Source organism: Solwaraspora sp. WMMA2056 (genome assembly GCF_030345095.1).
In the GTDB taxonomy this organism is placed as follows: Bacteria; Actinomycetota; Actinomycetes; order Mycobacteriales; family Micromonosporaceae; genus Micromonospora_E.
This window is the reverse complement of sequence record NZ_CP128360.1, coordinates 2,011,123-2,126,465: the sequence shown is the minus strand read 5'-3', so window position 1 is coordinate 2,126,465 and position 115,343 is coordinate 2,011,123. Positions and strand designations below refer to the sequence as shown.

Here is a 115,343-nt window from a genome sequence, read left to right as displayed (position 1 = left end):
CCCCGAGCGGCGTGTAGCCGGAGGAGTCGTCGCGGGTCGCGCCGAGGAACCCGGTATGGGTCTGCAGATTCACCGCGAGGGGTGTGGTGGCGCGTTCGTTGCCGTACGGGTCGCGTTTGACGATCCGCACCGGCATACCCGTGGACTGGTTGACCTCCGCGTACGGGCTGCCCTGATGATCCGAGGCGACCGCGGCCAACGCGGCCGGGCTGGTGCCGTAGGCGTAACGCATCACCGCCCCACCCGGAGCCGGGTACGTGCGTTGGCTGGTCACGTTGACCCCGCCACGTGCCACCGTCAGCAGGGCGTCGCCCAGGTGCAGGGTCGCCTGAGCGTCCTGCACCGTCAGCAGCCGGGCCCCGTCCGGGCCGTAGATGTGCCGGGTCTCGTCCTGCGCCGACCACAACTGCGCTGTCGCGCCAGCGTCACAGGTGGCGAGGACGATCGGGGTCGAGTTCGCCGTCGCCCCACCCAGGGTCGCCAGACACAACCCCGACACCGCATGCCGCAGCTGACCGACACCGGTACGGATCCACCGCTGCCCGGCACCGTCGTCACAGCGCTGCAACTGCACAAGCGACCCGGCAGTGGTCCCGACCGGCTGCAGACACCAGTCGTCGTAGACCCGCATCGACCCCAGATCCGCGTCCACCTGACCCGGGGCCACGGTGAACGCCCACCGCTGCGGCGGGGTCCGGTTACACGAATGCAACTGGATCCGCTGCCCCGGCACCGCCAACCCGTACGCCAGATCCAGACAGTGCCCCGCCGGACCCACCCAGGCGGTCTTACCGCCCTGACCCTGCCCGGCGATCCGCTCGACCTGCCCGTCCCACGTCCACGACAACGTCTGGGCGTCGCCGGTCTGCAGCGACGACACCGACTTCGTCTCACCGGTCGCCTCGTACAGCCGCTTCGCCTCGGCCGTCACCTGCGCACCCGACAGCGTCACATACTGCTTACGGACCGACGTCAACGTGCGCGGCTGCGAACCGTCCAGCTTCCCGTACGTGTAGGTGCTGGTCGCGTCCTTCGCGACGTCACCGGTCAGATCCTTCTCGACCAGCCGGGTCCGGTTACCGAGCAGGTCGTACTCGTATTCCTGCCAGTAGCCGGCCCCGTCCGCACCGGACGCCACCGTCGCGGCCGACGGAGCCGCCGCGCACGAGGTCTGATCGGCCGACGTCCACGCCCGGGTCAGCTGACCCACCCCGTCGTAGCTGAAACACTGCCGCTCCGCGATCCCCGCCGCGTGCTCCCGGACCGCGGTGACGTTCCCCGCCGCGTCGTAACCGTACGACCGCTGCGACACCAGGTTCCCGGGCACGACCGCCTGATCACCGGTCTGCTCCCGGAACACCCGCTGGTCGAGCAGCGCGCCGCTGGCGTCGTCGTACGACGCCGTGGTCCACACCCGGTACGGCTGCGCGCCCAGCGTCGACCGCAGCACCTGCCCGTACGGCGAGTAGACCGTCTCCGCGCCGTACCAGTCCTGACCGGACACCGACAGCGGTAGCCCGTCGGCGGTGTAGCGGACCAGGACCTCCTCGGCCGGCAACCGGCCCACCGCCGGCATCCGCACCGACGCCGTCAGACCGGTGTCGGTGTAGGAGTACGAGTACGTGTACGACCGGGCCAGCCCCCAGGTCTCGGCGATCTCCTGTGGCAGCGTCAACGTCGTCGACGTCGGCTGGTAGTCGTCGGTGTAGCCGCCGATCTGCTGCGTGTACGCCAACCCGTCGGTGTAGCGGGTCGCCGTCGCCGGCAGCCCGGTTCCGCCCGGCGCGGTGTCGTAGCCGAACTCGGCCAGCAGGGTGCCGGCCGGCCCGTCGAGTCGCTGCGCCACCGGCCGGGACAGTTCGTCGTACCCGTTCCAGACGGTGACCTCGCGGGCGTTGGTGGTGGTGAGCGGTCGGTCGCGGTGGTCGTACCCGATGGTGGTGGTGCCGGTGTCCGGGTCGTTCGCGGTGGTCAACCGGCCCCGCTGGTCGTAGGACCAGGTCCACGGGTGGTCAAGGGCTTCCGAGTGGTACGCGCGGGCGAGTTGGCCACGGGCGTCGTGCTCGTACCGCATGGTGGTGAACGCGGTGCGGGCGGCGTCGGTGAAGGTGTCGACCCGGGTGGTGCGGCCGATGGCGTCGGACCAGACCCGGTACGACGGCGCGCCGGCCGGGTTGATCACGGTGGAGTGGTCGGTGCCGTACTCGTAGCGGGTGGCCCGTTCGGGTGCGTCGGTGCCGCGCAGCACCGGCATCTCGGTGAGTACCCGGCCGAGGCCGTCGTAGGTGTAGCGGGTGGCGTTCGGCACCGTGGTGTCGGCGAGCGGGGTGAACAGTCGGCCGCTCGGTGCGCCGTCGGCGTAGTAGGCGTTGTTGGTCTGCCAGATCTCACCGGAGGTGTTGTAGAGGGTGTCGCTGATGAGCCGGCCGCCGCCGACGGCTTCCTGCTGGCTCTGCCGTTCCCGGCCGAGTCCGTCGTAGAGGGTGACGGCGGTTTCGACCCGGTTCTCGTGGCCGCGGCTGCGGGTGACCACGTACGGCGGTTTGCCGACCGGCAGGTGGTATTCGGCGCTGAAGTCGGGGACGGCGCCGGCGGTCGGGGTCCGTCCGGGGGCCCAGGCTTCGACGAGGCGACCCAGCGGGTCGTACGTGGCCTGGCTGACGTGGCCGTTCGGGTCGGTGCTGCGGACGGCGACGCCCCGGCCGGGGTCGACCTCGACGGTCTGGCTGTGGCCCAGCGAGTTGCGTTCGGTCACCCGGTACGCCTGCCCGGTGGCCGGTTCGAACGTGGTCGTCGAGGTCTTTCCGTCCGGGCCGGTGCGGGAGACGACCCGACCCGTCGCGTCGAAGGCGACGCTGCCGTCGGGCTGGTATCCGCTGCCATCGGCCTTCAGCGACCAGGAGCTGGTGACCAGCGCCCGGGTCGAGGCGGTCAGGGCGACGCCGTACGCCTGGTTGTCGTAGCCGACCCGGCTGGCCGCGCTCAGCGTCGTGAGGTCGTCGAAGTTGGCGTCGGCGCAGAGGGTGGGGCTGGTCCGCACCTGCCGGGTCAGGCCGATGACGTGCTTGTCCGTCCGGTGGACGTAGCCGAAGTTGGTGCAGGACTCGTCGCCGGTGCGGCCGGTGTCGCCGCGCGACTCGACCCGGGTCGGCAGTCCGTACTCCGTCTCGTAGGTGGTGCGGGTTTCGACGACCCGTTGGGTGCGGGTGTCGTCGCCGGTGCCGGAGGAGCGGGTGTAGGTGATCTGCCGGGGTTCGGTGACCCGCCAGGCGCGCAGTGGGCTGAGCCCGTCGTCGCGGTCGCGGCGGGCCAGTTCGGTGGCGGCCGGTACGGTGACGCTGCGGGTCAGCCAGGCGGTGTCGGCGTCGGCGGCGCTGGTGTAGGTGAGTTCCTCGGCGATGCGGCCGGCGAACGGTTCGGCGTCGGCGGCGATGACGGTGCCGTCGATGTCGCGGACGGAGACGCTGTCACCCATGCCCCGGAAGTAGCGGGTCACCGACTTGGTCCGGGCGCTGCCGATGGCCGGGTCGTCGTCGCCGGTGACGACGGTGACCTTGGCGAAGCCGGCGAACTGCGAGTACGTGCGGGTGGACTTCTTGGTGAACTCCTGCTCGGCGAGTTTCCAGCCGGCGTCGGCGTAGGAGTACCGGGTGACGGTGGGGAACGCGCCGTCGATCGCGGGTAGTTCCTCGACGGTGTCGACGACGTACTTGTGGAACCAGTCGATGTCCTCGACGGCTGGGTCGGGGTGCCAGAACGACGGGTAGCAGAGCCGGGTGTTGGCTTTCAACGCGGCGGTGTCGTTCTTGCCGGGCAGGCCGGTGCCGGTGGCGCAGGCCCCGGTCGGCTGCTTGTACGTGACGATCGTTTCGCCGCCGTACTCGTTGATGACGCGGCCGATGCGCAGCCGGGAGAAGTTGGGCCGGTCGTCGCGGCGGACCCGGTTGGGCATGTCGTCGGGGTGGGCCTCGAACCGGACGGCGTTGAGCGCGATCGTGCCGGCGCCGTTACGGCCGTGTCCGGTACGGGTGACCGACTCCAGCCACAGGGCGGTGTTCAGCCCGGTCCGCAGGATCGGGAACGACTGCTTGAGCTTGTACTCGTCGACGGTCTGCAGGGCGGTGGAGCCGGACTGGCGCTGAGCCGAGGTGGTGATCCGGTCGAGGCGTTTGCGGGTGAAGAACGCCGGGGACGAGTTCCAGCATTTCTGCCCGGCGGTGCAGTGCAGGTCGGCGGGTGTGTCGTACCAGATCCGGTAGTTGTTCGGGTTGGTGCTGGCGAAGTTGGCGTCGGTGCAGGTCAGTGCGCCTTCGGCGAAGCAGCGTTCGGCGACGGTGAAGGCGACCCGGGCCAGCGGCGCGGCCGAGTACATGCTGTCGGCGCGTTGGCCGTAGTCGATCCGAGTCAGGTAGCCGCTGCGGTCGTAGCGGACCGGGTCCTTGAAGTTGAAGTTGCGGGCGTAGTAGTTGGTCTCCTTGGCCCACCACAGGCTCATCGCGTTGCCGTGCAGGTCCTCGACGTAATCGAGCGACCAGCGCCACGCCTGGGTGCAGGCCGACCCGGCCCAGTTGCCGGCCTGGTAGCAGGGCTCGCCGGCGTGGTTGCCGTACACCGGCACGGTCAGCACCGAGTTGGTGACCGGGTCTCCGGTGGACCAGCCGGGCAGCCGGTGCCGGCCGAACCAGTGCCGGGTGCCGTCGCGGGTGGTGACCACCCAGTACTCGCCGTCGGCGTCGCCGTTGGCCAGCCCGGTGTCGGTGAGCAGTTCGACGCGGGAGCCGTCGCCGTTGGCGGTGGTCCAGGTGCCGCCGTCCCACACCAGTTCGGTGGTCATGCCGCCGAGTGACAGGGTGGCGTTGTTCGACCCCCAGCAGAGGTCCCCGGTGCGGTGGCTGGCGTTGTTGGATCCGGCCTTCGTCGAGTCCTGCCGGCAGTTGGCGTAGCTGCGGGTGATCGAGCCGGCGGCGTAGTCCCAGCCGTCGCCGATCCAGGAGGCCTGGTTGTTGGTGGCCGAGGTCCGCCCGTCCACCGACTGCGACGAGTACGAGAGGTTGACCTGCGGCATCAGTCCGCCGGTCGCCTCCGGCACCTCGATCTGGTAGCCGTAGGTGAACGCGCCGGAGGACGAGCCGGCGGCCCAGGATCCGGAGGAGAGCAGCGGGGTGGCGGTGTAGTCACCGGCGGCCGACGCGCCGGTGTCGAGCACACCGACCACGCTCGACGAGGTGGACGAGGCGGCGGACCGGCCGGCGTCCGACGACGCGGCGAGCAGCGCGCCGACCGGTACGGTGCCGCTGACCACCCGTCGGGTCGACTCCACCGCGACCTGGCTGGCGATCGGGGTGATCTCGCCGGTGTCGGTGACTCCGGAGCCGCCGGCCTGCGCGCCGGCGCGTTCGCCGACGCCGCCGGTGGCGGTGGCGGTGGCGCAGTCGCCGCCGTCGGGGTCGTCGTAGACGCAGTCGGGCAGCAGCAGGAAGCCGAACCGGTCGGCGGCCTGCGGCCCGTACAGGTCGGCGAAGGTGGTGTAGTCGACGGTGAGCGCCACCTCGGCGGCCGGGTCGGCGGACGCCGGCGGGGTGATCTTCATGATCAGGCCGGCCACGCCGGCGGCCTGGGACGCTTCGGGGGCGGCGAGGCCGACGGCCCAGCTGCCGGCGAGTGCCGCCGGATCACCATCTTCCGGTACGCCGAGCGCCACCGGCAGGTCGTCGACCGGCAACGTCTCGCCGGGCGCCACGCCGGTCAGGTCCACTGTGCCGTCGCCGGAGGTCCAGGGGGTGACCGCCACCGGCTCGTACGGCACCACCGGCACCTCGTCGGCGGTGGTCAGATCGGACTCGGCGGACTCGTCCTGGCCGATCTGCGGGGTCTGCGGCAGGTCGGGGAGCTCGACCTGCAGTCCTTCGCGGCTCATCCCGGGGCCGGGCACGCCCCACGCCTGGGCGGGCAGCACCGTCACGGTCATGACGACCGTGAGCAGCAGCAGGGTGGCGCGGCGGGCGCGCTGCCGGATGGTGCGACCCCGTCCGGTACGGGCTGCTCGGTCGCCCTGCTGCCAGGACAGTGGACCGGTTCCACGCATGCGCGTCGACTCCCAGGCGTGAAGAGAATGCGGACGGACCGCGAGAGCACACGCCGGGCGTGGCACGGTCGTGAGCACTGTGCGTCAGTTTGATCCGACACTCAAGTGACATTGTGGAGTCCCGATCGGACCCGAAGTGAGCTCGGTCACGGGTCAATGCCGGCCGAGTGCCGTCGATCTGGTGGGAAACCGATCAAATGCACCAATCCCAATATTTGGATCAGTTGTTATCGACAAAAGCGACGTACGACCAGAAAGCCGGCAGCTACGACATCGACAGCTGTCGTATATAACAGATTTATAACGACATTGATGCATGACCCGGCGGCACGAGTCGTGCGATCGTGACCGGGCTTCTGCACCGCAGCTGACGACCGGGCGCAGTGGCGTCCACAGTGCCCCCTGCCCGCCGGGTCCCACGGGAGTAGCTCGCAGTGACCGCGTCTCGCCTGATCAGTCCATTCGTGCGCACCCGTACCCGGCTCACCGTGACGGTGGCGCTGATCTCGGCCGCACTCGTCGCCACCACCCTGCCGTGGATCGTGCCCGCCCTCGACCGGTCCGCGCCGCAGCAGCCCGCCGAGGCCGCACCCGCCGCCCCCCGCGACGAAGCCGCCGCCTTCGACGAGGCACGACGCACCGGCGAAGAGGTGCTGATCGACACCGACACCACCGCCACCGCACAGACCTGGGCGCGACCCGACGGACAGCTCCGCACCACCACGCACTCCATCCCGCAACGGGCGCAGGACGCGTCCGGGCAGTGGGCCCCCATCGACACCGACCTGACCCAGGTCGCCGCCGCGGAAAACGGTCTCGGCGTACGGCCGGTCAACCCCGCGACGCCGGTCCGCTTCTCCAGCGGCGGCCCCGCCGCCCGGTACGCCCCCGCCCGATACCAGCCCGACACCGCCCCGCCTACCGTCCACAGTGTGCTCGCCGAGCTGGACATCGACGGGCACACCGTCGCGTACACCTGGCCCGGCCCACTGCCCGAGCCCGTCCTCGACGGCCCCCGCGCCCTCTACCCGGAGGTGCTGCCCGGCGTCGACCTGCTGATCGTCGTCCGCGACGACGGCGGCTTCGGACAGCTGCTGATCGTCAAGACGCCGCAGGCCGCCGCCTCGGCAGCCGTCCAGCAGCTCAGCTACGGGCTGCGGTCGACCACCGCCGTGTTCCGGCACGACCCCGTCACCGGCGGAGTCTCCGTCCTCGACGGGGCCGGCGGCACCGAGATCAGCTCCATCCCCACCCCGTTCGCCTGGGACTCCTCCGGCCGCGACGACGAAGCTCCCGACGCGCCCACGCGTACCTCCGTGGCCACCACCGCGGACGTCCTGCGCCTGTCCGGGCTCAGCGGCGCCGAACCCGGCGCCGCTGTCGCCCCGATGCCCAGCAGCCTCGACGGTGACGGCACCGGCGACGCCCAACTGCGACTGGACGCCGCCGCCACCGGCCTGCTCGACAACCCGGACGTACGCTTCCCGATCTTCCTCGACCCGACGATGCGCAGCACCACCCAGGCCTGGGCGACCGTCTATCACCAGCACCCGAACACCAACACCTGGAACGGCACCAACTTCAACAACGGCACCACCGAAGCCCGGGTCGGCTACGAAGAGGACACCCCGCTGTGGACTCGCAGCTTCTGGCGGATGGCCTTCGACACCCGGATCAAGGGCGCCACGGTCAGCTCCGCCACGTTCCGGGTGCTCAACGTCCACTCCTGGTCCTGCGAAGCCCGCGAAATGCAGCTGTGGCTGGCCGGTGCCATCTCGTCGGGCACCACCTGGAACCATCAACCGGCCTGGGTCACCGAACAGCAGCGGCGATCATTCGCCCACGGATACGGCAACCAGTGCGCCGACGCGTACGTCGGCTTCAACGCCCTTCACGCCGCTCGGCGTGCCGCCGACAGCGGGTGGTCGAATGTCACTTTCGGGATGCAGGCCACCTCCGAGTCGGACACCCTGACCTGGCGCAAGTTCCGGGTCAGCGCCACCGAGCTGACCGTGGTGTTCAACCGCCCGCCGGCCGAGCCGACCAACGGTACGGTCTCACCCGGCGGCGCGTGCGCGCCCAGCCCCGCACCGCCCACCGTGGTCGGCCGGACCAACCTCGTGCTGGCCGCCACTGGCAGCGACGCCGACGGCAACCTGCGCGGCCTGCGGTTCCGATTCTGGAAGGAAGGCACCACCGCACCGCCCGGAACGCTCGTCACCAGTCTCAGCAACGGCAGGGCCAGCCTCACCATCCCTGCCACCACACTGGAGGATCGAGCCACCTACACCTGGGACGTCCGGTCCGAGGACACCGACGGTGAGGTGTCCACCTGGTTCCCACCCGGCAGCCCCCTGTGCCGGGTCGTCATCGACGCCTCGGCCCCGCCGGCACCCGTCGTCGTCAGCGACGACTTCCCCGCCGCCACGCCCGACGCCGCCACCTGGGCGAGCGTGAAGTTCGGCCAGACCGGAGCGGTGACGTTCACGGCAGCCGACGCCGCCCGGTTCAGCTACGCACTCGGCGGCCTGGAGACGACCTACGTCGACGCCACCGCCGGCACCGCGACCGTCCCGGCCCTGCGGCCACGACACTCCGGGCCGACGACCCTGCAGGTGTACGCCTACGACGCCGCCGGCAACCGCAGCGCACGTACCGACCACACGTTCTACGTACCGCCGCGTGACGTCGCCGACGGACCGGGCGACACCGGCGGCGACGGACAGCCAGACCTGACGGTCATCGACGCCGACGGCAATCTGCGGACCTACCCCGGCGACACCGGCGGCGCCCTGTACGAATCCCTGCCGGCCTCCTACCGCGCCGGCAACCAGCTCAACCCGGTCGGGCACTGGTTCGACCCGGCGAGCGGCCGGGCCGCGCTGATCACCAAACACGGTGACGCATTCCCCGGCGACGGAGTGACCGACCTGTTCGCCCGCACCCCCGACGGCGGCTTCTGGCTCTACCCCGGCGACGGGTACGGCAGCTTCAACGTCGACGACCGAATCCGCGTGCAGTTGCCGCCCGGCGTACCGTCCCCGGCCACCTGGACCCAGCTCAAGGCAGTCGGTGACATCACCGGCGACAGGCACCCCGATCTGGTGCTGCGCGCCGGCACCGCGTTCTGGACGTTGAGCGGCTACACCGGGGCGAGCTTCCAACAGGCGACCCTGATGGAGGGCACCGCCTGGGCCCGACGGGAGATCGTCAACGTGGCCGACATCGACCGGGACGGCACCCCCGACCTGCTCTGGCGGGACCTGGACAACGGCATCATGAACATCCGGCACGGCCGGCCCGGCACCGTCGTCGGCAGCGTCGACCTGAACTCGTTGAAGACGGCGGCGGCCTCCCGCAACGGCGATGTCTCCTACGGCACCGGCTGGTCGGCTGCGAGCGTCGACCTGGTCGTCGGCACGCCCGACTTCAACGGCGACGGCATCCCCGACATGTGGGCCCGGTGGACATCGGACGGACAGCTGCGGGTCTACCACCCCTCCACCACCAACGCGGGGACCAACGTACAGGTCCTCTCCAACACGGTCTATCCGGGCGTGAAGGGTCTCGGCTGATCCTGGCGGACTGATCCGCGCCGATGGGGCGGAGTTGGCGCGCTGTCGACAGGTTCGAGGGGTTACCCGGATGCCGGAAACCTTTCTGGGGAGCGCCGAAAGTTGATCGAAGGACAACTATTTTTAGGCGGAAGTGCTTCCTACCCCGAGGAGAAGGCCCATGCGTACCTTGCGCACCGCCCTCGCTCTCGCCTGCGTCAGCGGAGCCCTGCTGGTGGGCGCCGCGGCTCCGGCCCAGGCCGCATCACCCACCACCAGCGCGGCGTCGTACGCGGCCCCCGACAACTACCACTTCGGCACCTACTACACCCTTGAGGCGTGCCGGTACTTCGGCGAGAGCCTCACCGCCGCCGGGGTGTGGCGCTACTACAGCTGCCGCTACGAGTGGCGCAGCGGTGAGCCGCAGGGCTACTACTACCTGTACATGTACAACTGACGGCCCAGGGCCACCGACCGGCACCCCGGTCGGTGGCCACCGCCATCGGCCTCACCGCGCCCCACCCTGACCCGGTGACGGGGCGTAGGTCAGGCGGTCGCGGCGATGTCGCCGTCGTCGAAGTAGCTGGCCTGGTACGGAGACGCGGCCCTTGGTGACGCCCACTGAGCAGCCGACCCAGGCGGTCGACGCGAGAGTCGTAGGCAAAGTTGCTGCCCTCCACGTCACCCTCACCCATAAATGTAACTCGAAATGTAACCGTAATGCTTGAAATGTAACCAGGCTGGAGTTACATTTGGTCGCGTGGTCGAAGACTTGGATAGCCTGGTTCGGGCGCTGCGCGCGGCTGGTGGCGACACCACGAGCATCGAGGTCAAGTCAGCAGGCGGGGGGCTGCCTACCTCACTGACCGCATCGCTGAGCGCGCTCGCCAACCTCCCTGGCGGCGGGACGATAATCCTCGGCCTGGATGAGCGTGCCGGCTTTCGCCCCGTGCCGCTAGCGGATCCGCAGGTCCTCAAGCAGGGCCTTGCCGCCAAGGCGCGCGCCTACACCCCGCCGGTCCGCCTTTCCATCGACGATGGGCTGGTCGACGGGCACCCGGTCGTCGTGGCTCATGTCCACGAGTGCGACCCGTCCGCCAAGCCATGCCGGGTGACCGCCACCAACACGGGATATCTTCGCGGCTACGACGGCGACTTCCCGCTGTCCGACGTGGAGACCCAGGGGTTCCTGGCCGCTCGACGCCCCCCGCTGTTCGACCGTCAGCCGGTCGACGGCGCCACTGTCGACGACCTGGACCATGAGTTGATCGGCTCGTTCCTCGCGACCGTCCGCGAACGGGACCGAACCGGACTCGGGCGATTCGATGATGACATGGAGTTGCTCCGCCGCGCCGGCGTGACCGTGGCTGGAGGGCAACCTACGGTGGCCGGCCTGCTTGCCCTCGGTGTCCATCCACAGCAGTTCTTTCCTCGATACGTCATCCAGGCAGCCGCTGAACCGCTACCCGGGGATCCACCCGCCGCGCGAGCCCGGAACCAGGTCACGATCACCGGCCCCATCCCGCGCATGCTGGACGCCGCCCTCGATTGGGCTCGCCGCACCTTCGACACGACCATCGTCGCCAATCCGGACGGGAACGTCACAGATCAGCCTGCCTACCCGTTGCTTGCATTCCGCGAGATCATCGCCAACGCGCTGATCCACCGCGACCTCGACAACTGGTCGCAAGCCTTCGCCATCGAGGTTCGGCTACGCCGTGACCGGCTCGTCGTGACCAACCCTGGGGGCCTGTACGGCATCACCATCGATCGCCTCGGCCATGACGCCGTCACCTCTGCCCGCAACGGACTGCTCGTCGCCATCTGCCAGCACGTCCGCTCCACCGGTTCCGGCGGGCGAGTCATCGAAGCTCTCGCCAGCGGCATCCCCACGATCGCCCAGGAGTTGGCGGCGCAAGCACTACCGCCGGCACAGTACATCGACACGAGCATCCGGTTCACGGTGCTGCTGCACGCCTCCGCCCAAGGTGCCCAAGAACCACGCCTCAACAACACCGAGCGGCGCATCTACGATGCGCTCGCCCCTGGCCCGAAGACCGTCGCCGAGCTTGCCGGCGCACTAGCCCTGTCCGCGCCCAACATCCGCAAGGCGCTGCGCGGGCTACGTGATCACGGTCTCGTGGCCCAGGACGGCGGTAAGGGCCGTCCGACCGTCTACCGGCACACCTCCGACACGACGCGGTAGGCAGACGCGGTAGGCAGCTGCGGTGCTATGCGATCGCGGCGGCGGCCCTGGCGAGGTGCAGCATCCGGTACGGCGGCTCGACGTCGACCAGCAGACGTACCAGGGCGTGCACTCCCGCGCCCTGGAGGCTGGACGGGTGACCTGACTGGCGCCGCGCCTCAAGATCACGACGATCTTGCACTTATCGACCGACAAACCCGATAAATCTTCTCGATAAGTGCAAGATCGTCGAGGACCACGACCGCAGGCGGCTTGACGCATTCCGTTATGGGAATATGATGGCTGCCGTGGCACGAGCAGCGACGACGTCGGACGTCTTCAACGCGATCGCCGAGCCGCAGCGCCGGGACATCCTGGCGCTGCTGCGGGCAGGCGAGTGGCCGGTGACCGACCTGGCCCAAGAGCTAGGGATGAGCCAGCCAGGGGCGTCCAAGCACCTGCGGGTGCTCCGCGAGGTGGGGCTGGTGCGGGTCCGCGAGGTGGGCAAGCAGCGCCTCTACGGCCTGGACGCGCGCGGCCTGCGGCCGATCCACGAGTGGGTCGGCAGGTTCGAGCAGTTCTGGAACGGCAGTTTCGACCGGTTGGACGCCTACGTGCAGGACCTCAAGCAGACACGACAGGAGCAATGACCGATGGCAGGAGCAGAGCGGGAAACACCGGCGGAGCCGCCGACGGCCGACCGGGAGATCGTGATCTCCCGGGTCATCGACGCCCCACCGGAGCTGGTGTTCGAGGCGTTCACCGAGGTCCGGCACCTGTCGCAGTGGTGGGGTCCGGCGGGGTTCAGCACCACCACGAGGTCCTTCGAGTTCCGGGTCGGCGGCGGGTGGGACTTCGTGATGCACGGCCCGGACGGGACCGACTACTCCGAATGGATCACCTGGACCGAGATCGTCCCTCCGCAGCGGATCGCGCTGCTGCACGGTGAGTCCAGCGACGATCCGAACGCCTTCGAGTCGACCCTGGCTTTCGCGCCGGACGGTGCAGCGACCCGGATCGTGATGCGTACCGTCTTCCCCACCCGCGAGCTGCGCGACCAGGCCGTGGAGAAGTACCACGCGATCGAGGGCGGCGAGCAGACGCTGAGCAACCTGGCGGCCTACGTCGCCGAGCTCGCCCAGCGGCGGCAGGAGGATCGCTGATGGCCGGCAAGGTGTTCGTCAGCGTGTCCATGTCGCTGGACGGCTTCAGCGCGCCCGAGTCGATGGAGGGCATCTTCGCCACGCCCGAGCAGCGGGAGCAGGACCCGAGACTGGCGCACTGGGTGGCGCAGTGGATGGAGCTGCAGGCGTGGATGTTCCCGCTGCGGTTCTTTCGGGAGAACCTGAAGCTGGGCGACGGCGGCGAGGAAGGGCGTGCCAACGACATCGCCCGGGAGACGTTCGCGCGCACCGGCGCGAGCATCATGGGCCGGCGCATGTTCGACCTCGGCGAGCGGGCATGGCCGGCAGAGGCGCCCTTCCACACCCCGGTCTTCGTGCTGACCCACCACAGGCGGGACCTGTGGGAGCGGCCGGGCGGCACCACATTTCACTTCGTCGACGACGGGATCCACCGCGCGCTGGACCAGGCCCGCGAGGCCGCCGGCGACCGGGACGTCCGGATCGCCGGCGGCAGCGAGACGATCCTGCAGTACGTGAACGCCGGCCTGGTCGACGAGTTCTCGATCGCCCTCGCGCCCGTGCTGTTCGGCGCCGGCACCCGCCTGTTCGACGGCGTGGACCCGTCCAAGGTCACGCTGGAGCCGATCCGTTCGGAGCCGTCGACCCGGGTGACGCACCTGACCTACGCCGTACACCGGCGGTAGCGCGGCGGTGCCATCACGACTCGGCGCTGGTGGCGAAGAGACGTTGGCGTTCGGCTGCGATGACCTCGCGCACCAGGTCGCCTTCGGAGAGGTCCACCGCGTCGGGGGTGGCCGCCGCCATGTCGCTGACCCTGGCGAAGTCGTCGAAGACCCGTCGCTTACCCGCCAGCATCTCGGTGAGCCGCTGATCGACGCTGCCCTCGGCCAGCAGCCGGTGCACCTGCACCGACTGGACCTGGCCCATCCGGTGTGCTCGGGCGATGGCCTGCGCCTCGGCGGTCGGCTTGAGCTGCGGTTCGCAGATCACCACCACCGACGCGGACTGGATGTTGAGCCCGACGCCGCCAGCGGTGATCTGGGCGACGAGCACGGCACCGTGCCGGGCCGCCGCGAACTGGTCCACCATCTCCTGTCGTCGCGCCGGCGACACCGACCCGCTGAGCGGGCCGAATACCGGGCCCGGCAGGGAGTCGGCGACCAGCTTCAGCACGTCCAGGAAGTAGGAGAAGACGATGACCCGGCGTTCGTTCTCCGCTGCCTCCGCGACGATCTCGACCAGACGTTGCAGCTTGGTCGACCGCGATCCCTCCAGCATCGCCGCCTGTCGCATCTGCATGAAGTTGCCGTCCCGGACCGCTGCCCGGTAGCGAGCTGAATCGGCGGCGGACAGCGGAAGCCACTCTTCGACCTCGACCAGCTCCGGGAGTTCGGTGAGTACGTCCTCCTGGTTGCGCCGCAGATAGGCCGGGGCGATCTGCCGACGGAAGGTCCGCGGTGCCAGGTCGCTGGCGTTCACCACGAGCTCGGGTCGTACGTAGGAGGCGAGGTTGCGGAACTCCTCCACCCGGTTTTCCAGCGGAGTACCGGTGAGCAGGACCGCCCGGTCCGTGCCGGCGATCAGTTTCCGGGTCCGGATCGTCCGCTTGGCCTGCGGGTTCTTGATCAGGTGTGCCTCGTCGACCACGACACATCCCAGCTCCGGGACATTCCGGAGACTTGTCTCCCACCACGCCAGGCTCTCGTAGGTGGTCACCGCTACGCCACCGTCACGCTGCCACGCTCGTGCCGCCCGGGTCCGCTCCGGCCCGTGCAGCCGGTGCGGGCGCAGCTTCGACTTACCGGCCACCTCGCGCATCCAGTTGGTCACCACCGCAGCGGGGCAGACAACCACGAAATGGTGTGCGCCCCGGCTGCGTAGATGGGCAAGGACGGCAAGCGCCTCGACGGTCTTACCGAGTCCCATCTCGTCGCCGATGATCACCTTGCGCTGGACCAGCGCGAAGCGGGCGGCGAAGCTCTGATATCCGCGCAGCGATGCGGTCAGGTGCTCGCCGCTGAGGGACTGGTCGCGAACCGCCTGGATGATCTCCTCCGGCAGGTGCCCGTGCGTCGCCTTCTCGTCCTCGGTGAGGAAACCCAACTCGGCGAGCATCGCGAAGTAGTCGGCTGGTCGGGCAAGGAAGTCCGCCCACGGGTCCCGTCCAGCCGTCGCTGACCGGCCCGGCGTCGACGACATGCCGAGCAGCTCGGCCCGGCGTTTGACGACCTGGATGCTTTCGCGGAGCCCGGCCGCGTCCAACCCACGGGTCGGAGCCACGAGCAGATGGGTGACGCCCGGGTGCAGGAGTGGCCGCAGCGGAGCGAGTTCACTCGCCCGCTCAAGGTCGGCGGCGGCACCCCGCGTCTGCCGGCAGGCGTCCCAGTCAGCCAGCCGCCGTAACAGCTCCGTCGTCTCCGGCCGGCGCTTCTTGATGTCGATCCGCACGGGCATCTCGTCGAAGGTGGTCCGGCGCAGCGTCTCGGCAGCCGCACGGATGTGCCGGACGGTCGTTTCACCGATGCCGGGCAGTCGATGCAGCCGCCCGGCGTTGTCCAGCACGTTCTGCACTGTGGTGATCCTCGCTGCGGCGAGGGTGCCCAGCCTCAGCCGCTCGCGGGTGGCGTCGCGGAGCTTCTCGGCGGGCATCTCTCGCAGGATCCGTGTTACTTCGGCGTGCCTGATCTTCTGGCCGGCTTCCTTTGCTGCCGATCGGAAGGTCGACTCGCTCGCGACCACCTTGTCGATGGTGTCCAGCGCCTCACGGAGGCCGACCAGCGCGGAGCTGTCGACCAGTTCCGGCTTCTTGCCAACCCACTGGATGAAGGGCTTGAACTGCAGTGCCGGGTCGAGCAGCGCATCGAGCCCGAGCCGGTGCGGGTCGATCTCCCCGGTCGGCCAGCTGAGCAGGTCCAACCGGTCAGGCCCCTGGTTGGCGAGCAGTTCGGCATGCTGCCGGCGCAGAAGATCGTGAGCCTGTGCCGCCCGCTGCTTGACTGCTGCTCCAGCAAAGATGCGTCTCAGGCCGAGCATCGGCGTGACGTCGGCGATCGCGCGCGGGACGCCGACGGTCAGCAGCTGCAGCATGGCGCGATCGGTAGCGTCGGGAACTGGAAGTAGCGCTCGATCCCAGAGCCGGCGCACCACGTCGGTGTCACTCCCGCCGAGCGGGAGGACCCACCAGGCAGTCTGTCCGGACCTGCGGACCGTTACCCTGCGCGACAACAGCGAACGCTCGTCGCTGTCGGCGGCTTCCCGGACAGCCCGGTGCCAGCTTACGGACTCCGTTGCTGATCGGCCCCAGTTGTGGAAGTCCGAAATCCAACGGCGGATCTGTTCCCGATCAGTTCTATCCATGATCACCATCAGGGTCGAGGGGCCGCAGAGCGCGATGGTAGTCCACCGGATCCACCAGGCACAGCAACGTCTTTTGCAGTTCTGCCTCTTTCAGTACCCTCGGTCCCCGGTACCGCGTCGCGCGGCACCGTCTGGAGTGGAGGCCGCTGGTGCGTCTGGAAGATCTGGTGTCCGGGCTGCGGGTGACCGGTGTCGTTCCGGGCGAGACCGTAGAGGTCATCTACGCGCAGCCGCAGGGCGCCGACGCTGTGGAGCTGACCTACCGGCTCGCTGCCGGCAAGCTGGATCAACGGATGCTGTTCCGCGCCGACGAGGCAAAGCTGCGTCGATCGGACGCGGGGAGCCGACCATTCGACGCCGACGGCGACGACTTTCGGCTCGTCGCCGAGGTCCAACGGATCTCGCTGGCTGGGCTGTTCGACCCGATGCTGGCCGTGGCCACCAGTGACGTCCAGCCGCTGCCGCATCAGATTCGCGCCGTGTACGGCGAAATGCTCGACCGCACCCCGCTACGTTTCCTGCTCGCCGACGACCCTGGTGCCGGCAAGACCATCATGGCGGGCCTCTACATCAAGGAGCTGCTTCTCCGCGACGACGTGAAGAGCTGCCTGATCGTGGCACCCGGCGGCCTCGTCGAGCAGTGGCAGGACGAGCTGTTCTTCAAGTTCGGCCTCCGCTTCGAGCTGCTCGCCCCGGATCTGGCCGAGGCGGCGTACGGCACCACTGTCTTCGCCCAGCGCCCGCTGTTGATCGCTCGGATGGATCAACTCGCTCGCAACCCGGTCCTGTCGGCACAGCTCGACGACGCCCACTTCGACCTGGTGGTCGTCGACGAGGCGCACCGGATGGGTGCCCGCTACTACGGCGGCAAGGTCGACAAGACGCGGCGGTTCCAGCTCGGCGAGCGGCTACGCGACCGGACCCGGCACCTGCTGCTGATGACCGCCACGCCGCATGCCGGCGTGGAGGCGGACTTTCAGCTCTTCCTCACTCTGCTCGAACGCGACGGATTCGAAGGAAAGTTCAAGGCCGGCGTGGACGATCCGAGCACCAGCGGGCTGATGCGGCGAATGGTCAAAGAGGACTTACTAACTTTCGACGGCAGGCCACTCTTTCCCGAACGTATCGCCCAGACGGTGCCCTACGATCTGTCGCCGGACGAACGCGATCTGTACGAGCGGGTCACCACCTATGTACGGGAGGGTATGAACCGGGCCGACCGGCTGGGTGTGCACGACAAGCGCCGGCACACTGTCGGATTCGCACTCACCGTTCTTCAGCGCCGCCTCGCCTCCAGCCCGGAGGCGATCCACCAGTCTCTGCTGCGCCGTGCCAATCGGCTGCGGCGGCGCCGGGACGACCTGCTCGGCGGCCGACCTGCCCACGACTCGCTCCGCTCGGTGGACGGGGGCGACTGGGACGGTGACGAGTACAGCGCCGCCGAGATGGAACACATCGAGGAGGAGCTGCTCGATGCGGCCACCACGGCCGCCACGATCGCAGAGTTCGACGCCGAACTCGCCGAGCTGGCCGGTCTGATCAAGGTCTCCCAGCACGTCCGCGACCTGGACACCGACCGCAAGTGGGTCGAGCTGCGCCGCATATTCCAGGACAACGAGTTGCTCCGTCCCGGAGCAGACCGCCCCCGCAAGCTGATCATCTTCACCGAACACCGCGACACCCTGGACTACCTGTCCCGCAAGATCTCCTCGCTCTTCGGCCGGACCGACGCGGTCCGCGCGATCCACGGCGGTGTCGGACGCGCCGATCGACGCGCGGTCACCGAGGAATTCACCAAGAGCCCCACGTGTCAGGTGCTGCTTGCCACCGACGCGGCGGGTGAGGGCCTCAACCTGCAGGCGGCCCATCTGGTCGTCAACTACGACCTGCCGTGGAACCCGAACCGTATCGAGCAACGGTTCGGTCGGGTGCACCGGATCGGGCAGACCGAGGTGTGCCGGCTGTGGAACCTGGTAGCCGCCAACACCCGCGAAGGGGAAGTTTTCACCCGGCTGCTGTGGAAGGTCGAGGAGCAACGGAAAGCCTACGGGGGCAAGGTCTTCGACGTTCTCGGATCGGCTTTCGACGAAACGCCACTGCGCGACCTGCTCATCGAGGCCATCCGTTACGGTGACCGCCCGGAAACCCGGGCCCGGATGGAGAAGGTGATCGACGACAAGGTTGCCCACGGTCTCAAGGAACTGCTGGAGGACCGGGCGCTGACCCACGACGCCATGTCCGACGCCGACCTGGCCCGGGTGCGCAGGCAGATGGAGGAAGCTCGGGCCCGCCGGCTGCAACCGCACTACATCGAGTGGGCCTTCCGCCGTGCCTTCGGGTATCTCGGCGGCCGACTCGCCCGACGGGAACGTGGCCGATACGAGATCAGCCATGTCCCGCCGGCCGTCCAGGCCGCAAGCCGTTGGGGACCGGTCTCGTCGCGCTATGAACGGGTCACCTTCGCTCTCGACCTGATCGACGTCGACGGCCGGCCCCGGGCCGACCTGCTGGCACCCCGGCATCCGCTGCACGACGCCGTCGCCGACCGCGTCCTCCAGCAACTGCGGGGTGTTCTCGAACGGGGCACCGTCCTGGTGTCTCCGCAGGTCGAGGAGCCGGCCGTGCTGGTCGGGGTGAGCGAGGAGGTCGTCGACGGTACCGGAGAGATGGTCGCCCGGCGGTTCAGTTACGCGTACGTCGACGCCAGCGGCCGAGTCGCCCCGGCCGGGCCGGCGCCGTATCTCGACTGCGCACCGGCACCACCGACACCCGCAGTGGAGAATGCCCGGAAGCTGCGGTGGCTCGCCACCGCAGAGTCCGAAGCCCGCGCCTGGATCAGCAAGCATCAGCTCGCCGGCTACCTCACCGAGGTTGCCGACCGACGGCGCGCCGAGATCGAACGGACCCGGGAACGGGTCGACCAGCGACTGACGTACGAAGCTGCCCGGCTACACCGGGAAGCAGCCGACGCGCAGGCGAAGGAACGGTCCGGCGTCAAACCAAGAGAAAGCGCCGACAGCCTGCTCCGCAAGGCCAAGGAGCTGCAGGTACGTCGTACGGAACGGCTCGCGCTGCTGGATCGTCAGGTCGAATCGATCATCAAGCCGCCGCAGATCATGACGGCCGCCCTCGTCCTGCCACTCGCGATGGTCGGCGACGCGATACCGGCGGACGCTCCGATCCACGCCCGGGAGACCCACGCGGTCGAACGACGCGGCGTCGAGCTGGTCCTCGCCGCTGAACGAGCCCTCGGCCGAGTGCCACAGGAACAGCCGTACGCCAACCCCGGCTACGATATCCTCTCGCTCACCGCCGACGGGGGCTCGTCCATCCGGATCGAGGTGAAGGCCCGCATCGAGGGTGCCGACGACTTCCACGTCACCCACAACGAGATCGTCACCGGCCGCAACGCCGCCCCTGACTACCGGCTCGCCATGGTCCTCGTCAGCGCGGCGGGCCCGGAACACGACCGGGTACGCTACGTCGCCGACCCGTTCGCCGGTGTGGAGTTCGGCGACCTCCCGGCCACCGGACTACGCGTCAGTTGGCCGAAGTCCTGGGCCGCCGGCGTCGCTCCGTACTAACGGGTTGAACTGCACGAAAGACACATATGTCCTAGAGTGCGGTGGAGTGGTGATGTAAGGACGCGCCCGCGCGTCGGGCCGGCCCGATGGGAAACGCACCGATGGACTTCGAGACGGTGGTCCTGTCGATCGGTAAGGCCATCGACGCCGCCGGCGTACTGATCATCCTGGTCGGGCTGACCGTCGGCACCGTGATCTACCTCAAGGGCGTGTTCCGGGGTCAGGACACCCGCGCGACGTACCGCCGGTACCGGCAGGACATCGGCCGGGCGATCCTGCTCGGCCTGGAGTTCCTGGTCGCCGGGGACATCATCCGGACCGTCGCCATCTCCCCCACCTTCACCAGTGTCGGCGTACTCGCGTTGATCGTCGCGGTGCGAACTTTTCTCAGTTTCTCCCTCGAGGTGGAGCTCGACGGGCGGTGGCCGTGGGGCAAGCCGGCCGCCGCCGGCGCCAGCGCGACCCGCGACGGCACCAACACGTAGCGGAACGGAAACACTCGTACGGAAAGCTGGTTGCGGCTGGATCACCGCGCCGGCTGGAGGGTGGCATTTCCGTGGAGATTCTCGTACTGACGACCCGGCCGCACACCGACCCGGCCCGCCGGGCGTTGCCGGCGCTCGACCTGCTGCCGCATTCCGTCCGGGTCGCCGGTCACGACATGGCCGCCCTGATCTCCGGGCCGGACCCCGACGTGGTGCTGGTCGACGCCCGGCATCTGCTGGCCGAGGCCCGCGCGGCCTGCCGGATGCTGCGCACCACCGGGCTGCGGGTGCCGCTGCTGGCCGTGGTGGAGGAGGCCGGGCTGATCGCGGTCTCGGCCGAGTGGGGGCTCGACGATCTCGTCCTGGCCACCGCCGGCCCGGCCGAGGTGGAGACCCGGCTGCGGCTGCTGGTCACCCGACGGGCGGCGGCCGCCGGCGCGACCGGGACGATGGTCACCTGCGGCGATCTGGCGATCGACCCCGACATGTACGCGGTGAAACTCAAGGGCCGGCCGCTCGACCTGACCTTCAAGGAGTTCGAGCTGTTGAAGTTCCTCGCCCAGCACCCAGGGCGGGTCTTCACCCGCGACCAGTTGCTGCGGGAGGTGTGGGGGTTCGACTACTTCGGCGGCCACCGCACCGTCGACGTGCACGTCCGGCGGCTGAGGGCGAAGCTCGGCAGCGAGTACGAGTCGATGATCGGCACCGTCCGACAGGTCGGCTACAAGCTCGTGCTGGCACCCCGGGCGGACCCGCAGGTCATGGTCGACGACCTGGCGGCCCTGCGGGCCTGACGGCAGGTACGACGGTCGAGGTCCGGCCGGTGCGGTGCAGCCCTGTCCATCCGAACGCATCCAGTCAAGATCCAGTCCAGCTTCAGTCGGGTTGATCAGGATGTCGGTCGTGGACATGTTCGCACCACTGACCACCGCCGGAAGGAACCTCATGCCACTGCGCACCCACCGCCGCACCATCGCCCGGGTCTTCGCGACCCTCGCCGCTGCTGCCGCCGTCGTCGTCGCGGGGATCGCACCCGCCTCGGCCGCACCGGCCACCGCCGCGAAGGCCGCGGCCATCGAATGCTCCACCCGGATCACCACTCCGGTGCAGATCTACACCAGCTCCGTCTACTCGCTGGTCGAGGTCAGCTGCAACCAGACGATCGCCGGCGTCGGCGGGAGTGTCGCCCTCTACCGCGACGGCACCTTCCTGGGCAGCGCCCGGGTCCAGTACACCAACCGGAGTTACGCCTACAAGCTGAACATGGTGACCTGCGTGCCGGGCAACTACCACGCCATGGGCTACGCCTACGCCAACTTCGACGGCGGCGCGGCCGACATCTTCGACAGCGTCACCACCCCGACGGTCGCCATCACCTGCACCTGATCCGTCCCGCCACGGTCGGGCAGTCCGTCGATCCGTCCACATCGACCACCTGACCGTACGGCGTACCAGTCGTGAAAGGGTGCCGGCGCTCTGCGCGCCGGCACCCCTTCGGCGTGCGGTCGGTCGCACCGGCGGCCAGCCCGACCTCGTCGGCCAGCCCTGACCTCGTCGGCCCGCTCAGGGGCCGGTGGAGTCGTCCGAATCGTCGTAGGTCGGGCCGGCGAACCCGTCGTGGTACCCGCCGCTGAAGGGGCGACTGCGACCGGCGGCCGGGTCCGGGGCGGGGCCAGGGGTCATCTCGTCGGTCCGGTCGTCGCGGTCGTCGTCGCCGTGCCCGAGCGCCGACAGGTCGATCGCGGCACCGAGCGCGACCAGGTCGCCGAGATCGTGCTGGTCGTCGCGCAGCCAGTCCAGGGCGTCGCCGACGGCGTCGACCGGAAGACCGCCCGAGCCGACGCCGAGCTTCTCGCGTACCCGGGTCGCGACCTTGCTGAGCCCGACCAGCGTCAGCGGCGCGCGGACCCCGCGCCAGACGGTCCGGGCCGCCCGTCGGTCCGGGGCGGGGCCGGACGCCGGCAGGTGGTACCAGACCTGCACCTTCGACGGCGGTTCGCCGGCACCGTTGGCGCGCGCGACGACCGGCTGTGCGTCGAACGCGTCCGCCGGCACCCCGTCGTAGCGGTGACTCGTGATGACGTCGCGGTAGAGGAAGTCGTCGACGATCACGATCAGGTCGGCGGCGGCGTTGCGGGGCGCGGCGAACACGTCCTTGAAGACCTGCGAGCCGACCAGGTCACCGGCGAGGATCACCGCCTGTCCGACGAAGCCGGTGGCACCACGTCCGGTGCTGCCACCGGCGAACGCGGCCCGTAGCCGGATCCGGCCGGCCGCGCCGGGCTCGGCGTTCGCCTCGTACAGCCCGTGTCGCAGCCCGAGGATCAGCCTCGGGAGGACCTGCCCGAGATCGGTGTCCTCGGGCAGGACCGCCAACTGCCCGTCGCCGTGGTCCTGCACGTTGTCCCGGTCCAGCCGTCGGATCCTGGCCCGTTCGCAGGCGAACTGGACCACCCGCAGCAGCCGGTCCTGCACGTCCAGCTGGCCGGGGACGGAACGCTTGCTGTAGCCCTCGACGTCGACGAACATGCTCAACCGGTACGGGGTCTGCGGTCGGGTCACGGCAGGTCGTCTCCTTCCGCTGGCGGCAGCGTGCCGGTGGCGACCAGCCGCCGCAGCAGGTCGGGGCGGCACACGATCTGCCGCCGGTACTCGGTCCTGATCACGCCGCGTTGGCGCAGGGTGCGGAAGGCCCGTTGCAGGCTCGGGTCGGAGACGCCGACGAGCGAGGCGAGCTCCGGCTGGCTCAGCGGCACCTCGATCCGGATCCCGCACGGGTGGCCGCGGCCGTAGACGTCGGCCAGGTTCTCCAGCGCCAGCGCGAGACGGACCAGGGTGGACGCGGTGGTGAAGTCGACCCGGTGCCGGGTCGCCCGCCGGAACTTCTCCGCTACCGAGGCGTGGATCGCGGTGGCGGCCTGCGGATGTTCGGCGATGAAGGTCCGCAGCGACCGGGCGGAGATCACCCGCGCCCGGACGCTCGTCGCGGTGAACACCGACGCCGCCCGAGGGGTGCCGTTCATCGCGGCGAGCTCACCGACCATGTCCCCCGGCACCGCGCAGCGTCAGCAGTACGGTGCGTCCGTCGGCGGTCCCGCCCAGCACCTTCACACAGCCGGCCAGCACCAGGAAGGCATCGGTGGTGGTGTCGCCGTCGAGCATCAGGGCCGCCCCGGCGGCGAACCGCCGCTCGGTGCCGAGGCTGGCGAGCGCCTCCCGGTCGGTTTCGGCAAGTGAGTGGAGCAGGGTGCCGGCCCGCCACATGGTGGCTCCCACCGCGACGGGTCGGTGCGGATGATTCATCGAACGCCCCACAGTCGCGGCGGCCGGCCACGGGATCGTGCCGCTGTCGATGAGGACGGTAACCGCTTCCATAGTAGTGGGACATCGCTCCTTGTGGTCGACGGCGGTCGCTCTTCGTATCAATTGGCGCACTAATCGGCTCACCACTTCCCATCCGGTGATGGGAAGCGCGGCTGGCCGCGTCCCTAGCATCATCGCCACCAATCCCGGCAGCGGTCGTCGCCGCTGCCCTCGTCGCGCAGGACGGTGATCATCGTGGAGGTCCGGGGCGGAGCGGGCGTCGACGTCGGCGACGTCCTGGCGTCCTGTGCGGACGTCGCGGCGCGCGGTGGTGAACAGCTCGCCCCGCTGGTGCGGATGCTGCGTGGCGGCGGTGCCCGACTGGGCGAGCCCATGCGGCTGGCGGTGGTCGGGCAGATCAAACGGGGAAAGTCGACATTGGTCAACGCGCTGCTCGGTGAGGAGGTCAGCGCGACGGGGCGGGCCGAGCTGACCTTCACGGTCAGCGAGTTCCGGTACGCCGACACGCCGCAGATCGTCGTGCACTACAAGGATGGAACGGAATCTGTCGGATTCGCGCCGGAACAGTTCCACGAACTGACCACCCGTGATTCCAGTCGCGCGGACCACCTGCGACTGATCCGAAAGGTCGAGTTCGGCATCCCCAACTCGTTGCTGCACAGTTTCCATCTGGTGGACACGCCTGGGCTGGGCAGTGTGCACGTGACGGACGCGGCGAACACCCGTGACATTCTCGGCATCGGTGACATCGCCGACGGTTCCGAACGGTACGCCCTGGAACAGGCGCTCGCCGCCAGTGGCCGGGACGCGGCGGCCGTGCACCACGACAGTGCCGCCGAGCTCGACCAGGCCGACGCGGTGCTGTACCTGTTCAGCCGGGCTCTGCATCAGAGCGACCATGCGGCGTTGTCGCAGTTCATCGGCACCGCCGGCACCTCGTTGACGCCGCTGAAGGCGTTCGGTGTCCTCAGCCGCTGCGACCAGTACTGGCCGGACCGGACGGCGGCCCGCGACGCCGACCCCCTCGATCACGATCCGCTGGCCGTCGGTGACCAGCTGGCCCGCCGGTTGCTCGACTGGGCGCCGGCCGCCCGGACCTTCTACACGGTCCTGCCGATCGCCGGGCTCGTCGCCGCGGGCGCGACCCAGCTGGGCGAGCACGAGTTCGAGTGGCTCGCCGACCTGGTGCGGGCCGGCGGCGCGGCGACCGCCATCCGCCGGCTGCGGGATCCGGCACGGTTCGCGACGAAGGAGCAGCTGCCCGGCGTACGGCTGCCGGTCGCACAGCGCCGTGCCCTCGTCGTCCGGATCGGCGCCTGGGGCACCGCGCTGGCCTGCCGCTACCTCGACGACGGGCTCGACCCGGCGCAGGTACGGCAGCGGCTGCTCGACCACAGTGGGATTCCTCGGCTGCGCAGCCTGGTGATCCGGCACTTCGGCAACCGTTCGACGCTGCTCAAGGTCGACGGGGTGCTGCAGCGGGCCCGCGCCGAGGTCTTCGCGCTGCGCCTGGCCGCGCAACGCGCCGGCGTGCCGGTGGCGCCGGAGGTCGACCACGTCGCCGCCCGGCTCGAGATGCTGCACGACGCGCTGCCCGGTCTCGCGGAGCTGCGGACCCTGCGCCGCCACTACACCGGCGAACTCGGGCTCGACGAGTCGGAGGTCGCCACGCTGCTGCAGGTCACCGGCGAGCACGGGCCCGACGCGGCGTCCCGGGTCGGGCTGGCGGCCGACGCGAGCGCCGCACAGATCGCGCAGGCCGCCCGCGCCGCCATCGGGTGGTGGGCCGGGCAGTTGCAGGACCCGATGCGCGACGCCGCCGAGGTGGCGGTGGCCCGGCAGTTGATGCGCTCGTTCGAGCGGATCGAGGCCGAGGCGACGACCGGTGACACCCCCTCGGAGTCCGACGATTTGGAGGCCCCCTCATGCGCACGACCGTGACCCGCTGGTGGGCGGGCAGACCACGGTGGCGACCCCGGTCGGTCCGTCGGGACCTGCTGCGGATCGAACGCAAGGTCGACGACCTGTCCGCCGTACTGCAGGCGATCGGCACCGCGCCGCAGGCGATCGGCACCGCGCCGGCGACACCTTCGCTGCAGGCGATCGGCGCCGCGCCGCCGGCGGCACCTTCGCCGGTGGACATGCCGGTGGAACCGACCGTGGTCGAGGAGGTCCCGGACACGTTGTGGCAGCTCATCCGGATCGCCGACCGGCTGGCCGATCTCACCAGCCGGGCGACGCCGGTCGATCCGGGGCAGGCCGTCGCCGTGCTGCGCTGGCTCGACCGGCAGCTACCGGCCGTACTGGAAGCGGCCGGCCTCATCGCGATCGCCGACACCACCGGGCCGGTCGACCTCGACCGGCACGAGGTGGTGGCGAGCCGGTCGGGCCCGGTCACCGCCGAGGAGATCACCGAGACGGTACGGGTGGGCTACCAGTGGCGTGGCGCGCTGCTGCGTACCCAACAGATCGTCACCACCTGTCCTGATGCTGTCGCATCGTCGACCTGAGCCGAGGAGGCCCGGTGAACCAGTTGTCCGTCCTGCGCCATAAAGTGCTGTCGGAGTTCCGTACCGTCGTCGATCTCACCGAACGCAGCGCGCCGGCGCCGCTGCACGAGGCCGCCCAGCAGGCGTGGCACCGGCTCGCTGCGGAGCGGTACCGGGTCGTGGTGTGTGGCGAGTTCAAGCGGGGCAAGTCCACCCTGCTCAACGCGCTGGTCGACCGCGCCGGCCTGTTCCCGGTCGACGTCCAGATCGCCACCTCCGTGGTGATCGAGTTGTCCTACTCGGCCACCGAACTGGTCCGGGTGCACTTCGGTTCGACCATGGAGCGGCCGGACGACGTACCGGACCCGGTCGAGATCGCGGTGGACCGGATCGGTGACTACGCCACCGAGCAGGGCAATCCGTTCAACGAGAAGAACGTGATCCGGATCGAGGTCGGCCTGCCGCTGGAGGAGCTCAAGCAGGGTCTGATCCTGGTGGACACCCCCGGGATCGGCAGCATGAACCCGGCCCACGGCGTGGTCACCCGGGCCGAGATCCTCTCCGCCGACGCACTGATCTTCGTGGCCTCGGCGCAGGAAGGGCTGAGCACGAACGAGCTCGACTTCCTCGCCGACGCCATCGAGGTCTGCCCGACGGTGATCACCGCGGTCACCTTCATCGACATGGTGGTCGACCCGGCGCAGGCGATCGCCGAGACCGCCCAGAAGATCGCCACACTGGCGGGCCGGCCGGTGGACGAGCTGACCGTGGTGGGCGTCGCCGCGCCACGCAAGCACGACGCCGGCGACGACGACGATCCGGAGCTGCTCACCGAGTCGGGGTTCCCGCTGCTGGAGCGGCAACTGTGGGACGGCCTGGCGGAGACCTGCGGGCGGGCCCGGGTCGCAGCGGTCCTCGACACCTGGCTGGAGCTGGTCGAGACGCTGCGGCAACCGCTGGCGGACCAGATCGCCGCGCTGCGCGCCGAGTCGTCCGCGACCGGGATCAGCGGTCAACTCGATGAGATCAAAAAGGAGCTGGCGGACCTCGACAAGACGCTGCCGACCGAGGCGGCCGAGCTCGCCAACCGGTTCGACCGGGAGACCCGGCCGGTGCTGGAGCGGCTGGCCGACGACTTCGACGCCCTCGGTGACGCGTTCCGGGATGCCACCAACCGGCCGACGCCGCCCGACGAACCCGCCAAGTTGGCGAAGCAGACCATCAGCCAGACCGTCGACATCGCCGACCAGGCCGGGCGCGAGCTGCGGGCCGCCGCCGTCGTGGTCGCGCTGGAGTACGGGCTCGGCAACGCGTTCACGGCTACCGCCGACGACCTGCCCGGTGGTCCGCGTGGGGCCACCGACGAGTTGACGATCCGGACCCTGACCGAGCGGAGCGCGTTCAGCCGGCTGCGTACCCGGTTCAGCGGTGTCGTCATCGGCGGCGGCGCCGGCGCGGCGATCGGCGCGATCGCCGGTTCGTTCATCCCGGTGGTCGGCACCGCCCTCGGTGCCGCCGCCGGCGCGCTGGTGGGCAAGATCGGCGGCTTCTTCGCCGGCAAGAAGGAGAACGAGCGGCAGGAGGCGCTCACCGAGCGCCGGGACACCGTGGCCCAGCTGCGCGACTACGTACTGCCCCGGCTCGACTCGGCCCGCCGCGCGGCCGAACGCAGTGTCGGTGCCCTGGGCCGGGATCTGGCGATGGGTCTGGAGCAGGCCCGCCGGGCGCACCGGCAGACCCGGCGGGAGATGCTGCAGGATCGGGCGAAGTCGCTCACCGCCGCGTTGCGGGACAACCAGCAGGAGCGGGCGGCACGCATCGCCGCGCTGGAGGAGATCCTCGACCTCTACGGCCGGCTGATCGAGCAGCAGGACGTCCTGCGGGAGCAGCTCGACACCCTCGGCGACCAGCCCGGCGATCGGCCGGTCGACTGATGGGGCCGGTCTACGGCGTCGACTTCGGCACCTGCAGGTCGGCCATCGCGGTCGGCCGGGCCGACGGCACCACCGTGGTCTGCCGGGATCCCCGGGGCGAGTACGGCCAGCAGGAGAGCGTCCCCACCTCGGTCTTCCTGACCGCCGCCGGCGACCTCGTGGTCGGCACCGCCGCGGAACGGGCCAAGGGCTCACGGCCGGGCCATTTCCGCAGCGAGTTCAAGGCGGACGTCGGCAGCGACGTCCCGTTCATGATCGGCGGCCGTGCGTTCACCACCGAACAGCTGGCCGCCGAGGTGCTCGGTTTCCTGCGGGGCCTGGCCCGTGACCAGGTCCCCGGGGATCCGGAGACGGTGGTGATCACCGTACCGGCCTCCTGGGAGCAGGGCAGGCGGGACCGGATGCTGGCGGCCGCCGTGCGGGCCGGGTTCGACCCGGACACCGTACGGATCGTCTTCGAACCGGTCGCCGCGGCGGCCGAGGTCTTCGCCGGCACCACCGGCGCCCCGATGACGGCGCTGATCTTCGACCTGGGCGGCGGCACCTTCGACTGTACGGTCGCCCGGTCGACGCCGAATCGCCGGTTCGAGGTGCTCGGCGCGCCCGGGCACCTGTCGGACGTCGGCGGCCGGTGGTTCGACCGGCGGATCGTGCGGCACATCGCCGACGAGTTCCCCGAGGCGACCGCCTTCCTGCGGGGTCCGGCCGGCGATGCCGATCTGCTGCGCCGCCGGGAGTTGCTGCGCGCGGACGTCGAACGGATGAAGATCGTGCTCTCCGGTGCGCCGTCGGCCCACGAGTTCCTGTCCGAGCTGGACGTTCCACAGGAGTTCGAACTGACCCGTGACGCGTTGGACGGGTTACTCGGCCCCTATCTGACCCGTGCGCTCGACACCGCCGAGAGCATGCTCAACGACATGGGCCTGAGCTGGGCGGAGATCGACCGGATCGTGCCGGTCGGCGGCTCCAGCCGGATCCCGCTGGTGGGTCGGCTGCTGAGCCGCCGCTCCGGCCGGATCGTGCTGCGGCTGGACCGACCGGACCTGACCGTGGTGCGCGGCGCGGTCGCCCTGGCCCGGATGCCGGCCCACCACGCCTGGCCGGCCGGCGACCGGGCCAGCGACGGGGTGATCCCGCAGCGGCTCATCACCGGGCAGCGGCTCAGCGCCGTGTCGTTCGCCCCGACAGGCAGCCGGATCGCGCTCGGCTCGGTCGCCGACGTGCGGGTGCAGGACCTCGCCTCGGCCGGCCACGAGTGGCGGACGACCGGCAGTGGCGTGCCGCCCCTGCTGGCCGGTACGGCGTACCCACCGGTGGTCACCGCGGTGGCCTTCTCCCCCACCGGTGAGCTGATGGCCAGCGGTGGCCTCGACGGCACCGCCCGGGTGTGGAACGCGGTCCGCCGGGAACGTCTGGTGGTCGTCGACCACGCCGACTGGGTGAGCGCGGTCGCGTTCAGCCCGGACGGGCGACGACTGGTCACGGCGAGCTACGACCGTACCGCCCGGGTGTCGGACGCGGTCACCGGACGCCAACTGTTCGAGCTGCCCCACCCGCACTTCGTCCGGGCTGTCGCGGTCAGCCCGGACGGTCGGCTGCTCGCCACCGGCTGCGCCGACCGGCTGGTCCGGGTCTGGGACCTGCTCACTGCGCGTACCGTCCGGGAGCTGCCGCACGACGACTGGGTGAACGCGCTCGCGTTCGACGCCGCCGGCCGCCGCCTCGCCGCCGCGAGCTACGACGGCCGGTGCCGGCTCTGGTCGGTCGACACCGGCGCGCTGCTGCAGGAGTTGCGCCACGACGACGGGGTACGCAGTGTCGCGTTCAGCCGCGACGGCAGGTTCGTGGCGACCGGCAGCGACGACGGTACGGCCCGGATCTGGTCGGCCACCGGGGAGCTGCTGACCACCACCATGCACGGTGGACGGGTCAGTGGTGTGGCGTTCTCGCCCGGCGGCGGCCGGCTGGCCTCGGCCGGGCAGGACGGCACGGTGCTGTTCACCGCACTGCCCGAGTCGACGACGAGGTCGGCGCAGGCCGGCGAGGTCAGCCCGCGCCGGCGCTGAGGACCAGGCTGGCCAGGCCGGCGACGACCAGCAGGACCGTGCCCCGGATCGCGGCGGCGATGTGGCGGTGCTTGGTCAGCGCGATCTCGGCCAGCAGCCGGTTGAGCGCCCAGGCCTCGGCCCGCAGGTCCCCCGACCTCGTGCCGCCGGCAGGCGGCGGGTCGGTGCCGGCCATCGCCGGGAAGGCGAACCGGTTGGTCGGGCCGGGCGGCGTGATCCGGGGGCGTAGCGCGGCGGCCAGGTGCAGCCCGGTCGCCGCCAACGCGGCCACCAGCACGGTCAGGACGACGACGAGCACGGCGGCGGGTCCGGCTCCGCCGAGCGTGGCGCGCAGCGGTCCGGCCTGGGTGACGAGCAACGTGACGACGCCGGACACCAGGACGGCGAGCATGCTTCCCTTGGTGTCGGCGTGCTGGATGCTCGCCTGGAACGACGCGGTGATCGCGCAGGCGACGTCGAGCTCCTCTTTGAGGGTGAGGTCGTCGTCGCGGCGGTGGTCTGGTCCGGCGTCTTCGATCGACATGGTTTCATGGGAGCACGGCGCGGCTCGCCGGACCGCATCATCCGAGGCGGTCCGGGCTCACCGTTCACGATCCCGGTGTCCGGGCGCGAGCGGCGTACCGCTCCCGAAGGGCCACTTTGGAGACCTTGCCGGTCGGTGCCCGGGGGATCTCGGGCAGCACCCAGACCTGGTCGGGAATCCACCAGGAGGCGATCCGGCCGGTCAGGTGGGCGCGCAGCGCGGCGGCGTCCAGAACGGATCCGGGTACGGTGACCACGCAGGCGAGCGGGCGTTCGCCCCACCGGTCGTCGGGGATGCCGATCACGGCGGCCTCGACCACGTCGGGATGGGTCAGGATCTCGTGTTCGAGCTGGACCGACGAGATCCACTCACCGCCGGACTTGACCAGGTCCTTGACCCGGTCGACGATCCGCACGTAGCCGTGGGCGTCGATGGTGGCGAGGTCGCCGCTGCGCAGCCAGCCGTCGGCGGTGAACGACGACGTGCCCGGCTCGGCGCCGAAGTAGCCCGACGCGATCGTGGGGCCGGCGAGCTGCAGCTCACCGGGGGTCCGGCCGTCGTGGTCGACCGGGTTGCCGTCGGCGTCGACCAGGCGCAGCTCGGTCAGGGGTACGGCCGGGCCGGGGGTGGCGAGCAGGGCCCGCCGGGCCGGCTCGTCGAGCCCGTCGTGCACGGTGGCGAGTCGTCCACAGGCGACCAGTGGGCTCGCCTCGGTCATCCCCCACGAGCTGGTGATCATCACGCCGGTGCGGTCGTGCCAGGCCTGGGCGAGTGGTGCGGGCAGCGCGCTGCCACCGGAGACGACCATCCGCAGGTCGGGCAGGTCGACCTCGGCGAGGTGCGGGAGCAGACCCTGCCAGATCGCCGGGACCCCGGCGGTGAAGGTGACCCGGTGCCGGGACAGTTGGCCGGCGAGCGCCGCCGGGCTCATCGCCGGGCCGGGCAGGACGAGGTCGGCACCGGCGAGCATCGCCGCGTACGGCAGGCCCCAGGCGTTGACGTGGAACATCGGTACGACGGGCAGCACGACGTCGCGTTCGCTGATCGCGAAGGTGTCCGCGCCGAGCAGCAGCAACGCGTGCAGCACGATCGACCGGTGGCTGTACAGCACGCCTCTGGGACGCCCGGTGGTGCCGGAGGTGTAGCAGAGGCTGGCGGCGTCGTTCTCGTCGACGACGACCGGCGCCGCCGGCGCGTCCGGCGCCAGCGCGTCGGCGTCGGCGTCGGCGTCGGCGTCGGCCAGCAGCGTCTCGTAGTCGTGGATCCTCGGATCGTCGGGCAGCTCCGTGGTGGCACCGTCGTCCATCACCACGACGTGGCGCACGGTCGGCAGCTGGTCGATCAGCGGCCAGACGACGCCGATCAGGGACCGGTCGACGAACAGCACGTCGTCGGCGGCGTCGGCAACGATCCAGGTCAGCTCGGCGGCGAACAGCCGGTGGTTGAGGGTGTGCAGCACCCGTCCACTGGCCGGTACGGCGAGGTAGAGCTCGACGTGCCGTTGGGAGTTCCAGCCGAACGTGCCGACCCGGGCGCGCCGGGGTACCCGCAGCCGGTCCAGCACCCCGACGAGGCGCCGGGCGCGGGCGACCACCTGCCGCCAGGTGGCGACGGTCTCGCCGTCGACGGTGGCGGTGACGACCCGTTTGTGGCCGAACGTGCTCTCGGCGCGGCGCATCAGCGTCGCGATGTCGAGGGGCCGGTCCTGCATCAGGGCGCGCATGGCATCCTCCGGCGGTACGGGGCGGCCGCGGCGGGCGGCCACCGGCCTATCCGGTCGTGGTGTCGCGGTGGCCGACCAGCCGCAACGCGAGGTCGGCGTAGTAGTCGCCGAGCTGGTCAGGTGAGTCGGTGCCTTCGAGCCGGTACCACCGGACCAGGTCGATGCTCAGCGAGAGCATGGCCCGGGTGATCCGTTTGACGTCGACCGGCGCGAACGAGCCGTCGGCGACGCCGCGCGCGACGGCGTCGCGGAAGAACTCGTTGGTCTCGTGCCGCAACTCCAGCACCTCGGCGTAGTGCTCGGCGGTGAGACCGGCGAGCTCGTACTGGCTGACCCGGGCGGCGACGTGGTGCCGGGCGTGCCAGGCGGTGTAGCGGGCCATGATGGCCCGCAGCCGGTCGGGTGCCGCCTCGACGGCGAGCACCGCCGGGTCGCGTACGGCCGCCAGGACCCGTTCGTGGCCGGTCCGGATGATCTCGAACAGGACCAGTTCCTTCGACGGGAAGTGGACGTAGAGCGCGGCCGGGCTGAGCCCGACGCCTTCGGCGATGTCGCGGGTGGTGGTCGCGTGGAAGCCGTTCGAGGCGAAGCAGCGCACCGCCGAGGTGAGCAGTCCGCGGGGCACCTCGCCGAGCTCCGTGCGCCACAGCTCGGGCGAGTCGTCGCGCAGTCGTGGGTCTTCTGCCAGGTCCTGTGCGGTGAACCGGGCCTGCCGTCTGGCCATCAGGCGATCATCGTCCCCTTCTCGTCGCCGGCCCGCTGTGAGCCTTGACACGGGCCAGCCTACTGGATGACTATGCGCTTAGTCACGAGGTGAGCAACTCCGAAACGTCACCGAAACCGCAGCGCCCGATTCCACCCCTGGTCACCAGGCCGCACCGGATCCGCCGGCCCGCCGCGTACGCCGCCCACGGCCCATCGCGTACCGCCGTCGACGCGCCTGGTGGCGGCGACACCCCTTCGCACACTCCGACCCCTCGAGGGAGAGCCGCATGTTCCGCACCAGATCACCCCGCGTCGGCCTCACCGCCGGCGCGCTCGGCCTGACCCTGCTCGCCACCGCCTGCGGCGGCGGCGACACCGACAGCCCCGCCTCCGCCGACGCCCCGTTGCAGGGCCGGACCATCGCCCTCGTCGGCTACGGCGACGTCAACCCATGGGGCGCCTACTTCAACGACGTCTTCGCCGAGGAGCTGGCCCCGACCGGCGTCGAGATCACCGACCTGACGACGATGGACCCCGGTACGCAGGTCCAGAACTTCAACCAGGCCGTCGCCCAGAAGCCGGACCTGATCGCCGTGGCGATCCTCGACACGCAGGCGATGGTCGTCCCGATCCAACGGGCCAGGGCCGCCGGCGTCCCGGTGCTCGCCTTCGACGGCCCACCCGACCCGTCGGTGGCCGGCGACGTGATGGCGGTGCTGTCGGACAACGAGAAGCTCGGCGAGTACGCCGCCCAGAACATCATCGAAGGTCTGCAGGCCCAGGGCCGCGACTCCGGCAACGTCATCGTGCTCACCGGCACCAAGTCGATGCTGGTCACCCAGGACCGGATGACCGGCTTCAACCGGGTGATGGCGACCGCGCCGCAGTACCAGGTCGTCGACGAACAGGACGCCAACTGGGATCCGCAGCTGTCCGGCACCATCGCCCAGCAACTGCTGGCCAAACACGGCCGCGACGGCGTCCAGGCCGCGTACGGCATGGCCGACTACATGGCCCTGCCGATCGTTCAGGCCGCCAAGCAGGCCGGCTTCCCGGTCGGCGGCGACGACGGACTGATCGTCACCGGCAGCAACTGTTTCAAGGCCGGCATCGACGCCATCCGGGCCGGCGACATGTACGGCACCGCCACCGAGGACCCGGGCACGATCGCCGTGCAGACCGCCGACTACGCGCTGCGCTTCCTGACCGGCGAGAACCCGCCGCAGACCGAGATCGTCGAGGAACACCGAATCACCGCGGCCAACCTCGACGAGTTCGCCGAACAATGCAGCCACGTCTGACCGGACCGGCCGGCGGCGACCGAGCCCTCGACCGTACGCAGGTACGCGTCGAGGGCCTGGCCCGGGCCTTCCACGGTGTGCCGGCCGTACGGGACGTCTCCTTCACCGTCGCCGCCGGCGAGATCCACGCCCTGTGCGGCCACAACGGCGCCGGCAAGAGCACCGTCGTGAAGATGCTCTCCGGACAGCTGACCCCGGACAGCGGACGAATCCACGTCGGCGGTACGCCGGTCGTGCTGCGCAGCCGCCAGGCCGCCCAGCGCCTCGGGGTGGCCCTGGTCGACCAGGAACTCAGCGTCGTACCGGCGTTGACGGTCGGCGAGAACATGCTGCTCGGCGACATCAGCGCGCCACTGGTCGACCGGCGCCGTCGGGCCACCGCCCGGTGCCGGCAGGTGCTCGACGAGATGGGGCTCGGACACCTGCGGCCCGACCAGCCACTGTCCACGCTCAGCATCGGTGAGCGGCAGCTGGTCGAGATCGCCCGCGCGCTGAGCCAGCAGGCCCGACTGGTGATCCTCGACGAGCCGACGGCGACGCTCAGCGACACCGAGAGTGCCCATGTGTTCGCCGCGGTCCGCCGGGTCGCCGCCACCGGCTGCGCCGTCGTCTTTGTGTCGCACCGGCTGTCGGAGGTGCTCGACCTCTGCGACATGGTGACCGTGCTGCGCGACGGCCGTACCGTCGCCAGCACACCGGCGGCCCGGCTCACCGTCGACGAGCTGATCGTGCAGATGCTCGGTGAGACGCCGCACCGGCTGGCCGCCGCGCCCCGACCCGACGGCGACCCCGGACCCGCGCTGCGGATCGAGCGCCTCCGGGTGCCCGGACGGCTCGACGACTTCACCCTCACCGCCCGCCCCGGGCGCGTCTACGCGCTCGCCGGGCAGCTCGGCAGCGGCGCCTCCGACGTCCTGCGGGCGCTCGCCGGGCTGCACCCCACCGCGACCGGAACCGTCGAGCTGGGCGGCCGGCGGGTGCCGTACCGCGATCCGGTCGCGACCGCGCGCACCGGCATCGCCTTCGTCTCCAACGACCGCAAGTCGGAAGGTCTGTTCCTGGGCACGTCCGTCGCCGCGAACCTGGTGGCGACCCGACTGCCGCGCCTGGCCCGGTACGGCGTGCTGCGGTCGGGCCGCGAAGCCGACGCGGTCCGGGACCTGGCCCGTCAGTCCGGCCTGCCCGCCGCCCGGCTGGGCGACCGCGTCGGCGCGCTCAGCGGCGGCAACCAGCAGAAGGTCTTCATCGGCCGCTGCCTCGGCCGCGACGACGTGCGGGCACTGCTGCTGGACGAACCCACCCGGGGAGTCGACATCGGCGGCCGGGCCGCGATCCACCAGCTGCTGCGGCAGGCCGCCGACAGCGGGCTGATCGTCGTCTTCGCCTCCACCGAGCTGGAGGAGCTGCTGGAGCTCGGCGACGAAATCGTCACGATGCGCGACGGGCGGATCGTACGGCGACACACCGGTGACGTCGACGGCGCGGCCCTGATGCGCGAGATGACCCACCAGGCGGAGGCGACATGACGGACCACTCGGCCGGCGGCGGCGACCGGGCCGGCACCATCGGCGGCGACCGGGCCGGGGCTGCGGTGCTGCAGGCCCGGCGGCTGCCGCCCGTGCTGAGCCGCGTCGCGCCCGTCGTGGCCCTGCTGCCGCTGATCGCCCTGGCCGTGACGACCGACCGGTTCCTCACCGTCGACAACGCCCGCGCCATCCTCGCCTCGGCCACCTTCGTCGGCATCACCGCCATCGGCGCCACCCTGGTCATGATCGTCGGGTCGGCGGTGTCGCTGGCCACCGCGCAGACCGCCACCGTCGCCGCGATGACCTTTCTGGCCAGTCAGCACCTGGGTCTGCCGGTCGGGGTGGCCGTAGCGGTCGGCTGCGGCATCGCGCTCACCGCCGCGCAGGGCGCCGTCGTCGGCTACTGGGACGCCAACCCGATCGTGCTGACCATCGCCGCCGGGTTCGCGATCGGCGGCGGCGTCGCCACCTGGTTCAGCGGCGGCACCCCGGTCTACCCCCGGACCACCGCGTTCGACGCGCTCAACGCCACCTACCTGGGACTGCCGCTGGCCACCTACGTGCTGCTCGCCGTGACGGTCGCGGCCCACTGGACGCTGCGGCGGACCACCGCCGGCCGGCAGATGTACCTGGTCGGCGAGAACCGCGCCGCCGCCCGCGCCGCCGGCCTGCCGGTCGGCCGGTCGGCCGGGTGACCGTGCTCGCCTGGGCGTTCCTCGGCGGCTGCACCGCGCTGACCGGCGTCTTCCTCGCGTCGTTCACCACCTCGGCGACGGTGACCCTCGGCGGCACCCTGACCCTCGACGCCATCGCCGCGGTCCTCGTCGGGGGCACCGCCATCGCCGGCGGGCGCGGTTCGGCCTGGCAGACCCTCGGCGGTGCCGTACTCATCGCCGTCATCTCCGACGTCCTGCTGCTGCGCGGATTCTCCACCGGCATGCAGATCCTCGCGAAAGGTCTCCTCGTGCTCGCCGTCGTCGTCCTCGTCCACCTGCGCACCACCCGGAGCACGCGATGAACCGCGCCGGGTGGAGCCGGCCGCGGTGGCTGACGGACCGCGCCGCGTGGAGCCGGCCGCAGCGGGCGATGCCGGTGGTGTCGCTCGCCGTCGTCGCGGTGGCGTTCGCCGGTACGCCGCTGATCAGCGGCCGGCCGGTGGAGCTGTTCGACGGCTACAACGCGCTGCAGGGCTTCGCCCAGCTGGGCCTGCTCGCCCTGGCCATCGGCATCACGATGATCGCCGGCGAGTTCGACCTGTCGGTGGTCGGCACGTACGCGCTCGGCGGAATGGTCGCGGTGACGACCGGCGCGACCTCGCCGGTGACCGGGGTGGCGGCCGCCGTCGCCGCCGGTGCCACCGTCGGCGCCGTACAGGGTGGACTGATCGCCGGCCTGCGGATCCCGTCCATGCCGGTCACCCTCGCCACGTACATCGGGCTGCTCGGGCTGACCAACGTACTCTCCGGCGGGCTGAGCGTGACGTACCCCGACAGCGCCGCCACGGTCTGGGTCGACCAGCAGATCGCCGGGATCTTCTCGCCGCGCAGCCTGCTGACCCTGGCCGCGTTCGGGCTGGTCGCCCTGGTGCTGGGGACCACCCGGCTGGGGCGCGAGCTGCGCGCGGTCGGCGGCGACCGCCGGGCCAGCCGGGTCGCCGGGGTACGGGTCGACCGGCATCTCGTCGGGGTCTTCACCCTCTCCGGCGCGTTCGCCGCGCTCGGCGGCGCACTGCTCAGCTACAGCTACGCCTCGGCCAACCCGGACCCGGGCCTGCAACCGCTGATCCTGGCCGCGGTCGCCGCGTTGCTCGGCGGAGTGTCGCTGGCCGGCGGCCGGGGCAGCGCCGCCGGGCTGCTCGCCGGGGCGCTGTCGGTGGCCCTGCTCGCCCAGATCGTGACCGCCGCCGCACTACCCAGCTACTCCACCCACCTGCTGTACGCGGCGCTGCTCGCCGTGATCGTCGCCATCGAGAGCCCTGGACTGCACCGCGCCGTCGACAGCTTGCGCGCGGCACGCCACCGCCCGACGGCAGCTGGTATCCCAGCCTCCCCACAGCCGACACCACCTGAGGAGTCCTGATGCCCGAAGCCGTGATCGTCGCGGCGGCCCGCTCACCGATCGGGCGGGCCCGTAAGGGGTCGCTCGCGGGAATGCGCCCCGACGACCTGACCGCGCAACTGGTCCGGGCCGCGCTCGACCAGGTGCCGGCGTTGGATCCGGCCGAGATCGGCGACCTGATGCTCGGCTGCGGACTGCCCGGCGGCGAGCAGGGCGACAACATGGCCCGGGTGGTGGCCGTACTGCTCGGGCTCGACGGCGTCCCCGGCACCACGATCACCCGGTACTGCTCGTCGTCGCTGCAGACGACCCGGATGGCGTTGCACGCGATCCGGGCCGGCGAAGGTGACGTGTTCGTGTCGGCCGGCGTGGAGACGGTCTCCCGACACGACCGCGGCACCTCCGACTCGTGGCCGGACACCCACAACCCGAGGTTCGCCCAGGCGGAGCAGCGCACCCGCGACGCGGCCGAATCCGGTGCCGTCCAGTGGCAGGACCCGCGCACCGACGGCGCGCTCCCCGACGTCTACATCGCCATGGGGCAGACAGCCGAGAACCTGGCCCGGGCCCGGGGCGTCACCCGGGAGGAGATGGACCGGTTCGGCGTACGGTCGCACAATCTCGCCGAACAGGCGCTCGACAGCGGCTTCTACACCCGGGAGATCACCCCGGTGTCACTGCCGGACGGCTCGGTGGTCGACACCGACGACGGTCCCCGACGTGGTGTCAGCTACGAGGCCGTGGCGCAGCTGACGCCGGTGTTCCGCCCCAACGGCCTGGTCACCGCCGGCAACTGCTGCCCGCTCAACGACGGCGCGGCGGCCCTGGTCGTCATGTCCGACACCCGGGCCCGCGACCTGGGCGTCACCCCGCTGGCCCGGATCGTGGCCACCGGCGTCACCGCCCTGTCGCCGGAGATCATGGGGCTCGGCCCGGTCGACGCGTCCCGGCAGGCCCTGCGGCGCGCCGGCATGACCATCGACGACGTCGACCTGGTCGAACTCAACGAGGCGTTCGCCGCCCAGGTGATTCCGTCCGCCCGGGACCTCGGCGTCGATCCGTTCGGCGACCGGCTCAACGTCCACGGCGGGGCGATCGCGCTCGGCCACCCGTACGGGATGACCGGTGCCCGGATCACCACCACGCTGATCAACGGGCTGCGGGCCGTCGACGGCACGATCGGCCTGGCAACCATGTGCGTCGGCGGCGGGCAGGGCATGGCCATGATCCTGGAGAGGCTCCGCTGATGGGCAACCTGACCTTCGACTTCACCGGCCGTACGGTCGTCGTCACCGGCGCGGCCCGGGGCGTCGGTCTCGCCATCGGCCGCCACTTCCGTGACGCCGGGGCGACGGTGTACCTCGTCGACCTCGAAGCGGAGACGGTGAAGGCGGCGGCCGATCAGATCGGCGCCGTCGGTGTCGCCGCCGACGTCGCCGACACCGGGCAGGTCACCGACGTGGTGCAGCGGGTGGTCGCCGAGAGCGGCCGGATCGACGTCCTGGTCAACAACGCCGGGATCCTGCGCGACGGCGTGGTCTGGAAGCTCACCGACGAGGCGTACGAATCGGTGATGGCGGTGCACGCCGGCGGCACGTTCCGGTTCACCCGGGCCGTCGTGCCGCACCTGCGCCGGCAGGGCGGCGGACGCATCATCAACGTCACCTCCTACACCGGCCTGCGCGGCAACCCCGGCCAGTCGAACTACGCGATGGCCAAGGCGGGGATCATCGGCTTCACCAGGACCACCGCGAAGGAGCTGGCCCGGTTCGGCATCACGGTCAACGCGATCTCGCCGAACGCGCAGACCCGGATGATCTCCGCCATCCCGGCGGCGAAGCTGGCCCAGCTCACCGCGGACATTCCGATGGGCCGGTTCGGTGACGCGTCCGAGATGGCGGCCGCCGTCGCGTTCCTCGCCTCCGACGAGGCCGCCTACGTCACCGGGGTCGTCCTGCCGGTCGACGGCGGCCTGTCGTTGTAGTCAACACGACCCGCACCTCTCGAAGGAGGACGAAAGTGACCATGATCGCTACCACGGTGGCCGAGGGCTTCCACTTCCTGGAAGCGCCGCGTTGGCGCGACGGACGGCTCTGGTTCTCCGATTTCTACGGCCACCGGGTCCATTCCATGCGCGCGGACGGATCCGACCTGCGGCAGGAGGCGTACGTCCCCGGGCAGCCCTCGGGACTGGGCTGGCTGCCCGACGGCCGGCTGCTGATCGTCTCCATGCGGGACCGCCGCGTCCTGCGCCGGGAGCCGGACGGCACGATCGCCGTCCACGCCGACCTCGCTGGCCACGCCAGCGGGTACGCCAACGACATGGTCGTCGACCCCAACGGGCGGGCCTTCGTCGGCAACTTCGGCTTCGACCTGATGGCCGGGGCACCGCTGCGGCCGACCGCCCTGCACCGGGTCGACCCCGACGGTCGGGTCATCCAGGTCGCCGACGACCTGTGGTTCCCCAACGGCAGCGTCCTCACCGCCGACGGCACCCTGCTGGTGGTGGAGACCTTCGGCAACCGGGTCACCGCGTTCACCGTGACCGACGACGGCGACCTGGTCGACCGTCGGATCTGGGCGCGGTTCGGGCCGTTGCCCGACGACCCCGACGTGGAACGGGCGCTGGGCCAGTTGCGGATCGCCGGGGACGGCTGCTGCCTCGACGCCGACGGGGGGCTGTGGATCGCCGACGCGACCGGAGAACGGCTCGTCCGGGTCGTCGCCGGCGGGACGGTCACCGACGAGATCCGCCCGAGTGCGTCGGTGTACGCCTGCGCGCTCGGCGGTGACACCGGCACCACGCTGTTCGCCTGTGCCGCACCGGACTTCCACGCCGACGCCCGCGCGGCCGCCCGCGAGGCACGGATGCTCGCCGTACCGGTCGCCGTACCGGCGGCCTGAACGGCGACCTCGCCGCGGCCATCGTGACCCACGTCTATGCTGTGCCCCGGCGGCCGCCACCCCGGGTCGCCCTTGCGTCCACAGCGGGTAGAGAAGCTTGCCACCCGCCGCGCCGGAGGTATCCACCGTGGAACTCAGCATCGTCGTCCCGTACTTCCGGCAGCGTCGATGCCTGGAGCTGACCCTGCGGTCACTGGCCGGTCAGCGACCGGACGCCGACGGCTTCGACGTCGTGGTGGTCGACGACGACTCCCGGGACGACGTCGACCAGCTGGTCGCCGCCTACCGTGACCGGCTCGACGTGCGACTCGTCCGCCAGCCGGTCAACCGGGGCCGGGCGGCCGCGCGCAACCGCGGTGCAGAGGAGGCGACCGGCGAACGGATCCTCCTGCTCGACGCCGACTCCATGGCCGACCCGGATCTGGTGGCCGGCCACGCCCGATTCCACCGGACCCGGCCGAATGACGTGCTACTGGGTGTCCGGGTCGAACACGACTGGCGGGCGGTGGCCGGCAGCACCGCGACCGCCGGGCCGCCGACGGTCGCCGCGTACCACACGGACCTGCGGTACCGGTGGGGCCTCGATCCGGCCACGTTCAGCGACGGGCCGGCGCCCTGGACCTTCGCCTACAGCCACAACATGTCGGTCCCGGCGGATCACTTCCACCAGATCGGCGGGTTCGACGAGCGCTTCGTCAAATGGGGTCACGAGGACATCGAGTTCGCGTACCGCCTGTTCGTGGCGTCCGCGCGACGGCCCGGCTACTTCCACTTCGACCCCACTGCTCGGTGCCACCACCTTCCGCACTTCCGCCACAACGCAACGAACTGGGCCGAAGCCAACCAGATGCTCCCGTACCTGGTGGGCAAGCACCGTACGCTCGAGGTGGAGTTGTACGAGGAGGGTCCGATGGGTGTCAACGCGGCCCTTCCGGTCTACCTCACCCGGCTGCAGACCCTGTACGGCGTCGCCAACCAGGTCGGTCTCGGCGAGACGCTCGACGCGTTGCGCCAGCCGCTCCCGCCCGGACGGCTGGGCATCGGCATCGGGCTGGCCGACCGGATGCCGCCGGCCGACGGTTCGGACGTGTTGGAGCATCGACCGGAGTCCGGCGCGGCGCCCGCCCTGATCGGGATCCGGCTGCCGTTCCCCGATCACCGCTTCGCTGACCTGCTGAACTTCGACGTGTGGCGGATCGCGTCGCCGGAGCACCTGTCCAAGATGGTCGTCGACGGTCTCCGGGTGGCGCGGACCATGTACCTGGGCGCGTCCCGGGAGGTGCCCGGCGGCGCGGACGTCGGTCTGATCGACTGCCCCGACTACCTCTGCGACATGCTGAGCGGATACGCCGAGGCCGACGTCGTCCACGACGGGGACCACGCCTGGGTGGTCCGGGTCCGCCGCCGGACCTGACACCCGGGCACGGGTCTCCGGGGCAGGGCCGGTACGCCGGCAATCGGGAAGGTGCACCGCGCCTCGCCCGGCGCGAGGGTCGGGCCGGTGACCCCACCCGTCGGCAGTAGGTCGCCGAGGCGATCTGCGAGGACCCGTGGAGCGGACAGCACAGCCGACTGCACACACCACGTCCGGTCGCCGGCCGGCGACCCCGACCGGTCACCACCCGGCGGGTTACGACGTCGACCGCGTCCGGGCCGATTTCCCGCTGCTGCACCGGCAGGTCAACGGGCACCCGTTGGTCTACCTCGACTCGGCGAGCAGCTCCCAGACCCCCCGTCAGGTCGTCGACCGGATGCGGCGACCCGCGCAGGTGCACAGCGCCAACGTGGGCAGCTCGGTCAACACCCTGGGCACCGAGGCGACCCGGGCGTACGAGGACGCCCGGTCCCGGGTCGCCGCCTTCATCGGCGGCGCGCAGACCGGGAAGATCGTCTTCACCCGCAACGCCACGGAGGCGATCAACCTGGTGGCGTACGCCTTCGCCGGCCCGCCGCCGCAGGGGCAGGGCACCGACGCGGCGGCCGGCGCCGACGGACCACTGCACCTCGGGCCGGGCGACGAGGTCGCCGTCACCCAGATGGAGCACCACTCGAACGGTTCGTCGCCGATCAGCCGGCCTTCCGCAGCCGGGTGCTGGACGCCGACGGCAGGCTGCTGCGGTACCTCAACGTGTGCGTCGACGACGACCTGGTCCCCCGGTACCGGTACCGGGGCTTCCCGTCCGGTTCCGGGCTCGCCGGCCCGACTGGACGGACGGGCGGGTGGGCGGAACCGACTCGGTTCCGCCCACCCGCCCGTCGACGTACCGGGGTCATGGGGGAATCACCCGGGCCGGACCCAGTGCATCCCGTCCGGCGACGGGACCAGGCCACCGTCGCGCATCGGCACCAGTTCGTCCTGATTGCCGCCGAGGGTGGCCTGTACCTGCAGGCGGGTGCCCTCCTTGAGCACGGACCGGGCCAGGGATGCCTGCAGCAGGTCACGGTCCTCGCCCGGCCGCTGCACCGGCTGGTCGACGATGTCGGCGAGCTGCCGCACCGCCGACACCTCCGTACCGGCACCGCCGCCCGCCGTCACCAGCAGTTCCTCCCGCCAGGTGGCGCCGCCGACGAGTTCCACGAACGACTCCAGCTCCGGCGCGGCGCTGCCGGTGACCCGCTTCGCCGACCAGAAATAGGACTTCTCGTCCTGGTTCATGTCGTAGAACGCGACCAGGAAGTCGTGGAACCGGGCGTACTCGGCGCGGTATCTCGCCTCGAACTCCGCGAACGCCTCGGGCTCCACGGCCGGGTCCCGCAGGGCGGTGTTGACCGACCGCGCCGCCATCATCGCGCTGTACGTGGCCAGATGCACACCGGAGGAGAACACCGGGTCGATGAAGCAGGCCGCGTCGCCCACCGACACCAGGCCCGGCCGCCAGAACCGGTCCTGCAGGTACGAGTAGTCCTTGCGGACCCGTACCTCACCGTACGGCCCGGAGCGGACCCGTTCGGCGTCGGACAGATAGTCGGCGACCAGCGGGCACTGCGCGATCAGGTCGAGCAGCGCCTGCTCCCGGTCACCCCGGACCCGGTCCAGCGCGTCGGGTCGCAGCACGGCACCGACGCTGGTCAGGTCGGGACCGAGGGGGATGTACCAGAACCATCCCGCGTCGAAGGCCGCCGCGAGGATGTTCCCCTCGTTCGGCGGTGGCAGCCGTTTGCCGCCGGTGAAGTAGCCGAACAGGGCAAGGTTGCGGAAGAACTCGGAGTAGTGCCGGGTGCCGACGCGGTTGCGCAGCCGACTGGTGTGCCCGGAGGCATCCACCACGTGCACCGCCCGTACCTCGTGCTCGGCTCCGGCGTCGTCGGTGTAACGCACCCCGACCACCCGCCCGTCGGCCTCGACGACGTCGTGCACGCCGCATTCCTCGCGGACCTCCACGCCGCGGCGCCGGGCGTTGTCCAGCAGGATCTGGTCGAACTTCATCCGCTCGACCTGATAGGCGGTGGCGGCACCGGCCGGGAACTTCGGCGAGATGCCGAATGAAAACGTCCACGGCTCGGCACTGGCCCCCCACCGGAACGTTCCACCCCGTTTGACGGTGAAGCCGGCCTGTTCGATGGCGTCCTCGGCACCGATCAGTCGGCAGATACCGTGCACGGTGGACGGCAGCAGCGATTCACCGATCTGGTAGCGGGGGAACTTCTCCTTTTCGAGCAGGAGCACGCGATGGCCCTGCATAGCGACGATGGTGGCGACCGTCGACCCGGCGGGGCCACCGCCGACCACGACCACGTCGACGCTCCGGTCCGTCCGGATGCTCAACTGGCACTCCCTTCACGCGTACTGCTGACGGCCTCGGCGTGCGCCGTGGCCTCGGTAAGGTCGACAGGGTCGGCACCGGCACGGGCAGCGCCGGCAGCGCCGGCAGCGACCGTATCGACGCCGACGGCGTCGACGGCCCGGTCCAGGTCGGCCTGGGTCATGGGGGTCCGTACCGCAAAGTCGATCCGCCCGGAGATCAGCGCGAGGTGGACCCGCGCCGCCCAGGTGCCGTCGGTCGTTGCCGCAGGGTCGGCGGGACGCCAGTCGGCGACCCGCAGGTCCGGACGGACCAGCACGCCCGCCGCGCCACGCGCCGCCGCACGTGCCTGGGCCACGAAGTCGTCGCCGCAGCCGGTCCACTCAGAACCGTGTGGCGGTCCCACCGGGACGAGGTCGGGGTTCACCGGCAGGCCGTCGGCCGGGTCGTCGGACAGAATCCGGTGCGGCGGCCGCAGCGCACCCCGCCGCAGCGGGACGGTGGCGGCGTTGCCCGTACCGCTTCCGTCGGGCACGGCCGGACCGGCCGTGCCGACCAGCGGTCGGCCGTCGAGTTGCTCGGCGAAGATCTCCCCGAGCAACGCCAGCGCGGCGGCACTGACCGGTGCCGGCGGACCGGGCGGGTTGCGTTCGTAGACGTCGACGGCGACCCCGGGCTGGGCCAGCCGTACCATCCGGGCCAGGAACAGTCCGGCCGGGCCGCCGCCGACGACCGCCAGTCGCCCGGTCCTCGCGAAGGTCCCCGCCATGTCAGTCGACACGCACCTCGGGTACGTACCGGATCCACCGGCCGCCCGACTGCTGGAACCGCTGCTCCTTCGCCATGATCTCGTCGGCGTGGTTCCACGCGAACAGCAGCGCGTAGTCCGGGTACGGGTCGGCGAACGCCTCCGGCGCACGCACCGGAATGTGTGAGCCGGGGACCAGCCGCCCCTGCTTGGCGGGGGTGGAGTCGCAGACGAACGGCACGAGTTCGGTGCCGATGCCGCAGTAGTTGGTCACCGTCGAACACTTGCCGGGAGCCCCGTAGCCGACCACCCGCTCGCCCCGGTCCCGGATGTCACGCAGCAGTGTCACGAGGTCGTCGCGGACCCGCCGCACGTGCGTACCGAAGCGGTCCAGGGTCTCCGGGGCCGACAGTCGACGGACCTGCTCGTCGCGCAGCAGGTGCGCGACGGCCGGGCGCGGGGTGCGGGTGCCGGCGCGGGCCAGGGTGTAGCGGATCTCGCCGCCGTGCAGCGGCGTGTGCTCGGCGTCTACCAGGTCGAATCCGAAGCGCTGCGCCATCGCGTGCACCGACGTCACACTGAAGTAAAAGTCGTGTTCGTCGTAGATCTGGTCGAAGGCCCGTCCCTCGATCACCGTGCCCAGGTACGGCTCCTCGAAGATGAACACGCCGCCGGGCGTCAGCAGCTCCGCCACGCCGCGCATGAGCGAGTCGATCCGGGCGATGTGGCAGACCGTGTTGGCGCCGAAGATCACGTCGGCGGGCCCGTGCCCGGCACGGATCGCGGCGGCGGTCCGCTCGTCGAAGAACTCGGTGACGACCTGGACACCTTTGCGCCGGGCGAGTTCCGCGACGGCGGTCGACGGCTCCACGCCCAGGTGCCGGACCCCGGCGGCGGCGACGTGTTCCAACAGCACACCGTCGTTGCACCCGATTTCGACGATGAACGGCGACCGGCCGGCCAATTCCGTCGCCAGCATCCGCTGCGCCTGTCGCGCGAAATACTGACGGTGCCCGGCGGATCCGGAAGCGTGATAGGCGTACCCGGAGTGGTACCGGACTCCCGGCGCGACGTCCTCGATGGACTGCACCATCGCGCATTCGTCACAGACGCCGACGGCGAGCCGGAAGGTGCGCTCCCGGTCCACCTCCTCCGGCAGCAGAAACCCGTTCGCGGTCGGCTGGTTGCCCAGGTCGAGGAACTCGCGGACCTTGCCCGCGCAGACGCGGCATCTGGTGTACATGCAGCCCAGGCTATGGGCGCGGAGACCGCCGGCGCTTCTTCCCGGATGCCGAAGTGCCGGCCGGGGCCGGCACGCAGAGAGATGCCGTACGAAAATGCAACACGAAACGATGGTGCGGTTGATCGATCATCGCCACCGTCGGGACCGGACTTCGGAGTGGACAATGCCGTTGAACTGCACCGTGGCCGTGATCGGCCTGGGTTATGTCGGATCGTGTATCGCCGCCACGCTCGCCACCCGTGGCGCCCAGGTCAGCGGTATCGACGTCGACCCCGGGCTGGTGTCCGACCTCGCCCGGGGCGAGAGCCGGTCCCATGAACCCGGGCTGCGCGAGACCCTCGCCGAGGCCCTGGCCGCCGGCCGGCTCGAGGTCACCACGGACATCTCCGTGGCCGCCGCCGCCGACGTGGTCGTCATCGCCGTCGGCACGCCGGTCCGCGACGACGGCAGCCTGGTCGACGACCAACTCCGCGCCGCCTGCCTGGCGCTGGCTCCGCAGATGCGCGCCGGCCAACTGGTGCTGCTCAAGAGCACCGTCCCGGCCGGCACCACCCGGTCGCTGGTGCGGCCGTTGCTGGAGTCCGGCGGCCGTACCGCCGGGGTCGACTTCTCGCTGGCGTTCACCCCGGAACGGCTGGCCGAGGGCACCGCGCTGGCGGACCTGGCGACCCTGCCGATCGTCGTCGGCGGGCTCGACGAGGCCAGCACCCGGGCCGCCGCCGACTTCTGGCGTCAGGCGCTGGACGTGGCGGTGCTGCCGCAGGACTGCCTCGAGGCCGCCGAGATCGTCAAGCTGGCGGACAACTGGTGGATCGACCTGAACATCGCGCTCGCCAACGAACTCGCCAAGTTCTGCGCGCTCTACCAGGTCGACGTGCTGGACGTGATCTCGGCGGCCAACTCGATCCCCAAGGGCAACGGGTCGGTCAACATCCTGATGCCCAGCGTCGGCGTGGGCGGCTCGTGCCTCACCAAGGACCCGTGGATGGTCTGGATGTCGGCCCGCCAGCACGGCCTGGACATCCGTACCGCGCCGGCCGGGCGCCACGTCAACGACGGCATGCCGGAGTACACCGCCGGGATCGTCATCGACGAGCTGACGGCCGCCGGCCGCGCCCCGGAGACCGCCACCGTCGCCGTACTCGGGCTGGCGTTCAAGAACGACACCGGGGACCTGCGGGCGACGCCGGTACGGGGCGTCGTCACCGCCCTGGCCAAGGCCGGCGCCCAGGTGCGGCTCTACGACCCGCTGGTCGACGGGGCGCAGGCGGAACGGGTGTTCGGCATCCGCCCTACGCCGGCCCTGGACGAGGCCGTCAGGGACGCCGACTGCGTGGCCGTACTGGCCTTCCACCGCGAGTTCGCCGACATCGACTTCGCCACGCTACCGGTCGCCCGCCCCTGCCTGCTCCTGGACGGGCGTGCCTACTATCCGAAGGAGACGATCGACATGCTGCGGGTACAGGGCTACCGCTACCGGGGAATCGGCCGGTGAGCGCGGCACGGGTGGTCGTCACCGGCGGCGGCGGGTTCATCGGCAGTCACCTGGTCGACGAACTGGTCGTCCGTGGCGACGAGGTGACGGTCTTCGACGGCGTCGCGCCGGGCGACCTCGAGACCAGGCCGGGTACGTCGGCCCGCCACGTCGTCGGCGACATCCGCGACGACACCGCGCTGAGCGGCGCAATCGTGCCCGGCGTCGACGTGGTCTACCACATGGCCGCGGTGGTCGGCGTCGACCAGTACCTGTCCCGCCCGCTCGACGTCATCGACATCAACTTTGGTGGAACCCGCGCCGTCGTCGAACGCGCCTGCCAGGTCGGTGCCCGGGTCGTGCTTGCCAGCACCAGTGAGGTGTTCGGCAAGAATCCGGCGGTGCCGTGGAAGGAGGACGGCGACCGGTTGCTCGGCCCCACCACCACCGACCGCTGGACGTACGCCACCAGCAAGGCCCTCGCCGAACACCTCACCTTCGCCTTCGCCCGTCAGCACGGGCTCGCCGCGACGGTCGTGCGCTACTTCAACGTGTACGGGCCACGGCAGCGCCCCGCGTACGTGGTCAGTCGCAGCGTGCACCGGGCGCTCAACGGACTTCCCCCGGTGGTGTACGACCAGGGGCGGCAGACCCGGTGCCTGACCTACGTCGCGGACGCGGTCGAGGCGACCCTCTCGGCCGGCACGGTGCCCGAAGCGGTCGGCCAGGTGTTCAACATCGGCAGCATGCGCGAGTCGACGGTCGCCGACGTGGTCGAGCTGGTCGGCCGACTGACCGGAGGCGGCACGCCGGCCGTCACAGTCGACACGGGCAGCCGGCTGGGTACGGCGTACGAGGACCTGCCCCGCCGGATCCCGGACAACACCAGGGCCCGGACGATGCTGAACTGGGACTGCGGCACCGCGCTGGAGACCGGGATCGCCCGGACCGTCGCGTGGGCGCGGGCGAACCCGTGGTGGCTGGCGGGTGGCGACACCGGCGCCGAATGAGGCCACAGCCCCGCCGTCGGGGTGAGGTCACGACACCGACGCCGGGCGCGGCGGCGTCACTGCTCGAAGATTGCCGCCATCTTCTCGAAGCACTGCACCGAGGTCGGTGAGGTCCACGTGGTTGCGCATCGTCGCCGGCATGTCCGGTGGCAGGCCGAGGTCGGTCGGGTCGGCGTAGGTGCCGGTCTTGTCGGCGAACTCGAGCACGTACTCGATCTCGTCGCCCTCGTGGCCCGGGTTGCGGCTCTCGTCGAGCCCGCCGTAGCGCCGGAAGGCCGCCAACGTCCGCCGCCGGTCGACCGGTTTGCGAATGCCGAACGTCTGCGCGACCTTGCTGGCCCGCCCGCCGACGTCCACCACGTACACGGCCCGCGCCTCGTGGGAGCCGCCGGCGTGTTCGTAGCGGACCCCGACGACCCGGTCGCCGTCGCGAACGAGATCGCGCACGGTCGCCTCGTGACGGATGGTCACCCCGTTCTCGCCGGCGAAGTCGTGCAGCAGCTTGTCGAAGTGCGACCGTTCGGTCTGGAAGGTGACCGGCTGGCGCCCCGGCCCCTGCCCCACGAAGGGGATCCGGCCGTAGCGACCACGCCGGCCGCCGCTGAACTCCGCACCGTGCTTGGCCGGGTAGCTCTGCTCCATCACCCGATCGAGCGCGCCGAGCTTGTCGAGGATCAGCATGGTCGGTGGCAGCATCGACTCGCCGATGTGGAACCGGGGAAGGCGGCGCCACCGAGTGACTCACCCGCGAAACTGCCCGGCCCGCCGTCGGGACCGCCCGGCCGCTACCTGGCCTTCTTCAGGCCCAGGTAGTGCGCGCGCTGATCCTTGTCGAGATGCTCGATCGCGTAGCGCAGCAGCGTCCGGGGCATGGTGGCGGCGTGCCGGTCGAGGAACGCCAGCAGTCGCGGCTGGTCCTGGTCGCCGGCGATGCGCAGCAGCCAGCCGGTGGCCTTGTGGACCAGGTCGTGGTCGTCGTGGACCAGGATGTCGGCGATCCGGTACGTGTCGTCGGTGTCACCGGAGCGTAGGAACGCCATTGTGGCGACGATCGACGTCCGGCGCTGCCACGGGTCGGCCGACTTGACCAGGTCGTACAGCACGTCTCGCGGCCTGTCCACGAGGTACGCGCCGACCACGTTCACCGCGCCGAGGTCGACCAGGTCCCAGTTGTCGATCCGGTCGTGCCGGCGCAGGTAGAGCTCGTACAGCTCGGCGCGGCGATCGTCGGTGGTCTTCTTCCGCGCGGCCTGCTTGGACATGATGCTCACCGCGCCGGCGCGGACCTCGTGGAGCGGGCTGTCGAGCAGCTTCTCGATCTCGTCCGGTGCCATCTCGATGAACTCCTTGGCCAGGGCGAACACCTGGCCCATGCGTACGCCCATGAACGTGTCGCCGTCGGCGTACTTGAAGTAGCGCTGGATCTTCCGCAACTCATCGTCGGAGCGGTGCGTCTCGAGTCTGGCCACGAACCGCTCGGCGGTGACGTCCGTCATGGTGGCCCTTTCGTTGATGGAGTCGGGTGTCGCCCTGCGACAGTGGCGTCGGCACACTGGCCGGTACGCCACGATGCCCGCGGGTGACTGTCCAGCTTGACACTCACCTGGTCAGCCGGTAGGAACCTACTAGTTATGAAAGCCCCTGGTTATGCTACCGACCAGACCGACCGTCTCGACGCGACGTTCGCGGCGCTGGCGGACCCGACGCGTCGGGCCATTCTCGCCCGACTGGCGATCGGCGACGCGACCGTCTCGGAGCTCGCGAGTCCGTTCGCGATGAGTCAACCCGCGATCTCCAAACACCTCAAGGTTCTGGAGCGCGCCGGGCTGATCTCCCGCCGACGCGAGGCGCAGCGCCGCCCCTGCCACCTGGAGGGGCAGCAGCTGCGAATGGTGGTCGACTGGCTGGAGCCGTACCGCAGTTACTGGGCGGAGAGCTACGACCGGCTCGAACGGCTCCTCGACACGCTGCAGGCCGACGACGACGGCACCGACCAATAGCGACCGGGAGGCGCACGACGTGACGACAGGATCCCTACGGGTGACGGCCCCGGCACCGACCGACATCGTCATGACCCGGACCTTCAACGCCCCCCGGCACCTGGTCTTCGACGCACTGACCAGGCCGGAACTGCTGCGCCGCTGGTTCGGCGCCCAGGGCTGGACAGTGGTCGAGTGCGAGGTGGACCTGCGTGTCGGCGGCCGGTGGCGGTTCGTCTCCATCGGCCCCGGTGACATGAAGATGGGCCAGGGCGGGGTCTACCAGGAGATCACCCGCCCGGAACGGTTGAGCTACACCGAGGCGTACGACGACCAGTGGGCACCGGGCGAGTCACTGGTGACGGCGGTCCTCACCGAACACGCCGGCAGGACCACGCTGACCAACACGCTGCGGTACCCCTCGCAGGAGGTCCGGGACATGGTCCTGACCACGCCGATGGAGCGTGGTGCCAGCGACAGCTTCGACCGCCTCGCCGAGCTACTGGCGTCGACCTGACCAGACCGGGCACCCCTGTGATGGATCACAGGTGGCGGCCCCACGCACGCTGACCGGTGAAAGGCCCGGGAGTTCCTCGTCGAGCGCGGCGTCAACGTCAGCGGGGTCCAGGTCGCCGGCCCGCAGGGGTTCCGCCCCGCCACCGACGGCGACGCCCTGGACAACGTCGGCTTCATGTTCTTCGAGGACCCGGACGGCAACTACTGGGCGTGCGGCAGATCTTCTCGCGGGGCTGACCGCACCACAGCTGAGCGTACGTGTGGGCGCGCCGAGGTGGGTCAGCGACGGCGCGAACGCCCGTAGAGCAGCTTCACCATCTCGTCGGCCTGCTCGTCGAGCGCCCAGATGAACAGGTCGTCCCGACACCGGCGGCCGGGCCCGCCGACACCAGTGACGGCGTGCCCGAGGCGACGACGACACCGCCACCAGTGCGGCGGTCGTCCCGAGCCCACGGCTGAACACCCTCGTGACGCTCCATTCCTTGATGACGTGTGCCCACACCTCGGCGAGGGGGGCTGGCGAGGGCCGGACATCGACCGTAAGCGTGATCATCACGGCGGCGCGTCCGCGTGCGTGCGCTCCTGGCCAGCTCCGCACCGGGCAATCGTGAAGGTGTCCGGGCAGCACCGCCGGTCGGAGTATGAGGCTCAGCACCCGCTCGAGTCCCGCGCTGTCACCGTCGTGGTGGCCGAACGCCCTCCGCCGAGGAGAACCTATGACGACCGATCCAGCTGTCGAGGACCTGCCGGCCTTCCCGATCCCGCGAGAATGCCCGTACCGGCCCTCGGACCGGCATGTCTCGTTGCGCGCCGACGGGCCGATGACCCGGGTACGTCTCTACAACGGCCGGACCGCCTGGCTGGTGACCGACTCGGCACACGCCCGGGCCGTCCTGTCCGACTACCGACGGGTGTCGATCAAGCCGTACCACGGCAACTACCCGCTGCTCAACGAGGAGTTCGAGAAGGTAGTCGACAGTGGCTACGCGGACGTGCTGTTCGGCGTCGACCCGCCCGAACACACCCGGCAACGCCAGATGATCATGCCGAGCTTCACGCTGCGTCGTACGGCACTGCTGCGCCCGGACATCCAGCGCATCGTGGACCAGAAACTCGACGAGATGATCAGTCACGGACCTCCCGGCGACCTGGTCAGCGAGTTCGCCCAACCGGTGCCCTCGATGGTGATGAGCTTCCTGCTCGGTGTGCCGTACGACGAGCACGAGCAGTTCGAGACGCCGGCGCACAAGCTGTTCGTACCGGAGCTGGCCGAGCAGGCGACGGCAGAGCTCGGTGTCTACCTCGAGGGCCTGATCCAGCGCAAGGAGAGCGGTGCCGCCGCCGAGTCGGCCGGACTGCTCGACGACCTGATCCGCGACTACCTGCACACCGGAGCGCTGTCCCGCGACGAACTGGTGCACATCGCGATGGCGATGCTGGTGGCCGGCACCGACACCACCACCAACGTGATCTCCCTCGGCACGCTCGCGCTGCTGGACAACCCCGAGCAGTGGCAGGCACTGCGGGACAACCCGGACCTGGTGCCGGCGGCGGTGGAGGAGATCCTGCGCTACACCTCGCTGATCGAGGCGTTCGCCCGGGTCGCGGTGGCCGACATCGAGACGGCCGACGGCGTGATCAAGGCCGGCGAGGGCATCCTGATCAGCAGCGCGGGGGTCAACTTCGACCCGGACCTGGCCGCCGATCCCGAGGTCTTCGACATCCGCCGGCCGCCCCGGCCGAGCTTCTCGTTCAGCCACGGCATCCACCGCTGCCCCGGCGACAACCTGGCCCGGTTGGAGCTGGAGATCGCGTTCCGCTCGCTGGTCACCAGGTTGCCGCAGCTGCGCGCCGCCGTGCCCGTTGACGAGATCCCCAGCAACAACAACGACGGCACCCTGCAGCGACTGTTCGAGTTCCCGGTCGTCTGGTAGCCCAGCCCAGTCGTCCACCTCCGGCAGGAAGGAAACGCCATGTCCGCCACCCCGAACGGCAACTCCGCCGACGCGGCCGCCCCGGGTTCGGTCCTCGCCTACCGTGGCGTCGCCTACGACACCGGTACGAACTTCGCCACTGGGCAGGGACCGTTGTCCCGCGCGTACTGGAGCACCCCGCAGATGCTCTCCGAGATCAGCCTCATCAGCGACCAGCTCAACTGCAACTCGGTGACGATCTACGGCAGTGACCTCGACCGCCTGCGGCACACCGCGCAGGCGGCGGTGGACCGCGGCATGCACGTGCGGTTGCAGCCGCGGCTGGTCGACCGGCCGCCGGCGGAGATCCTGGAGCATCTCGCCGAAGCGGCCCGGTTGGCCGAGTCGATGCGCCGCCAGCAGGCGTCGGTGAGCCTCACCGTCGGCGCCGTCCACCTGGTCTTCACCCCCGGGATCACCCCCGGCGACCAGTACCACGAGCGGATGGCGAACGTGTACGCCGACGCCGCGCACCATCTGCTCACCCCCACCGGCACGGTGGACATGGCGGTGGCCACGCCGAAGCTCAACGAGTTCCTCGGTCGGGCCGCGACGGTGGCCCGGGGCATCTTCGGCGGGGAGCTGGGCTACTCCGCCGCGCCGTTCGAGGACGTCGACTGGCGACCGTTCGACTCCATCGGGCTGATGTACCAGTACCTGCCCACCTGGCTGCCCGACCCGGCCGACCACATCGCCCTGGTCGACCGGTACCGCGGCTGGGGCAAACCCGTGCACATCGCCGAGTACGGCACCGCTACCTATCTCGGTGCCCCCCGCAAGGCGTTCTTCTTCTGGGACATCGTCGACCGCTCCGGCCCGGTGCCGGTCATCCTCGACGGGTACGTCCGCGACGAGAGCGAGCAGGCGGCGTACCACCTGGCGATGCTGCAGACCTTCGAACGGGCCGGGGTGACCGGGGTCGCCGTGTCGGAGCTGATCCACCCGACCCACCCGCACTCGACCGATCCGACGTACGACCTGGACATGGCCAGCATGGCCATCGTGAAGACGATCCGCGACGACGCCGCCGACCCCGCGTCGAGCTACCGCTGGGAGCCGAAGGAGTCGTTCCACACCATCGCCGACTACTACGCGCACATCGGCTTCCAGGCTGCCCTGCGGGGCTGACGCGCCCCGGTCCCCTGCCACGATTGTGAGGCTGTGATGGCGATTCCCCCGGCGGAGGCGGTCGGTACGGCCACCCGGCAACCGCCGCCGTACCCGTTGCCCCGCGAATGCCCGTACCGCCCGTCGCCCCGGACCGCCGGGCTGCGCGACGAGGGTCCGGTGTCGACGGTGCGACTGTACGACGGGCGCACGGCCTGGCTGGTGACCGGGGCGGCGCAGGCCCGCGCCCTGCTGGCCGACCCGAGGGTCTCCAACCGCTCCGATTTCCCGAACTACCCGGTGATGGACGAGCGGCACCTGCGGATGCGCGCCACCCGCGAGATGGCCCGGGAGGAGGAGGGCGGCTTCGCGGCCGCCCTGTTCGGCATCGACCCGCCGGAGCACACCCGGCAGCGTCAGCTGCTGATCCCCCGTTTCACGGTGCGTCAGGTGTCCGCGCTGCGCCCGGCGATCCAACGGATCGTCGACGAGCATCTCGACGCGATGGCGGCGAACGGGTCGCCCGCCGACCTGGTCTCGGCGTTCACCTCACCGGTGCCGACGATGGTGGTCCTGACCCACCTTGATGTGCCGTACGAGGATCGGGCCCGGATCGAACCGGCCGTCACCGGGCTGTTCGACCCGGACCGCGCCGACGCCGCGATGGCCGATCTGACCGCCTACCTCGACCAGCTCATCCGGGCCAAGGAGACCGCGCCGGGCACCGGCGCCCTCGACCCGCTGATCGCCCACCAGTTGCGCGCCGGTACGGTCAGCCGCGCCGAGCTGATCTCGTTCGCGCTCGCGATCCTGGTCGCCGGTACGGTCACCACGTCCAGCGCGCTGGCCCTGGGCACGCTGGCGTTGCTCGAGACACCGGGGCAGTACGCCGCCCTCGTGGCCCGGCCCGATCTGCTGCCCGGCGCGGTCAGCGAGATCCTGCGCCACCTGTCCCTGGTCGAACAGCTCGCCCGGGTGGCGACCGAGGACATCGAGATCGGCGGCCAGCTGATCCGCGCCGGTGACGGCATCATCGTCAGCTTCGCCGCCGCCAACCTGGACCCCACCGTCACCGCGCACCCGGACCGGCTCGACGTGACCCGGCCGCCGACGAACCACCTGGCGTTCAGCCACGGCATCCACCACTGCCTGGGCCAGAATCTGGCGCTGCTCGAGCTGGAGATCGCCTTCGGCACCCTGGTACGGCGTTTCCCGACCCTGCGGGCGTTGGCCCACTCCGACCAGCTACCCACCTATCTGGCCGGTGACGTGCCACGACTCGCCTGTCTGCCGGTCACCTGGTGACTGCCGCAGCCCCCACCCCGCCCCCGGCGGGTGAGGGCTGCGGCGCTGTCCGTTCCGAACCGACCTGAGCGGAGACTCGCATGCCCGCCGCCGCGCGCATCACCGACCTGACCACGGACATCTTCGCCAGACCCGAGGAGCTGCTGGCCAAGCTCGGCAGCCGACAGCCGCTGCACCGCATCACCCTGCCCGACGGGATGCCTGCGGTCCTGATCACCGGCAATCCCGAGGCACGCGAGGCGCTCGCCGACGGCAGGCTGGTCCGCAGCATCGACGCAGCCGCACCGGAGCTGCACAAGTATCATCCGCTGGCCAGTGACGACTACGCGCTGTCGCGGCACATGCTGTTCGCCGACCCGCCGGACCACGGCCGGATGCGCAAACTGGTGTCGACGGCGTTCACCCGTCGGCGGGTGGAGGCGATGCGGCCCCGAATCCAGGCCATCACCGACGAACTGCTCGACGCGGTCGCGGCGGCCGGTACGGCGGACCTGGTCACCGCGTTCGCGTTGCCGCTGCCCATCGCGGTCATCAGCGAGATGCTGGGGGTCCCCTTCGAGGACCGGACGGACTTCGAACGCCACGCGGAGGTGCTCACCGGGATCAACGCCTCGTCGAGCTTCGACGCGATCGTCGAGGCCGGCCGCTGGTTCGACGGCTACCTCGGCGACCTGGTGCGCCGCCGCCGCGCGGATCCGCGCGACGACCTGATCTCGGCGATGATCGCCGCCCAGGAGCAGGGTGACCGGCTCACCGACCTGGAGCTGCGGTCGAACGCGCTGCTGCTGCTCAGCGCCGGCTTCGAGACCACCGTGAACCTGATCGCCAACGGCTTGTTGGCGCTGCTGCGCCACCCCGACGCCGCCGCCGCGCTGGCGGCCGACGCCGCGCTGCTGCCCGCAGCCGTCGACGAGCTGCTCCGCTACGACAGCCCGGTGTCGTGCGTGACGTACCACTTCGCGCGGGAACGGGTGGAGATCGGCGGCTTCGAGATCCGCCCCGGCGAGCACGTCGTGATCGCCGCCGCGGCGGCCAACCACGACCCCCGGGTGTTCGACGAACCCTCCCGGTTGGACCTGACCCGCCCCGACGCCGGTCAGATGCTCAGCTTCAGCCACGGCATCCACTACTGCCTGGGCGCGCCGCTGGCCCGGCTCGAAGGGGAGATCGCCTTCGGCACCGTACTGCGCCGGCTGGCCGGGCTGACTCTGGCGGTGCCCGAGTCGGAACTCACCTGGAAACCCAGCTTCGTCCTGCACCGGCTGGAGCGCCTCCCGGTGACGTTCACGCCGGCCCGGCAGTCCTGACCCGACCCGACGACCCGCTCCCGCCCGCTGATCGATCGACAAACTGTGAGGTGCAGTGTGAAGGCAGCCGTCATCCCCGAGGTCAACGGCACCTGGGAGCTCCAGGAGGTACCCACTCCGCAGCCCGGCCCCGGTGAGGTGCTCATCCGGGTACGGGCCTGCGGGGTCTGCTTCAACGACGTACTGTCCACGATGGGCGCGATTCCGTTTCCCGCCGGTGACCCGGCCGTCGCCGGGCACGAACCGGTCGGCGAGGTGGTCGAGCTGGGCGAGGGGGTGACCGCCCGCGCGGTCGGCGACCGCGTCGGCGTCACCTGGGTACGGGCCGGCTGCGGCCGGTGCGACTACTGCCAGCGCCACCTGCCGGTCACCGGCCAGACCGCGATGAATTGTCCCGCGCCGACCGCAACCGGGTTCAGCGCCCCCGGCGGACACGCCGAGTACCTGGCGGTCCGGGCCACCGAGACCGTGCTGCTGCCGGAGGGGCTCGACTTCGCTCTGGCCGCGCCGGTGCTGTGCGCCGGCTACACCGCCTGGTCCGCACTGCGTACCGCCGCGCCGTTGCCACACGAACGGGTCGCCGTGCTCGGCATCGGCGGTCTCGGCCACCTCGCTGTGCAGTTCGCCCGGGCCAGCGGCGTCGAGACCGTCGCCGTCACCGGCTCGGCTGACAAGCACGAGGCGATCCGCCGGCTCGGCGCCGACCACATCGTGGCCTCCGGTGACGAGCTGCGGGAGCTGGGTGGTGCCGACGTCATCCTGGTGACCGCGCCGTCGCACCGGGCCGCCTCGGCGGCACTGCCCGCGCTGCGGGTCAACGGACGCATGGTCATCGCCGGCATCGACGGCATGGAGCCGTTCACCATTCCGCCGGCGATGACCTACCCCTTCTTCGCGCAGGGCCAGCGGATCATGGGTGCCACGCACAACGGACCGCGCTACCTCAGCGAGGCGCTCGCGCTGGTCGCGGCCGGCAGGGTGACCCCGGTGGTCGAGACGTTCCCCGCCGAGCGGGTCGCCGAGGCCGTCGCCCGTACGGCCAAGGGCGAAGCACGGTTCCGTGCCGTCGTCCGGTACTGACGGCGTACCCGCGCACCAACGACGGACGCACCCGGCGGGCTATCGCCGGGTGCGTCCGTCGTCGGGGTACGTCACCGGTGGTACGCCACCGGCCGTCGGGCGTCAGGGCGTGATCCGCCCAGCCGACAGGTCGACCCGCCGGAGCACCTCGACGACGGCTGCGGTGGTCCGGTCGGTCTCCTCGTCGGTGAAGACCAGCGGCGGGGAGAGCACCAGGGTCGGCCCGTAGTTGCGGCTGAGCACCCCGTGCCTGTCGTACATCTCGTCGGCGACGGCCAGCGCGAGATCCATCGACACCGGCTCGCGGGTCTGCCGGTCGACGACCAGCTCGACGCCGACGGTCGCGCCGACCACCCGCACGTCACCGACCACCGGCAGCTGCGCGGCCGGGCCGAGTCCGGCCGTGAACCGCTCACCGATCGCCAGCGACCGGTCCAGCAGTCCTTCCTTCTCCATCAGCTCCAGGTTCTCCAACGCCACCGCGCAGGCCAACGGATGCCCGGAGTAGGTGTAGCCGTGGAAGAAGTTGGCCTCGCCACCGGCCACCGCCTCGGCGATCTCGTCGCTGACCAGGACCGCTCCCAGCGGGACGTAGCCGCTCGTGATGCCCTTGGCCGTGACGATCAGGTCCGGCTGCATGCCGCGCGTCGGCGAGTCGAACCAGGCACCGGTCCGCCCGAAGGCGGTGATGACCTCGTCGGCGATGAGCAGGATGCCGTGCTCGGCCAGCAGGGCGCGCACCCGTGGCCAGTAGTCCGCCGGTGGCGGGATCACCCCGCCGCCGCCCAGCACGGGTTCGCCGATCATGGCGGCGATGTTGTGGGCACCGATCCGCTCGATGGTCTGGGCCAGCTCCTCGAGGAGGAACTCGGTGGCGTCGCGGCCGCCGTACAGCTCCGACCGGTACGGGTACGGCGGGGTGACCTTCTCGATGTGTGGCAGGTTGGGTCCGACGGCGACCTGCATGTCGGGGATGCCGGTGGCCGTGCCGGCACCGAGGGTGGACCCGTGGTACCCGAAGTGCCGGGCGATGATCCAGTTGCGGTCGGTCTGGCCCCGCCGGTGATGGAACAGCCGGGCCAGTTTGATGGCCGTGTCGACACCTTCGGAGCCGCCGCAGGTGAAGAAGGCCCGGTTCAGGTTCGCTGGCGCCAGCGACGCGAGCCGTTCGGCGAGCCGGACCGACTTGTCGTTGCCGTACTCGAAGAAGCCGGTGAACTGGGCGAGCTGCCCCGCCTGCCGGGACGCCGCCTCGGCCAGCTCGGCCCGGCCGTGCCCGACCTGGGCCACCCAGATGCCGCCGCCCAGGGCGTCGAGGAACTCCCGGCCGTTGGCGTCCCAGACGGTGGAGCCCTGGCCCCGCACCATCACCCGCCGCTGCGATCGCTGGCCGCGCTGATGCGGATGGAGTACGTGTCGTCGGTCCAGCTCCTCCAGTTCCAGCGCGCCGGGTCCGGGCGTGGAATCGAGCGACGAAGTCACCACTGTTCCCTCCTGAAGGTACGGATCGGGGACGGGCAGCGCCGGGTCGGGTGGGCGGTCGGGCGCACCCGGCCGGGCCGACGGTCCGGTCCTGGCAACCGTCGCATCCGGCCGGATCGCGAACATCTCCGTCCGTGCGAGACCGCCGCTGCCCCGCTGGCCGGGCGCGGTGCAGCCCGCTGGCCGGGCGCGGTGCAGCCGCGCACGTTGGAAGGTTCGCCCAGGTGTCGCGCTGCCTAGCCTGAGGTCATCCGGTCCGCAGTCGCGCGGCCCGGGTGACGGGCCGGCGCCGACGGCGCTGCCGGAGACAGGGAGGCAGCAGCGATGCGGACAGGAAGCAACGGCCGCGCCATCGTCCTCGGCGGCAGCATGGCAGGCATACTCGCCGCCCGGGTGCTGGCTGAGTCGTACGCGCAGGTGCTGGTCGTCGACCGGGACACGGTGCTCGGAGTGGACACACCACGGCGTGGTACGCCGCACACGGCACACGCGCACGGGCTGCACGCCCGGGGACACCTGATCCTGGAGGAATTGTTCCCGGGCATCACCGACGAACTGCGGGCGGTCGGGGTCCCCACCGGTGACCTCGGTGAGATGCGCTGGTTCTTCAACGGGCGGCGGATCCTGCCGGCACGTACCGGGTTGATCTCGGTGACCGCGCCGCGCCCCGTACTGGAATGTCACGTCCGCAACCGGGTCGCGGCGCTGCCCGCCGTCACCTTCCTGCAGGAGCACGACGTGCTGGACCTGGTCGCCAGCGCCGACAAGGAGCGGATCGTCGGGGTACGGGTGCAGCCGCGCGGCGTCGATGGCGTGCCGGTCACCCTCGACGCCGATCTGGTCGTCGACGCCACCGGGCGCGGGTCCCGTACCCCGGCCTGGTTGGAGCAGCTGGGCTACGACCGTCCGGCGGAGGACCGGGTCAAGATCGGTCTGGCGTACACGACACGCCGCTACCGCACCCGTCCGGAGTGGTTCGACGGGGTCCAGTCGATCAATCCGGTGGCGTCACCGGCCCATCCACGGGGTGCGTTCTTCGGGCAGATCGGCCGGGACACCTGCATCCTGTCGCTGACCGGGATCCTCGGCGACCATCCGCCCACCGACCCGGAGGGGTTCCTGGAGTTCACCCGTTCGCTGCCGGTGCCGGACGTGTACGAGGCGGTCCGCGACGGTGAACCGCTCGACGACCCGGTGTCCTTCCGGTTCCCGGCCAGCGTCCGCCGCCGCTACGAACGGCTTTCCCGCTTCCCGGACCGGCTGCTGGTCGTCGGGGACGCGGTGTGCAGCTTCAACCCGGTCTACGGGCAGGGCATGAGCGTGGCGGCGCTGCAGGCGATGACCCTGCGCCGGCACCTGCGCGCCGGGCCGACCCCCCAGCCGTTGCGGTTCCTCGCCGACGTCGCCCGCGCCATCGACGTACCGTGGGAGATCTCCGCCGGTGGTGACCTGGACTTCCCGCAGGTACAGGGGCGACGCTCGCTGAAGGTCCGGGTCGGCAACGCCTATCTGGCGCGGTTCCAGTTCGCGGCGACCCGCGACGCCCGGTGCACGGACGCGTTCATGCGGGTCGCGGGCCTGATGGATCCGCCGCAGGCCCTGATGCGGCCAGCGATGGCCGTACGGGTGCTGCGACACGCGGTACGCCGGCCGGCGCCGGGTCCACACTGGCTGGACCGGCCGACCGGGCAGGACCGGCCGACCCGATCCGGCCAGGTGGCACCGTGACCGGTGACCAGGCAGGCCAAGGGGGTGGCCTGAACGGTGCCTCCACGCCTCGCGGGGGCGGTGCGAGCGCCGGCCCCGGCCCGGCGCGGCGGGCGACCCGTCCGTTGACCGGCGACGAGTACGTCGAGTCGCTGCGCGACGGGCGGCAGGTGTTCCTCTACGGCGACCGGGTCCGTGACGTCACCACCCATCCGGCGTTCCACAATCCGATCCGGATGGTGGCCCGACTGTACGACGCACTGCACGACCCCCGCAGCCGGGACGTGCTCACCGCCCCCACCGACGCCGGCGGCGACAGCGACGGCTACACGCACCGGTTCTTCACCACCGCCCGCAGCGTCGACGACCTCGTCGCCGACCAGCGGGCCATCGCCGCCTGGGCCCGGCTCAGTTACGGCTGGCTGGGGCGGACGCCGGACTACAAGGCGGCGTTCCTCGGCACGCTCGGCGCCAACGCCGACTACTACGCACCGTTCGCCGACAACGCCCGCCGGTGGTACCGCGAGGCGCAGGAACGGGTGCTGTACTGGAACCACGCGATCGTGCACCCGCCGGTTGACCGGTCCCGGCCGCCGGACGAGGTCGGCGACGTGTACATCCACGTGGAGAAGGAGACCGACGCCGGGCTCGTCGTAAGCGGCGCCAAGGCGATCGCCACCGCGTCCGCCCTGACCCACCACAACTTCCTCGCCCACTACGGACTCCCGGTGCGCAAGCGGGAGTTCGCCCTGGTCGCCACCGTGCCGACCGACGCGCCCGGGGTGTCGCTGATCTGCCGGCCCTCGTACGCGGCCACCGCCGCGACGACGGGCAGCCCGTTCGACTACCCGCTGTCGTCGCGGTTCGACGAGAACGACGCGATCCTGGTGCTCGACCGGGTGCTGATCCCGTGGGAGAACGTCTTCATCTACGGCGACCTGGCAAAGGTGCAGCTGTTCACCGGCAGTTCCGGGTTCACCGAACGGTTCACCTTCCACGGCTGCACCCGGCTGGCGGTGAAGTTGGAGTTCCTCGCCGGGCTGCTCGCCAAAGCGGTCGACCTGACCGGCAGTGGCCAGTTCCGGGGCGTGCAGAGCCGCCTCGGCGAGGTGCTCGCCTGGCGCAACCTGTTCTGGGGGCTGTCGGACGCCGCCGCCCGCAACCCGGTGCCGTGGAAGAACGGAGCGCTGCTGCCCAACCCGCAGTACGGCATGGCGTACCGCTGGTTCATGCAGATCGGCTATCCACGGATCCGCGAGATCATCATGCAGGACGTCGCCAGCGGACTCATCTACGTCAACTCCAGCGCCGACGACTTCGGCAACCCGCAGGTGCGCGACTACCTCGACCGCTACGTACGGGGTTCAAACGGCGCGGACGCTGTGCAGCGGGTCAAGGTCATGAAGCTGCTGTGGGACGCGATCGGTTCGGAGTTCGGCGGCCGGCACGAGTTGTACGAACGCAGCTACGCCGGCAATCACGAGAGCGTACGGGTCGAGCTGTTCAACGCCCAGCTCGTCGGTGGCCAACTCGACGACTACCGGTCGTTCGTGGACACCTGCCTGCAGGAATACGACCTCGACGGATGGCGGGTGCCCGACCTCGAGTCGTTCCCGGACCTGCGCCGCCACCCGGACCGGACACCGCCGCCCTGACGCGGGTGAGCCGGCGGCCGCCCCTTGGATGAAGGGGCAGCCGCCGGCTCGTCGTCCGGGTGGAGTCAGTTCCGTTGAGCGCGACCGACGACGTCGCCGATCCCCCGTTGGGCACGCTCGACGAAGTCGCCGAGCGCCTGCCCGATGTCGGCCGCCATGCCGGCCGCCGTGCTCTCGAGGAACAGGTTCGTGGTGTAGCCGACGCTGCCGACGATCCCACCGTCCGGGTCGACCTCCAGGCCGAGCAGCGCCCCGTCGGGGATCTGGGAGCCCACCGGTGCGGAGACCAACCGGCGGCGCAGCGCCCGGTAGGTCAGCTCACCGATCTGTTCGTCCCGCAGCACCATCGGCGACTGGGTCACCTGCAGCACGCAGGCCGCCGCGTTCGGGCCGACGGCGGCGTCCATCACCTCCGGTGCCTCGGCGATGATGTCCGCGAACGGCAGCTCGTGCCGGTACGCGGCCAGGCAGGTGGTCCGGGCTCGGGCGATCAGCTCCAGCGGGTCGGTGCAGCCGGTCAGATCGGTACGCAGCGGCACGAAATGGTAGAAGGACCCCACCATGTGGGCCGTCCACGCGGGGGTCCGCCCCGGGGTGAACGTCGGCACCACCAGGTCGGATTCGCCGGTGACCCGCCGGAGGTGGTCCAGGTAGGCGGCCAGCACCACCATGAACACGGTGCTGGTGGTCCGGTTGGCCAGCGCGACGGTCGCCGCGCGCAGGTCGTCGTCGAGCCAGAACCGGTGCCAGGAGGTGACGAACGTACCGTCGGCCCTGGTCAGGTCGGTGGGAGTGGGCACCACCTGGGCACCGCGCAGGGTGTCACGCCAGTACCGACGGGCGGCGGCGGTGGCGGGACTGTCCGCGTTCTCCCGCTGCCAGGCCACGTACTCCCGGTACTGGCGGGCCGGCGGCAGGTCGGCCGGCCGGCCCTGTCGCCGCGCGGCGTAGCAGGCGGCGACGTCACGCATGATCACCTGCATCGACCATCCGTCGGCGGCGGTGTGGTGTGCCATCAGCGCCAGCACCGCCGTGGTGTCGTCGAACCGGCCGAGGACGGCGCGCAGCAGCGGGTTGCGGTCCATGCCGAAGGTGCCGCTCTCCACCTCGTTGAGGAAGTCCTCCGTCGCCCGGGTACGGTCCGCACCCGCGGCCGGCGACAGGTCGCGCACCACCAGCTCGGGTTCGCTCGGGTCGAGGACCGTCTGGAACGCCTGCCCGCCGTCCACCACCAACCGGGTACGCAGCGATTCGTGCCGGGTCACCACGTCGGTCAGCGACGCCCGCAGGGTGCCGACGTCGACCGGCCCCCGTAGCCGCCAACCGCCGACGATCGTGTACCGGGAACCGAACGGCCCGGTGTCGTCACCGTGGTCGACCATCCGCAGGAAGTCCTGCTGCAACGACAACGGTGCCCGTAACGCGGTCTCGGTCATCGGATGCTCCTTCCTCCCGGCGCCGGAGGGTCCGGCGACGGTGTGTTGTCAGGCCGGACGCCCCGCCTGGCCGGTCACCGGGGGACCTGGACCAGGCTGTGGTCGGTGACGAGCAGCCGGCGGGGCGCGGCCCGGGTGCCGCCGTCGACGACCGCGCCGTGACCGATGATCGACTGGTCCAGCCCAGGGGTGTCGGTGATCCGGGCACCCGCCATCACGATCGAGTCGGTCAGGCCGCTGCGGCGGATCAGGCAACCGGCGCCGACGGCCGTACCGGGCCCGATCACGCTGTCCTCGACGACGGTGTCGGCACCGATGAGCACCGGTCCATCGATCCGGGAACGCACCACCCGGGCCCCGGGCTCGACCCGGACCGGGCCGTGCACCCGCGACGCCGGGTCGACCTGGCCGGCGAGCTGCGGTCGCAGGTCGGCAAGCAGGTACCGGTTGCACTCCAGCAGATCGGCGACCTGCCCGACGTCGCGCCAGTAGCCGCCGTACTCGGTCGCCCGGACCTCGACGCCGTCGTCGATCAGGCGCTGCACCGCGTCGGTGAGCTCGAGTTCGCCCCGCGCGCTGGGACCGATCGCGGCGATGGCCCGGTGGATCCGCGCGGTGAGGAAGTAGACCCCGACCAGGGCCAGGTCGCTGCGGGGGCGGTCCGGTTTCTCGACCAGCCGGGTCACCGTGGCGTCCGGGGCCAGTTCGACGACGCCGTACGCCCGTGGGTCGGGCACCTTCCGCACGATCAGGTGAGCCGCCGGCCGCTCAGCCCGGAACCGGGCGGCGATGTCGGCCAGCCCGTCGGTGAGGACGTTGTCCCCGAGGTACAGCACGAAGTCGTCGTCGCCGAGATACGAGCCGGCGACCTGGACGGCGTGCGCGAGGCCCAGTGGCCGGTCCTGACGGATGTGGGTGATCCGCAGTCCGTGTGCGGTCCCGTCGCCGACGGCGTCGCGGATCGCGGTGGCGTCGCCGGCGGAGACGAGTCCGACGTCGGTCACCCCCAGCCGGCGGACGTTGTCGAGCACGTGGAACAGGACCGGCCGGTTGGCGACCGGGATCAACTGCTTGGGCATGGCGTAGCTGAACGGCCGCATCCGGGTTCCCGTACCGCCGGACAGGACGAGTGCCTTCATCTGGGTCGGTTCCTTCCGGTGACGGGCGGCGGCGCGGCGGTGCTATCGAACTCGGCGGGCTATGGTGAGGCCGTCCGCGATCGGCAGCATCATCGTCTCCAGTCGATCGTCGGCGGCCAGCGCCGCGTTGAACCCGCGCAGCACCTGCGCGCAGCGGCGGGCCAACGGTTCGGGTGCCAGCCCAGGGGCCAGGACGTAGCCGTCGAGGAGCACGTTGTCGGCGACCAGCAGGCCGCCGGGTCGCAGCAGCGGCACGGCCAACCGGTGGTACGCCGGGTAGTTCATCTTGTCCGCGTCGATGAACACGAGGTCCACCGGTGGTGCCGAGGTCAGGTCCGCCAGGGTCCGGGTGGCCGGGCCGAGGCGGAAGTCGATCCGGTCGGCGACTCCGGCGGCGGCCCAGTGTTCCTGGGCCAGCGGTAGCCACTGCCGGGTGACGTCGCAGGTGATCAGTTGACCGTCGCCGGGCAGGCCCAGGGCCAGGGCCAGCGCCGAACCGCCGGTGAACGTTCCCACGTCGACGACCCGTCGGGCGCCGGTCAACCGGACGAGCAGGGTGAGCAGCGCGGCCTGCTCGGTCGGCACCATCATCCCGGCGGCGTCGCCCAGACCGGCGGTACGCGCGGCCAGGTCGACGAGGGCCTCGGGGGCGGGAGTGCTGTTGTCCACGAGATAGCGCCGCAGCGCGGGGTTCATCGGCAGGTGTTTGCTGTCGGTCCAGTCGGGCCGGTTCACCGCAGCCCCCCTGGTCGCCTGGCCCACCGTCAGCCCGTCGTGGGCGCGGTGTCCGGCAGGCCCGCCGCCGCCCGGACGTGTCGGGTGAAGGCGGCCAGGTCCAAATCCTCGAAGAGCAGGCCGACGTCGACCTGAATCCCCAGTTCGTCCTCGATACGTCCCGCGATGCGTACCGCCGCGATCGACTGTCCACCCAGGTCGAAGAAGGTCACGTCCGTCGACCCGGCCGGTACTCCCAGCACGTCCCGCCAGATTCGGGCGACCTGTTCGGCCAGGTGGGCGTCGTTGATCTCACGACTACCTGTCTCCGCCACGTCTGTCGTCCTTCCATCGCGCCTGCCTGCGGCCGCTGCACCGCCGCCCGGTGACCCTCTCGACGGGCCAGCCGGCCACCTCATCGTGCGAACTGGGTGCTCCCGGCCGCACCTTCCCTCGTGCGCTGCGCCCGACTGGGCATCGCGCACTGTCGAAGATCCGGCAGGTCAGGCTGCGGTGCCACGATCGGTGCCGGTACCTCCGCCAGGATCTGGCGGACCACACACGCCGGCGGCAACGAAGGAGGTCACTGTGGACACCTTCGGGTCCGTCACGGAGCCGACGACGGAGCAGGGCGGGTGGGCCGGCTGGTGGTTCCTGAGCCGGCTGCTGCCGGACGCGCCGATCGGCTGGACGTACCGCCGCTACCGGCTCACCGGCCCGCTCGACGTGGCGGCGCTGGCCGCCGCGTGGCGTGGCCTGCTGCGCCGTGAGCCGGCGCTGCGCCGCGCCGTCCTTGAGCACGACGGGCGGCCGAGCGTCGTGGTGCGGCCGCCCGGGTCGGTCGCCGACCCGAACGTCACCGACCTGCGCGGTACGTCGCCCGCCGTAGCCGAGGCGCAGCTGGCGGCCGGCATCGCCAGGGAACTGGCCGAGGTGACCGACCTGTCCCGGGGCGAGCCCGCCCGGCTGCGGGTGTTCCGGTGCCCGGGGTCGCGTACCGAGATCCTGCTCGGGCTGCACGCGGTGGCGGCCGACGGGCTGGCCGTCGACCGTCTCGCCGCGCAGCTTTTCCACGCGTACCGGGCCGGGCCGCAGGCCGGCGCCGACCGGCTGGCGATCTCCCGGCCGCAGGCCGTGGCCGACCGGCTGGAGGTCACCTCGCAGGGCCAAGCACCCGGTCGCGCCGACCCGTCGGTGGGCGCGTCGGCCGACCCGTCGGTGGGCGCGTCGGCGGCGGGCGTACCGGTCCTGTCGCTGCCGACCGACCGGCCCCGGCCCGCCGCACCGACCTGGCAGGCCGCGACCGTACGGTTCGACTGGGGTACGGCGACCAGCGCCGCGCTGCGGTCCGGTTGCCGGGCGACGCAGGCGGACCCGGCCACCGTGCTGGCAGCCGGTTACCTCACGCTGCTCGCCCGGCACGTCGGTGCCGACCGGGTGGGACTGACGGCGGCGACCGGTCCGGGTGCCGGGGTCGGCACGCGGCACACCGGATTCGTCACCGTCGTCGCGGACGTCCACGACGCGCCGACCTTCCGTACGCTGGTCGACCGCGTCCGCACCGGGTTCGCCCGGGCGGTCGCCGACCCCCGGCCCGCGCATCAACTGGTCCGCGCCAGCCAGGTCGACCGCGATCCGCGGCGTGTCCCACTGTGCGACGCCGTGCTCGTCGTGCGCGACGGTACGGCGCCGGCGCGGATGCCCGGCGTGACGGTCCGGGAGGTGCCGGTCGAGCCGTCCGTGACCCTGGCCGACCTCACCCTCACCGTCGACGGCACCGGCCCGGCGTTGACCGGTCAGCTGACGTACCGTAGCGAGCTGTTCGCGCCGGCCACCGCCGACGGCCTGCTGGGTCAACTGCGGACACTGCTACTGGCCGGGCTGTCGGCACCCGACACCCCGGTCGCGCTGCTCCCGCTGGACGACCCGGCCGACGTACCGCCGCCCGACGTCGCGGTCGACGGGCCGCGACCGGCCGCGCCCACACACGAGTGCATCCGTCGACGCACCGCACGCGACGGAGCTCGTACGGCGGTCGCCGGCCCGACCGCGACCCTGACCTACCAGCAGCTCGACCGTGCCGCGACCGACGTCGCCCGGCTGCTGCCCGACGTCGCCGGGGCGGCGGTCGCGATCCGGCTGAGCCCCGGACCGCAGCAGATCGCCGCGACCCTCGGCGCGTGGCACGCCGGGGCCAGCATCTCCTGGTTCAGCGTCGACCAGGCCGAGGAACGCAGCAGGCAGATGCTGGCCACCCTGCGCCCGGCCGCGTTGCTGGTGGACGCGGCCGGCGACGACGAACTGGCCCGCTGGTACCGCGACGTGCTCGGTGGCCGGCTCTTGGTGGTCGGCGACCCGGCCGACGGTCCCGCCAGCGCCGGGCCGGTCCGGCAGTCGCCCGTCGACGGGCCGGCCGAGCGTGCCGCCGACGACTCCGTGCTGAGGCGGCCCGCCTACACGGCGTTCACGTCCGGATCGACCGGCCGGCCGAAGGGCGTGGTCCAGTCACACGAGGCGCTGGCCCAGTTCGTCACCTGGTTCGCCGACGCCTTCGGCCTCGGACCGGGCAGCCGGGTCGCGCAGTGGGTGACCCCGGACCACGATCCCAGCCTGTGCGAGGTGTTCGCCACGCTCGTCGCCGGCGCGGCGGTGCACACCGTGCCTGCCCGGATCCGGGTGCATCCGGAGAAGCTGGTCGACTGGCTGGTGGCGGAACGGATCTCGTTCCTGCAGACCGTGCCGAGCTTCGCGCGGGAACTTCTCGGCGCGGTCCGGGCACGTACCGGGCGGGCAGGGCTGCCGCACCTGCGGTGGTTGGTGCTGATGGGTGAACGGGTCCCGGGCGGCCTGGTCGACGCGCTGGCCAACGCCCTGCCCGACACCGCACTGGCCAACGTGTACGGGCCGACCGAGACGATCGCGGCGACCTGGCATGTGCTGACCCCTCCGGTTGCGGGGGCGGTCCCGATCGGTCGGCCCATTCCCGGCCGTACGATGCTCGTCGTCGACGAGCACGACCGGGTGTGTCCGACCGGCGTGGTCGGGCAACTGGTCGTCCGGAGTCGTTACGTCACGCCGGGATACCTGGGTCTGGCCGACCGGAGCGCGTTCCGCCCGGTCGTCCCATCCGACCCGCCCGGTGCCGATGCCGGTGCCGGTGCCGGTGCCGGTGCCGGTGGTTGGTACCGGACCGGCGATCTGGGACGACGACGCTTCGACGGGCCGCTGGAGTTCCACGGCCGCCAGGACCTGCAGATCAAGCTGTACGGCAACCGACTCGAACTGACCGAGATCGAGGCCGCCCTCACCGAACTCCCCACGGTGACCGAGTGCGCGGTCGTGCCCGTCACCGACCTGGACGGCCTCGTCACCCAGGTCGTCGCGCTGGTGGTCCCCCGTACCGCCGGGGCCACACCCGGCCCGTGGCGGGCCCACCTGCGCCGCCGGTTCGGCGCCGCGCTGGCCCGGGTGTCGCTGGTCGTCCACCCCGGCCGGTTGCCCCGCAACGCCGCAGGCAAGCTGGACCGACGCCGGCTACGGCTGCCGCAGCAGGTGCTGACCGACCCGCCACGGGCACCGCGCGGCGAGGTGGAACAGGCCCTCGCCGACATCTGGACGAGGCTGCTCGGTGCCCCGCCCCGCACCGACCGCGACACGTTCTTCGCCCGGGGCGGGCATTCCCTGCTGGTGCCGGCACTGGCCCAGCTCGTCCGGCACCGGTTCGACATCGACGTCAGCGTCGCCGACCTCTACGCCAATCCCAGCCTGGCCGGCATGTCCGGCCTTGTCACCGCAGCCCGCCGACCGGCGACCAGCGGCGCGGGACCCACCGTCCCCGCCCCGACAGCTACAAGGAGTTGAGCACTTGACAATCCTCCCCGCCATAAAGGACGGGGATTCCCTGGGTCGCCCCAGGGGGTTCCTGCTTCGCCAACGACCGCCCCGCCCGGACGTGCGTCCGTTGGGGTCTTACACCGCCTCCACAGGCAGTCACGGAGAGCCCCTCCGCGAGGATGTTGCGGGCAGCGTTGACGGCTCGGTCATGGGCCTGCCCGCACCGGCAGGTCCACGACCGCACCTGCAACGGCAGGTGTTCAGCCAGTACGCCGCAGGCGGAGCATCGTCGGGTCGACGGGAACCAGCGGTCCACGACCACCAGGTCCCGGCCGTACCAGTCGGCCTTGTAGGCCAGCATGGTGCGGAACTGCCGCCAGGCCGCGTCCGAGATGGCGCGGGCCAGCGAGTGGTTGGCCATCATGTTACGGACGGTCAAATCCTCGATCACGATCGTTTGGGTGTCACGAACGAGCCGAGTGGTCAGTTTGTGCAGGTGGTCGCGGCGGCGGTCGGCGATCCGGGCATGAATCCGGGCCACCGCCAGCCGGGCTCTGGCCCGGTTCGCCGAACCTCGGGCCTTGCGCGCGAGGTTCCGCTGGGCCCGTGCCAAGGCGGCCCGGTCACGGCGTTCGTGCCTCGGGTTGGGGATCTTCTCCCCGTCCGACAGGGTGAACAGGCTGTCGAGGCCGGCGTCGACCCAGACCGCGTCAGTGGAGGCCGGGGCCGGTTCGATCCGGTCGTCGCAGAGCAGGGCGACGAACCAGCGGCCCGCCGGGTCCTGCGACACGGTCACCGTCGACGGCACCACACCCTCCGGCAACGGCCGGGACCAGACGATGTCCAACGGATCAGACATCTTCGCCAGGGTCAGCCGGCCGACGCGCCAGCGGAACGCGCTGGTCGTGTACTCCGCCGACCGCCGCGACCGCTTCCTCGACTTGAACGTCGGATACCGGGCCCGTTTCGCCCAGAAGTTGGTGAACGCGGTCTGCAGGTGCCGCAGCGCCTGCTGCAACGGCACCGACGGCACCTCGGCGAGGAAGGCGAGGTCGTCGGTCTACTTCCAGGACGTGAGCATCGCCGACGTGGCGTTGTAGGTGACCCGTTCCTGGCGTTGGGTCCACGCCTGTGTGCGGGCGGCCAGGGCCATGTTGTAGACCAGCCGGACACAGCCGAACGCCCGGGCAAGCTCGACCGCCTGCTCCGGGGTGGGGTGAAAGCGGTATTTGAACGCCCGCTTCACGGTCCTGGGCACAGTCCACAGGCCAACAGTCCAGTCGTGAGCCCAGGGGGTGGCGTGTGGATGAACGCCGATCCGCCCCGGCGGCGGACCGGCGTTCCCTGCCCTGCTCCGCAGGAGTTCCGTTTCCTCCCCGGCCGCAACGCCGGAGTATCCACGAAAGGAATCCGATGACGACGATCGAGACCGATGTGTCGGTCGACTTCGACGGCGACAGCCTGACCATCGCTGACCTGCGGCGGGTCGCTGAGGATCGGGCGCCGGTCCGGGTGGCGGCCGCCGCGCACGCCAAAGCGGCCACGAGCCGCAAGTTGTTCGAGGACACCATCCGCGAGGGTGTTCCGGTGTACGGCGTGACAACCGGCTACGGCGAGATGATCTACATGTTGGTCTCCCCCGAGCACGAGGTGGAGCTGCAGACCAACCTCGTCCGCAGCCACAGCGCCGGCGTCGGCCCCGGCTTCGGCGAGGACGAGGCACGGGCGATCGTCGCCGCCCGGCTCAACGCCCTCGCCAAGGGGCACTCCGCGGTCCGACCCGAGATTCTCGACCGGCTTGCGCTCTACCTCAACCTCGGGATCACCCCGTACATCCCGGAGATCGGCTCACTCGGTGCCAGCGGCGACCTCGCTCCCCTGTCCCACATCGCCTGCACCGTGATCGGCGAGGGCTACGTGGTCCGCGACGGCACGCGGGTGCCGACCGCCGACGTCCTGCGGGAGCACGGCATCACGCCGCTGCGGTTGCGGTTCAAGGAAGGTCTGGCACTCATCAACGGCACGTCGGCGATGACCGGCCTGGGGGCGCTCGTCGTGGACCGGGCCCTGACCCAGGTAAGGCAGGCCGAGATCGTCACCGCCCTGGTCATCGAGGCGCTGCGCGGGTCGACCGGGCCCTTCCTCGCCGAGGGCCACGACGTGGCCCGGCCACACGCCGGGCAGATCGACACCGCCGCGAATCTGCGTGCGCTGCTCGCCGGCAGTGGCCTGACCGTCGACCACGGGCAGTTGCGCCGGCTCGTGCAGGCCAACCGGGCGGCCGAAACCGGGGTGCAACGTACCGACCTCTACATGCAGAAGGCGTACTCGCTGCGGGCCATCCCCCAGGTGCTCGGCGCGGTCCGGGACACACTCGCCCAGGCCCGGACAACCCTGCACATCGAGCTGAACTCCGCCAACGACAATCCGCTGTTCTTCGAGGGCCGGGAGGTCTTCCACGGCGCGAACTTCCACGGTCAACCGGTGGCGTTCGCGATGGACTTCACCACGATCGCGTTGACGCAGCTGGGCGTGCTCTCCGAACGCCGTACCAACCGGTTGCTGAACCGGCACCTGAGCTACGGGCTGCCGGAGTTCCTCGTGGTCGGCGATCCCGGCCTGCACAGCGGCTTCGCCGGAGCCCAGTACCCGGCGACCGCGCTGGTCGCCGAGAACCGCACGATCGGTCCGGCGAGCATCCAGAGCATTCCGTCCAACGGCGACAACCAGGACATCGTGAGCATGGGCCTGATCGCCGCGCGCAACGCCCGCCGGGTGCTGTGGAACAACGACCGGATCCTCGCCGTCGAGGCGCTCGCCGCCGCGCAGGCCGTCGACGTCGCCGACCGCGCGGGTGGGCTGAGCCCGGCCGCCCGGGCCGGCTACGACGCCATCCGCGCGCTGGTGCCGACCCTCGACCGGGACCGGTACATGGCCGACGACATCGAAGCGGTCGCGGGTCTGCTGGCCGGCGGCGGGCTCCTCGACGCGGTCGGCGCCACCGGTGTGACCCTGCGCTGACGCCACCAACGACGAGGCCTCCGGGGCGCGCGGCGCGCGCCCCGGAGGCCTCGTCGTTCGATCAGCCCCGCAGTACCCGCAGCACCAGGCCCGGACGCATCAACGCCTCCGTGGGGTCGACCAGGCCGGCCGCCCGCATGAACGCCTCGGTGACGCCGCTGTCACGGGTCGCCACGTCCTGCAGCCGGCGCATGTACGCGTGCAGCAGCTTCAGTTGCGGGGTGCGGTTCCCCTCCACCCCGGGGTAGCTCAGGTTGATGCCCTCGGTCATCTCCCAGGCCGGGTCGACGATGCGCGCCACCTCACGCATGAACTCCATCGACTCCGGCGGGGTACCACGCCGCACCCGGTCCCGCAGGGCGAGTGCCTCCAGCGCGGCCAGCGTCTGCGCCTGGGCGAAGACCGGGTTCGGCGTACAGACACTGTCGCCCATCATGACCAGGCCCTCCGGCAGCCGGGCCAGGCGCTCGTACCGTCGGCGCATGGTCGTCGGAAAGCGGAACAGAACCGGGTCGTCGAGGGGTTCCGCGTCGATGATCGCCTCGTAGATCTCCGGCGCGGCCAAGGTCTTGACGAACGCGTTGAAACCCTCCGGCTCGGTGGGCGGGTGGTCGCCGAGGATGCCGTAGGTGGTCAGTTCGACCGTTCCCGAGTCTGTCTTGGTGAAGATGGCTCCGCGTGGCGACACCGGCGACGCCACGCAGACGATGGAGTGGTCCGTGCCGAACGGGTCGTACCGCAGTTTGTAGTGCCGGGTGGCGTAGCCGAGCCCCACCTTGGTGCCCTCTTCCTCGACCCGGGGGTAGCCCATCGCGGTCAGCCACACCGGTGCCCGGGAGCCACGGCCGGTCGCGTCGACGACCAGGTCCGCCTCGAGGACCTCCTCGGCGGCGGATTCCTGGTCGTTCGGCTGCACCCGGGCGCCGGTCACCCTGGTCTGGTCCGGCGTGTGCACGATGCCGGTGATGTCGTACCGCTCCAGGAACCGCACGTTGTCCAGCGCCTGCACGCGGTCGCGGACGTGGGCCTCCATCACCGGGCGGCGGGCCGCCACGTTCGTCAGTCCGGCGCGTACCTGCTTGAGCGGCTTGCCGTTGAAGTACCAGCGGACCGTCCCGGTCAGGTCGGTCTGCGGGCACCCGGCGGTGATCATCTCCGCGGTGATCTCCGGGAAGAGATCCTCCATGGCCCGGGCACCCCGGGCGAGCAGTCCATTGATGTGGCGGGCCTGGGGCGAGCCACGCCGGGCCTCCCGGACACCCGTCAACGCGTCCCGGTCGACCACGATCACCTCGCGGTAGCCTTCCGCGAGTGCACCGGCCGCGAACAGTCCGGTGATACTCCCGCCGAGCACCACTGCCCGGTCTCCGACTACTGCACCCACGGCACATCAGCTCCCTGGTCAGGTTAAATCGGGTGTCCGGAGGCGCACCGCGGTGACGTCACGACGACGACACCCACCGCGCCTCTTCGCGTTGCACCCCTGCGGGGCGACCATCTCCAGACCATCGCATCGTCACAGGTCAGCGCGGTTGTCAACATCTCTGTGATTGCGAGGCGCGCACTGTGACTGCGCGGCGCATGGGTGGGCGGCGGCTACCGGTCGACCGGCGGCGGTACGGGGTTCCCGCCGGTCTGCCACGACCGGTGTTCCAGCTCCCGCAGCCGCTCCTCCTCGTTGAGCTGCACCCGGCGCATCGAGATCCGCAGCAGCGGCGGCGCCATCAGCGAGGTCACGATCGCCACCAGCACGATGGTGGTGTACATGCCGACCCCGAGTACGCCGAGCCGCAGCCCGATCGTGGCCACGATCAGCTCGATCACCCCCCGCGCGTTCATTCCCGCGCCGAGCGCCAGGCCTTCCCACGGGCTCATCCGGCTCAGCCGGGCACCCAGGTAGGCCCCGACGAACTTGCTGCCGATCGCCACGGCCAGCACCAGCAGCGCGGTGAGCGCGACCTGCAGGTCGGCCAGGGCCGTCAGGTCGACGCGGAGGCCGGCGGTGGCGAGGAAGATCGGCGCCAGCACGGCCAGCACCACCGTCCGTAGCGGCTCCAGCCGGCCCGGCTGCACGACTCCGGGCAGCCCCAGCAGCAGTCCGCCGATGAAGGCGCCGAAGACGGGCTCCATGTGCAGCTGGTGGGCGACCATGGCGCAGGTCAGTACGACAAGGACCGCTGCGGCCACGACCGGCCCGTTGTCCTCGGCGCGCCCGGCCAGCCGCATCACCCGGCGTACCACCACCCGTCCGAGGGTGACGGCGACCAGGACGAAGCCGACGACCGCCAGGACCGACGCTCCGACGCCGCCGACGCTGGTCCCCTCCACGGCCAGGGCGGCGATGACCGACAGCAGGAGCCAGCCGATGGCGTCGCTGATCGCGCCGGCGGTCAGCGTCAACTGGCCCACGTTGCGGTGCAGCAGTCCCATGTCCGACAAGGTCTTGGCGATGACCGGCAACGCGGTCACGCTCATGGCCACGCCGAGGAACACGGCGAACAGCCAGGGACCACGGCTGCCGCCACCGGCCCCGGGTAGCGCCAGGCCGAGGGCGACCCCGGCGGCCATCGGCACCGCCACGCCGAACAGGCTGACCAACGTCACGGCTCTGCTCTGCCGACGCAGCACCGCCAGGTCCACGTGGGTGCCAGTCACCCCGACCAGGAGCAGCATCCCGAGCTGGGCGACCGCATCGATGAGGTGCATCCGGTCCGGTTGGGTGGGAACGAGCACGCCGGCGAGTTCCGGAGCGAGGTGGCCGAGCAGGGACGGCCCGAGGATCACTCCGGTGAGCAGTTCGCCGACCACGGCGGGCAGCCCGATCCGGCGGGCGAGGCGACCCAGGATCCGGGCGAGCAGCAACAGGACCGTCAACGCCACCAGGAGGGACGACAACGCGGCGGCGTCGAGCCAGGGTAGGGGCGTCACGCCGGCCCCCCGGTCAGTGGGATCACTTCGCTGTCCTTTGCAGACCAATGGCCGTTCCGGTGACCGGAACGTGGGCGGGGACCTGAGCGTGCCAAGGGATTTGTCCGACTGTCATCTCCCCGCGTGCGCGGCGGGCGTGCACGCACAGCGAATTGTCGAAGATTTCCCCCGCTGAATCGCACCACTCGCGAGTGTCCACCACGTGCCGATCAGGCTTTCCATTACCATTTGGTTATGGTCGATGCCTATGGGACATGGTTACTCGCCGCGTCGCACCCTGGGCCGACCAGACCACCGCCAAGGCGACAACCAGGGCCATCCCTGCGATTCCGGCGAACACACAGGAAGTCACTCAGGCAACGACGCGAAGGGTACCCCTTTGCGGGGCCTTGGACACACTTCACCAGGCCACCCGAGGCACATACTCCAACCGCACGGTACGCGCATAATTTCGACAATTGCCGCGCCGCAGGTAACACACCGTAACCGGGACCGAGCACACGGGAAGAAGACACGGAATCGGGATGTCGGCGATGCTGTTCATGGTTCGAGATCGACATTCCGAATCGAACCGAAGCGGTTCCCGGTCTGCACCGGCACCGCTTCAGCAGGGCGCCTGACCACCCATCGGATGCAGCCTCACACATAGGACACGACTGCGGTCCACAGCGTTCGCTCCACCGGCGACGCCACCACTACCGCCGGCGTGCCCCTTGCCGTGAGATCAGTTCGACCACGTGGATTGAATAGAGAATCAATTCAGCAGGTCACCGACAACCAGCGCACTTCTCGAGATGACCGAGCCGATCCACCACGGGAACCTGCCAACGAGCCGACTCACCTTGCTGACCATCGAGGCACTTTCAGTACAGAGCCTCGACGGAACTCCGGAAGGGTCGCCCGAACATCTCACACCGAGGCTCCGCCCATATCGGCGAACGGCACCGTTATCAGCCTAATGGCAAGGGGGAGAATCAATGGGCAGCTACTTCGAGGCAGCCGTCGAGCGAGCGATCGAGAAGATGCAGGAGAACCTGGGCGACGAGTTGACAGTGGACGATCTGGCTCGTGCTGCGATGTTCAGTAAGTTCCACTTCACCCGCATCTTTCAGCGCGTGACGGGGGTGACCCCGGGGCGTTTCCTCTCCGCGCTACGCGTACAGCACGCGAAGGCCCTGCTCCTGACCACCTCGATGAACGTCGCCGACATCAGCGTCCGCGTCGGCTACAACAGCATCGGTACGTTCAGCTCCCGCTTCACCCGCAGCGTCGGCATGCCGCCGACCGCGTACCGCCGCTGCGGCGGGGTCGTCCGTTCCCTGCAGGCCAACCCGGTGACGGACACCGACCGGGCGGCGGGGATGGTCTCCGGATCGATCTCGGCGGACCCCTCCATCTACCTCGACACCGTCTTCCTCGGCCTGTTCCGCAGCAGAATCCCGGAAGGACGGCCGGTACGGTGCACGATCGAGCAGGGCTCGGGTGGGTTCCTGCTCGACCAGGTGCCCGACGGGGAGTGGTACCTGCTCTGTCACGGCCTCGGCCGGACACCTGCCAGCCGGGCCACCGACGGGCCGACACGACTCGTCGGCTACCAGGGACCGCTGCGCATCCACGACGGGAACCTGGTCGACGTCAAACTGCACCTGGAGCCGGCCCGGAAGCTGGACCCGCCGCTGCTCGTAGCGCTGCCCGAGCCCGCACTGCCCATCGGCGCGCACCAGGCTGCGGCGCCGCCCGACATGTCCCAGGTTCCACTCGCCGCGTAGCGTACGTCGGTCCCGGACCGACGGTGCCCGACGTACCGCCCGGCCGTGCCCGATGGCCACCCGCTGCAGGTCGGCGCCGACGGCCGCCGGCACGGGCCGAACTCACCCGAGGAGGATAGTTGTCCACGAACGTACCCACGCGCGCGCAGCTGCGTGCCCGCGCGGCTGACGTGGTACCGGTGCTACAGAAGTACGCCACCTGGTCCGAGGAGCACCGCCGGCTGCACGACGACGTGCTGGAAGCGATGTCGGCCGCCGGGATCTTCCGGCTGCGGACCCCGGCCCGCTACGGCGGCTACGAGTGCGACGCCAGGACCCTCATCGAGGTGGCGACGGAACTCGCTCGCGGCGACGGTTCGGCCGCCTGGACGGCCTCGGTCTACTGGATTCCGACCTGGATGGCGGCCCAGTTCCCCGACGAGGTCCAGGACGAGGTGTTCACGTCGCCCAGTACGCGGATCTGCGGAACCCTGAGTCCCAGCGCGACCGCCACCCCGGTCGACGGTGGCGTCGTCGTCAACGGCCGATGGGGCTTCATCTCCGGCGCGCTGCACAGCCAGTGGCAGGCCATCATCGCCGTACAGCTCATGCCGCAGGGGCCGCCGCTGCCCGTGGTCGCCCTGGTCCCGATGGCCGATCTGCAGGTCATCGACGACTGGCACACCCACGCGCTGCACGGCACCGGAAGCGTGAGCACCGTCGCGCAGGACCTGTTCGTGCCGCAGGCACGCGTACTGCCGCTGCCAGCGATCCTCGACGGACAGGGCGCGTCGCGCGCGAACGTGGCCTCGGCGATCTACCAGGCGCCGCTGCTCCCCGTCGCCTCGGCGTCGTCGGTGGGCACCGCCGTCGGACTGGCGAAGGCGGCCCGGGACGTCTTCCTCGAGCGGCTGCCCGGCCGCAAGATCACCTATACGACCTACGACAGCCAGGGTGCCGCCCCCCTGACCCACCTGCAGGTGGCAGAGGCGGTCACAAAGGTCGACCAGGCGGAGTTCCACGCCCAGCGCCTCGCGACGACTCTCGACCAGAAGGCCGCCGACCGGCAGTCCTGGACCCTCGACGAGCGGGTACGCGCCCGAGCGGATCTGGGGGCGGCCTGCCGCCTGGCCAAGGAGTCAGTCGACATCCTGGCCGGTGCCAGCGGTGGATCGTCGGTGTACGCCGACGTACCGATCCAGCGGATCCACCACGACATCGACGCCATCAATCTGCACGCCCTGATGCACCCGAACACCAACGCCGAACTCTTCGGCCGGTTCCTGTGCGGCCTGGAGCCCAACACCAGCTACCTGTGAGAGTCACCCCTGAAGGAGCACACGGATGAGTATCGACAGCGCCACCACGGTCACCGACGCCGACCGCGCCGCAGTCGCGGCCCTGCCGCAGCGGGTCGTCGCCGCCTGGGCCGCACACGACGCCACCGCCTTCGCCGGGGTCTTCGCCAGCGACGGCACCCTGATCCTGCCCGGCCTGTTCCTGAAGGGCCGCGACAAGATCGGCGCCTACATGGACCAGGCCTTCGCCGGCCCGTACAAGGGCACGAGAGTCACCGGCCAGCCGTTCGACGTCAAGTTCCTCAGCACGGACGTCGCCCTCATGCTCACCGAGGGTGGGGTGCTGCTGCCAGGTGAAACGGACGTCGCCGACGGCCGGGCGATCCGGGCATCCTGGCTGGCGACCAAGGTGAACGGCCAGTGGCACCTGGCCGCCTACCAGAACACCCCGCGCGACACCGCCTGACTCAACTGGGCGACGGGACGACGAACAGCACGGTACGGAATGGAAAAGGTCAGGCCAGCGGCATCGACAGGAACTGCCTGTCTGCCGCTGGCCTGTCGTGTCGGGTGGAGCCGAGGTGTCAAACCCCGGGTTGATGGAGAGTTGGTTATCTGGTTTTCAGGGGTGTGGTGACCGGTTGGGTCATCGCGTGTAGCGCTTCGTACTCGGCGGGCGGGACGTGTCCGAGTTCGCCGTGGAGCCGTCGGTTGTTGTACCAGTCGATGTACTCGACGGTGGCCATCTCCAGGTCGTCGAGGCCGCGCCACGGACTCCTGTTGCGGACGAGTTCGGCCTTGTACAGGGAGTTGAACGCCTCGGCCATGGCGTTGTCGTACGAGTCGCCCCGGGAGCCGACCGAGGCGACGGCGCCCGCTTCGGCGAGCCGTTGGCTGTAGCGATTCGCCCGATACTGGACTCCCCGGTCCGAATGGTGCACGAGTCCGCCCAGGTCGGCGCCCTCGTCACGCCGTGATCGGGCCGAGGCGGGGCGGGCCTTGGCGGCGTAGTAGGTCGACGGTGCGATCCCGGCTGGCGTGTCTGCACGCGCCCGCAGGACCGGCTGGACACCGTGTTCGGCCTTCCGGGAGTCGACGAACTGCACTCTCATCGCGACGGACGGTCCAGCTCCGCCGCGAGGAAACTCGCGGCGGATCTCAGGATCTGGTTCGCCCGCCGCAGCTCACGGATCTCCCGTTCCAGCGCGGCGATGCGGTCGGCGTCGCCGCTGGTGGTGCCCGGCCGCCCTCCGGCGTCGGTCTCGGCCTGCCTCACCCAGACCCGCAGCGCCTCGGGGTGCACGCCGAACTGGTCGGCGATCCGCCGGATCGCGCCGACAGCGGACGCCGGGTCCCGGCGCGCGTCGAGGGCCAACCGGGTCGCGCGCTCACGCAGCTCGTCGGAGTACTCCTTCGGTGCGGGCATCGCTGGTGTTCCTCCCAGATTTCGATGTCTCCATCAAACCCGGTGCGGGACACGCTCCCCGCCATGACCGCCACCCCGGCAGCCATCACCCACGACGACATCGACGAGTTCGCCCGCACCTACGCACGCCGAGACGGCTGGCGCGGCGCGACCGGCCTCTACCGGTCGACGCTGGCTGAAGGCGCCGAGATCCGGGCCCTCGCGGAGTCGCCCGGGCTGAACGCGCCCGTACTCGCGGTCGGCGCGGGCGGAGGGCCGTTCACGGCCGGCACCGTGTCCCGGGCCACTTCGGGGGAAGTCCGCTCCGTGTCACTCGACGGCGTAGGCCACTACGCCGCGATGGAGGCCCCGGAGAGGCTGGCCGAGTCCATCCTCGTTTTCGCAGGACGCGTCGACGCCGGAAGCTCGTGAACAAGGCGCACTGCGCCAGTACCGCACTCGCGCCAGGACGGACACACGGCTGTGACGGGCGGCGCTCAGGGCGCCGCCCGTCGCAGCGGTGGACTACTTGAGGCCGGCGGTGATCGCCCGCCGGTCGAAGTCGGTCGCCAGTTGCCGGGCCGCGTCGCGGTCCTGCATGTTGACCACGTACAGCACATTGCTGATGGCGACGATGATGATCTGCTTGACCCGAAGCACACCGCCGTCCGCGTCCAGCTCGCCGTAGTACTGCTCCAGCACAGCCTTGGCCTTGGCATCCTTCGGCTTGGCGAACTGCAGGCGCTGGGTCATCTCGAACGTGGTGGCGCCGGGCAGGTTCACCGGTTCGACCTCGGTGTTGGTCAACGTGCCGGTGATCTTGACGCCGTTGTCGCCCAGCAGCGACACACTGCCATCATCACAGGTCAGGGCCTTGGCCTTCAGCTTGGCGACATCCACACCGCCGGGTAGCCGAAACACGGTGCCCACGAAGAAGTCCTTGTGCGCAAGGTTGTGGCTCTTGCCCACCGGCGCCGCCTCGTTGAACTGCAACCAGCCGTCGAGCTGGGCCGGATCGCCCAGGTCGATGAAGTTGACACACGAGTCCGGCGAATACGTCATGCCCTCCGGCGGTACGAGCAGGCCCTTCTCCCCTGCCTCGTGGAAATCGGCCTCGATCAGCTTGCCCTTGGCGGGATGACCCGCACCCGCCGGGGTGACCAGGTCACGCAGTTCGTACGCGGCCGCGCTGGGTGCCGCACTCGCCGCCGGAGCGGCTCCGGCGGCATTGCTGGCCGGCTCACCGGCGTCGTCTCCGCCACACGCCGCACTCGTCATCAACAGGGCCCCGAGCGCCGTCACCGCGACCGCCCTAGCGGTTCGCGGCATTCTTCTCCGCATCAATGCACACCTTCCTTCGACACCGGTCCCGACGTACTCACATTCCGTGGTCACGTGTGAGCCTTCAACTTCCTAGATGCTGTGTGCGCCTTCCTCAGTGCTGTGTGCCGGATCAGCGGGCGCGGTGCTCCGCCGTGAGCCGCTCCAGCACGGGCACGACGGCGGCCGGAGCGGGCCTGTTCGCCCAGGCGTCGCGCAGCTTCGCCGCACCCTCGCGGTACGACGGATTTGTGATCACCTGCTGGATGTGACTCCGCAACTCGTCGACCGGCATCCCCTGGTGATTGAGGCGGACCCCGGCGCCGAACTTCTTCATGATTCCCGACCACGGCGGCGCCATCAGATGCCGGCACGGGATCACCCAGCCCGCCTTGGGCTGCTCGGGCTCGGTCTCGTCGGTGAGGCCGAACTCGCGCCCCACCCGGTAGGTCCCGGTGTCCCGCGGGTCGGGGCTGGCCTCGGCGGCGCGCATCAGGAAGGACTCGTCGGTGTCGCACACCAACTGCGGAATCCGGTTCACGATGGCGTTCATGGTGGTGCCGCTGCCGCCGTGATGAATGAGCGCGGAACAGGTGGGCATGAGCTGGGTCAGCGGCACCCACTCCACCACACGGACGTTGTCCGGCACACGCTGAACGCCCTCGAGCTGGAACTTGTTCAAGGTGGCGACGACCTCGACGTCGAGATCGGACAGCGCCTCGAAGAGCTTGGGCGTGCGTCCCCAGTCGCCGGACACGTACCGCCGTGCAGACTCACCGAGCGACAGGGCGATGCGCGGACGTTCCGGCTCGTCGTACAACCAGTCACGGAAGGTCTCGCCGCCGGCGAAGGGCACCCAGCGGACCGGGACCTTCGAAGTGCCGGTGACCAGGCTGACACCCTCGGGCAGCGGGTCGACCGTCCACTGACCGAGAAGCAGCTCGTCGTCGACCTCGACGCCGTACTTGTCGGCCAGCGGCCGCATCACGTCGGCGAGCGGGTTCTCCGGCAGCCCGGCGGCGACGACCCGGTCCCGGGCCGCGGCCAGACGCTCCAGGCTGTAGCCGAAGTAGTCCAGGGCGGCACCCAGGAAGCGTCCGTGCGCCGCGCCGCTGACCCGCGCCGCCACCGCTCCAGCCGGGAACAGCGGATCCCAGAGCACCACGTCCGGTTTCCACAGCCGCGCCATCTCGATCAGCTCGCCGGCCTCCGGCAGGTCCACCCGCACGTAGTCGGACAGCGGATTGAGCAGCCACTGGTAGAAGATGATCCAGTTCTCTCGTTCCTGCTCGTTCAAGCCCATGACGTCGGCGTACGCCAGGACCTCCTCCGGCCCCGGAGGCTGCTTGGCGTCATCGCGCAACCGAGCCTCGGGGGCGTCGGCATCCCCGAGCGCCACGGCGGTGAGGCCGACCGAGGCTACGGCGCCGGCGAACCCCGCGTGGGTGGCGATCCGGACCTCGTGGCCGGCGCTCTGCAACGCCCAGGCGACCGGTGCCAGGGGGTAGAGATGGACGTATGAGGGGAACATGGTGAACAGCACGCGCATCTGTTGCTCCTCGGATGGTCGGCAGACGGTGCGGAACGCGCCGAGTCAGCACCGGATGGCGAACCCGGTGATGTAGCGGGTGTTCGAGCGGTAGAGGATCTCGTCGGAGTACTCACTCAGGATCTCGTCGACCTCGGAGGCGTAGAGGATCTCGGAGCGGTAGGAGCCCCAGTGGAACCGCCCGCTGGTCGAGCGCAGGGCGATGGCGTTGGCCATGAACAGCGCGCTACGGCCCAGGTGCCGCCACGTGCCGTGCACGTTGCGCTGGTACTCGTGGTAGTGGTCCATCGTCCAGACATTGCCGATGAGCACGCCGCCCGGGTTGACGAACGACTTCAGCCGCTCGATCACCGGCCGCACCCGCCCCAGGTGGTGGATGGCGTTGGCGCAGACGACCACGTCGGCGGTGCCCAGCTCCAGGTCCTTCCAGAAGTCCCCGTTCACCAGGCGCAGCCGGGGATCGTTGACCCGGCGGCGGGAGGACTCCAACGCGGCGGCCGACACGTCGACGCCGACGATCTCCTCCGCGTCGGTGTTGCGGGCCGCGGCTTCCAGGTAGATGCCGGGACCGGAGCCGAACTCGATGGTCCGCTTGGCGCCCGCGCCGTACTTCTTGATCAGGTCGATGATCCGGCGTTCGTTGTCGAGGATTTCCGGACCGCCGAGGCTGGACTTGTCGTACCGGGTCGGATTCCAGACGCGGGCGGCGAAGTACTCCCGTCCCATCGGCGGGTAGTCCTTCACCAGACGGCGGCCCACGTGGACCATGGCCTTGGCGAGCATGTGCCCTCCTTTGAGGATCGGGCCGGCGCCCGCGAAGGGCGCCGGCCGCACGGTGTCACGGACGGGTCAGGAACACGTTGCGTGGCAGTTCCCGGCGCGGGGTGCCGGTGTTGCGGGCGATTACGTCACCGAGCGAGACGCGGTAGTCGATGCCGTACCAACGCTTGACCTTTTCGAGCAGGCGGTGGTTCTGGTAGTAGAAGCGGTCACCGTCGCGAAGCGCGACGAACTGGTGCTTCCAGATCGCCATCTGCGTCTCGCCGAACTCGGCGCCGGACAGGTGCTTCTCGGCGATCATCCCGATGAACGGGTCCACGTTGTCGACGCTGCCGTAGATCGCCTTCAGCCGGGCGGCCAGCGTGGTGCGCCGTTCCGCACGGACGGCGTTGTCGGCCTCTGCGGTGGTCTCTCGGCCGTGCTTGTCGTACAGCGCAATGATGTCCATACTGTCCGGGTCGTCGATCTCCGCGCCCCTGGTGAGCTCAGGGTCCCGCGGGAAATGCTCGGTCCGTTCGCCAGTGATCGCCTTGAACGACGTCTTCGGCGCCAGCCCGTACGCCTTGCGCAGTTCGTTGTAGCTGGGCATGCCGTGGTCCCGCCCGCGGGCGATGTCGGCGGCGCCGAGGTCGTTCACGCCCCGGATGCACGCCGGCAGCGACGGGTCGGGGGCGCAGGTTTCGTTGCCCTCGACCGGGAACACGAAGGTGAAGCTGCGCAGCAGGTTCGTGATCTGCTCGTCGTTGGCGTTCTGCGCCCGCTGGCTGAGGCTCTGCAGCATGGGCCCGAGCTGGATCTGGGTCAGCATGCTCGGGTTGAAGAACGCCTCCTCGGTGAGCGGGATGACCAGTTCCAGCCGGTCCCCGAGGTCGGTGATCTGCACGCCGAGTTCCCGCAGTTGCTCGAGCTCTTCGGGGGTGTACTGGCCCTTCGGCACATCGATCTGGAACTCGCCGCGGATGAAGCTGTGCGCCCGGTAGCCGACCGTGGCGAACTCATTGGTCAGCGTCGCGTCCACGCCGGGCTTGTAGCCGGTGTAGCGCGGCAGCCGGACACCGAGCGTCGGCAGGAACTCGTTGTAGGTGATGTACTGCTGCTGCGCGCCGACCACCGCGCGGGCGATCTCGAACTTGTCGCGTTCCGGCAGTCGCTTCGGCAGGCGGTCGACGATCCGGTTGTGCTCACGCGCGAAGAGGGTCTGCACGGCGAGCAGCGGCGGGTTCTCGTTGGCCCGCGGGTCCCCGGCCACCGCCACGGTCGCCGGGTCCACACCGCCGGCGACCATGTTGGGGGCGGTGTCCGCGTCGCCGCGCGCATCACGGCGGGGCAGGTAGCCACCCGGAAGCATCAGCTTGGCGCTGTTGTCGTCGGGGTTGCCGTTGACCGGGCCCTCCCGCATCCACTCCAGCCGGGCCGGGTCGGCGCCGTAGACGGCCAGCGCGTCGATGAACGAACTGTGCTGGTTGATCTGTTCGCGCGGGCTCGTCACCCCGGTGCCCTCCTCGGGCGTCGACCGGGTGAAGTCGATGACCCCAAGGTCGTTGGGGAACTCCTCGAGCGGATCGGCATTGTCGTACGGGATGTTCATCTGCTCGGCGGTCTCGCCGGTGCCGCGACGCCCCAGGCGCAGGGCGTACGTGTGATCCAGGAACTGCCCCCAGACGAACCCCCACTGGGACACGTCGCGCGGGGAGTACAACGGCTGGTCGTTGTCGTTGAACACCCGGTTGCTGAGGTACCGGGCCGGCGGGCCCTCGACCGGGACGCCGATGCCGTCAACGTAGTTCGCCGGCCCGACCCGCGGGTAGAGCGACATGGTGGAGCCCCACTCGGGGTGCTTGCGGTTGTTGCCCCGGCCATCCAGGCTCCGGACCTCGAACAGGCCACCCAGGATGCGCTCCCCACGGGTGGTGCTGGCAGATCCACCGGCGCTGGCTTCGCTGGCGACCGGCACGCTGCTCAGCACCAGGAGCGTCACGAGCAAGGAACGAGCTGTTCGTCGGAGTCGGCGGTGGCCGGTCCGCACCAGGACGTCCATGCAATTCTCCCTCTGTCGACGGGTGGAGCAACAGGGAAGATCCTCGCCTTCGGCGTTCCGGGGACGCATCTCCAACCGTGCGGCCTTGTGACCTACGTCCCGCCGGGTACCCGGCTGAGCGGAGTCGACCGCATAGGGTGATCATTCGGTGATCCACGCAGCATCTGCATGGGATGGCGCTGACGGCTGACCCAGCGGGCCGGAAGTGGTGGACTATGAGCCGGACGGGCCAGTCGACTATCCGGGAGCGAGGGTGACGGCGGACATGGCAGGCGAGCTGATCGGACGCGATCACCCCGCGGCGATGCTGCGCGCCCAGGTGGTGCGGACGCTGGACAGCCACGGTGGGCTGGCGCTGGTCGCCGGGGACGCCGGCATCGGCAAGACGTCGCTGGTGTCCAGCGTGGTCAAGCAGGCCCGCCGGGACGGTGCGCTGGTGCTCAGCGGCGCCTGCTGGGACTCCGGCAGCGCCCCCGGCTTCTGGCCCTGGATCCAGGTGGTCCGCGGGCTGCGGCGTTCCGGGACCACGGCCGAGTGGGAGTCGGCGCGAGCCGAGAGCGACGCGCTGTCGGTGCTGCTCGGCGAGGCGCCGCCGGTGGCGGCCGACTTCCGGCTGTACGACGCGGTGGCGTCGGCGCTGGTGGCGGTCTGTCAGCACCGTCCGGTGGTGATCGTGCTGGAGGACCTGCACTGGGCCGATCCCGCCTCGATGGAACTGCTGGACTTCGTCACCCGGCACTGCTGGATGGAGCGCATCCTGCTGATCGGCACGCTGCGCGACACCGAGGTGGACGCCGACGGTCATCCGTTGCGCCGGCTGATGGCCGTGCTGCGCAGCAAGGCGACCACCATCACGCTGACCGGCCTGGGGCTGGAGCAGGTGGCGACCCTGATGACCGCGCACACCGGCCGGGCGCCCCGGCCCGACCTGGTCGCCGAGGTGCACCGGCGCACCGGCGGAAACCCGTTCTTTGTGGAGCAGACGGTGCAGCTGCTGCATGGCGGCGACGAGATCACGACGATCCCACCGGGCGTACGGGAGGCTGTGCAGCACCGGCTGTCCCGCATGCCGGAGCCCGTCACCGGGCTGCTGCGCACCGCCGCGGTCGCCGGGCACGAGTTCCACCGGCAGGTGCTGGCCACCGCGATGCCGTCGCCGGTGTCCCACGTGGACCGGCTTCTGGAGCACGCGGTGGCGGCGCGGCTCCTGAGCCGGCTCGGCGGCGGCCGATTCGCGTTCGCACAGGATCTGGTGCGCGAGACGCTCTACGATTCCCTCGACATCGACGATGCGCGGCGCCGGCACGCCGGCATCGTGCGCGCGGTGGGCGGCGACAGCCGGCTCAGCGTCCACGTGCTGCCCGCCGAGATCGCCCGGCACGCCTATCTGGCCGGCGCAAACCTCGCGCCCGAACAGGCGGTGGACCACCTGCTGGCAGCCGCCGCGGACGCCGAGCGGCGGATGGCCACCGAGGAGTCGATCGGGCACCACCGCCGCGCGCTGGAACGCCTGCCGGAGGACGACGACACGCGGCGCGTCACGCTCGCCCTGCGCCTGGGCAGCCGGCTGCGCCGCGCGGGTGACCACGACGGCGCTTGGGAGACGTTCGAGCAGGCCGTGCCGATCGCCCGCCGGCTGGTCGACCCGGCGCTGCTGGCCCGGGTGGCGTTGACCCTGTACCGCAGCCGGGGCCTGCGGATGGATGAGTGGGACGGCACGGAACTGCTGACCGAGGCTTACCGGGCGCTCACCGACGGACGAGACGCCGACCGGCCGGACCAACCCTGGAGCGCGGACCTGCTGGTCGACAAGCTGGCCCGCGAGACCGTCGCCCGGGCCCGGGCCGATCACGACGATGACGCGCTGGCCTTCGCCCTGTGGGCGTTGCACGACGTGACGTGGGGGCCGGGCACGGCGGCCGACCGTGCCGCGCTGATCCTGGAGTTGACCGAGCTGGGGCGGCGCACCGGCAACGAGGAGATGGAGCACTTCGCGCAATCGCTGCTCTGGACGGCGCTGCTCGAGCACGGTGATCCCGGCTACCTCGCCGCGCACCGGGAGTTCCTCACCGTGGCGCGGCGTCGCAACCTGCCTCGCTATGTGGCCGGCACACTGCTCGACCAGATCATCGTCGCCATCTTCGAGGGCCGCTTCGCCGAGGCCGCGACTCTGCTGGATCATGCCTCGTCGCAGGAGGGGCTCGACCGCGACTGGGCCTTCGTCACCAACCACCTGCGCTGGGCGCTCTGGCTGCTACAGGGCCGCTACGCCGAGCTGGACGCCCTGCACTCCACGCTGGCCGACGACGGGCACCCGGACGCCGAACTGCTGGCGGCCATCACGGCTCTGTACCGCGCGGACCCGGCCCCGGCCCGGCAGTACCTGGACACGCACGGAGACCTCGCCGACTGTCCGCGCGCCTACGCCCCGCTGTGGCTGCGTTTCCGGGCGCAAGCGGCTGCGGCGGTCGGCGACTCGGAGCAGCGCGCGGAGGTCCGGGCGACGTTGCTGCCCTACCTGGGCCAATGGGCGGTCTCGCTCTACGGGTGTGACATCAGTGGCCCGTACGACCTGTGGTGCGCGGTGCTCGACGCCGCCGACCGGCGCTGGGAGGACGCGGTCACCCGGTTCACCGCGGCCCGCGACGCCGCCGACAGGCTCCGCTCACGACCCTGGTCGTTGCAGGCCCGTGCCGGCCTCGCGGAGGCGCTGATCGGGCGAGGCGGGCCCGGCGACGCCCGGCGCGCGGCCGAGCTCCTCGCCGAGGTGGCCCGGGAGGCCGAGGCCATCGGCATGTCGCACCTGGTGCGACAGGCCCGCGACGACCGGATGGCGGTGCCGGTCACGGACGTGCCGGACGACGCGGAGCCAGGGGTCTTCCGGTTCGACGGCCAGGTCTGGGAGCTGGGCTACGAGGGGCGCACCGTGCACGTGCCCGACGCCAAGGGCCTGCGCGACCTTTACCACCTGGTCAGCCGCCCCGGCCAGGAGGTGCCGGCCGCCCGGCTGTTACGGCCGGAGGGCGGTGAGGAGGTCGTAGCGGCCCGGACGATGGGCGGCGACGCGGTCCTGGACGACGAGGCGGTGGCGCGGTACCGCGACCGGCTCACCCTGCTCGACGCGGAGATCGAACGTGCCACCGACCGCGGCGAGGACGAACGCGCGGCCGCTTACGACGCGGAACGGGCCGCCCTGCTGTCGGAGCTGCGGACGGCCGTCGGTCTGGGCGGCCGCAGCCGGCGCCTGGGTGACGAGGCGGAACGGGCCCGTAAAGCGGTGACCGGCCGGATCCGGAGCACCCTGCGAAAGCTGCACCAGCTTCATCCGGCGCTGGCCGTGCACCTCGATGCCACGGTCACCACCGGCCTCACCTGTGCCTACCGGCCTCCCGTGCGGACCATGTGGAAGTTGTGAGCCGCGGATGAACCGCGGACCCCGGGCGCCGGTTGGGGGCACGACCAGCGCCCGAGTCCTTACCGGTAGGGCTTACTTGCGGTTGTAGAGGCGCACCGTCAGGGCGCCGAAGACAACCATGATCGCGGCCGACACGATCAGCACGAGCGTCACGTCGCCGGTGGTGGCAGTGCCGTTCATCAGCCCGCGGACACCGGTGGTGAGGATGGTGACCGGGTTGACGTTGACCGCCGCCTCCAGCCAGCCCGGCATCGTCTTGGGGTCGACGAAGACGTTGCTGAGGAAGGTGAGCGGGAAGATCACCATCATGCTGAAGCTCATCACCGCCTTCTCCCCGCGCATGACCAGACCCAGCACGGTCCAGACCCAGGACACCGCGAAGCAGAACGCCACCAGCAGGGCGACGCCACCGATCACGCCACTCACGCCGCCTTCCGGGCGGAACCCGAGCAGGAGGCCGAGGCCCAGGATCACCAGAGCGGCCGCCAGGTAGCGGAACGCGTCACCCAGCAGGTAACCGACCATCGGCGCCGGCCGCCAGATCGGCAGCGTCCGGAAACGATCGAAGATGCCCTTTTCCATGTCCAGGTTGATCGCGACACCCGTGTACATGGTGATCATCAGGATGCTCAGCACCATGATGCCGGGCAGGAAATACTGGATGTACTCCCGCGTGGAACCCGCCAGCGCACCACCGAACAGGTGCGTGAACATCAGGGTCAGGATGGCCGGGAAGACCGTGATGTCGACGAGCTGCTCCGGCACGTGCTTGATCTTCAGCAGCGCACGCCAGCCGAAGGTGAGCGACGCGGACAACGCGCTGGGCTTCGGCGGCCGCTCGCCGAGCTTCAGCACGGCTCCGAGCCGCTGCCCGGTGGGCACCTCTGCGGTGGCCTGCACGGACCTCTCGGTCATGGTGTTCGTCATGCCACAGCCTCCTTCTCCTTGTTGGTGGTGTCCACGGCCGGGCGACCGGTTAGAGCGAGAAAGACCTCGTCCAGGCTGGGCTGGCCGAGGGAGAAGTTGTCGACGATCACATCGGCATCGGCGAGCTTGGCCAGCGCCCGCGACGCCTGCTCGGTGGCGGCGCCACTGTCGTCCCCGGCGGGCAGCCGGGCGGTCAGGACCAACGGGTCGCTGTCTCGCTGGACAGTGGCCCGCAGCGACTCCGCGAGGGACTGCTCGGCCCGGTCGCGCTGGTTCTCGTCGCGCAGCCGCACGTGCACGGAGCCCGCGCCGACCGAAGCCTTCAACTCGCCCTTCGTCCCCTCGGCGATGACCTTGCCATGGTCGATGACCGCGATCCGGCTGGCCAGGTTGTCGGCCTCGTCCAGGTACTGCGTGGTCAGCAGCACCGTGGTGCCCAGGTCGACCACCGCTCGCACGATGTCCCACACCTGCGCGCGGCTGCGGGGATCGAGCCCGGTCGTGGGCTCGTCGAGGAAGAGCAGGTCCGGCGTGTTCAGAATGCTGGCGGCGAAGTCGAGCCGCCGCCGCATGCCGCCGGAGTACTTCTTGACCTGCCGGTCCGCCGCGTCCTCCAGGCCGAAGGCGGAAAGCATCTCCCTGGCCCGGTCAGCTGCGGCCCGCTTGCGGTAGCCCACCAGCCGGGCCAGCAGGACGAGGTTTTCAGTGCCGGTCAGGTCGTCGTCCACCGACGAGAACTGGCCGCTGAGGCTCATCCTGCTGCGCACCGCGTTGGGGTCCTGGACGACGTCGTGGCCGAACACCTCGGCCTTGCCGGCGTCGGGCCGCAGCAGCGTGGCCAGGACCCGCAGCGTCGTTGTCTTGCCGGCGCCGTTCGGGCCCAGCAGGCCGTACACGGTCCCGGCCGGCACCTGCAGGTCGATGCCGTCCAGCGCCCGTTCCTTGCCGAATGACTTGACCAGGCCGGTGGCCTCAATCGCCAGGCCCATCCTGCGATCACTCATTGCTTGCCTCGTTTCGTCGGACTAGGAAACGTACGGTCGTGCGGCCCGCGCCTTGCGGAGCGCCAGCCCCCACCAGGCGAGTTGGTTCAGCATGACCTCCGCCGTTCCGGCCTGGCCGTCGTCGCCGCGGAGCCCGCCGTCGCCGGTGAAGGTGGTCGTCAGCAGGTCGAAGCTCACGACGTCGCGCATCGTCGTCGCGTGCAGGTAGGTGAACACCGTGCGCAACTGCTCGACGGCGTGCCGGCCGGTGGAGCGGCAGCCGTACGACACGAAGCCCACCGGTTTGGCGTGCCACTCGTCATAGGCGCAGTCGATGGCCTGCTTCAGCGAGCCGGTGAAGCTGTAGTTGTACTCCGGGGTGACGATCACGAAGGCGTCCGCGTTGCCGACCCGGGACGCGAACGCCGTCATGGCATCGGTCGGCAGTTCCGGATAGCGGTTCGGGAGCTCGAAGTCCACCAGGTCGATCAGGTCGACGCCGATGTCGTCACGCTTCTCCGCCTCGGTGACGAACCACCGGCCGATCGCCTCGCCCATCCGATTTTCGCGGGTGGTGCCGATGATGACCGCGACGCGCAGGGGCGCGTGTGATGACGCGTCGGTCACCGGCCCTCCGTCCGCTTCAGTGGTCACGCAGTTAAGGCGCCAGACCCGGTCTGACATCCGCCAGATCCGATCTGACATCGCCGGTTCCGCCGCTCTCGCTGTGTGCCAACGCCCGAACAGCGCAGGGCGGAAGATGAAGCAGCCGTCGCACGCCGCCCACCATGAGACGCACCGAGCCCCCCACCGCGGGATCAAGGAGCGACCTGTGCAAAGCGATCGAGGACCGGACTCACCTGCCAAGACATCAGTCCATCTGGTGCAACAGGGCGTCTGGGAAATGCCGTTGGAATCGATGCCACTCGCCGCCGGATATCTGAAGGCGTCCGCCAACGCGGACGACGAGATCCGCAACGGCATGGACATCGAGATCCGCAACTTCCGGGGCGGCGTGACCAATGCTCACATGGCGAACGCCCTGTTCACCGAAGGCGTGCCGGACATCATCGCCTTCTCCGTCCTAGGCTGGAACGTCAACGCGTTCGGCGCGCTGGCAGCCACCTTCAAGCAGCTCAACCCGGACGGATGGGTGGTGTTCGGCGGCAACCACGTGACCTCGCAGGGCAACCGGGTGTTCCGGATGTTCCCCGAGGTCGACGTGGTGATCAACGGGGAGGGTGAGCTCACCTTCCGGGAGCTGCTGAGCGCCTATCTGGCCGGCACCAGCAAGCACGACCTGGGCGCGATCCCCGGGCTCTCGTACCAGTCCGCCGACCGCACCGTCGTCACGACCGAGGAGCGCGACCGCATCGACGACCTGGAGGTGATCCCGTCACCGTTCCTGACCGGCGCCCTGGACCTGACCGATGCGGACGGCCGATTCCGCTACGACGTGGCGCTGATGGAGACCAACCGGGGCTGTCCGTACAAGTGCTCGTTCTGCTATTGGGGCGGCGCCACTGGGCAGAAGGTGCGGGCGTTCCCGATGGACCGGCTCCGCGCGGAGCTGGAGGTGTTCGGCAAGCTCGGCGTGCACACGGTCGTGGCCTGCGACGCCAACTTCGGGATGCTGCCCGCCGACTACGACTTCGTCGAAGCGCTGATCCAGACCCGGGAGAAGTACGGGTTCCCGCGAGCGCTGGAGACCTCGTGGGCGAAGAACAAGTCCAAGACCTTCTACCGCATCGTACGGCTGATGAAGGAGGCCGGGATGAAGAGCTCATTCACCCTGGCCCTGCAGACCCTCAACGACAGCGCGCTGGTCAAGATGCGCCGCCGCAACATGAAGGTCAACGACTGGGAGGACCTGACGACCTGGCTGGCCGGCGAGGGCCTCGACTGCTACGCCGAGCTGATCTGGGGTGCGCCGGGCGAGACCATCGAGTCCTTCATGGATGGCTACGACCGGCTGGCCGAACACATGTCCCGCATCGCCGTCTACCCGATGCTGCTGCTGCCGAACACCGACTACTTCGAGAAGAAAGAGCAGTTCGGCATCAAGTCCGTCCGAGGCGACCACGACGACTTCGAGTACATCCTGGCGCACGAGACGATGACCTTCGCCGAGAACCAGCACATGCAGAAGTTCCTGTTCTGGGCCCGGGTGATCGCGGAGAATGCGGTGCTGCGGCACATCTGGGCACCGCTGCGCCGGCTGGCCGGCCTGCCACAGTCGAAGGTCCTGCTCAACCTGGAGGGATGGATCGCCGCCGCCGACGACCCGGCTGCGGATTTCCTGCGCGGCGCGCAGGCCAAGCTGGGCACGGACGGGCTGGGCGAGGCGATCAAGTTCATGTTCACCGACCCGGACGCCGAGCGGATGCTGAACCGGTGGTGGGCGGAGTCCGTGCGCCCGCTGCTGAGCGCCGACCGGGTCGCCCTGCTCGACGAGGTCTTCTGGTACGACCTGCTGACCCGCCCGGTGTACCGCGGCGACGGCGCCGCCGACGGTGCGGAACTGGAGATCGAGTCGGTGCACGGCGACGACTACTACGTCCGCCGTGCAGTGGCGATGAGGCACGACATCCCGGCCATCGTGGCGGGCCTGCGAGCCGGCCAGGACCCGGACCTGTCGGCGCGGGACTGCGCGGTGGACCTCTACTACCGGGTCGGCTCGGAATCCGCCGTGACCTCGACGAACCACGAGATCGTGGTGCACTACATGGGGTTGCCGCGCCACGAGCTGGCGCAGGGCCCCACGGGTCGCACGTTCTCCGGGCACGGTCAGGGCTGAACGACCGGGTGGCCGCCTGCTGCACGGCCACCCGGTCGGATCAGGACCGGTCGTCGATCTGCTGGATCGCCCAGGCGTTGCCGTCCGGGTCGGTGAAGTAGACGAAACCCATCTTGTCCAGCACGTCGCCGTCCTTGTAGGGGCGTTGGTTGCCGGACCGGTCGAAGACCTGGATCTCGCCGACGTCCAGGCCACGGCCGGCGAGTTCCTCGCGGGCCGCCTTCAGGTCACGCACGACGAGCTGCAGGCCCTTGAGTGAGCCCGGCTTCATGTCAACGACGTTCTTGCCGAAGCAGATGGAGCACCCGGAGCCCGGCGGGGTCGCCTGGATCACCCGGGCCTCCCCCGCCTCGGTGTCGTAGTCCATGGTGAAACCGAGCTTGTCGATGTAGAACTCGCGGGCCCGCTCCACGTCGGAGACCGGAACACACACCACCTCAAGCGTCCAGTTCATGAATCGTAGACCTCCATGCGTTCGTTGCTCGCCGTACCGCGGATGCGGCACGTGTTCGGGGCGGCGCCGCGCGTATGAGTCTGCACGCGAGCGCCTCGGTTACGCCGTGCGGCGGTCAGGCGCACCGATGGTAGCGGACTTGCCCGCTTCCGCACCGGATGACACCTCTACGGGTGGACCTCGCATGACGGAAGATGCCCGCCGTCATCGCCCGATGGGACCGTGGTCTCGCAATGTGACCACCACCGGCGCGAGGAGCATCGTGATGGCCAAGTATGTCCCCAGTTCATTGCGCGAACACTACGACGAGACGATCACCGCGGACGCGGCCACGAACCTGCCCGGGTTCAAGTCTCGGACGGTCAACTACAAGCTGGGCTACTGGGATCCGCGGCCCAACGGGGTCCGTTATCTCAAGGCGCTGATCTACCACCTGGCCGCCGGGCTCTCCCCGGAGAACCGGGAGCGCCTGCGCCGAATCCGCAACCGTGATGTCGGCGACCCGATCTCGGTGATCTACGACGGCGAGCAGGTGTGCATGGACTCACTGCTGTCGGTGCTCGAGCTGGAGTTCCTCGCCGCCGGGATGCCACTGGACGGCTTACGGGTGCTGGAGGTGGGCGGTGGCTACGGGCGCACCTGCCACGCGATGATGTCGAATCACGAGCTGGCGTCGTACGCCATCGTGGACCTTCCCCGGTCGCTGGAGCTGTCGCGCGAATACCTGCGGGCGGTCCTGGACGACCAGCGGTTCGCGCGCATCCGGTTCGTCACGCCGGACGAGGTCGACGCGCTGGCCGCGGACGGGCTCGACCTGTGTCTCGGGGTCAACGCGTTCGCCGAGATGCCGATCGACACGGTACGCGACTACCTGCGGCTGGCCGACTCGCACAGCGGCTGGTTCTACGTCCGCGACGCAGTCGGCAAGTACGCGGATCCCGGCCTCGACGGGCGCACACCGGACGACCAGGCCGCGCGAATGGCCCTGCGTAACGGCGTGTTACAGGATGTGCTCGATATCCACGACAGCGAGGCGGTGCGCGAACACTCCCGCAAATTCGTCGCCGCGTACCGGCCCGGGCCCGGCTGGACCTGCGCCGCCGACGCCTGGGCGCCACCGTGGAGCTTCTTCTGGCAGGCGCTGTACCGGGCGGACCGGGCGGCATGATCCCACTGTTCAAGGTCGCCATGTCGGACGAGGCGGGCGACCGGGTCGCCGAGGTGCTGCGCAGCGGCCGGGTGGAGCACGGGCCGGCGGTGAGCGCGTTCGAGGACACGCTCGCGGCCCGGATCGGCAACCCGCGGGTGCTCGCCACCAACAGCGGGACGTCGGCTCTGCACCTCGCGCTGGACCTGCTGACCCGCCAGCACGGCGGCCGGAGCGCCGACGGTGAGGTGCTCAGCACGCCGCTGACGTTCGAGGGCACGAACTGGCCGATCCTGGCCAACGGACTGCGCATCCGGTGGGTGGACGTGGACCCGGACACCCTGACCATGGACCTGGACGACCTGGCGCGCAAGATCACCCCGCGGACCCGGGCGATCATGACGGTGCACTGGGCCGGGTACCTGATGGACCTGGACCGGCTCGACCGGGTACTGGACGACGCGCAGGCCCGGCTGGGCTTTCGGCCCCGCGTGGTGGAGGACTGCGCACAGGCCTGGGCGGCCCGCTACCGCGGCCGGCCGCTGGGCAACCACGGTCACCTCAGCGTCTTCAGCTTCGGCGCGCTCAAGCCGCTGACCTGCGGCAGCGGCGGCCTGCTCGTGCTGCCCGACGACGACCTGCACGAGCGGGGGCGGCGGCGGCGGTGGTTCGGCATCAACCGCGGCGAGGATCGGGCCACCGGCGAGTACGACGTGGCGGACTGGGGCTACCGGTTCTACATGAACGATGTCGCGGCCGCGATCGGGCTCGCCAACCTCGAGCGCGTCGACGAGTTGGTGGAACGCAACCGCCGCAACGCCGCGTACTTCGACCGGGAGCTGGCCGGGATACCGGGCCTGCGGCTGACCGCGCGTTTCGCCGACCACACGCCGTCGTGCTGGGTGTACCCGGTGCTGGTGGCGGACCGGCCGGCGTTCGCCCGCCGGATGCACGAGGCGGGGATCGCCACCAGCGTCATCTCGCGGCGCAACGACGAGCACAGTTGTGTGGCGTCGATGCGCGAGCCGCTGCCCGGCCTGGACGCGGTGATGCCGGCGGTGGCGTACCTGCCGGTCGGCTGGTGGCTGTCGGACACCGACCGCGACCACATCGTCCGGACGGTGCGCGCCGGCTGGTGATCCGCCGGTGAACGGCGCCGTCTCCGTACAGGAGGCGGCGCTGTCGCGTGTGCGGACCCGGTGCACATGCGGACCCGGTGCACAGCGCGACGCCGGCCGGGCTCGGGCCCGGCCGGCGCGCATGTCGTGCGTCAGGCCGCGGCGCCCTCCCTGGCGGGCAGGGCCGCCGCCAGCAGATTCTGCGTGACCTTCCAGACCAGCTCGGGGTGCATCAGCGACTCCGGCGGGTCCACCAGGCTGGCCGTGCGCAGGAACGCTTCGGTGACGCTGCTGTCGCGGGTGGCCACGTCGTGCAACTGCTTCATGTAGGCCAGCATGATCAGCACCTGCGGGGGCCGCTCGCCCTCGACCCCCGGGTAGCTCAGGTTGATGGTCTCGGTCATCTGCCATGCCGGATCGACGATCCGGCCGACCTCCGCCATGAACTCGACCGAGTCGATCGGCCCGCCGGCGCGCAGGCGATCACGCATGGCCAGCGCCTGCAGGGCCGCCAGCGTCTGCGCCTGCGCGAACACCGGATTCGGCGTGCAGACCGCGTCGCCCACCACGACCAGACCGGCGGGGAACCGCTCCAGGCTCTCGAACCGCCGGCGCAGGGTGGTCGGGAACCGGAACAGCACCGGGTCGTTGACCGGCTCCGCGTCGATGATCATGTCGTAGATCTCCGTCGCGGCCAGCGACTTGATGAAGGAGTTGAAGCCCTCGTCGTCCAGCGGCGGGTGATCGCCGAGGATGCCGTAGGTGGTCAGCTCGACCAGGCCGTCGTCGGTACGGGTACAGATCGCCCCGCGCGGCGACTCGGCCGAGGCGACGCAGACGATCGAGTGGTCGGTGCCGAACCGGTTGGTCGCACCCAGCCGGTAGTGCCGGGTGGCGTAACCGAGGCCCATCTTGGTGCCTTCCTCCGGCGCCCTCCCGTAGCCGGTCGCCTCCAGCCACAGCGGTGACCGCGAGCCACGGCCGGTGGCGTCCACCACCAGATCGGCCTCGATCACCTGCTCGGGAGCGTCGACGTCGCCGGTGGGCTGCACCCGGACCCCGGTCACCCGGGAGTTGTCAGCGGTGAACACCAGGCCGTTGATGTCGTGCCGTTCCATGATCCGTACGTTGGGCATGGCCTGGATGCGCTCGCGCAGGTGCACCTCCATGATGGGCCGCCGGGCGGCCACGTTGCTCAGGCCGGCACGCTGCTGCGCCAGCCGCTTGCCGTTGAAGTACCACCGCACCGTGCCGGCCAGGTCGGTCTGCGGACAGCCGGCGCTGATCATCTCCGCTGTGATCTCCGGGAACAGGTCCTCCATCGCACGCGCACCGCGCGCCAGCAAGCCGTTGATGTGGCGGGCCTGCGGCGAACCGCGACGGACCTCACGCACCCCGATCAGTTCGTCGCGGTCAACGACGATCACTTCACGGTAGGCCTCGGCCAGTGGGCTGACGGCGAACAGGCCCGTCACGCTACCGCCGAGCACGATCGCACGGTCGCCGACATAGTTCTTCATCACTCGGTCGTTCCTCCTCCGCGGGCGGTACCCGCACTGGGCCGGCTGAACATCAGGCGATCGCCGCCGTGTGACGGCTGATCGTGTCGTGCAGTGCCGGGGCGAAGGCGCCGGTCATATCGGCCACCCCGGCGGGAGGTGAAGAGTTGCGGGTGTAACCGACGCTGCCGACGATGCCGTCGGACGAGTCCAGCTCAAGGCCGAGCAGCAGCCCGTCGGGGATCTGGGAGCCCACCGGCGCGGAGACCGGGCGGCAGCGCAACGCCGTCCAGCGCACCTCGCCGACCTGGTCGTCGAGCAGCAGGAACGGCACCGGCGGGGGTCGGCCGCCTTACAGACCGCCACCTGGGCGGCCGGGCGGCCGGCGCGGAAGGCGTCCGCGATCTCGGTGATGCCGTCCGCGAACAGGTTGTCCCCCAGGTGGCCGACGAAGTCGTCGTCGCCGAGGAACCCCTCAGCGGTACGCACGGCATGCGCGAGCCCGGCCGGGTGACCCTGCTCGACGTGGGTGATCCGCAGGCCCAGCCGTGCGCCGTCGCCCACCGCCGCCCGGATCTGATCGCCCTGCGCCCCCATGACGATGCCGGTATCGGTGATGCCGAGCGTGCGCACCTGATGCAGAACATGCTCCAGCAACGGGCGGCCGGCAACCGGCATCAACTGTTTGGGAACGGAGTGGCTGGACGGCCGCAACCGGGTTCCCGACCCTCCGGAAAGCACCAATGCCTTCATGGCACAGAACTCCTCAAGGGCTTCACGAATCAAGCGCCATGGCATTGATTGTGGGTGGTCGTCCGGGCCGATTCCGCCTTCTACCGTGCGCGTTCGCAGCCTCGCCACCTCGCAGCTTGCTCGCTGGCGCTGACGGCACGGGAAGAGAAGACTTCGCCCGGCATGGTGGCCGAGCATGGGAATCGCCACGGGTCTGTAGGAACAACGGCCCTGGCTCACATCCGGTGGTGACGGATCGTGTCCGTTATCCGAGGAGGATGCGGTGGCGGAGCAGGGTGAAGCCTGCTCGTCCGTGCATCTGGCGTGCGATGCGTTTGGTCTTGGTGTTGACGCCTTCGGTGGGGCCGTTGCTGTAGGGCGGTGTCAGCGCGGCGTTCATGGCGTCGCGGTCGCGGTCCAGGCCCCGGGTGAAGGCGTGCAGATACGGAAGGTCGACGGTGCGGACCTGGTCGATCCAGCGGGAGAGCCGGTCGGTGTTTCCTGCGTGAGGGGTCAGGAGCGCGGCGAAGCGCCCGACCGTGGCGGCGAGCTCGGTCATCTCTGGGCAGGCCGCGGTCAGCCGTGTCATCAGGTCGCGGTGGTCGGGTGTGAGGTTGGCGGGTCGGGTGAGGATCATGCGGGCGAGCCGGCGTGGGGAGATGTGACTGTGGTCGGCGTCCGCGCGCCCCTGGTTGATGTACTTGTGCAGCAGGTTGAGGCAGCCGGTGAAGCCGAGGGCCTTGATCTGGTCGTAGAGGTGCGCGACGGGGACGGCGGGGTCCTCGGCCCGGCGGGTGCGCAGGTGCTCGCGGTAGGGGTCGACGAGGCTGGGCCGGTACTTGGGGACGCGGAGGATCCGTTCGGGTCGGTCGGCTCGGGCGTAGCGTTTGACGGTGTTGAGCGCCAACTGTAGGCGGCGGGCGCATTCCAGCAGGCCCACGCCCTGGTCGAGCAGGTCGTGGACCTGGTGCCAGCGGTGCAGGGTCGTCTGCGCGCGGGGTCCGTCGTACACCGGTGCGTCCAGGATGGTGGCCCAGCAGGTGCTGTGCGCCTTCGCTTCGCTGAGGGCGGCTTCGCACAGGTTGTGCCACTGAGGTGCCCCGAGGATTCCGGACAGGGAGCCAATAAGGTTACCCTGTAAGGAAAGTCGAGGGAAGAAGCGCGATGGCACGCATAAGCTCATACACCCCAGAGTTCCGTGAAGAAGCAGTGCAACTCGTTCTACAGTCGAACAAGCCAGTGTCGCAGGTTGCCCGGGAGATCGACGTTCACCCGGAGACGCTCCGTTCCTGGGTCCGCCAGTACCGGCGGGAAAACAGCGGCGCCCAGGACAGCCCACCGATCGGCGTCGACGAGCGCGCTCGACTGAAGGAACTCGAACGTCGCAACCGGGAACTCGAAATGGAGAACAGCTTCCTGAAAAAAGCCGCGGCGTACTTCGCGAAGGACCCTCGGTAACGAGCTTGTACGAGTTCATCGAGACGATGCGACTCGACACCGCGAAGTACGCCTACCCCGTCGACTTCATGTGCGAACAACTCGGCGTGTCCAGGTCCGGATACTACGAATGGCGAACCCGCCCCGACTCCGCGACCGCCACCCGCCGCGCCCACCTTCGATCGGCCATCGAGGAGGTGTTCGCCGCGTCCGACGGCACCTACGGGCATCGACGTGTCCACGCGCAACTGCGGCGCCAGGGCGTGTCCGCCGGGCCGGAACTCGTCCGCCAGCTGATGCGCGAGCTCGGGCTCGTGCCGTGCCAGCCCCGCCCGAGGCGGTGGGGTCTCACCCAGTCGTCGTCCGGCACGGTGCCTGACCTCGTCGGCCGGGAGTTCACCGCCGACGCGCCTGGCGAGAAGCTCGTCGGCGACATCACGTACATCCCGACCGGCGAGGGGTGGCTGTATCTGGCGACCGTCATCGACTGCTGCACGAAGGAAGTCATCGGATACGCGATGGACGACCACTACCAGACGCCGTTGATATCCCGCGCCATCCGTAACGCCGCCCGGAATCGCGAACTCAGGAAGAACGCCATCTTTCATTCGGACCGGGGCAGCAACTACATGTCGGACGACTACGGCAGAACGCTGCGGGATCTGAGGTTGCGGCGATCTGCTGGCCGGACCGGAACTTGTTTCGACAATGCGATGGCGGAATCGTTCTTCGGTGCGCTGAAGAACGAACGCGTGTCGCGTGTGAAGTATCCCACTCGTGAGGCGGCACGCCGGGACGTTACTGCCTACATCGAATTCTGGTACAATCGTCAGCGTCTGCATTCAGCGGTGGGCTACCGACCTCCCCGGGAAGTCCACGCAGAGTTCGAGAACCTTCAAATCGCGGCGTGAAAGAACCGGCCGAACCACTGTCCGGAAAACGCGAGGCCCCTCACAGCCGGTGTGTGCGTCGTTGACTGCACGCCGCACATCAGACAGACAGCGGTGCCGTGTGGAGTCCGTGCCCGCACCACGATCCGCTCGCCCTCGTCGACCACATCCTCGATGACCAGCGGGGAAAGACCCGAGAACATCGTCTGCGCAAGCGTGTTGGCGTCGATCACGCGGGTGTCAACGAGCCGGACGACCCTCCGTCACCACCGCGTGTGAGCCAGGGCCGGAAACTTGACAGACCCTCTGTTGGAGCCGGCGACGCAATGCGAACGTTGTTGGTGACTGGATAGGTTCCTGATCCCGGTGATGCTGTCTGCTGTGGAGGCTGGTAGGTTGACCAGCCATGCCCGCCGATCCGCCGCCGTCGTATGACGAGTTGTTGGCGTTGAACGCCGGGCTGGCCGCACGGCTGGAGCAGGCGCTGACGCGGATCGCTGAGCTTGAGGCCCGGTTGAAGCAGTCGTCGAGCAACTCGTCGAAACCGCCGTCGAGCGACGGGCTGGCCAAACCGGCGCCGAAGTCGCTGCGGGGCCGTTCGGGTCGCCGGCCGGGCCGCCCCACCGGGGGCGAGGGCACCACCCTGTCCCAGGTGGCCGATCCGGACGTGATCGTCCGGCACGTGCCGGACATCTGTGGCGGCTGCGGTGACGGCCTGACCGACCCCGCCGAGGTGACGGTCACCCGCCGGCAGGTGTTCGACATCCCCCAGCCCCGGGTCGTGGTGACCGAGCACCAGATCGTCACCGTCGCCTGCCCGTGCGGGCACCACACCACCGCCGCGACACCCGCCGGGGCCACCGCGCCCGCCGCCTACGGACCACGGATCGCCGCGATCGGCGTCTACCTGCTCCACGGACAGTTCCTGTCCATCGGCCGCACCGCCGACGCGATCCGTGACCTGTTCGGCCTGCCCGTCGCGCCAGCCACCATCACCGCCTGGGTCACCCGCACCGCCCTCGGCGTCATCGACACGGTGCTCCCCGTCATCCGCGACCGCATCAAGAACGCGCCGGTCGCGCACTTCGACGAGACCGGCATACGCGTCGACGGCCGCCTCGCCTGGCTGCACTCCGCCTCCACACCCACCGACGTGTTCCTCACCGTGCACCGCCGGCGCGGCACCGCCGCAATGGACGACGCCGGCGTGCTACCCGGATACACCGGCACCGCCGTGCACGACGCGTGGGCCCCGTACGACACCTACACCACCGCCCGGCACGCCCTGTGCAACGCCCACGTGCTGCGGGAACTGGTCTACGTGGTCGACACCGCCACCGGGCAGGTCGCCGACCTCGCCGGCCAGGCCATCGACGCCCTGCGGCACCTGAACCGCCTGACGGTCACGGCCCGCGCCGACGGCTGCGAACCCGACCCGGCCGACCTCGCCGAACAGACCCACCTGCTGCGCTCGGCCGTCGTGCTCGGCGCCGCAGCCACCGCCACCCGCACCGACAAGCTGCACCGCAAGTACCACGCCCTGTTCGTGCGACTACGGGACCGACGCGCCGACTACCTGCGGTTCCTCACCGACCCGGCCGTGCCGTTCGACAACAACCCGGCCGAGCGGACCATCCGCATGCCGAAACTCCGGATCAAGGTCTCCGGCAGCATGCGCACCATGACCGGAGCCGAACACTTCGCCGCGATCCGCAGCTACGCCGCCACCGCCACCCGACACGGCATCAACATGCTCGACGCACTCACCCGAGCCGCCGCCGGCAGCCCCTGGATCCCCACAACCGCCTAACCCACCTCGCGCGCTTGCGGTATTCCAAGGTCCCACGCACCTATCCAGTCACCGTTGTTGTCGCCGGCGTTGGTGTGGAAACTTCCCTCATCCACGCCGTCCTAATTGCCCAGGTAGCAAGATCGGCTGCCCGATCCGACTGAATCACAAGTGGCTGTCGGCTGCTGGCCGAATCGATCAGGTCTGACGCCGTGGGTTTCACCCGCTGCTCAAGCTGACTCACCCACCCGTTGTTGCAACCCTGACAGACCTCTCGCGCAACCAACGTCGGGACAGAACCTTGGCGCTCAGTCACTACAGTCGGATCCTCGGTGAAGACATCGACAGAAGCTCGCCGAAAGCCGGCATGGCGTACGTAGCGGGTGGCGTTCGAGGACTTCAGGTACCGGTGCATCCATCGAGGCCAGATGTGCTCTTGCTGAGAGATCCGGTTAGGCCACAGAACCCACACGCCCGACCCTGGCGTTCCCGGCCGCGCGGTCCGCTCGACACAATATCCCCCCCGCTACCCGGACTGCCGGGCCCTCTATCGACTAATCACCATCTGGCATCAGAAAGTAGCTCCCGCCGCACGAGCGCGCGCCATACTCGCACCCAGCCCGACTGAATAAGCCCTTTCGGCCGGGGCGAGGGGGGCGGTTACCGCGTCGGACCGCCGAGAACCGGAGGCCAACACGCTGCAGCGGGCTGGCGCCGTGCCATCCTGTCCACCCTGTGATCCAACAGGGCCGGCAAAGTGACCGCCGTCACATAATTGCATCTGCCGGGTCATGGGCCCCGTCAGAGGTCGAATGGGGGTCAAATGATCAAGGGCTTGCCCGTCCCGATTCGACAAACAAGCCCTTGACCCACTTAGGGGTGGAGCCGAGGGGACTCGAACCCCTGACCCCCACACTGCCAGTGTGGTGCGCTACCAGCTGCGCCACGGCCCCCTGGTCGGCCCGGATCTCCCGGGCACTCGGCAATATTACACATGCCCCTGCGCAGGGTCATCTCGCGGGGGTCAGTTCGACGAGACGTCCGCCGGGAAGTGCGCCACCGCCGACATCATGCCGCCCTGCCGGCGCAGCACCATCGGCCACAGGTCCTCCGGGCGGGTCATGAACGGATCATCCGGCAGGCCGTCCAGTACGAACCACGAGCCGGCGTTGATCTCCTCCTCGAGCTGGCCCGCCGACCAGCCCGAGTAGCCGGCGAAGACCCGGATGCCGGAGACTGACTCGGCCAGCGGACCGGGGTCGGTGGACAGATCCACGGTGCCCAACGGCCCGGCGATCCGGTGGAAGCCCTTCACCCGGCCGGTCTGGGTGCGGGTCCGGGCCAGGCAGATCGCCGACTCCGGCTGCACCGGACCGCCTTCGAACAACACCGAGGGCTCCCGGGCCAGGCCGGCCCAACCGCCCAGCACCTCCGCGACCGGCACCTCGGTGGCCCGGTTCAGCACCACGCCGAGCGCGCCGGCCACCTCGTGGGCGACCAGCAGGACCACCGTACGGTCGAAGTTGGGGTCTTTGAGCGTGGGAGTCGCGACCAGCAGTTGGCCGGTCATCGACGCCATCGACCGTCCTCCGATCCGCTGACCCTCACCCTGCACCTCGACCTCCTGTAGGCGCGCCTACCGCGCCGCCGTGACCTACCGCAGGCGCACGTACCGCGCCGGCGTGACCCGCCAGAGCGCGTGCGGGTCGCGCCGGCCGGACAGCCCATGGACCCGCGCAGCCCGAGGCCGTCGTCGGTGCCGTGAACGCCATGCCTGGCACCATAGCTTGCTCGGCAGCACCCGGTTAAGGTCTAACCGCGCGGGCGTGCCATCGGTGTTTCCGGTCACCCCGCCCGACCCGGGGAGGGACCAGGTGCAGGCACAGGCGGAACTGGCGGTCGTCGGCGGTTCGGGGCTGTACGCGTTGCTGGACAACGCGACGGAGCACCGGGTGGACACCCCGTACGGCGAACCGTCCGACGTGATCACCATCGCCGACGTCGGCGGACGCCGGGTCGCGTTCCTGCCCCGACACGGCCGGGCGCACCAGTACCCACCGCACCTGATCCCTTACCGGGCGAACATGTGGGCGTTGCGCTCGCTCGGCGTGCGCCAGGTGCTGGCCCCGTGCGCGGTCGGCGGACTGCGGCCCGATCACGGCCCGGGCACGTTCGTGGTGCCCGACCAGCTGATCGACCGCACCACCGGGCGGACGCAGACCTACTACGACCGGGGGGCGGTGCACGTCAGCTTCGCCGACCCGTACTGCCCGACCGGCCGGTCGATGCTGTTGCGGGTCGGCACCGAACAGGGCCTGGCACCGCGCGACGGCGGTACGGTCGTGGTCGTGGAAGGGCCGCGCTTCTCCACCCGGGCGGAGTCGCGCTGGTTCACCGCGATCGGCGGCACCCTGGTGAACATGACCGGCCACCCCGAGGCGGTTCTGGCCCGGGAGCTGGCCCTCTGTTACACCTCGATCGCGCTGGTGACCGATCTGGACGCGGGAGTCGACAGCGGGCACGCGGTCACCCAGGACGAGGTGTTCCGGGTCTTCGGTGAGAACACCGACCGGCTGCGCGGTCTGTTGCTGGCCGCGCTGGCGCAGTGGCCGACCGATCGCGACTGCGACTGCCCGCGGTCACTCGACGGGATCACCCTGCCGTTCGAGCTGCCCTGACGACAGCGGCCCGGACAGCGGCCCGGACAGCGGCCCGGACGACAGCGTCGCGGTGGCTGCGGGGGTCACCAGTACGGTCGCGGCGGTGATTCCGGCCGCGTCGAGGCACATCCTGATCCGGTTCGCGGTCGCGGCGTCCCCGGCGACGACGACGGCCTCGCCGACGGCGAGCTGCCAACTGGCAGCGGCCGGGTCGCCGTCGACGGTCGACCGGTGCAGCACCGCCACGGAGTCGTCGCCCGGCTCCTGACCCGGACCGTACGGCTGAGGCATGGCTCAGCCGGCCGTGACGACGTGCAGTGGCGTTCCGGTGAGCGCGTCGAGCACCGTACGGGCACCGAGCGGCTCGTCGAGAGTCACCGTGACGGGATGCAGCAACAGCTGGTCGGTGCAGGCGTCACCGCTGCGCACCACACCGCCGGAGACCACGACCGCGTCGGTGTACTCCTGAACGAACGGGGTGATCTCGCTGTCGCAGGCACCGACGCCGAGTCGGAACCCGAGATCGCTGCCGTCGACTCCGGTGAGATCCTGGGTGACGACGAAATCGGTCAGCCCGTCCGGCGCCGCGACCTGCGGGCTGGGTGTCGGAATGCTGACACTGTCGTCGACGGCGACCCGGGCCACCGCCGTGTCGAGCTCGGCGACCTCGAACAGCCAGGCCGGCACCTGCGCGGTGCCCCGGCTGGTCAGCAACTCGACGGTGCCGAGGGTGACCCCGGTAACGGTGAGCCCTGCGCAACCCGTCATCGGCAGGGAGTGCGTGACGCTGGTGTCCGGGCCACCGCTGGTCGACCCGGTCGGGTCGGGGCCGGGTCGCACGGGGTCGTCAGTCGGGCACGGCGGAGGGTCGCCCTGGTCGATGGCGGCGTACGCCTCGGCGGCGCTGACCACGGGTACGGACAGCGTCCCGTCGGGAAAGGTGACCGTGCCGTCGGCGGGCCGCTCGCCCGGCACCGGCACCTCACTGCGGAACCAGCCGGCGAGGAACGCCTGCTCGGTCTCGGGAGTGAAGCCGGGGTCGGCGGGAAGCACGGTCAGGCTCTGCAGTGGCGCGTAGCCGGCCTGCCACTGCGGCCGGCCGGCGGCCGTGCGCCAGGCCTCGGCGACCACGTCGGCGCGGCGCTGGAATGCCTCCCAGCGCTGGTCCGCCGGGCCGCCGGGTCCGCCAGGTCCGGTGGCGTCAGGGCGGGCACAAGCGGCGATCAACAGCAGCGGTACGCCCAGCAGGGCGATGAAACGGCGCATGTCGGGTCAGACGCACCCCGACGGGCACCGGTTCCCGGCACCAGGGCCGGCACCCCGACACTAGGGGGCTCCCTTGCTTCGCTGCTCCCGCCTATCAGCGGTCAGGGCGTCGAGCCCGGCCCGCTCATGCGACTGGCCCCCCGCCTGGTGGCGGAGGGCCAGTCGTCGTCCGTGGAGGTGCCGGGAATCGAACCCGGGTCCTTCGGCGTCTTGCCAGGGCTTCTCCGAGCGCAGCTCGCTGTGCCTCTACTCGGCCCCATCGATCACGCGAGCGAGTCGATGTGACGGGCCCAGCCGCAGTTGATCTCGCCGCACGAACCCCGCGACCGGGTTCGATTGGCCAGCCCTCTTACTGATGCCGGTTACTGGGCCGAAGGCACTCCCAGACCGACAGACTCGCTACTCGCCTCAGGCGGCGAGAGCGAAGTCAGCGCGATTAGACTTGGCGCTTATTGGTTTCCGACGATCGATTCTCGAGACGACGTCGGCTTCCTCGGCTCGCTTCCCCTGCCGCAACGTACGAAGTCGAAACCAGTCACCCCCTGGTGTGCCGTGCGGCGCACCAGACGAGCTGATGCGCCCTGCGGCCCGATGCGGTCCGCAGCTTCGTCAATCGTAACGCCTCCCGGCGACAACTTCATTCCGGTTCCGTGCGCCGGCGGTCAGACGCCGACGCACGGCCGCCCGTTCACGGTGCAGCCGGTCGGATTGACCTGTGATGACCGGTTTTTCTCCGCCTGGAAGCCGAACCGCACCTTCCCACCGGGCGCCAGCGGGCCGCCGGTGAAGACAAGGGTGTTGCCGGCGGTGGACGGCGTGGCGTTCCAGAAGCCGGTCACGGTGATCGCCACCGTGTCCGGGAAGGTCAGCCGTACGTCGAAGGTCTGGCTGCGGGCCGAGGAGTTGACCACGTCGACGTTGGCGACGAACCCCTGGTCCCAGGTGCTGCTCAACACGTACCGCGCGGTGACCTCGACCGCCGACGGCGGTGTCGGCGACGGACGGGCCGCCGGGGCGGAGGGGGCCGGTGAGGTCGGTGGGGCGGACGGCGCCGACGGGGTCAGACTCGGCGTGGCCGACGGCGACGACCCGGTGGGCGACGGCGACGGCGACGCGGTGGCTGACGGACCGGCACCGAGACCGCGCTCGGCCACCGGCGGTGGGCCGGGCAGCGAAGCGGACGGGTGGACGATGATCAGCTGGGCGGGTGCCGGATCGTCCCGGGCGATCGCCGCCCAGACGGTGCCGCCGAAGACGAGGGCGAGGACGACTCCGAGCCCGACCGCCCAGCCGGAACGGATCGGTGACAGCGACACGGCGTCGGGGGCGCGCCTAGGCATGGGTGCCTCCAGTGGTCAGGGCACCTGCCGGCATGTCAGTCCATACCCTTGCCCCGCCGGCCCACGGCCCGCTGGATCTCCCGGTCGGCGTCCCGCTTGGCCAGGTCCTGCCGCTTGTCGTACGACTTCTTGCCCCGGGCCAGCGCCAGCTCCACCTTGGCCCAGCCGTCGGAAAAGTAGACCTGCAGCGGGACCAGGGTCAGGCCGCCTTCGCGAAGCTTGCCGAGCAGCCGGTCGATCTCGGTGCGGTGCAGCAGCAGCTTGCGGGTCCGCCGTGGTTCGTGGTTGGTCCAGGTGCCCTGGACGTACTCGGGGATGTGCATGCCGTACAGGTAGATCTCGCCCTGCCGTTCCTGGGCGAAGGCGTCCACCAGCGACGCCCGCCCGGCCCGCAGCGACTTGACCTCGGTGCCGGTCAGGGCCATGCCGGCCTCGTAGACGTCGGTGATGGCGTAGTCGTGCCGGGCCTTGCGATTGGAGGCGACGACCTTGCGCCCCTTCTCCCGCGGCATCGCGCTGCCCCTCCCGACTGGCCGGACCGCACCCGCTCACCTGCGGTCGGTCGGTGTCGCCGGTCCGCCCGGCGACCGCGCAATGGTACCGCGCGACGCGGCCGGTGCCGGCACGGGTTTTCCGTGCCGGCACCGGCCGCGTCGACAGTGGCGTCGTAGGCAGGTGCCACGGTGGTGTCCGGCGGATGCGGGTCGCCGGTTGGCGGTCGACTCAGACCCGCAGGTAGAACCGCAGCGTCACCCAGGCGGTCACCGCGCTGACCAGGCTGCCGACACCGGCCATCAGCGGGAACATCAGCAGGACGCTGCTCCACTCGATCGGGGTCAGCAGCTCGGTGAGGTCCCGTAGCGAGCCGTCGAGCAGGAACATCTTGCCGAGCACCAGGGCACCGAAGCCGAGGATCGCGCCGAACAGGCCGGCGACGACCGCTTCCAGGACGAACGGTGCCTGGATGAACCAGTTGGAGGCGCCGACCAGCTTCATGACGGCGACCTCACGCCGTTTGCTGTACGCGGCGACCTGGATGGTGTTACCGACCAGCATCAACGCCGCGACCGCCATGATCGAGGCGGCGATCAGCGCCATGCTCTGCACCGAGCTGAGGATGTTGAAGATCTTGTCGAGCAGTCTTCGCTGGTCGACGATCTCGTCGATGCCCTCGGTGCCGTTGTACTTGTCGAAGATCGCCTGGTACTCCTCCGGGTCGACCAGCTTGATCCGGAAGGACTCCGGCAGCTGTTCCGGTTTGACCGCGTTCACCAGGTCCTGGGCGTCCGCGTAGAGGGTGCGGAAGCGCTCGTACGCCTCCTCCCGCGACTCGTAGGTCACCGTGGAGATCAGCGGGTCGGCGTCCAGCGAGCTCTGCAGGCTGGTGCGCTGCTCCTCGGAGACGTCGGAGACCAGGAAGATCGAGACCTCGATCTGGTCGTAGTAGAAGTCCTTCATCGAGTTGACCTGCAGGTACATCAGGCCACTCGCGCCCAGCATGGTGAGCGACACCGCCATGGTGATGATCATGGCGACGGTCATGGTCACGTTGCGCCACAGCCCGACCATCACCTCGGACAGGACGTATTTCGCGCGCATCGGGTTCCTCTTCCGGATCTGACGCAGAATGGTCGTTCTTGGTCACCACATGCTGGTCTGCTCGGGTCACCACGTGCCGGCCGCCGGTGACTACCGACGGCGTGGTGCTGTCACCCGTAGACGCCGCGTGCCTGGTCGCGGACGATCCGGCCGGCCTCGATCTCGATGACGCGGCGGCGCATCTGGTTCACGATGTTGGAGTCGTGGGTCACCATCACGACCGTCGTGCCGGTCCGGTTGATCCGGTCCAGCAGACGCATGATCTCGATCGACGTGTCCGGGTCCAGGTTTCCCGTCGGCTCGTCGGCGAGCAGGATCAGCGGGCGGTTCACGAACGCCCGCGCGACTGCGACCCGCTGCTGCTCGCCGCCGGAGAGCTCGTGCGGGTAGCGGTGCTCCTTGCCGCCGAGGCCGACCAGCTCCAGCACCTCGGGAACGACCCGGCGGGCCACCGCCTTGGTCTTGCCGATCACCTCGAGGGCGAAGGCGACGTTCTCGTACGCGGTGCGGTTGGGCAACAGCCGGAAGTCCTGGAAGACACAGCCGATGGAGCGCCGGAAGTGCGGGATCTTCCAGGAGCGCATGGTCGTGACGTCCTTGCTGTTCACGACGACCTTGCCCGTGTTGGGGGTCACCTCGTGCAGCAGCAGCTTGATGATCGTGGACTTGCCGGAGCCGGAGGGACCGATGAAGAAGACGAACTCGCCCTTCTCGATCGACACCGACACGTTGTCCAGCGAGGGCCGGGACGCCTTCGGGTACGTCTTCGTCACTTGCTCGAGCGCAATCACGGGTGGTGAGTCTACGCGGTGTAACCGCTACGCCAAGTCCAGCCTGAAGGCTGGTGTCTTGTATGTCGGCTATGTGCAAGGTTTCGTGTCAGGCGTTCCCCACGAATGCCGAGAAATCAACCGTCCGGACCGAACCGACACCACCCGAAATGATGGCCTCAGTCACAGCAAGTGTCGACCAGAAAACACGAAGAGTAGTTGACCTGCAGCGATCAGTGCTGGTCCTGGGCCATCTCCTGCTGCTTGCGCCATCGGATACCCGCCTCGATGAAGGCATCCAGGTCACCGTCGAAGACCGCCGTCGGGTTGCCGGTCTCCTGCTCGGTCCGCAGGTCCTTGACCATCTGGTACGGGTGCAGCACGTAGGAGCGCATCTGGTCGCCCCAGGAACCGGCCGCGTCCGTCTTGAGCCCGGCCATCTTGGCCTGCTCCTCCTGCCGCTTGCGTTCCAGCAACCGGGCCTGCAGCACCCGCAGCGCGGCCGCCTTGTTCTGCAGCTGCGACTTCTCGTTCTGGCAGGTGACCACGATCCCGGTGGGGATGTGGGTGAGCCGCACCGCCGAGTCGGTCGTGTTGACGCTCTGCCCACCCGGCCCTGACGACCGGTAGACGTCGGTCCGGATCTCGTTCTCCGGGATGTCGATGTGGTCGGTCTGCTCCACCACCGGCAGCACCTCGACGCCGGCGAAGCTGGTCTGCCGCCGGCCCTGGTTGTCGAAGGGACTGATCCGCACCAGGCGGTGCGTACCGGACTCGACGCTGAGAGTGCCGAACGCGTACGGGGTCTTCACGGTGAAGGTGGCCGACTTGAGACCGGCCTCCTCCGCGTACGACGTCTCGTAGACCTCGGTGGGGTAACCGTGCCGCTCCGCCCACCGCAGGTACATCCGCAGCAGCATCTCGGCGAAGTCGGCGGCGTCCACGCCGCCGGCCCCCGCCCGGATCGCCACCAATGCCTCCCGGGAGTCGTACTCCCCGGAGAGCAGCGTACGGACCTCCAGCTCCTCGATCGACTTGTGCAGCCCGGCCAGCTCGGTGCCGACTTCGGCGACCGTGCCGGCGTCCTCCTCCGCCTGTGCCATCTCCAGCAGCAAGGCCGCGTCGTCCAGCCGGGCACGCAACGACTCCAGCTTGGCGATCTCCGCGTTGGCGTACGACAGCCGGGAGGTGACCTCCTGTGCCCGCGCCTGGTCGTTCCAGAGGTCGGGGGCGGAGGCGGCCTCCTCCAGCTCCGCCTGGTCGCGGCGCAGTCGATCGATGTCGATGACCGCCTCGATCCGGCGAAGCGTGGCGTCAAGATCTTTTAGCTGGTCGGAATAGTCGGCACTGGTCACGACCGACAAGAATACGTCGTGACCGCCGCCGACCGGCGCCGGCGGTCAGCTCACCGGCGCGGACTTGAGCCAGGAGAGCACCGCCTTGTGGTACGCGACCGCGAACTCGAGGGCGGCGGCACCGAAGGTGTCCCCGTTCTTCTTCGCCTCACGCGCCTGCTCGCGGGCTGCCGCCAGCGCCTCGGTGTGATGCTCGCTCGCGTCCGCGTAGACCGTCTTCAGCTGCTCGGCCGTGTGGTGGTTGCCGAACGCCACCCGCAGGGCGATCGGGTTACGCACCGAGTCACGGCCGGGCGCGTCGGCCAGCCACTTGAGGAACGCCCGTTTGCCGGCCGCGGTGATCGCGTACGGCTGGCTGGACCGTGGCCCCGGCTTACCGAGCCGGACCAGACCCTGCTCGGCCAGCACCGGCAACTCCCGGTAGACCTGGCTGCGAGTCATGGACCAGTACGCGCCGAGCTGACGCTCGGCGGTGGCCATCAGTTGCCCACCTGTCATGGGTCCTTCATGGAGCAGGCCGAGAAGGGCCGCTGCCGTTGGATTGATACGAACTTCCGCCATGCCCTCTACGCTGCCACTTTGTCGCCTCTACGTCCAGGATTTGCCGCGATCCGCGACCAATCGTGTTCTATTGTGCACTGTCTGTGGACGACGGTCCGGTAAGGAAGATCAATATTTACCATCTGGCGCTAAAGCCGACAAAAAGGAGCATACCTGCCGCAGAATCCGGTCAACTAGAGCGTATTATTGATTTTTGATACATGAAGTCCAGTTCTTCTGACTAGTTCGGAGTGTCCGATCCGACCGTTCCGACCAACGGCCACTGTGGGACCGGATCTCCGATCCCGACACCCGGCTGACCAGGTCTTCCACCCGGAAAGGTCGGCCAGCCCCCCGGTTCGGCCGGTGGCGTCGGCCCGACCGGCACACCTGACCCGCCCGACCCGGCTGAACCTACCTGGCCACTCGCACCGTCCTGGCGGTCCGGTCCGGTCGACCTGCCCGGCTGGCCCGACGCCGACCCCGCCGGTGCGGTGGCAGCCGGCACCCCGGTGCCACTCGTCCGGCCCGTCGGCCTGGCGTCCTGTCCAGCCACCACCGTGAGCCCGATCACCGTGGACAGCAGCAGCGCCCCGCTGCCGGCCGCCGCGCCGAGCCGCAGCAGTCCTCGCTGCCGAACCGGCCGCGCCACCGGCCGCGACACAGCCGCCGACCCGGTCACCTCCGCCGACCCGGTACCGCCCACCGAGGCGGCGGTCACACCGGACGGACCGTGGCTACCGGCCGAACCGGACGCCGACGCTGTCCGCGGCCACCAGGTCACCGCGTCCACCGGCAGCACCGGCAGCGCCGGACGACCGTCGAGAGCCGGCTCCAACCCGCGCAACCGGGCGGCCAGCGACGCGGCGTCGGGCCGGCGGTCCGGCTGCGGATCCAGGCACTGCTCCAGCAGCGGCCACGCCGCCGACGGCCACCCCGGCGGCGGCACCGGCACACAGCGGCCGTGCCGCGCCAACACCTCGTCGGCCGACCCGCCACGGTACGGGGTACGTCCACACAGCAGCTCGAACAGGACGATCCCGAGGGCGTACACGTCCGACGCCGGACCCGAGGCCCCGCCAGCGGCGATCTCCGGTGCCGCGTACTCCGGGGTCGCCAAGGTCGACCGTCCGACCACCGGGACCGACGTCGCCCGCGCCGCGCCGAAGTCGATCAGCCGGACCCGGCCGCCGTCGGCCGGCACCAGCAGGTTCGCCGGTTTGACGTCACCGTGCACGATGCCCTGCTGGTGCAGATAGGCCAGCGCGGTGGCGACCTGCGCGGCGACGTCGACCGCTGCCGCCGGCGGCAGCGGTCCGCCCCGACGCAGCCGGGTCCGCAGGTCGTCGCCGTCGATCAGGTCGAGCACCAACGCCGGCTGGTCCGCGACCGTCGTACGGGCACGCAGCCGGATGACGTTCGGATGGTCCAGCCGCGACAGCAGCGTCGCCTCGGTACGGAAGCCCTCGACCAGATCGGCCTGCCCGGCCGACTCCGGCCGCAACAGCTTCACCGCTACCGGTACGTCCTCGCGCAGGTCGTGCGCGCGGTGGACCGCACCGATCGCACCCCTGGCAATCTGGGCGCCGAGCCGGTACCGCTGTGCCGGCGGCTGCCCACCCGTCTGCTCACCATCCACGTCGCTGACGGTAGGGCGGCGGACGCCGCCGCGCCGTCACCGAACCGACGCTTGGCACGAACCGGGGATCGGGATCAGCCAGCCCGGACCGGACCGGCGGGAACGGCCGGATCGGCCGGATCGTCGGCCTGGTCCGGACGGCTCGGCAGGGTCCGCCCCAGGCAGATCAACGCGGTGAACGACCCGGCGAAGAGCACCACCAACGCGGAGTTGATCCGGCCGGCGTCGGCCATGGCCTGGAACGCCTCGTCGGTCTCGCTGAACGACCGGGCCAGGCCGAGCAACTCGGCACCACCGACCCGGGTGATCAGCTCGGCCACCAGCAGCAGCACGCCCGGCGCGGCCCCGGCGACCAGGTACGTCGGCCACGGCAGCCTCGTCGTCGACCGCCGCGACGCCCCCGCCAACCAGCCGAAGGCCACCGCCCCGGCGATCGCACCGGCCAGCAGCGCACTCACCCACACGATCCGCGACTGCGCCGCCAGCACCGACGCCGCTG

93 protein-coding genes, 1 tRNA gene, 1 other RNA gene and 5 pseudogenes (2 of these 100 only partly in view) are annotated in these 115,343 nt (G+C 70.4%); 49 read left to right on the top strand and 51 right to left on the bottom strand.

The features are described 5' to 3' along the window. Positions 1 to 6,085, bottom strand: the 5' portion of a protein-coding gene (locus O7608_RS09775; protein ID WP_502959193.1) for an RHS repeat-associated core domain-containing protein. 1,607 nt of this gene lie to the left of the window's left edge; the window shows 6,085 of its 7,692 coding nt (coding positions 1-6,085); its start codon is at positions 6,083 to 6,085; its stop codon lies beyond the left edge, outside the window. A 434-nt stretch (positions 6,086 to 6,519) separates the two neighbouring features. On the opposite strand from O7608_RS09775, the gene O7608_RS09770 reads away from it, so the two are divergent. The 6 genes from O7608_RS09770 (at position 6,520) to O7608_RS09745 (ending at position 13,652) form a co-directional block, all read left to right on the top strand. Next, positions 6,520 to 9,660 (top strand): hypothetical protein, encoded by a 3,141-nt coding sequence (locus tag O7608_RS09770; protein WP_289209631.1) that lies wholly within the window; start codon positions 6,520 to 6,522, stop codon positions 9,658 to 9,660. Between the two features lie 160 nt (positions 9,661 to 9,820). After that, complete coding sequence (locus tag O7608_RS09765) at positions 9,821 to 10,096, top strand: hypothetical protein (protein ID WP_289209630.1); 276 nt, start codon at positions 9,821 to 9,823, stop codon at positions 10,094 to 10,096. Positions 10,097 to 10,399: 303 nt separating this feature from the next. Further along, the gene (locus O7608_RS09760; protein WP_289209629.1) at positions 10,400 to 11,845 is read left to right on the top strand and encodes an ATP-binding protein; all 1,446 of its coding nucleotides are present in this window, start codon (positions 10,400 to 10,402) and stop codon (positions 11,843 to 11,845) included. A gap of 287 nt (positions 11,846 to 12,132) precedes the next feature. Beyond that, a complete protein-coding gene (locus O7608_RS09755; protein WP_289209628.1) occupies positions 12,133 to 12,474 on the top strand; it encodes an ArsR/SmtB family transcription factor in 342 nt (113 codons plus the stop codon). A gap of 3 nt (positions 12,475 to 12,477) precedes the next feature. Beyond that, on the top strand, positions 12,478 to 12,987 hold the full coding sequence (locus tag O7608_RS09750; RefSeq protein ID WP_289209627.1) for an SRPBCC family protein: 510 nt from the start codon (positions 12,478 to 12,480) through the stop codon (positions 12,985 to 12,987). Continuing rightward, positions 12,987 to 13,652 (top strand): dihydrofolate reductase family protein, encoded by a 666-nt coding sequence (locus tag O7608_RS09745; RefSeq protein WP_289209626.1) that lies wholly within the window; start codon positions 12,987 to 12,989, stop codon positions 13,650 to 13,652. Before O7608_RS09750 ends, O7608_RS09745 begins: the two co-directional genes overlap by 1 nt. A 13-nt stretch (positions 13,653 to 13,665) precedes the next feature. Here the strand turns inward: O7608_RS09745 and O7608_RS09740 are convergent, their stop codons facing one another. Continuing rightward, positions 13,666 to 16,056 (bottom strand): DEAD/DEAH box helicase, encoded by a 2,391-nt coding sequence (locus O7608_RS09740; protein ID WP_289209625.1) that lies wholly within the window; start codon positions 16,054 to 16,056, stop codon positions 13,666 to 13,668. 419 nt (positions 16,057 to 16,475) lie between these two features. On the opposite strand from O7608_RS09740, the gene O7608_RS09735 reads away from it, so the two are divergent. The 4 genes from O7608_RS09735 (at position 16,476) to O7608_RS09720 (ending at position 21,781) form a co-directional block, all read left to right on the top strand. Next, positions 16,476 to 19,910: a helicase-related protein gene (locus tag O7608_RS09735; RefSeq protein WP_289209624.1), complete on the top strand. Its 3,435-nt coding sequence runs from the start codon at positions 16,476 to 16,478 to the stop codon at positions 19,908 to 19,910. 101 nt (positions 19,911 to 20,011) lie between these two features. Beyond that, positions 20,012 to 20,395, top strand: a complete 384-nt coding sequence (locus tag O7608_RS09730) for a DUF1622 domain-containing protein (protein WP_289209623.1) — start codon at positions 20,012 to 20,014, stop codon at positions 20,393 to 20,395. A 65-nt stretch (positions 20,396 to 20,460) separates the two neighbouring features. Continuing rightward, complete coding sequence (locus O7608_RS09725) at positions 20,461 to 21,189, top strand: winged helix-turn-helix domain-containing protein (RefSeq protein WP_421361457.1); 729 nt, start codon at positions 20,461 to 20,463, stop codon at positions 21,187 to 21,189. A 109-nt stretch (positions 21,190 to 21,298) separates the two neighbouring features. Beyond that, the gene (locus O7608_RS09720) at positions 21,299 to 21,781 is read left to right on the top strand and encodes a hypothetical protein (RefSeq protein WP_289209621.1); all 483 of its coding nucleotides are present in this window, start codon (positions 21,299 to 21,301) and stop codon (positions 21,779 to 21,781) included. Between the two features lie 177 nt (positions 21,782 to 21,958). Here the strand turns inward: O7608_RS09720 and O7608_RS09715 are convergent, their stop codons facing one another. Genes O7608_RS09715 through O7608_RS09705 form a run of 3 tightly spaced genes read right to left on the bottom strand, consistent with a single transcriptional unit; the run spans position 21,959 to position 23,698 of the window. Next, positions 21,959 to 22,957 (bottom strand): hypothetical protein, encoded by a 999-nt coding sequence (locus O7608_RS09715; protein WP_289209620.1) that lies wholly within the window; start codon positions 22,955 to 22,957, stop codon positions 21,959 to 21,961. After that, a complete protein-coding gene (locus O7608_RS09710; RefSeq protein ID WP_289209619.1) occupies positions 22,954 to 23,439 on the bottom strand; it encodes a Crp/Fnr family transcriptional regulator in 486 nt (161 codons plus the stop codon). Before O7608_RS09710 ends, O7608_RS09715 begins: the two co-directional genes overlap by 4 nt. Next, positions 23,429 to 23,698 carry a cyclic nucleotide-binding domain-containing protein gene (locus O7608_RS09705; RefSeq protein ID WP_289209618.1) on the bottom strand — a complete coding sequence of 90 codons (270 nt, stop codon included), beginning with the start codon at positions 23,696 to 23,698 and terminating at the stop codon, positions 23,429 to 23,431. Before O7608_RS09705 ends, O7608_RS09710 begins: the two co-directional genes overlap by 11 nt. A 246-nt stretch (positions 23,699 to 23,944) precedes the next feature. On the opposite strand from O7608_RS09705, the gene O7608_RS09700 reads away from it, so the two are divergent. The 4 genes from O7608_RS09700 to O7608_RS09685 are packed head-to-tail and all read left to right on the top strand — an operon-like array spanning position 23,945 to position 30,208. After that, the gene (locus O7608_RS09700; RefSeq protein WP_289209617.1) at positions 23,945 to 25,660 is read left to right on the top strand and encodes a dynamin family protein; all 1,716 of its coding nucleotides are present in this window, start codon (positions 23,945 to 23,947) and stop codon (positions 25,658 to 25,660) included. Further along, the gene (locus O7608_RS09695; protein ID WP_289209616.1) at positions 25,645 to 26,229 is read left to right on the top strand and encodes a hypothetical protein; all 585 of its coding nucleotides are present in this window, start codon (positions 25,645 to 25,647) and stop codon (positions 26,227 to 26,229) included. Before O7608_RS09700 ends, O7608_RS09695 begins: the two co-directional genes overlap by 16 nt. Before the next feature lie 14 nt (positions 26,230 to 26,243). Then, positions 26,244 to 28,142, top strand: a complete 1,899-nt coding sequence (locus O7608_RS09690; RefSeq protein ID WP_289209615.1) for a dynamin family protein — start codon at positions 26,244 to 26,246, stop codon at positions 28,140 to 28,142. Next, positions 28,142 to 30,208, top strand: a complete 2,067-nt coding sequence (locus tag O7608_RS09685) for an Hsp70 family protein (protein WP_289209614.1) — start codon at positions 28,142 to 28,144, stop codon at positions 30,206 to 30,208. The genes O7608_RS09690 and O7608_RS09685 overlap by 1 nt, the downstream gene beginning before the upstream one ends. Here the strand turns inward: O7608_RS09685 and O7608_RS09680 are convergent. From O7608_RS09680 to O7608_RS09670, 3 genes are all read right to left on the bottom strand, one after another. After that, complete coding sequence (locus tag O7608_RS09680) at positions 30,189 to 30,731, bottom strand: Pycsar system effector family protein (protein ID WP_289209613.1); 543 nt, start codon at positions 30,729 to 30,731, stop codon at positions 30,189 to 30,191. The genes O7608_RS09685 and O7608_RS09680 overlap by 20 nt on opposite strands. Positions 30,732 to 30,795: 64 nt before the next feature. Continuing rightward, on the bottom strand, positions 30,796 to 32,454 hold the full coding sequence (locus O7608_RS09675; protein ID WP_289209612.1) for a long-chain fatty acid--CoA ligase: 1,659 nt from the start codon (positions 32,452 to 32,454) through the stop codon (positions 30,796 to 30,798). A 46-nt stretch (positions 32,455 to 32,500) separates the two neighbouring features. Beyond that, positions 32,501 to 33,178: a TetR/AcrR family transcriptional regulator gene (locus tag O7608_RS09670; protein ID WP_289209611.1), complete on the bottom strand. Its 678-nt coding sequence runs from the start codon at positions 33,176 to 33,178 to the stop codon at positions 32,501 to 32,503. Between the two features lie 268 nt (positions 33,179 to 33,446). Here O7608_RS09670 and O7608_RS09665 point away from each other — a divergent pair, with 268 nt between their 5' ends. From O7608_RS09665 to O7608_RS32140, 10 genes are all read left to right on the top strand, one after another. Continuing rightward, positions 33,447 to 34,460, top strand: coding sequence for a sugar ABC transporter substrate-binding protein (locus tag O7608_RS09665; RefSeq protein ID WP_289209610.1), 1,014 nt, complete (start codon positions 33,447 to 33,449; stop codon positions 34,458 to 34,460). Next, positions 34,445 to 35,986, top strand: coding sequence for a sugar ABC transporter ATP-binding protein (locus O7608_RS09660; protein ID WP_289209609.1), 1,542 nt, complete (start codon positions 34,445 to 34,447; stop codon positions 35,984 to 35,986). The genes O7608_RS09665 and O7608_RS09660 overlap by 16 nt, the downstream gene beginning before the upstream one ends. Then, positions 35,983 to 36,681 carry an ABC transporter permease gene (locus tag O7608_RS09655; protein ID WP_289209608.1) on the top strand — a complete coding sequence of 233 codons (699 nt, stop codon included), beginning with the start codon at positions 35,983 to 35,985 and terminating at the stop codon, positions 36,679 to 36,681. The genes O7608_RS09660 and O7608_RS09655 overlap by 4 nt, the downstream gene beginning before the upstream one ends. Then, a complete protein-coding gene (locus O7608_RS09650; RefSeq protein ID WP_289209607.1) occupies positions 36,678 to 37,004 on the top strand; it encodes an ABC transporter permease in 327 nt (108 codons plus the stop codon). The genes O7608_RS09655 and O7608_RS09650 overlap by 4 nt, the downstream gene beginning before the upstream one ends. Continuing rightward, on the top strand, positions 37,001 to 38,065 hold the full coding sequence (locus tag O7608_RS09645; RefSeq protein ID WP_289209606.1) for an ABC transporter permease: 1,065 nt from the start codon (positions 37,001 to 37,003) through the stop codon (positions 38,063 to 38,065). Before O7608_RS09650 ends, O7608_RS09645 begins: the two co-directional genes overlap by 4 nt. Further along, on the top strand, positions 38,065 to 39,291 hold the full coding sequence (locus tag O7608_RS09640; RefSeq protein WP_289209605.1) for an acetyl-CoA C-acetyltransferase: 1,227 nt from the start codon (positions 38,065 to 38,067) through the stop codon (positions 39,289 to 39,291). The genes O7608_RS09645 and O7608_RS09640 overlap by 1 nt, the downstream gene beginning before the upstream one ends. Then, complete coding sequence (locus tag O7608_RS09635; RefSeq protein WP_289209604.1) at positions 39,291 to 40,028, top strand: SDR family NAD(P)-dependent oxidoreductase; 738 nt, start codon at positions 39,291 to 39,293, stop codon at positions 40,026 to 40,028. Before O7608_RS09640 ends, O7608_RS09635 begins: the two co-directional genes overlap by 1 nt. Positions 40,029 to 40,069: 41 nt before the next feature. Then, a complete protein-coding gene (locus tag O7608_RS09630) occupies positions 40,070 to 40,948 on the top strand; it encodes an SMP-30/gluconolactonase/LRE family protein (protein ID WP_289210843.1) in 879 nt (292 codons plus the stop codon). A 127-nt stretch (positions 40,949 to 41,075) separates the two neighbouring features. After that, a complete protein-coding gene (locus O7608_RS09625; protein WP_289209603.1) occupies positions 41,076 to 42,362 on the top strand; it encodes a glycosyltransferase family 2 protein in 1,287 nt (428 codons plus the stop codon). 136 nt (positions 42,363 to 42,498) lie between these two features. Next, the gene (locus O7608_RS32140) at positions 42,499 to 43,308 is read left to right on the top strand and encodes an aminotransferase class V-fold PLP-dependent enzyme (protein ID WP_289209602.1); all 810 of its coding nucleotides are present in this window, start codon (positions 42,499 to 42,501) and stop codon (positions 43,306 to 43,308) included. On the opposite strand, the gene O7608_RS09615 is transcribed toward O7608_RS32140, so the two are convergent. Genes O7608_RS09615 through O7608_RS09605 form a run of 3 tightly spaced genes read right to left on the bottom strand, consistent with a single transcriptional unit; the run spans position 43,230 to position 46,682 of the window. Next, complete coding sequence (locus O7608_RS09615; RefSeq protein ID WP_289209601.1) at positions 43,230 to 44,714, bottom strand: FAD-dependent oxidoreductase; 1,485 nt, start codon at positions 44,712 to 44,714, stop codon at positions 43,230 to 43,232. The two genes, O7608_RS32140 and O7608_RS09615, sit on opposite strands and share 79 nt — an antisense overlap. Then, positions 44,711 to 45,460, bottom strand: coding sequence for a hypothetical protein (locus O7608_RS09610; RefSeq protein WP_289209600.1), 750 nt, complete (start codon positions 45,458 to 45,460; stop codon positions 44,711 to 44,713). The genes O7608_RS09615 and O7608_RS09610 overlap by 4 nt, the downstream gene beginning before the upstream one ends. A gap of 1 nt (position 45,461) precedes the next feature. After that, positions 45,462 to 46,682 (bottom strand): class I SAM-dependent methyltransferase, encoded by a 1,221-nt coding sequence (locus O7608_RS09605; protein WP_289209599.1) that lies wholly within the window; start codon positions 46,680 to 46,682, stop codon positions 45,462 to 45,464. Positions 46,683 to 46,845: 163 nt separating this feature from the next. Between O7608_RS09605 and O7608_RS09600 the strand changes: the two genes are divergently transcribed. Next, positions 46,846 to 48,177: a nucleotide sugar dehydrogenase gene (locus O7608_RS09600; protein WP_289209598.1), complete on the top strand. Its 1,332-nt coding sequence runs from the start codon at positions 46,846 to 46,848 to the stop codon at positions 48,175 to 48,177. Then, positions 48,174 to 49,166, top strand: a complete 993-nt coding sequence (locus O7608_RS09595; protein ID WP_289209597.1) for an NAD-dependent epimerase/dehydratase family protein — start codon at positions 48,174 to 48,176, stop codon at positions 49,164 to 49,166. The genes O7608_RS09600 and O7608_RS09595 overlap by 4 nt, the downstream gene beginning before the upstream one ends. 27 nt (positions 49,167 to 49,193) lie before the next feature. On the opposite strand, the gene O7608_RS09590 is transcribed toward O7608_RS09595, so the two are convergent. Continuing rightward, positions 49,194 to 49,862, bottom strand: a complete 669-nt coding sequence (locus O7608_RS09590) for an NAD(P)/FAD-dependent oxidoreductase (RefSeq protein WP_289209596.1) — start codon at positions 49,860 to 49,862, stop codon at positions 49,194 to 49,196. Positions 49,863 to 49,951: 89 nt separating this feature from the next. Continuing rightward, complete coding sequence (locus O7608_RS09585; protein ID WP_289209595.1) at positions 49,952 to 50,662, bottom strand: DNA alkylation repair protein; 711 nt, start codon at positions 50,660 to 50,662, stop codon at positions 49,952 to 49,954. 135 nt (positions 50,663 to 50,797) lie between these two features. Between O7608_RS09585 and O7608_RS09580 the strand changes: the two genes are divergently transcribed. The 3 genes and pseudogenes from O7608_RS09580 to O7608_RS09570 form a co-directional block, all read left to right on the top strand. Beyond that, positions 50,798 to 51,166, top strand: a complete 369-nt coding sequence (locus tag O7608_RS09580) for an ArsR/SmtB family transcription factor (RefSeq protein ID WP_289209594.1) — start codon at positions 50,798 to 50,800, stop codon at positions 51,164 to 51,166. 19 nt (positions 51,167 to 51,185) lie between these two features. Further along, positions 51,186 to 51,662 (top strand): SRPBCC family protein, encoded by a 477-nt coding sequence (locus tag O7608_RS09575; protein ID WP_289209593.1) that lies wholly within the window; start codon positions 51,186 to 51,188, stop codon positions 51,660 to 51,662. A gap of 60 nt (positions 51,663 to 51,722) precedes the next feature. Further along, a pseudogene (locus O7608_RS09570) lies at positions 51,723 to 51,872 on the top strand (glyoxalase); the annotation flags it as partial. 68 nt (positions 51,873 to 51,940) lie between these two features. Here O7608_RS09570 and O7608_RS09565 read toward each other — a convergent pair. Further along, positions 51,941 to 52,114, bottom strand: coding sequence for a hypothetical protein (locus tag O7608_RS09565; protein WP_289209592.1), 174 nt, complete (start codon positions 52,112 to 52,114; stop codon positions 51,941 to 51,943). A 263-nt stretch (positions 52,115 to 52,377) separates the two neighbouring features. Between O7608_RS09565 and O7608_RS09560 the strand changes: the two genes are divergently transcribed. The 5 genes from O7608_RS09560 (at position 52,378) to O7608_RS09540 (ending at position 58,433) form a co-directional block, all read left to right on the top strand. After that, positions 52,378 to 53,595 carry a cytochrome P450 gene (locus O7608_RS09560; protein WP_289209591.1) on the top strand — a complete coding sequence of 406 codons (1,218 nt, stop codon included), beginning with the start codon at positions 52,378 to 52,380 and terminating at the stop codon, positions 53,593 to 53,595. A gap of 39 nt (positions 53,596 to 53,634) precedes the next feature. Then, the gene (locus tag O7608_RS09555; protein WP_289209590.1) at positions 53,635 to 54,762 is read left to right on the top strand and encodes a glycoside hydrolase family 113 protein; all 1,128 of its coding nucleotides are present in this window, start codon (positions 53,635 to 53,637) and stop codon (positions 54,760 to 54,762) included. A gap of 36 nt (positions 54,763 to 54,798) precedes the next feature. Further along, positions 54,799 to 56,046 carry a cytochrome P450 gene (locus O7608_RS09550; RefSeq protein ID WP_289209589.1) on the top strand — a complete coding sequence of 416 codons (1,248 nt, stop codon included), beginning with the start codon at positions 54,799 to 54,801 and terminating at the stop codon, positions 56,044 to 56,046. 80 nt (positions 56,047 to 56,126) lie between these two features. Further along, on the top strand, positions 56,127 to 57,353 hold the full coding sequence (locus tag O7608_RS09545) for a cytochrome P450 family protein (RefSeq protein WP_289209588.1): 1,227 nt from the start codon (positions 56,127 to 56,129) through the stop codon (positions 57,351 to 57,353). Between the two features lie 57 nt (positions 57,354 to 57,410). Then, entirely contained in the window at positions 57,411 to 58,433 is a 1,023-nt protein-coding gene (locus O7608_RS09540) for an alcohol dehydrogenase catalytic domain-containing protein (RefSeq protein ID WP_289209587.1), read from the top strand. Positions 58,434 to 58,535: 102 nt separating this feature from the next. On the opposite strand, the gene O7608_RS09535 is transcribed toward O7608_RS09540, so the two are convergent. Further along, complete coding sequence (locus O7608_RS09535) at positions 58,536 to 59,918, bottom strand: aminotransferase family protein (RefSeq protein ID WP_289209586.1); 1,383 nt, start codon at positions 59,916 to 59,918, stop codon at positions 58,536 to 58,538. A 321-nt stretch (positions 59,919 to 60,239) separates the two neighbouring features. On the opposite strand from O7608_RS09535, the gene O7608_RS09530 reads away from it, so the two are divergent. Next, a complete protein-coding gene (locus O7608_RS09530) occupies positions 60,240 to 61,643 on the top strand; it encodes an FAD-dependent oxidoreductase (protein ID WP_289209585.1) in 1,404 nt (467 codons plus the stop codon). A 104-nt stretch (positions 61,644 to 61,747) separates the two neighbouring features. Next, entirely contained in the window at positions 61,748 to 63,277 is a 1,530-nt protein-coding gene (locus O7608_RS09525; protein WP_289210842.1) for a 4-hydroxyphenylacetate 3-hydroxylase family protein, read from the top strand. Positions 63,278 to 63,342: 65 nt separating this feature from the next. Here the strand turns inward: O7608_RS09525 and O7608_RS09520 are convergent, their stop codons facing one another. The 4 genes from O7608_RS09520 to O7608_RS09505 all read right to left on the bottom strand — a co-directional run bounded on the left by O7608_RS09520 (position 63,343) and on the right by O7608_RS09505 (position 66,901). Then, entirely contained in the window at positions 63,343 to 64,713 is a 1,371-nt protein-coding gene (locus O7608_RS09520; protein WP_289209584.1) for a condensation domain-containing protein, read from the bottom strand. A gap of 74 nt (positions 64,714 to 64,787) precedes the next feature. Further along, the gene (locus O7608_RS09515; RefSeq protein WP_289209583.1) at positions 64,788 to 65,852 is read right to left on the bottom strand and encodes a glucose-1-phosphate thymidylyltransferase; all 1,065 of its coding nucleotides are present in this window, start codon (positions 65,850 to 65,852) and stop codon (positions 64,788 to 64,790) included. A 42-nt stretch (positions 65,853 to 65,894) separates the two neighbouring features. Further along, positions 65,895 to 66,548 (bottom strand): O-methyltransferase, encoded by a 654-nt coding sequence (locus O7608_RS09510; RefSeq protein ID WP_353850558.1) that lies wholly within the window; start codon positions 66,546 to 66,548, stop codon positions 65,895 to 65,897. A 68-nt stretch (positions 66,549 to 66,616) separates the two neighbouring features. Further along, on the bottom strand, positions 66,617 to 66,901 hold the full coding sequence (locus O7608_RS09505) for a phosphopantetheine-binding protein (protein WP_289209581.1): 285 nt from the start codon (positions 66,899 to 66,901) through the stop codon (positions 66,617 to 66,619). A gap of 253 nt (positions 66,902 to 67,154) precedes the next feature. Here O7608_RS09505 and O7608_RS09500 point away from each other — a divergent pair, with 253 nt between their 5' ends. Beyond that, positions 67,155 to 70,427, top strand: coding sequence for an AMP-binding protein (locus tag O7608_RS09500; protein ID WP_289209580.1), 3,273 nt, complete (start codon positions 67,155 to 67,157; stop codon positions 70,425 to 70,427). Here O7608_RS09500 and O7608_RS09495 read toward each other — a convergent pair. Continuing rightward, positions 70,414 to 71,442, bottom strand: a pseudogene (locus O7608_RS09495) (RNA-guided endonuclease InsQ/TnpB family protein); the annotation flags it as partial. The gene O7608_RS09500 and the pseudogene O7608_RS09495 overlap by 14 nt on opposite strands. 18 nt (positions 71,443 to 71,460) lie before the next feature. Continuing rightward, positions 71,461 to 71,658: a helix-turn-helix domain-containing protein gene (locus tag O7608_RS09490; protein ID WP_289209579.1), complete on the bottom strand. Its 198-nt coding sequence runs from the start codon at positions 71,656 to 71,658 to the stop codon at positions 71,461 to 71,463. A 155-nt stretch (positions 71,659 to 71,813) separates the two neighbouring features. On the opposite strand from O7608_RS09490, the gene cmdF reads away from it, so the two are divergent. Beyond that, positions 71,814 to 73,421, top strand: coding sequence for a tyrosine 2,3-aminomutase (gene cmdF, locus O7608_RS09485; protein WP_289209578.1), 1,608 nt, complete (start codon positions 71,814 to 71,816; stop codon positions 73,419 to 73,421). A gap of 61 nt (positions 73,422 to 73,482) precedes the next feature. Here cmdF and O7608_RS09480 read toward each other — a convergent pair whose 3' ends face one another. Continuing rightward, positions 73,483 to 74,805: an FAD-dependent oxidoreductase gene (locus tag O7608_RS09480; RefSeq protein ID WP_289209577.1), complete on the bottom strand. Its 1,323-nt coding sequence runs from the start codon at positions 74,803 to 74,805 to the stop codon at positions 73,483 to 73,485. 212 nt (positions 74,806 to 75,017) lie between these two features. After that, complete coding sequence (locus O7608_RS09475) at positions 75,018 to 76,349, bottom strand: cation:proton antiporter (RefSeq protein ID WP_289209576.1); 1,332 nt, start codon at positions 76,347 to 76,349, stop codon at positions 75,018 to 75,020. 977 nt (positions 76,350 to 77,326) lie between these two features. Here O7608_RS09475 and O7608_RS09470 point away from each other — a divergent pair. The 3 genes from O7608_RS09470 (at position 77,327) to O7608_RS09460 (ending at position 79,861) form a co-directional block, all read left to right on the top strand. Beyond that, entirely contained in the window at positions 77,327 to 78,118 is a 792-nt protein-coding gene (locus O7608_RS09470) for a helix-turn-helix domain-containing protein (protein WP_289209575.1), read from the top strand. Positions 78,119 to 78,237: 119 nt separating this feature from the next. Next, the gene (locus O7608_RS09465) at positions 78,238 to 79,416 is read left to right on the top strand and encodes an acyl-CoA dehydrogenase family protein (RefSeq protein WP_289209574.1); all 1,179 of its coding nucleotides are present in this window, start codon (positions 78,238 to 78,240) and stop codon (positions 79,414 to 79,416) included. Between the two features lie 25 nt (positions 79,417 to 79,441). After that, positions 79,442 to 79,861 (top strand): SgcJ/EcaC family oxidoreductase, encoded by a 420-nt coding sequence (locus O7608_RS09460; RefSeq protein ID WP_289209573.1) that lies wholly within the window; start codon positions 79,442 to 79,444, stop codon positions 79,859 to 79,861. A gap of 145 nt (positions 79,862 to 80,006) precedes the next feature. On the opposite strand, the pseudogene O7608_RS09455 reads toward O7608_RS09460, so the two are convergent. Both O7608_RS09455 and O7608_RS09450 read right to left on the bottom strand, forming a co-directional pair. Further along, positions 80,007 to 80,342: pseudogene (locus O7608_RS09455) on the bottom strand (integrase core domain-containing protein); the annotation flags it as partial. 161 nt (positions 80,343 to 80,503) lie between these two features. After that, positions 80,504 to 80,821, bottom strand: coding sequence for a transposase (locus O7608_RS09450; protein WP_289209572.1), 318 nt, complete (start codon positions 80,819 to 80,821; stop codon positions 80,504 to 80,506). A 63-nt stretch (positions 80,822 to 80,884) separates the two neighbouring features. Between O7608_RS09450 and O7608_RS09445 the strand changes: the two genes are divergently transcribed. Then, positions 80,885 to 81,232, top strand: coding sequence for an alpha/beta fold hydrolase (locus O7608_RS09445; protein ID WP_289209571.1), 348 nt, complete (start codon positions 80,885 to 80,887; stop codon positions 81,230 to 81,232). 93 nt (positions 81,233 to 81,325) lie between these two features. Here the strand turns inward: O7608_RS09445 and O7608_RS09440 are convergent, their stop codons facing one another. The 4 genes from O7608_RS09440 to O7608_RS09425 all read right to left on the bottom strand — a co-directional run bounded on the left by O7608_RS09440 (position 81,326) and on the right by O7608_RS09425 (position 86,427). After that, positions 81,326 to 82,102: a hypothetical protein gene (locus O7608_RS09440; protein WP_353850557.1), complete on the bottom strand. Its 777-nt coding sequence runs from the start codon at positions 82,100 to 82,102 to the stop codon at positions 81,326 to 81,328. Between the two features lie 151 nt (positions 82,103 to 82,253). Beyond that, positions 82,254 to 83,669 carry a nucleotide disphospho-sugar-binding domain-containing protein gene (locus tag O7608_RS09435; RefSeq protein WP_289209569.1) on the bottom strand — a complete coding sequence of 472 codons (1,416 nt, stop codon included), beginning with the start codon at positions 83,667 to 83,669 and terminating at the stop codon, positions 82,254 to 82,256. A 45-nt stretch (positions 83,670 to 83,714) separates the two neighbouring features. Then, positions 83,715 to 84,452 (bottom strand): class I SAM-dependent methyltransferase, encoded by a 738-nt coding sequence (locus tag O7608_RS09430; protein WP_289209568.1) that lies wholly within the window; start codon positions 84,450 to 84,452, stop codon positions 83,715 to 83,717. Between the two features lie 55 nt (positions 84,453 to 84,507). Then, positions 84,508 to 86,427, bottom strand: coding sequence for a peroxidase family protein (locus O7608_RS09425; RefSeq protein WP_289210841.1), 1,920 nt, complete (start codon positions 86,425 to 86,427; stop codon positions 84,508 to 84,510). A 325-nt stretch (positions 86,428 to 86,752) separates the two neighbouring features. On the opposite strand from O7608_RS09425, the gene O7608_RS09420 reads away from it, so the two are divergent. After that, positions 86,753 to 89,902 (top strand): AAA family ATPase, encoded by a 3,150-nt coding sequence (locus O7608_RS09420; protein WP_289209567.1) that lies wholly within the window; start codon positions 86,753 to 86,755, stop codon positions 89,900 to 89,902. A gap of 72 nt (positions 89,903 to 89,974) precedes the next feature. Here O7608_RS09420 and O7608_RS09415 read toward each other — a convergent pair whose 3' ends face one another. The 3 genes from O7608_RS09415 to O7608_RS09405 are packed head-to-tail and all read right to left on the bottom strand — an operon-like array spanning position 89,975 to position 92,496. Further along, positions 89,975 to 90,829: an ABC transporter permease gene (locus O7608_RS09415; protein ID WP_502959192.1), complete on the bottom strand. Its 855-nt coding sequence runs from the start codon at positions 90,827 to 90,829 to the stop codon at positions 89,975 to 89,977. Further along, entirely contained in the window at positions 90,826 to 91,833 is a 1,008-nt protein-coding gene (locus tag O7608_RS09410; RefSeq protein WP_289209566.1) for an ATP-binding cassette domain-containing protein, read from the bottom strand. The genes O7608_RS09415 and O7608_RS09410 overlap by 4 nt, the downstream gene beginning before the upstream one ends. 21 nt (positions 91,834 to 91,854) lie before the next feature. After that, complete coding sequence (locus O7608_RS09405) at positions 91,855 to 92,496, bottom strand: NADPH-dependent FMN reductase (protein ID WP_289209565.1); 642 nt, start codon at positions 92,494 to 92,496, stop codon at positions 91,855 to 91,857. A gap of 148 nt (positions 92,497 to 92,644) precedes the next feature. On the opposite strand from O7608_RS09405, the gene O7608_RS09400 reads away from it, so the two are divergent. Further along, on the top strand, positions 92,645 to 94,609 hold the full coding sequence (locus tag O7608_RS09400) for a KedN5 family methylcobalamin-dependent radical SAM C-methyltransferase (RefSeq protein ID WP_502959191.1): 1,965 nt from the start codon (positions 92,645 to 92,647) through the stop codon (positions 94,607 to 94,609). 40 nt (positions 94,610 to 94,649) lie between these two features. Here O7608_RS09400 and O7608_RS09395 read toward each other — a convergent pair whose 3' ends face one another. Beyond that, positions 94,650 to 95,063, bottom strand: coding sequence for a VOC family protein (locus O7608_RS09395; RefSeq protein WP_289209563.1), 414 nt, complete (start codon positions 95,061 to 95,063; stop codon positions 94,650 to 94,652). A gap of 262 nt (positions 95,064 to 95,325) precedes the next feature. Here O7608_RS09395 and O7608_RS09390 point away from each other — a divergent pair, with 262 nt between their 5' ends. Next, positions 95,326 to 96,231, top strand: a complete 906-nt coding sequence (locus O7608_RS09390; protein ID WP_289209562.1) for a putative sugar O-methyltransferase — start codon at positions 95,326 to 95,328, stop codon at positions 96,229 to 96,231. Then, a complete protein-coding gene (locus O7608_RS09385; RefSeq protein WP_289209561.1) occupies positions 96,228 to 97,349 on the top strand; it encodes a DegT/DnrJ/EryC1/StrS family aminotransferase in 1,122 nt (373 codons plus the stop codon). The genes O7608_RS09390 and O7608_RS09385 overlap by 4 nt, the downstream gene beginning before the upstream one ends. Before the next feature lie 131 nt (positions 97,350 to 97,480). Here the strand turns inward: O7608_RS09385 and O7608_RS09380 are convergent, their stop codons facing one another. The 4 genes and pseudogenes from O7608_RS09380 to O7608_RS09365 all read right to left on the bottom strand — a co-directional run. Beyond that, the gene (locus tag O7608_RS09380; RefSeq protein WP_289209560.1) at positions 97,481 to 98,848 is read right to left on the bottom strand and encodes an NAD(P)/FAD-dependent oxidoreductase; all 1,368 of its coding nucleotides are present in this window, start codon (positions 98,846 to 98,848) and stop codon (positions 97,481 to 97,483) included. A gap of 52 nt (positions 98,849 to 98,900) precedes the next feature. Further along, the gene (locus O7608_RS09375) at positions 98,901 to 99,161 is read right to left on the bottom strand and encodes a hypothetical protein (protein ID WP_289211157.1); all 261 of its coding nucleotides are present in this window, start codon (positions 99,159 to 99,161) and stop codon (positions 98,901 to 98,903) included. Positions 99,162 to 99,163: 2 nt separating this feature from the next. After that, positions 99,164 to 99,580, bottom strand: a pseudogene (locus tag O7608_RS09370) (sugar phosphate nucleotidyltransferase); the annotation flags it as partial. Positions 99,581 to 99,824: 244 nt separating this feature from the next. After that, a pseudogene (locus tag O7608_RS09365) lies at positions 99,825 to 100,649 on the bottom strand (transposase); the annotation flags it as partial. 74 nt (positions 100,650 to 100,723) lie between these two features. Between O7608_RS09365 and O7608_RS09360 the strand changes: the two are divergent. Further along, a protein-coding gene (locus O7608_RS09360) for an IS3 family transposase (RefSeq protein WP_421359974.1) occupies positions 100,724 to 101,907 on the top strand; the annotation gives its coding sequence in 2 pieces (ribosomal slippage) (positions 100,724 to 100,979 and positions 100,979 to 101,907; 1,185 coding nt in all). On the opposite strand, the gene O7608_RS09355 is transcribed toward O7608_RS09360, so the two are convergent. Continuing rightward, positions 101,892 to 102,119 (bottom strand): hypothetical protein, encoded by a 228-nt coding sequence (locus tag O7608_RS09355; protein WP_289211156.1) that lies wholly within the window; start codon positions 102,117 to 102,119, stop codon positions 101,892 to 101,894. The genes O7608_RS09360 and O7608_RS09355 overlap by 16 nt on opposite strands. A 173-nt stretch (positions 102,120 to 102,292) precedes the next feature. On the opposite strand from O7608_RS09355, the gene tnpC reads away from it, so the two are divergent. Then, on the top strand, positions 102,293 to 103,696 hold the full coding sequence (tnpC, locus tag O7608_RS09350) for an IS66 family transposase (protein ID WP_289208516.1): 1,404 nt from the start codon (positions 102,293 to 102,295) through the stop codon (positions 103,694 to 103,696). Positions 103,697 to 104,555: 859 nt separating this feature from the next. On the opposite strand, the gene O7608_RS09345 is transcribed toward tnpC, so the two are convergent. Together O7608_RS09345 and O7608_RS09340 are read right to left on the bottom strand one after the other, a co-directional pair. Then, positions 104,556 to 104,628: transfer RNA gene (locus O7608_RS09345), tRNA-Ala, on the bottom strand. Between the two features lie 71 nt (positions 104,629 to 104,699). Beyond that, positions 104,700 to 105,254 carry a YqgE/AlgH family protein gene (locus O7608_RS09340; protein WP_282223789.1) on the bottom strand — a complete coding sequence of 185 codons (555 nt, stop codon included), beginning with the start codon at positions 105,252 to 105,254 and terminating at the stop codon, positions 104,700 to 104,702. 295 nt (positions 105,255 to 105,549) lie between these two features. Between O7608_RS09340 and O7608_RS09335 the strand changes: the two genes are divergently transcribed. Beyond that, on the top strand, positions 105,550 to 106,353 hold the full coding sequence (locus tag O7608_RS09335) for an S-methyl-5'-thioadenosine phosphorylase (RefSeq protein ID WP_289209559.1): 804 nt from the start codon (positions 105,550 to 105,552) through the stop codon (positions 106,351 to 106,353). Here O7608_RS09335 and O7608_RS09330 read toward each other — a convergent pair. The 11 genes from O7608_RS09330 to O7608_RS09280 form a co-directional block, all read right to left on the bottom strand. After that, positions 106,315 to 106,626 (bottom strand): hypothetical protein, encoded by a 312-nt coding sequence (locus tag O7608_RS09330; protein WP_289209558.1) that lies wholly within the window; start codon positions 106,624 to 106,626, stop codon positions 106,315 to 106,317. The two genes, O7608_RS09335 and O7608_RS09330, sit on opposite strands and share 39 nt — an antisense overlap. Positions 106,627 to 106,629: 3 nt before the next feature. Beyond that, positions 106,630 to 107,601 carry a hypothetical protein gene (locus O7608_RS09325; RefSeq protein ID WP_289209557.1) on the bottom strand — a complete coding sequence of 324 codons (972 nt, stop codon included), beginning with the start codon at positions 107,599 to 107,601 and terminating at the stop codon, positions 106,630 to 106,632. A gap of 169 nt (positions 107,602 to 107,770) precedes the next feature. Next, positions 107,771 to 108,144: a transfer-messenger RNA gene (gene ssrA, locus O7608_RS09320) on the bottom strand. A gap of 119 nt (positions 108,145 to 108,263) precedes the next feature. Further along, positions 108,264 to 108,941, bottom strand: coding sequence for a cellulose binding domain-containing protein (locus O7608_RS09315; RefSeq protein ID WP_289209556.1), 678 nt, complete (start codon positions 108,939 to 108,941; stop codon positions 108,264 to 108,266). Between the two features lie 35 nt (positions 108,942 to 108,976). After that, the gene (smpB, locus tag O7608_RS09310; protein WP_289209555.1) at positions 108,977 to 109,453 is read right to left on the bottom strand and encodes an SsrA-binding protein SmpB; all 477 of its coding nucleotides are present in this window, start codon (positions 109,451 to 109,453) and stop codon (positions 108,977 to 108,979) included. 211 nt (positions 109,454 to 109,664) lie between these two features. Continuing rightward, positions 109,665 to 110,540 carry a permease-like cell division protein FtsX gene (gene ftsX / locus O7608_RS09305; protein WP_289209554.1) on the bottom strand — a complete coding sequence of 292 codons (876 nt, stop codon included), beginning with the start codon at positions 110,538 to 110,540 and terminating at the stop codon, positions 109,665 to 109,667. A gap of 110 nt (positions 110,541 to 110,650) precedes the next feature. Continuing rightward, entirely contained in the window at positions 110,651 to 111,331 is a 681-nt protein-coding gene (gene ftsE / locus O7608_RS09300) for a cell division ATP-binding protein FtsE (protein ID WP_289209553.1), read from the bottom strand. A 212-nt stretch (positions 111,332 to 111,543) separates the two neighbouring features. Next, on the bottom strand, positions 111,544 to 112,665 hold the full coding sequence (prfB, locus tag O7608_RS09295; protein ID WP_289209552.1) for a peptide chain release factor 2: 1,122 nt from the start codon (positions 112,663 to 112,665) through the stop codon (positions 111,544 to 111,546). Positions 112,666 to 112,710: 45 nt separating this feature from the next. Next, on the bottom strand, positions 112,711 to 113,226 hold the full coding sequence (locus tag O7608_RS09290) for a PadR family transcriptional regulator (protein WP_282223798.1): 516 nt from the start codon (positions 113,224 to 113,226) through the stop codon (positions 112,711 to 112,713). Between the two features lie 220 nt (positions 113,227 to 113,446). Then, on the bottom strand, positions 113,447 to 114,844 hold the full coding sequence (locus O7608_RS09285; RefSeq protein WP_289209551.1) for a serine/threonine-protein kinase: 1,398 nt from the start codon (positions 114,842 to 114,844) through the stop codon (positions 113,447 to 113,449). 74 nt (positions 114,845 to 114,918) lie between these two features. Beyond that, a protein-coding gene (locus O7608_RS09280; RefSeq protein WP_289209550.1) for a hypothetical protein crosses the window boundary here: on the bottom strand, positions 114,919 to 115,343 show its 3' end. It continues 607 nt past the right edge of the window; 425 of the gene's 1,032 nt are visible here — the last part of the coding sequence; its start codon lies beyond the right edge, outside the window — the gene reads right to left on this strand; its stop codon occupies positions 114,919 to 114,921.

Bases quoted from the DNA above. Each gene is read 5' to 3' on its own strand.
- O7608_RS09765 (WP_289209630.1), top strand. From the start codon at position 9,821: ATGCGTACCTTGCGCACCGCCCTCGCTCTCGCCTGCGTCAGCGGAGCC.
- O7608_RS09750 (WP_289209627.1), top strand. From the start codon at position 12,478: ATGGCAGGAGCAGAGCGGGAAACACCGGCGGAGCCGCCGACGGCCGAC.
- O7608_RS09745 (WP_289209626.1), top strand. From the start codon at position 12,987: ATGGCCGGCAAGGTGTTCGTCAGCGTGTCCATGTCGCTGGACGGCTTC.
- O7608_RS09740 (WP_289209625.1), bottom strand. From the start codon at position 16,056: ATGCTGCAGCTGCTGACCGTCGGCGTCCCGCGCGCGATCGCCGACGTC.
- O7608_RS09730 (WP_289209623.1), top strand. From the start codon at position 20,012: ATGGACTTCGAGACGGTGGTCCTGTCGATCGGTAAGGCCATCGACGCC.
- O7608_RS09710 (WP_289209619.1), bottom strand. From the start codon at position 23,439: ATGGTCGGTGAGCTCGCCGCGATGAACGGCACCCCTCGGGCGGCGTCG.
- O7608_RS09705 (WP_289209618.1), bottom strand. From the start codon at position 23,698: ATGAATCATCCGCACCGACCCGTCGCGGTGGGAGCCACCATGTGGCGG.
- O7608_RS09695 (WP_289209616.1), top strand. From the start codon at position 25,645: ATGCGCACGACCGTGACCCGCTGGTGGGCGGGCAGACCACGGTGGCGA.
- O7608_RS09685 (WP_289209614.1), top strand. From the start codon at position 28,142: ATGGGGCCGGTCTACGGCGTCGACTTCGGCACCTGCAGGTCGGCCATC.
- O7608_RS09680 (WP_289209613.1), bottom strand. From the start codon at position 30,731: ATGTCGATCGAAGACGCCGGACCAGACCACCGCCGCGACGACGACCTC.
- O7608_RS09675 (WP_289209612.1), bottom strand. From the start codon at position 32,454: ATGCGCGCCCTGATGCAGGACCGGCCCCTCGACATCGCGACGCTGATG.
- O7608_RS09670 (WP_289209611.1), bottom strand. From the start codon at position 33,178: ATGGCCAGACGGCAGGCCCGGTTCACCGCACAGGACCTGGCAGAAGAC.
- O7608_RS09665 (WP_289209610.1), top strand. From the start codon at position 33,447: ATGTTCCGCACCAGATCACCCCGCGTCGGCCTCACCGCCGGCGCGCTC.
- O7608_RS09660 (WP_289209609.1), top strand. From the start codon at position 34,445: ATGCAGCCACGTCTGACCGGACCGGCCGGCGGCGACCGAGCCCTCGAC.
- O7608_RS09655 (WP_289209608.1), top strand. From the start codon at position 35,983: ATGACGGACCACTCGGCCGGCGGCGGCGACCGGGCCGGCACCATCGGC.
- O7608_RS09645 (WP_289209606.1), top strand. From the start codon at position 37,001: ATGAACCGCGCCGGGTGGAGCCGGCCGCGGTGGCTGACGGACCGCGCC.
- O7608_RS09640 (WP_289209605.1), top strand. From the start codon at position 38,065: ATGCCCGAAGCCGTGATCGTCGCGGCGGCCCGCTCACCGATCGGGCGG.
- O7608_RS09635 (WP_289209604.1), top strand. From the start codon at position 39,291: ATGGGCAACCTGACCTTCGACTTCACCGGCCGTACGGTCGTCGTCACC.
- O7608_RS09630 (WP_289210843.1), top strand. From the start codon at position 40,070: ATGATCGCTACCACGGTGGCCGAGGGCTTCCACTTCCTGGAAGCGCCG.
- O7608_RS09610 (WP_289209600.1), bottom strand. From the start codon at position 45,460: ATGGCGGGGACCTTCGCGAGGACCGGGCGACTGGCGGTCGTCGGCGGC.
- O7608_RS09605 (WP_289209599.1), bottom strand. From the start codon at position 46,682: ATGTACACCAGATGCCGCGTCTGCGCGGGCAAGGTCCGCGAGTTCCTC.
- O7608_RS09600 (WP_289209598.1), top strand. From the start codon at position 46,846: ATGCCGTTGAACTGCACCGTGGCCGTGATCGGCCTGGGTTATGTCGGA.
- O7608_RS09590 (WP_289209596.1), bottom strand. From the start codon at position 49,862: ATGCTGCCACCGACCATGCTGATCCTCGACAAGCTCGGCGCGCTCGAT.
- O7608_RS09585 (WP_289209595.1), bottom strand. From the start codon at position 50,662: ATGACGGACGTCACCGCCGAGCGGTTCGTGGCCAGACTCGAGACGCAC.
- O7608_RS09580 (WP_289209594.1), top strand. From the start codon at position 50,798: ATGAAAGCCCCTGGTTATGCTACCGACCAGACCGACCGTCTCGACGCG.
- O7608_RS09560 (WP_289209591.1), top strand. From the start codon at position 52,378: ATGACGACCGATCCAGCTGTCGAGGACCTGCCGGCCTTCCCGATCCCG.
- O7608_RS09555 (WP_289209590.1), top strand. From the start codon at position 53,635: ATGTCCGCCACCCCGAACGGCAACTCCGCCGACGCGGCCGCCCCGGGT.
- O7608_RS09550 (WP_289209589.1), top strand. From the start codon at position 54,799: ATGGCGATTCCCCCGGCGGAGGCGGTCGGTACGGCCACCCGGCAACCG.
- O7608_RS09545 (WP_289209588.1), top strand. From the start codon at position 56,127: ATGCCCGCCGCCGCGCGCATCACCGACCTGACCACGGACATCTTCGCC.
- O7608_RS09530 (WP_289209585.1), top strand. From the start codon at position 60,240: ATGCGGACAGGAAGCAACGGCCGCGCCATCGTCCTCGGCGGCAGCATG.
- O7608_RS09520 (WP_289209584.1), bottom strand. From the start codon at position 64,713: ATGACCGAGACCGCGTTACGGGCACCGTTGTCGTTGCAGCAGGACTTC.
- O7608_RS09515 (WP_289209583.1), bottom strand. From the start codon at position 65,852: ATGAAGGCACTCGTCCTGTCCGGCGGTACGGGAACCCGGATGCGGCCG.
- O7608_RS09510 (WP_353850558.1), bottom strand. From the start codon at position 66,548: ATGAACCCCGCGCTGCGGCGCTATCTCGTGGACAACAGCACTCCCGCC.
- cmdF (WP_289209578.1), top strand. From the start codon at position 71,814: ATGACGACGATCGAGACCGATGTGTCGGTCGACTTCGACGGCGACAGC.
- O7608_RS09470 (WP_289209575.1), top strand. From the start codon at position 77,327: ATGGGCAGCTACTTCGAGGCAGCCGTCGAGCGAGCGATCGAGAAGATG.
- O7608_RS09460 (WP_289209573.1), top strand. From the start codon at position 79,442: ATGAGTATCGACAGCGCCACCACGGTCACCGACGCCGACCGCGCCGCA.
- O7608_RS09450 (WP_289209572.1), bottom strand. From the start codon at position 80,821: ATGCCCGCACCGAAGGAGTACTCCGACGAGCTGCGTGAGCGCGCGACC.
- O7608_RS09445 (WP_289209571.1), top strand. From the start codon at position 80,885: ATGACCGCCACCCCGGCAGCCATCACCCACGACGACATCGACGAGTTC.
- O7608_RS09435 (WP_289209569.1), bottom strand. From the start codon at position 83,669: ATGCGCGTGCTGTTCACCATGTTCCCCTCATACGTCCATCTCTACCCC.
- O7608_RS09430 (WP_289209568.1), bottom strand. From the start codon at position 84,452: ATGCTCGCCAAGGCCATGGTCCACGTGGGCCGCCGTCTGGTGAAGGAC.
- O7608_RS09420 (WP_289209567.1), top strand. From the start codon at position 86,753: ATGGCAGGCGAGCTGATCGGACGCGATCACCCCGCGGCGATGCTGCGC.
- O7608_RS09415 (WP_502959192.1), bottom strand. From the start codon at position 90,829: ATGACGAACACCATGACCGAGAGGTCCGTGCAGGCCACCGCAGAGGTG.
- O7608_RS09410 (WP_289209566.1), bottom strand. From the start codon at position 91,833: ATGAGTGATCGCAGGATGGGCCTGGCGATTGAGGCCACCGGCCTGGTC.
- O7608_RS09405 (WP_289209565.1), bottom strand. From the start codon at position 92,496: ATGTCAGACCGGGTCTGGCGCCTTAACTGCGTGACCACTGAAGCGGAC.
- O7608_RS09395 (WP_289209563.1), bottom strand. From the start codon at position 95,063: ATGAACTGGACGCTTGAGGTGGTGTGTGTTCCGGTCTCCGACGTGGAG.
- O7608_RS09385 (WP_289209561.1), top strand. From the start codon at position 96,228: ATGATCCCACTGTTCAAGGTCGCCATGTCGGACGAGGCGGGCGACCGG.
- O7608_RS09380 (WP_289209560.1), bottom strand. From the start codon at position 98,848: ATGAAGAACTATGTCGGCGACCGTGCGATCGTGCTCGGCGGTAGCGTG.
- tnpC (WP_289208516.1), top strand. From the start codon at position 102,293: ATGCCCGCCGATCCGCCGCCGTCGTATGACGAGTTGTTGGCGTTGAAC.
- O7608_RS09340 (WP_282223789.1), bottom strand. From the start codon at position 105,254: ATGGCGTCGATGACCGGCCAACTGCTGGTCGCGACTCCCACGCTCAAA.
- O7608_RS09330 (WP_289209558.1), bottom strand. From the start codon at position 106,626: ATGCCTCAGCCGTACGGTCCGGGTCAGGAGCCGGGCGACGACTCCGTG.
- O7608_RS09325 (WP_289209557.1), bottom strand. From the start codon at position 107,601: ATGCGCCGTTTCATCGCCCTGCTGGGCGTACCGCTGCTGTTGATCGCC.
- O7608_RS09315 (WP_289209556.1), bottom strand. From the start codon at position 108,941: ATGCCTAGGCGCGCCCCCGACGCCGTGTCGCTGTCACCGATCCGTTCC.
- smpB (WP_289209555.1), bottom strand. From the start codon at position 109,453: ATGCCGCGGGAGAAGGGGCGCAAGGTCGTCGCCTCCAATCGCAAGGCC.
- ftsX (WP_289209554.1), bottom strand. From the start codon at position 110,540: ATGCGCGCGAAATACGTCCTGTCCGAGGTGATGGTCGGGCTGTGGCGC.
- O7608_RS09290 (WP_282223798.1), bottom strand. From the start codon at position 113,226: ATGGCGGAAGTTCGTATCAATCCAACGGCAGCGGCCCTTCTCGGCCTG.